Here is a 114,427-nt window from a genome sequence, read left to right as displayed (position 1 = left end):
TCACGTTGATCTTTTCCTGATCCCAGCCCATCTGCTTGTGCACCGCCAGCGCCTGCGCCGCGAACGCCTCGTTGATTTCCATCAGATCGAGATCGTTCACGCTCCAGCCCGCGCGCTCCAGACAGCGCTTCGAAGCCGGCACCGGGCCCATGCCCATGATCTTCGGCGACACGCCCGCGTTCGCGTACGCCTTGATGCGCGCGAGCGGCGTCAGACCGAGCGCCTCGGCCTTCTTCGCCGACATCACCACGACCGCCGCCGCGCCGTCGTTGATGCCCGATGCGTTCGCCGCCGTCACCGTGCCTTCCTTCGAGAACGCCGGCTTCAGGCCCGCGAGCGCTTCGGCCGTCACGCCGTGACGCACGAATTCGTCCGTGGCGAACTGGATCGGGTCGCCCTTGCGCTGCGGAATCGCGACCGGCACGATTTCGTCGTTGAAGCGGCCCGCCTTTTGCGCGGCCTCGGCCTTGTTCTGCGACAGCGCCGCGAACGCGTCCTGCTGCTCGCGCGTGATGCCGAATTCCTTGGCGACGTTTTCCGCCGTCGTGCCCATGTGATAGTTGTTATAGACGTCCCACAGGCCGTCGACGATCATCGTGTCGATGAGTTTGGCGTCGCCCATGCGGAAACCGTCACGCGAACCCGGCAGCACGTGCGGCGCGGCGCTCATGTTTTCCTGACCGCCCGCGACGACGATATCCGCATCGCCCGCGATGATCGCGTTCGCGGCGAGCATCACCGCCTTCAGGCCCGAGCCGCAGACCTTGTTGATCGTCATGCCGGGCACCATATCGGGCAAGCCGGCCTTGATCAGCGACTGGCGCGCCGGGTTCTGGCCCGAACCCGCCGCCAGCACCTGGCCCATGATCACTTCGCTCACCTGATCCGGCTTCACGCCCGCGCGCTCCAGCGCGGCCTTGATAATCGTCGCACCCAGGTCCGGCGCCGCGATCTTCGCGAGCGAACCGCCGAATTTGCCTACCGCCGTACGCGCGGCCGATACGATCACTACGTCAGTCATTTTCTATCCTCGTCAAACAGCGAAAGCGTGAGCTGGGTTTCCGTCCCGATGAGACTCGCGCGGCATGGAAAAGGCATCCATTGCGAATGGACTCGGTGAGTTCGATGAGAACCCGGGCGGATTGGTGCGCATCGTCGAATTCGGAGCGATGTCCGACCGTCGATGCATAAGCGCGCGACCACGAAAAGCGTCGCGCCGGCTATGAGATGACCTCGTCCGTGAGACAAGGTTCGCTCCGCAGAAAATATCCCGAACGGGATGCGGCGAATATGTTGCCAATTGCGTGGTCCATTTAAATGGGCCTTTAATAGAAGCTCTCAGGTTAAGCACCGGCCTTCTCTTTCGCCTGGCCGCCGCAAATCGCGCAGAAGCGATTCCACCGCGCGGGAGAACGCGCAGTCAGGGCACCAGGGCATATTGGAAGTTTTACGGTCGTGCGTGCTTGTGCGACGCATCAAATTAGTAATAATTCTAAACGGAAAAGATGTGCAAAAAATTTTCATATTAGTAGGTGAAAACCCTAGTTTCCGCAAAAGGTACCGCAACGGACGTGCCGAAAATTGCATCAATGCTCGAACACGCGTTCAATAATCATCCTATATGACGAGGAAAATTGCGCAGGTTGTATGATCAATTGACCAAATACGGGTAAGTCCGTAATACAAGCTCCCGCCCGATGCGGGGGGTTGCGCGCGTCGTGGACAAGGACGTATCCGCTGCCGGATAACAATATGCCGCAGGCGTCATTCCATATACGCGAATTAACTACTGCGTATAACCAATCTGTCTTTAACGATTATCGGTTTTTTACCTGCGTTAGCTTTGGCGTGTGACGACGTGATGAAGCCCGATGCAATTAATCGATTGGGCGGTGCTGCGACAAAATGTCATTGCCGGAAAAGAGCGGTTTCGCCCATGGAACGAAAGTCGCTCGACTGCCATTAATCAATCAAAGCGCTAAAACGAGTTTCTTGCCTTTCGCGCGCGAGCAGCACGACATCATCCGGTTGTTGGCTTGGCGCTCTCCCTTCGTCAGCACCACGTCGCGATGATCGATCTCTCCTTCGAGCACGCGCACTTCGCACGAACCGCACAAACCTTCTTCGCAATCGCTTTGCACATCGACGTTGGCGCGCCTGAGCGTCGTGAGAAGCGTCTGATCGGCTGGCACGGCGAGCACGAGTCCCGAATCCTTCAACTCGACTTCGAACGCCTGTTCCTTTTCCGCGTCCAGCGTGGCGAGTTTCGATTCGAAGTGCTCGATCTTCAGCGCGTCCTCCGGCCAGGACGCGCTCGCTTCGGCAAGCGCATCGAGCATGCGCGCGGGGCCGCAGGCGTAGACCTGCGTCCGGGCGTCCACGGCGAGCGCGGCGAAATCGTTGCGTGCGCCCTCTTCCGACACATGGAGAACGAGGCGCTCGCCGTGCAGCGCGCGCATCTCGTCGACGAGCGTCATCGACGCGCGCGAGCGGCCGCTGTAATGCACCTCGTAGTCGATGCCGAGCGTGCGCGCGCGCCGCGCCATCGCGCTGATCGGCGTGATGCCAATGCCGCCCGCGATCAGCACCAGCTTTTTCGCGGTTTCATCGAGCCGGAAGTGATTGCGCGGCCCGCGAATGCGCCAGTGCGCGCCCGGCTTCACGTTGTCGTGCACCCACGCGGAGCCGCCGCGGCTGTCGGTTTCGCGCAGCACGGCGATTTCGAAGGCGCGGCGGTCGTCGGGATCGCCGCACAGCGAATACTGACGCGACAGTCCGGTTTCGCCGCACACGACGTCGATATGCGAGCCCGCCGTCCAGCGCGGCAGATCGCGGCCGTCCGCCGATACGAGCCGCACGCGCACGATGCAATCCGCGCTGGCATCGACCGAATCGACGATCACCGCGCGGCTCACCGCGTGCGACGACGGCTCGCCGATGCGCACCACCGCGCGCGCCTCACGCACGGACGGATTCGCGCGTTCGGGATTCATCGCCGGGTCCCATTCGACGTAAAGATGCTCCGGCCCGCGAAACGACGTGTTCGGCACGTACGTGAAACACTGCTCGGCGAGCCGCATGTGCGGCAGGCGGCGCGTGAGTTCGTCGAGGAAAACCTGCATCTCCATGCGCGCGAGGTTCTTGCCCATGCACTGATGCGCGCCGTAGCCGAAGGTCAGCTGATCGCTGGCGTTTTCGCGGCGGATATCGAAGAGATCGGCGTCGGCGAACTGGTGCTGATCGTGATTCGCCGACGACGTGACGATCAACAGCTTCGAGCCCGCCGCGATCTCGATGCCGCCGATCGTCACATCCTTCGTCGCGAGCCGGCGCCACGCCGCGACCGAACCGTTGTGACGCAGACATTCCTCGACCGCGTTCGGAATGAGGCTCGGGTCTTCGCAGATATCGCGCCATGCGTGGGGATGTTGCAGCAGCAGCTTTAACGCGTTCGCCGTGGCGTTCGCCGTCGTCTCGTGCGCGGCGACAATGCCCGCCATCATCATCGAATGCAGATACGAGTCGGTCACGACGTCGGGCAGTTCCTTCTGCTTGCGAATGCCGTACTGCATCCAGCCGGGGCCGGACGGGTCTTCGCGCATCTTGTCGAGCACCTTGCCCGCGAATTGCCAGAACTTGCCGACCGCGTGCGCGACTTCGACCTGCTCTTCGGGTTTCGGCCGCCCCCACGTGTTGACCGTGTGCGCGATCGAATATTCGCGCAGCGTGTCCATGTCTTCCTCGGGCACGCCAAGAAAATGCAGCGCGACGGTGAGCGGCACTTCCCACAGCATCTGATCGACGAGATCGGCGCGGCCCTCGTCGATGAAGCGATCGACATATTCGCGTGCGAGCGCGCGCACCATCGGTTCGTGTTGCGCGAGCGCCTCGGGCGTGAACGGGTCCATCAACGCGCGGCGGCGCGGCATGTGCGCGGGCTCGTCCTCGTTGACGAGCGTGCGGTTCAGCGCGAAGCCGTAGGACGCGAGCACCGCGTTCGCCTCGGGGCCGGTCGGCGTGATTTTCTCGAGCGCGATCGACGGACTGAACGTGATGTTGTCGCGGAAGATCGCCTTGATGTCGTCGTAGCGCGTGACGATCCAGTAACCCAGTTTCGGGCTCCAGAACACGGGCTCCTGCTCGCGCGCCCAGCGCACGTATTCAGGCGGGTCTTGCTGGTAGCCGTCGCCGAAAGGGTCGAACTCGGCTGCGCGCGGACTCACCAGGCAGCCGTTCGGAGCGTGATCGTGAAAGGGGCACTGCGGCGCTGCGGCCATCTCTGTCTCCGGCTTTCTTTTTTAATGTGATGACAGTATGCAACGGCTCACCGCTTCCAGCGCCAGGGGAAGGTGCGCCCGCATCTCAAATCGGCTTGCCTTCGCTCGACGCCCAGTTCGGCATGAGCTCATTGCTCGGCAAGGTTTCGTCGATCAGTTTGCGCGCGGTCTGCCGTCCCGCGACGGGCAGGCCTTCCGGATTCAGCACGCCGATCTGCACCAGCACCGAAGCCTGGTCCCAGTAGATATGCTCGTTGTAGAGCTTGTCGCCGCGAAAACGGATGACGGCGAGCATCGGAACTTCGAAGTATTTCCCGGTCGGCGCGAGCCCCGGCAACAGCCAGTCGATCTCGCGGTCGTGCGTCGCGCAGAAAACGAACTCGTCGACGACGCGGTCCGAGCCGATCGTGCGCGACACGGGAATCAGCCTGGTGTCGGCGGGATTCGAATGGACGAAGTGATAGCGATAGAAACGCTTGAGCTGATCGTGACCGACACCGCCCGTCATCGTCGGGACGTGATTGACGTAGGGCTCGCCGACCATCGTCGGCATGACGGCGTCGACATCGCGCGTACCGAATTCGAAATAGCAGTGCTGCTCCCACAACCGATTCAGATCGAAGAGCGGGCCGAGCACCTTGCGCAGCATCGAGAGCGTGCGTGAGTAGGCCATCAACGCGGCGGGTTTGTCGTAGTGCGCGCTTTCCGGAACGATGAAACCGTTCTTCGTGTCCGGATAGACGTATCGCTCGATGTGCGGTTTGCCTGCGAGCGCGGCCTCGATGTCGCGCGGATCGTGCGCGCCGTCGCCGGAAAAATGGAAGACCATCGGGCAGCGGATCGTCGGGATATCGTCGAGCAGAGCGCGGAAGTCGCCGGCGCAATAGCAGGCGGCGCAATCGACGTCCGCCTGGCTCGCGATGCGCGTCGCGAGTTGCCCGCCGTGTCCGAAACCGATTACGCCGATCTTGCCGGCCTGCTGCGGCAACGCGCGCAAGCTATCGACGAGCGCGCCGAAATTTTCCGCCGCCACGCCGCCGGGCTTCGGGTCGTGCGAGGGAAGCCGCGGCGCGAGCACGACATAACCTTCTTCGGCGTACAGATCTGCGGTGCGCATGACGAAGTCGTCGAGGCCCGCCGTATCGTGCAGCAACACGATGCCCGGGCCGGAGCCTTGCGCGGGCTGCGTCACGTAGGCCGAAAGCGCCGCGCCATCGCGAAGCGTGATGTCGATGAACTTGCCGCTCATTGTTTGCGTCTCCTCATATATATAGAGCGAGTTGTTTTTCATACGGCGCGGGCCACGCGTTCACGACAGCAGCGTGTCGGCGAGCAGTTTCACGTTCAGCACGACGATGACGCCCGCGACCAGCCACGCCAGTGCGGCCGTCCATCGCGAGATCACGAAAACGCCCATCTTGCGGCGATCGGACACGAAGCGCACCAGCGGAATCACGGCGAATGGCAGTTGCATCGACAGAATCACCTGACTCAGCACGAGCAGTTGCGCGGTGCCCTTCTCGCCGTAAATCGCGGTCACGACGATCACCGGCACGATCGCGATCGCGCGCGTGATCAGCCGCCGCGCCCAGTTCGGAATGCGCAGGCGCAGGAATCCTTCCATTACGATCTGGCCGGCGAGTGTGGCGGTGACCGTGGAGTTCAGACCCGACGCGAGCAATGCGACCGCGAAGAGCGTCGATGCGATGCTCAAGCCCAGCAAGGGTGACAGCAGCCGGAACGCATCGCCGATTTCCGCGACGTCTTCATGCCCGCTCGCATGGAACACGGCGGCGGCGACGATCAGGATCGCCGCGTTGATGAAAAGCGCGAGCGTCAGCGCGATCGTGCTGTCGATGGTCGCCCAGCGGATCGCATCGCGCCGGGCCGCCTCCGACTTTCCGTACGCGCGTGTCTGCACGACCGACGAATGCAGATAGAGGTTGTGCGGCATGACCGTCGCGCCGAGAATGCCGATCGCCACATAGAGCATCTCGCGATCGGCGACGATGCGCGGCGACGGCACGAAGCCGCGTAGCACGTCGGCGAAAGGCGGCGCGGCGGCGACGATTTGCAAGGTGAAGCAGCCCGCGATCACGATCAGCAGCGTAATGACGAAGGCTTCGAGCAATCTGAAGCCTTTGTTCATCAGCAACAGGAGAAGGAAGGCGTCTAGCGCGGTCAGCAGCGCGCCCGCGATCAGCGGAATGCCGAAAAGCAGGTTCAGCGCGATGGCCGTGCCGATCACCTCCGCCAGATCGCATGCGATGATCGCTGTCTCGCACGCGAGCCAGAGCGCGAAGTTCACGGGCTTCGAGTAATGATCGCGGCACGCCTGGGCAAGATCGCGGCCTGTGGCAACGCCCAGCCGGACGGCAAGCGCCTGAAGCAGAATCGCCATCAGGTTCGACAGCAGGATGACGGCGAGCAGCGTGTAGCCGAAGCGCGAACCGCCGGCGAGATCGGTCGCCCAGTTGCCGGGGTCCATGTAACCGACGGAGATCATGTAGCCCGGCCCTGCGAACGCGAGGAAGCGGCGGATCCATCGGCCGCCCGATGGCACATGCACCGACGCGTACACCTCCGGGAGGCTCGGGCGGAACGCGTCGTCCTGCTCGGGCGGTTTCGAAGCGGGGCGTACAGGATCAAGCATCGGCTCGTTTCTCCTGCGGAGTGCGGGCGGTGGGCGTGCTGAAAATATGCGCCGGGCCGCATGAACATTCAAGCGCGCCTGCAATCTGCGCTTCAAAGACGAAGCTTCATGCTGATAATTCGACTTATCAGGTGTAGCGATTTTTCTTGTCAAATTCGAAGGTGGTTGATAACCTTGCCGCAAATCGTTGATAAGAAAGGATAAATGGAAGCGCCCGCCAGTCGTTCGAGCGACGCGAATCTCGCGAATCCGTCTCTACGCGGCCCTGGCCGCCTCACGCGTCAGCATTTCGCGCTGTATCGCGGCTATCTCGACGGGGTGTCGGAGACGCAACTGCATGCATCGTATGGCGATGCCAGCGCGGACGTCCGCACCACGCGACGCCTGATCGACGCCTTGCGCGACACGCTCTCGGTCCTTGCCCGGCGCGCCCGCGATACGGAAGCCGCTCACCTGCTGCGGCTTCGCCCGGGCAGCATTCCCCTTTTCGATCCGCCGCCCGCCGCGGCAGCGCCCACGCTCGACGACTTCCGCGAAAACATCGATCCGGACGGCGTCTACGGCGAGTCCGAACTGCTCGCGCTTTATGAGGAGGCGTATCCGCCGCAAAGCTCTCCCGCGCTGGACCGGCGCGCCACGCGCAATGCGCGGCTGCGCCGCCGGCAGGCCGAGGCGCTTGCGCGGATGGAGGCCTCGCTCGCTCAGGACCCGCGCCTGGATCATCCGGTCGACGGCTGGTTCGAGGCAGCCGTCACGGCGCGGCTCGCGTCGGCGGGACTGACGACGCTTGCGGATGTCATCGAGTTGATCGAACAGCGCGGACATCGCTGGCACACGGCCGTGCCGCGGCTCGGGCCGAAGGGCGCGCAACGGATCGTCGGCTGGCTGCAACTGCACGGTCAGGCGCTCGGACACGCGCTATCGCAACGCGCCTTGTTGCCGAGGCGGCAATGGCGAGCCGAGGATTTATCGACGTCACATACGCAGCCGATCGAGAAAGGCGCGGCGCTCGCCATCGCGCCGCTCGAAGTGCTGCGCGTTCCCGCCGCGCTAGATGGCTCCAAAGGGTCGAATCGCCGCGACGCGGAGATGTCGTTCGAAACCGATATTCGTGCCATTTTTGCCTGGCTCGATGCGCGCTCGAGCAGTGTTCACACGCGACGTGCGTATCGGCGGGAGGCCGAGCGGCTGTTGCTGTGGGCCTTGGTGGAGAAAGGCAAGCCGCTTTCATCGCTGGATGGCGGAGATTGCGCCGAGTACATCAACGCATTTCTCGCGGATCCGACTCCGCGGCCGCGCTGGGTCGCGGCTCATCGCGGCGAGCGATGCCTCGCGAACTGGCGTCCGTTCGCCGGCCCGCTGTCCGATCGGAGCCGGGAAACGGCGCGTTCCATATTGAGCGCGCTGTGTGAATGGCTGGTCGAAGCAGGCTATCTCGGAGTTAACCCGTTCGCGGGACTTTCGCGTGTGGCGGCCCCGCCCGTGTTCGATTCGGCGGCACGGACGCTCGACCTTGAACAGTGGTCGTTCGTGCTGCGGTCGGTCGAGCGAGCGGAATATTCGTTCGCCGAGCATCGCGACAGATTGGCGCTCGTGCTGGCATACGCCACGGGCCTGCGGCGCGCCGAACTCGCCGCTGCGACCACCTGCGCGCTCAGCGTCGGGCGGCTGTCCGGCATCGAGGGCCCGGTCTGGCGTCTCGCGGTCGGTCAGGGGCGCGGATCGGCGCGCACGGTGCTGTTGCCGCCGGCGGTCGTGGAGGCGCTTAGCGAAAACCTCGTGTTGCGCGGCCTTTCGGCTCCGCTGGACTGCGCGGAAGGCACGCCGATTCTGGCTCAGGCGCGCGGCGGCCAGCCGTTAACGCCCGACGGCGTCGGCAAAATCTTCAAGAACGTTTTCGCCAACGCGGCTGCGTTGGTGGAATCAAGGACGCCTGGCGGCGGCCGGCATCTGAAACGCGCCAGCACGCACTGGCTGCGTCACACCCACTCTACCCACGCACTCGGGCACGGGGCGGATTTGCGGGAAGTCAGCGCCGGACTGGGTCATGCCGACCTATCGACCACCTCGCTCTATCTCAAAAGTGAGGACGCGGGCCGTCTTCTCGGTGTCGAAACGCTGATTCGAAGCGCTTCGATGACTCGGAAAATCACGGACCCGACGTAGTTTCGCGTTTACACGAACGAAAAGCGTTGTAAAAATGCCCGGCAGGGGCGCTCAAGTACTTCAGAGTTTACTTGAGGTTTACCGGTTCGCCGTTTATTCTTCGGTTTGCAGCTTGTTTTCCACAAACCGAATAATTTTCTGCTTACCCAGGCCCGCCAGTGACTGCGAATTCCATGCTAAGCGCTCGGCTTCCCGAAGTCGATCAATCCGTTTCGATCGAAACGCTCTTGGGAGTGGCCGCCCAAGCCACTGACATCCTCAATCAGATCCGCGATGCAATGCTGGAACCGTATCCGCGCAAGAGCGCGCCGACGTTTACCAGCGCGCAGGTCGCCTCGCTTTGCGGCGTCGACAAGCAGCGGTTCCAGTATCTGACGACCAAAGGCGATTTGCCGGCGGGAACCTCGAAAGGCGCAGGCCGCAGCAAGGAGTTCACGCTGGAGGAAGCGCTCGTCTGGATTCGATCGACGAAAGAGCGCACGCGTCGGCCGGAAGGCAAACGCGGCCGGATCGTGACCATCGCGAACTTCAAGGGCGGCGTGGCCAAGACGACCACCGCCGTCTCGGCCGCGCAGGCGTTGACGCTGCTCGGACGCAGGGTGCTCGTCATCGACTGCGATCCGCAAGGCACGACCACGCAGCTCTGCGGATGGGCGCCCGACGCCGAAATCTCCGACGACCAGACGCTTCTCCCGCTGATTTACGGCGATCAGACGACGCTGCACTACGCGGTGCAGGAAACGTACTGGCACAACCTCGATCTCATTCCGGCGTCGTCGTCGCTTTTCGACGCCGAGTTCGAGATTCCCGCGAAGGTGCTAAACGACAGCACCTTCGAATTCTGGGAAATCGTCCGCAAAGGCCTGATGCCGCTCACGGACGAATACGACGCGATCGTCATCGACACGCCTCCGGCGCTGAGCTATCTGACCATCAACGCGCTGCTCGCGTCGGATGCGATCTTGCTGCCCTGCCCGCCCGAGGCGCTCGACTTCGCCAGCTCGACGCAGTTCTGGCACCTTTTTGCCGATATCGCGAAGAAGCTGCCGGGCGTGCTGGAGCAGAAGCGCTTCGATTTCGTCAACGTGATCATGACCAAAGCCAAGTCGGATGACGTCTCGCGCGTTGTGCGCGGCTGGCTTCAGAAAGCGTATGGCGATCGCGTGCTGCCATTCGAGATTCCGGAGTCGACGGTACCGAAGGGCGCGTCGGCGCAATTATCGACGGTCTACGACTTGTCGAAACCGGACGGCAGCACGGCCGCATACAACCGATTCAAAGAGCCGCTCGACCGGCTCGCCGAACACCTCGACGCGCAGTTCGTACGCGCGTGGAATCAGACGGAGGCGTAAATGGGCATCGGGGACAGACTCCTCGCCAAGACAGCGAACATCGGCAATAAACCCAGCGAGCCCTCACAAGCGCGTCCGATGAATACCGAACCGCGCACGTCGCCGGGACGGCTGATGGATGCGCAGCATCGCATCAACACCGCTCAGGCGCGCATCAAAGAGCTCGAATCTCAGCTTGAGGAACGCGCGGCGCTCGAAGTGCCGCTCGACGCGCTCGTTGAAGTGAACGGCCGGCGCCGAAAGCTGACTGCCGAGCAGTTTCAGGAATTGAAGAGCAATCTCGCCCAGCACGCCCTTGCCACGCCGATTCTCGTTCGCGGGCTTTCGGAAGGGCGCTATGAGATCGTCGCCGGACATAACCGCGTGGCGGCTTACCGGGAACTTGGGCGAACGACGATTCGGGCGAATGTTGCGTCGATCGAGGAAGGCGAGATCGAATTCGCTGCGTTCTTTTCGAACCTGCTTTCGCCATCGCTCACGGACTTCGAGAAGTATTGGAACTTCAAACGCCTGCAGGAACTGAGCGGACTTTCCCGAAGCGAGATCTCGGAGAGCGCTGGACTAAGCAAGAGTCACGTCACGCGGATCTTCTCGTTCGACGCATTACCGGACGCTGCCAAGATCGCGCTCGCAGAACGACCGGAACGTCTGGGGAGCAACGCGGCACAGAAACTGGCCGCACTCACGGAAGCAGGAAAGTCGGAGAAGGTGATCGAAGCGGTTCGCCGGCTGATCGACGACGAAAACTTCACGCAAGACAGGGCTGTTGCTCTGGCAGCCGAGAAGCCGAAGGTTGCGGCGCCGAGCGCAACCGTCGTCCGATCGGGAAGAAGGAAGGTCTGCGAGATATCGACTCGGAACGGCGTAGTGGGTGTCCGTTTCTTCGAGAAAGATGCGACTGATGCGGAGCAGTGGGGTCAGCGAATCGCCGACTTCATCAACAAAACGTTGAGCGAAGCGGAGCAAAACTGAGACTCTAGTAGGTTTTTCTTTTAAATCAACAACTTAACAAAACATCAGTAAGTGGTTGATTGGAGTATCTAGTAGAACTTCTTTTGAAATCAACGACTTGTCTTAACGTCACTGCCAGGAACGCTATGTAACGAACACGCTGCACAAAGACAAAAGCCTTCGGCGCCAACCGAAGGCTTTTGAATATCGGGCTTAACTGCTTATCGCCCGGTCCGCTTCCCGACGCCAATCGGGTCACGAGTACACATCTCGAAGTTTAGCGGAACGCGATCGGCAGTCAAGCGTTTGTCTTCCATTTCTCGAAATGGACGTACTTGACATGCGTATCGCGCAACATTCCGTTGCAGGCGAGGCGGTTTTTCGCCCTCAAACTTCCGAAGCGCCCTCTACCGACGACGATCAGCAGGCGCTCGATGAATATGCCTGTGATCGGTCGAATCTTCCGTGGGTGATTTTTCGCGCTGCCCATCGCGCGACCCACACCTCCGCCCTGCCCGCGCGCGCTCGTGCGTTGCTTGCCGCCTTGGCTCGCACCGTCGATGCGGCTCGCCCCTACGCTCCGATTTTCGCCCGTCGCGAATTGCTTACCGGTCGCGCCCAGCAATCGATGCGCACGTTCTATCGCGGTCTGGACGATCTCGAAGCTGCCGGATTTATCACCCGGCCGCCTCAGACTCGCTATGGTCAGGCAGGCTTGTTCGGACGCGCGTATCTCCATCTGACGCCGAAGGCCGCCGCGCTGCTCGGTCTCATCGAGTCTCAAGGCGCCATCGAGAGCACGCCCGCCGCTTCGCAGGAAGACGCGAATCAGACGGCAACGCCCATTTCTTGCGCCCATCCGTCTGTCACGGTGGCAGACCGCGCTATATATAAGGATCTAATCCCTGAAACTCAAAAGAGACAACCAGGACGCCTCCCCGCCGACCTCAAGCGTCTGTTGCCTCTGGGCTTTCGTGAATTCCTGATCTTCAAACTCATGCGCGAAGCCAAGCTTCACGGCAAACTGCTGTCCGACGTTGTCGAAGCAAGTTGGACTCATCTGAGTCGCGCGAAACACCCAATCAGCTACCTTCGAACGCTTTTGCGTGCTCCGGTCGATTTCGCCTATCGCCTGCGGAGCCAACGCAATGCGCTCGAACGCGAGCAGGAACAACGCCTTCGCTCACAGCGCACTGAAGACGCGATTGCCAAGCTCAGCGGCCAATCCTTTGCCAGTCGCGACGGACTTCGGCGCTATCGCATTTCCGATGACCGCGGCTCCATCACGATCCAGCATCGCGACGAGTCGAAGCCGCGCGTTCACGCTGGTGCCTGGGCGCAGGATTTCGTGGCAGCGCTTGATGCGGGGCACGTCGTCCCCGCTGCTCATGCGCCTTACGCTAGCGACGCTGAGCACGATCTCGCGAGCACGGTAGCGCCGACGCCACAACCTTCGCGTCCTTTCGAACGTAGCGGCAACGTCGAAGCCCACCTGAGCGATCTCAAACGCATTCTTCGCTTGAAGCTGGCAGGTGTCGCCCCCACTATGAAACTCAGAGACGTTGCAGCGCCGCCCACGCCAGAACGATTGCGCCCGCCGCTGCTTAGTACGCTCTTGAAGGCGATACCAGATGCGTTACCAGGCATGTCCCCCGTTTTGCGCGCGTTCCATGCGCGAGACTAGACGAAACATGAACATCTTCTTCGATCAGTCTCGCGCAACCAACGCAAACGGAAAACTTTTGAAAAACCTGCTGCGTCGCAGCAAACGCTGGTATACTCTAAGGTTGCGCCTTATTGGGCGATTGGAAAACGCAAACCGCGTCCGAAAGGCGGTCTGCGTGCTTTGCTCGATGCGATTTTCAGCAAGCCGTCCGTGGTCGAAGCTGTCATCGATATCATCGCGAGCCGTTACGCTCGCTCCCGGGGATCTGTCGTCGCCGAGCAAACCTGTCGAGGAGAAAGTATGGCAAGTTTTGATCGGGAAGATTCGGAGCTGGACGTCGTCGCGCCGGCGCGCAAAGCACCGGGCCGGCGAGCGAACAAAGGGAAGGGCCAGACCGGCACGATGCAGCCCGATGTCGCAATGACCGCAGAGCAGAATGAAGAGCGTCAGCGCCAGATGCGCGCGCTCATTCAGTTGGGCAAGGAACGCGGCTACCTGACGCACGCCGAGATCAACGACCACCTGCCGGATAACTTCGCCGAAACCGCGGCGATGGAAACGGTCGTCGCCACGTTCAACGACATGGGCGTCGCGGTCTACGAGCAAGCGCCCGATGCGGAAACGCTGCTGCTGAGCGATAACGCCCCGAGCGTGGTCACGGACGAGCAATCGGACGAAGAAGCGGAAAACGCGTTGTCCACCGTCGATTCCGAATTCGGCCGCACGACCGACCCGGTGCGCATGTATATGCGCGAAATGGGCGCGACCGAACTGCTCACGCGGGCTGGCGAGATCGCCATTGCGAAGCGCATCGAAGATGGTCTGCACGAAATGATCCAGGCGATCGCGGCGTGCCCGTCCACAGTCGCGACGATTCTCAACGACTCCGCTCTGGTCGAATCGGGCGAGCTCAAGATCGACGAACTGGTCGACGGCCTGAAGGAAGACGACACGGAGGAAGCCGAAATTTCGGCCCCCGAAACGAACGACTCGACCGATGTCGATACGGACACCGACGAATCCGACAGCGACGAAGATGACGACGACGATCTCGACGGCGGCGATTCGGCTGCGTCGAACGAGGCGCGTTTGAAGCAACTGAAGGCCGATTGCCTCGAAATCTTCGCACGCGTGCGCGAACTCGCGGAACAGGCAAGCAATCCTAAGGGATCGGGCGCGGTTGCCACGAAGGCCATCGAAAAGGCGCGCGCTGAAATCCAGCGCGAACTCGGTTCGATCCGCTTCACGGCGAAGACCATTGACCGTCTCTGTGCGGACGTGCAGCAGCAAGTCGCCCAAGTGCGCGACATCGAGCGCCGCATCTTGCAAATCGCAGTGGATCGTTGCGGCATGCCGCGTGAGAAGTTCGTCGAATCCTTCGTGGGTCACGAAACCGATCTCGAGTGGACTACGCGCGCGGCTGCGAGTGCCAAGAATTACGGCGCGTCGCTCGAGCGCAGCTTGCCGGCGATTCAGGCCGAGCAGCAAAAGCTCATCGACATCGAAGGCGTCGTCGAGATGCCGCTCAAGCAACTGAAGCAGATCAACCGTCAAATGACGGCTGCCGAGCTGAAGATGCGCCAAGCCAAGCGCGAGATGATCGAAGCGAACCTGCGTCTGGTCATTTCGATCGCCAAGAAGTACGTCAACCGCGGCATGCAGTTCCTGGATCTGATTCAGGAAGGCAACATCGGTCTGATGAAGGCGGTGGACAAGTTCGAATATCGCCGTGGCTGGAAGTTCTCGACGTATGCGACGTGGTGGGTGCGTCAGGCCGTAACGCGTTCGCTCGCCGATCAGGCGCGCACGATCCGCGTGCCGGTTCACATGATCGAAACGATCAACAAGCTGAACCGCATCTCGCGCGAGATTTTGCAGCAGACGGGCCAGGAAGCGCATCCGTCGGTGCTCGCCGAGCGCATGGAAATGCCGGAGGAGAAGATTCGCGGCATTCTCAAGATCGCGAAGCAGCCGGTTTCGCTCGAAACGCCGGTCGGTGAAGATGCCGACGCAACGCTTGGCGACATGATCGAAGATCAGGGCGCCGCTTCGCCGGCGGACGCCGCGGTGCATGCGAACATGCGTGCCGCGATCGACGATGCGCTCAACGCGCTGTCGCCGCGCGAGGCAAAGGTGTTGCGTATGCGCTTTGGCATCGACACGGCTTCGGATTACACGCTCGAAGAACTGGGCAAGCAGTTCGACGTGACGCGCGAGCGTATCCGCCAGATCGAAAGCAAGGCGATGCGCAAGCTCATGCATCCGAGCCGCGCCGACAAGCTGCGTCCGTTCCTGGATCGCTGATCCTTTGCGTTGCCGTCGCCCGAATGCACGTTCGGGCGCACTGGATAACGCGTGCCGCCTGCTTGGGCGGCACGCGTTTTTTTATGTCCGCGCGAAGCGCTAGCCGTGCTTCGCGCCTGGCATCGCGCAAACCTGCAGCGCGGCGATCGCCTTGTTCGCGAGCGTGAGCGTTTCCTCGCAGGCGAGACGATCGCGAAAGATCGAGCATCCGCCGCCCGCGTTGACGCGCGCCACCGCGTTGCGAATCTTGTCGAGCGCCGATTGCGGCGATCCCGTATCTCTGATGATCGACGCGATGTCGAACGCGCTGCCCGCGTCGGTTTCGACGTAGCCGGGGCATTGCGTTTGCGCGTGCGCCGCCGCGCAGATCAGCCCGATGGCGGCGATGGCGGGAAACCGCCGCGGCCGAACGGCGCGAACGGGATGTCCATCGGAAGGGAAAAAGGAGGGAAGGGCATTCATGGCGTCACCACGGTCGAGATTCGCATCGAAGAACGCGGGCGGCGCGCGGATTGGCGGCGGCTGACATGCGTGCGTACTTGTCCACAGATTTCTTGGACAAGCATGTGGATATCCCGGGCATCATTGCGGCAACGCATTGATGCGTAACGCATTTCAACCGGCGTGCGAAATTCGCGCGCTGCTTCGGCTTTTATTCTGAACCGGTTCTGCGATTGGCGTCGGGCGCGAGAAAACCGCCGTATCGGAATAGACTCGCGTCCGCCGACCGTCAACGCCCGGATTACCCCCGCTTCGGAATATCAAGCCCCCGCTGCACGGCGGGCCGCGCAAGAAACGCATCGAGCGCGCGCTCCACGTTCCTGAACTCGTGAAAATCCACGATCTCGCGCGCTTCATAAAAGCCGATGAGATTGCGCACCCACGGGAACGTCGCGATATCGGCGATGCTGTATTCGTCGCCCATGATCCAGTCGCGCCCGTCGAGGCGCTTGTCGAGCACGCCCAGCAGCCGCTTCGATTCGGCCACGTAGCGCGCGCGCGGACGCTTGTCCTCGAATTCCTTGCCGGCGAACTTATTGAAGAAGCCGACCTGCCCGAACATCGGGCCGATGCCGCCCATCTGGAACATCAGCCATTGCAGTGTTTCATAGCGCTTCGCGATATCGGCGGGCATGAGCTGGCCGCTTTTCGCCGCGAGATAGACGAGAATCGCGCCCGATTCGAACAGCGGCAGCGGCTCGCCGTTGGGCCCGTCCGGATCGATGATCGCGGGAATCTTGTTGTTCGGATTGAGCGACAAAAACTCATCCGACATCTGGTCGTTCGCATCGAAGCGCACGAGATGCGGCTCGTACGGCAAGCCGGTTTCCTCGAGCGTGATCGACACTTTCACGCCGTTGGGCGTCGGCAGCGAGTAGAGCTGAATGCGCTCGGGATGCTGAGCGGGCCACTTCTTCGTGATCGGAAAATCGGACAGAATGGTCATGTAAGGTCCTCAAAGGTCGAATCGCCGAATATAACGATTTCACCGGTTGCCTGCCCCGAAGACATCACGAGGCGCGGTGTCATCCCGCCATCTGGACAAAAGAAAAGATTGAGGGATCTCGTACAGACGCCGCGTGTCGAACGGCAGAACCTGTCATTGCCTCGACTACAAAACAGGTTGTAGGAATCGCCGGATGAGTACGAGGATTGCGCGAAGCGCCAAGGTCAAGAAGTCAATCAACACATAAGAAGCCAAGCCCTTGCGGTTTGATGCAGCGCCTGCGCGACGTGCGGGCCGGTTCGCTGGCTCGCTTATTGCATCGGAGGAGATGCCCGTGCATCCCTGCCGGCCTTACGAACCGTTGGTTTTGACGCTGCCATGAAAACCGCTCCTCTCGCAACGCTCACCGCATTCGCTGCCGTGGTCGGGGGACTGCTGCCCAGCCTGTGCGACGCGACACCGCTCGAAAGTCAACTCGACTGCAAGTCCAGCGCGCACCGATTTATCGCGCCGCTCGTGGCGAGCAAGTCCATCAACGCGCAGCCGATGCGCGTCGAAACCAATTCCGTGAACGCTTTCAAGCCGACGCAGGGCAGCGAGCTCACGGCCTACGGCTTTCGCGTCTACGCCGTGCTGGGCTACGAGCACGGCGACGACATGTTCAAGCGCGGCAGCGGCCAGCCGATCAACGATTCCGCGTACGGCGTCGTGGTGGTCGGCGCGGCGGAAACGGTGGAGGCGAAGGTGCGCGAATCGGGCAGCACGGCGGTCGTGAAGCAGGTCGTGCCGATGGTCATGACCGCCGTCTTCTGCGACGGCAGCGGCCCGCGTGAGACGACGACGGCGGGGCCGGTCACGACGGAAGCGTCGCGCAGTCGCTGAATCTTCGTCGATAATGTTCTCCCGATCGAGCGCGCAAGTGTCGCGCTCGGCACAACAGGAGAACGCAAACATGTCCGACGCAGCCAACCAGTCTCAACGAATCGCCATCGTCACCGGAGCGGGCAGCGGCATCGGCCGCGCGGCGGCGCTGGCTCTGCTCGGCGACGGCTGGTCGGTCGTGCTGGCCGGGCGGCGTCCCGCGCCGCTCGAAGCCGTCATCGATGAATCTAACGCCGGCGATCGCGCGCTCGCCGTGCCGACCGACGTCGCCGATCCGCAATCGGTCGAAAAACTGTTCAGCGCGGCGGTCGCGCGCTTTGGCCGCGTCGATCTGCTGTTCAACAACGCGGGCGTGTCGAACCCGCCCGGACCGTTCGAAGACTGGACGCCCGAGCAATGGCGCAATGTCGTCGATATCAATCTCAACGGCATGTTCTATTGCCTGCAGCAGGCTTTCCGCACGATGAAGGCGCAATCGCCGATGGGCGGGCGCATCATCAACAACGGCTCGATTTCCGCGACGGCGCCGCGCCCGAATTCGGCCGCTTACACTTCGACGAAACACGCGGTCGAAGGGCTGACGAAATCCGCGTCGCTCGATGGCCGCAAGTACGACATCGCGGTCGGTCAGATCGATGTCGGCAACGCGTTCACCGAGCTTTCGCAGCGCATGTCGAAGGGCGTGCCGCAGGCGAACGGCGAGATCGCCATCGAGCCGATGATGGACGTGAAAATCGTCGGCCAGTCGGTGCTGTATATGGCGAATCTGCCGCTCGACGCCAACGTGCTTTTCCACACCGTGATGGCGACGAAGATGCCGTTCGTCGGCCGCGGCTGAGCTTTTCTCCTACGCGGTCCGATACCAGACGCGTATGCCCGAGTACCAGTGGCTGACGCTGGTATCGTCGCCGGCGCCGAACGTCGAGAGGCTCTCGACGTTCAGCACGTCGATGCCGTGTTCCGCGATCCACTTGTTCGCGCGCTCGACGAGCGCCGCACCGTTCTCGTACACGTTGCCCTTGATGATGTGATGCTGCAGGATCTGTCGCTCGAAATCCTCGTAAGCGATTTTCGTCATCCGTCGTCTCCTGAATTTTCGTTTTGATGCGCCGCTCGAACCGGCAGCGTTTTTGCTGCGGCGCAGCGCTATCGCCGCATGACGCGTTCTGCCGATTCGAGCATCATATGGCCTGATACACGGTCGTGCGAATCGGTTTATCCCGCGTTCGCGCGGCGAGCATGACAGCATTGCCCGGAGGCGATCACAACGAAAGCGCGCGCCAGCGCCAATAAAACGCCCGGCTCACGGAGACACAAGGAGAGCACGCATGGACATGCGGCAACGCGAGCACATCGAGGCAGTCGTCGCGGCGACCACGCGGGCGGACGCGCTCGGTTCCGCGCGCACGCACGACAGCATCATCGAGTCTTCGTGGCGGCGTTGCGTGCATCAGTACGGACTCGATCCGTCGCGGATGCAGGAAGCGCGCATCCTGCCGCAGACGCGTCTGCGCGAGCATCAGCAACGCATCGACGATTTCGCGCGCATTGCGCGGCACGGACTCGAAACGCTCTACGAGCAGGTTGCCGGCATGGGCTACGTCGTGCTGCTGACCGACGCGCTCGGCGTGACGGTCGATTACATCGGCGACGCAAACACCGACTCCGCCTTGCGTCGCGCCGGCCTTTATCTCGGCGCGCAATGGAGCGAAGCGGGCGCGGGCACCTGCGCGGTCGGCACCGCGCTCACGACGGGCCAGGCGCTGACCGTGCATCAGATCGACCATTTCGACGCGACGCACATTCCGCTCACGTGCACCGCCGCGCCGCTCTACGACTCGCGCGGCGCGCTGTGCGCCATTCTCGACATCTCCGCGCTCACGTCGCCGCAAGCGCGCGACAGCCAGAATCTCGCGCTGCAGCTCGTGCGCATCTACGCGGGGCATATCGAGAATGCGAATTTCCTGCGCACGCATCGGCAGGACTGGATTCTGAAGCTGAACACCTCGCCGGAATTCGTCGATGTCGCGCCGGAACATCTGATCGCGCTCGATGCGGGCGGGCGCATCGTCGGACACAACCGGCGCGCGCACGCGATGCTCGCGGCGGAAATCGGCCGGCCGATCGCGCCGGGCGTGCTGTCGGCCGATGGCGCGGCGTCGCTGATCGGCGCGCGCTTCGACGCGCTGTTCGACGCGCGTATCGAAGACCTCGGCCGCTTCGTGTATTCGCGCCCGAGCGAATTGCGCGCGGTGCCGCTCGCGAAATCCGGCGCGCTGCTGTATTTGAGCGTGATGCCGCCCGCGCCGTGCTTCACGGCAACGGCGAACGCGGCCGCGCCACGCGCCGTCGAAGTGCCCGCGCCGCTTGCCGCGCTGTGCGGTGGCGATGCCGCGCTCACGCGGCAACTCGAACGGGCGGCCAAGCTCGTCGATTCGCCGATCAACTTGCTCGTCAACGGCGAAACCGGCAGCGGCAAGGAATTCTTCGCGAAGGCGCTGCATCGCGCGAGCGCGCGGCGCGCGGGGCCGTTCGTCGCGGTGAACTGCGCGGCGATTCCGGAGACGCTCATCGAAAGCGAATTGTTCGGGCATCTGCCGAACAGCTTCTCGGGCGCGGGCGCGCGCGCCAAACGCGGTCTGATTCAGGAAGCGGACGGCGGCACGCTGTTTCTCGATGAAATCGGCGACATGCCGCGCGAACTGCAATCGCGTCTCCTGCGCGTGCTGGCCGAAGGCGAAGTGCTCGCGATCGGCGCATCGCGGCCCGTGTCCGTCGATGTGCGCGTGATTTCCGCGACGCATCATTCGCTCGACGCGCTCATGCAGGACGGACGTTTCCGCGAAGACCTGTACTACCGTCTGAACGGCGCGCGCTTCGCGCTGCCGCCGCTGCGCGAGCGAACGGATCTGGACTGGCTCATCGCCCGATTTCTCGGCGACGACCGGGTCACGCTGTCGCCTGCGGCGCGCGAGCGTCTGCATCGGCATGACTGGCCGGGGAATCTGCGCGAGCTTTCGAACGCGCTGCGCTATGCGCGCGCGGTGTGCTCGAACGGCCTGATCGACGTCGATGACCTGCCCGAAGGATTCAGCGCGTCGCAGGCTGCGCCGCCGCGCGCGATCGAAGAGTTCGATTCGCATCGCCTGCCGCCCGAAGGCATGCTGCTGATGCAATACCTGCGCGCCGCGAGCTGGAATCTCAGCGCGGTCGCGCGGCAGATCGGCGTGAGCCGCATGACGCTGTACCGGCGCATGGCGCGCTACGGCATCAAGTCGCCGAATCAGCGCGACGCGAACGGACATTGAGCGCCGATACGCCTGTACGCTCCGATACACCTGCCGCTGTGACACCTGTCACGGCGGCGCACGTTACACCCCGCTAAAACGCCCGCTTTCTACGGGAAATCCCTCGAAAATCCGATTGGCATAGCGCTTGCCTTTATCCGCCGCACAACACACAAAGCGGAGACACAGGCATGCGTGAAAGCGCAACGCCGCTCGTCGGCATCATCGCCAATCCTGTTTCGGCGCGCGACATTCGGCGCGTCATCGCGAACGCGAACAGCCTTCAGCTCGCGGACCGCGTGAATATCGTATTGCGCCTGCTTTCGTCGCTGGCGTCGTGCGGCGTGCCGCGCGTACTGATGATGCCGGACCGCGAAGGCCTCAAAGTCATGCTCCAGCGCCATCTCGCGCGCCGGCAGGGCCCGGATGCCGCGCTCGCGGCGGTCGAGTTTCTCGACATGCCCGTCACCGCGCGCGTCGACGACACGTTCCGCGCCGCGCGCATGATGCGCGAAGCCGGCGCCGATGCGCTCATCGTGCTCGGCGGCGACGGCACGCATCGCGCGGTGGTGCGCGAGTGCGGGCAAGTGCCGATCGCCGGTCTTTCGACGGGCACGAACAACGCGTATCCGGAAATGCGCGAGCCGACCATCGCCGGACTGGCGGCGGGGCTCTACGCGACCGGCCGCGTGCCGTCGCGCGACGCGCTCGCGTTCAACAAGCGGCTCGACATCGAACTACGCGATGCGCAAGGCCACGTGCGCAGCGACATCGCGCTCGTCGATGCCGTCATTTCCCGCGAGCATTTCATCGGCGCGCGGGCGCTGTGGAAGATCGACACGCTCGCCGCCGTCTACGTGTCTTACGCCGATCCGCAGGCGATCGGCATGTCGGCGATCGCGGGTCTGCTCGAACCGCTCGGGCGGCACGAAGCGGGCGGCCTCGCGATCGAGCTTGCCGCGCCCGGCGAAGGCGAATTCGACCTGCACGCGCCAATCGCGCCGGGCCTCGTCGAAGCGGTGCCGATCGCGAACTGGACGCGCCTCGTCGATGGCGTGCCGCATCGCGTGAAGCAGCGCACCGGCATCGTCGCGCTCGACGGCGAACGCGAGCTTGCCTTCGGCCCCGGCGACGAAGTAACCATCACCTTGCATGAAAACGCCTTTCGCAGCATCGATGTCGCCGCGTGCATGCGTTACGCGGCGTCGTCCGGGCTGATGCGTCAGCTCAAGCGCAATACCCGCTAGACCACCTCAACGAAGGAGACAGAGATGACAGCTACGCAACATGCGGGCGGCTTGCCGCTCTCCAAGGACGAACTGCTGACCGCCTATCGCAAGATGCGCACGATCCGCGATTTCGAGGAGCGCCTGCACGTCGATTTCGGGCGCGGCGACATTCCCGGCTTCGTGCATCTCTACGCGGGCGAGGAAGCGGCGGGCGTCGGCATCATGAGTCATCTGAACGACGGCGACCGCATTGCGAGCACGCATCGCGGACATGGGCATTGCATCGCGAAGGGCGTCGATCCGGTCGAGATGATGAAGGAGATCTACGGCAAGAAAGGCGGCTCGTGCAACGGCAAGGGCGGCTCCATGCACATCGCCGATCTCTCCAAAGGGATGATGGGCGCGAACGGCATTCTCGGCGCGGGCGCGCCGCTGATTTGCGGCGCGGCGCTCGCGGCGAAGTTTCGCGGCAAGGGCGAAGTCGGCATCACCTTCGCGGGCGATGGCGCGTCCAACCAGGGCACCTTCCTCGAAAGCCTGAACCTCGCGGCGGTGTGGAATCTGCCGGTGATCTTCGTGATCGAGAACAACGGCTACGCGGAATCGACCGCGCGCGATTACGGCACGGCCGTGGACAGCTACGTGGATCGCGCGGCGGGCTTCGGCATTCCAGGCGTGACGGTGGACGGCACCGACTTCTTCGCGGTGCATGAAGCGGCGGGCGAAGTGATCCGGCGCGCGCGCGAGGGCGGCGGCCCGGCGCTGCTCGAATGCAAGATGATCCGCTTCTACGGCCATTTCGAAGGCGATGCGCAGACGTATCGCGCGCCGGGCGAGCTCGACGATATCCGCTCGAACAAGGATTGCCTCAAGAAGTTCGCGAACGCCGTGACGCAGGCCGACGTGATCGCGCCCGGAGAACTCGACGCGATCGACAAGGAAGTCGCCGCGCTGATCGACCGCGCGGTGCAGGAAGCGAAGGACGCGCCGCTGCCGAGCGCCGCCGATCTGCTCACCGATGTCTACGTCAAATACTAAATCGCCGACTTCAAACAGGAGACACACATCATGGCCCGCAAACTGAGCATGAAGATGGCGATCAACGAAGCCATCGATCAGGAAATGACGCGCGATCCGAGCGTGATCGTGCTGGGTGAGGATATCGTCGGCGGCGCAGGCGCGGACGGCGAGAAAGACGCGTGGGGCGGCGTGCTCGGCGTGACCAAGGGGTTGTACGCGAAGCACGGCGACCGGCTGCTCGACACGCCGCTCTCGGAGTCGGCGTATATCGGCGCGGCGATCGGCGCGGCTGCGTGCGGCATGCGCCCCGTTGCCGAACTGATGTTCATCGACTTCATGGGCGTCTGCTTCGACCAGATCTTCAATCAGGCGGCGAAGTTCCGATACATGTTCGGCGGCAAGGCGGAAACGCCCGTCGTGATCCGCGCGATGGTCGGCGCGGGCTTTCGCGCGGCGGCCCAGCACAGCCAGATGCTGACATCGCTCTTCACGCACATTCCGGGACTGAAGGTGGTGTGCCCGTCGACGCCTTACGACACGAAGGGCTTGCTGATCCAGGCGATCCGCGACAACGATCCCGTCATCTTCTGCGAGCACAAGAATCTCTACGGCTTCGAAGGCGAAGTGCCGGAGAACTCGTATGCGATTCCGTTCGGCGAGGCGAACATCGTGCGCGACGGCAAGGACGTGTCCATCGTCACATATGGCCTGATGGTGCATCGCGCGCTCGAAGCGGCATCGGCGCTGGCGAAAGAGGGCATCGAAGCGGAAGTCGTCGATCTGCGCACGCTCTCGCCGCTCGATCTCGACACCGTGCTTGAAACCGTCGAGAACACGGGGCGGCTCGTCGTCGTCGACGAGGCGAATCCGCGCTGCAACATCGCCACCGATATTTCCGCGCAAGTCGCGCAGCACGCGTTCGGCGCGTTGAAGTCGGGCATCGAGATGGTGTGCGCGCCGCACACGCCGGTGCCGTTCTCGCCGACGCTCGAAGACCTGTACATTCCGAGCGCCGCGCAGATCGCCGACGCCGCACGAAAAACCATGAAGGGAGGAAAGCACTGATGGCCGCAATCACACCGATCGTCATGCCCAAATGGGGCCTGTCGATGAAGGAAGGCACGGTCAACGAATGGCTCGTGGAGGAGGGCACGGAGATCACTGTCGGCATGCCGATTCTCGATGTCGAAACCGACAAGATCGCCAACGCGGTCGAAGCGCCCGATGCGGGTCTGCTACGGCGGCGGGTCGCGGCGGCGGGCGATGTGCTGCCGGTGAAAGCGTTGCTCGGCGTGCTCGCGCCTTCTTCAGTGAGCGATGCGGAAATAGACGAGTACGTGTCGTCCTACGTCACGCCCGCCGACGACGAGGAAGAAGGCGAGGAAGCGGCGGCGTATCACTTCGTCGATGTGGACGGCATCCGCGTGCGCTACGCCTCGCGCGGCGGCGACGATGCGGCGCGTTCAGCCGTGCTGTTTCTCCACGGCTTCGGCGGCGATCTCGACAACTGGCTCTTCAACCTCGACGCATTGGCCGAAAAGAACCGCGTGTTCGCGCTGGACTTGCCGGGCCACGGGCAATCCACGCCGAACGTGCCGGGGACGTCGCTTGCTGCGCTCGCGTCGTTCGTCGGCAAGTTCATGGACGCGGTCGGCATCGAGCGAGCGCATCTCGTCGGCCATTCGATGGGCGGCGGCATCGCGGCGCAGATGGCCGTCGATTCGCCCGCGCGCGTGCAATCGGTGTCGCTGATATCGCCCGCCGGTTTCGGCGACGAAGTGAACAATGCGTACACCGAAGGCTTCGTCACGGCGGAGTCGCGTCGCGAACTGAAACCGGTGGTCGAACTGTTGTTCGCGAATCCCGAACTGGTGAGCCGTCAGATGCTCGACGATCTCCTGAAGTACAAGCGGCTCGACGGCGTGTCGGACGCGCTGACATCGCTCAATGCGGGATTGTTCGCGGGCGGGAAACAAAGCGCGCAGCCGGGCGGACAGCTCGCGGAATCGGGCAAGCCGGTCTTGATCATCTGGGGTGCAAAGGACCAGATCATTCCGGCCGCGCACGCGAACAATGCGCCCGAAGGCGCGACCGTGAAAGTGTTCGACGACGCCGGGCACATGAGCCAGATGGAGAAGGCGAACGAGGTGAACGCGTTGCTGAAGGAGCAGGTGGGCAAGGGCGGCTGAGCGCCCGACGCGCGCCGCGGCGGAGCATCGCACCGTCGCGGCACGCCCGCGCTTTCTTGACTACCATGTCGGGATCGCGCCAATCCGTCGAATTTATGTCTTTCGAACTCATCGATCCCGCCGCGCTGCCCGCCGATCCGATGCAGGCAGAAGAAGCGCTGCTCGCGCGCGCCGCCGCCGGACAGGCCGTCGCGCATGTCTGGGAAGCGCCGTTATCGCTCGTCGTGCCGCGCAGCTATCAACGCTACGCGGCGCTCGCCGATGCCCGCGAAGCGTTCGCGGCGCGGGGCTGCCCGGTGTGGCTGCGTCTGTCGGGCGGCGGGCTCGTGCCGCAAGGGCCGGGCATTCTCAATCTGAGCCTCGCGTACCCCGTGCGCGCGCCGATGGGCACGCTGTCGGAATCCATCTATGTCCACCTGTGCAGGATCGTCGCGGACGCGCTCAACTCGCTCGGCGTGCTGACGCACTGGCAGGCCGTCGAAGGCTCGTTCTGCGACGGCCGGTTCAACCTCGCCTGGGGCCCCGGCGACGACGCGCGCAAGATCGCTGGCACCGCGCAATACTGGCGGCGCGTGCCGCACGGCGAGAGCGACGACCGGCCGCTCTACGCGGTGCTCGCGCACGCCGTGCTGCTCGTCGATGCGGACCCCATCGACATCAACGAGCGCGCCAACGCGTTCGAAGCGATGATCGAGAGCGGCCGCCGCTACGAAGAAATGCGCGTCGTGACCGTCGCGCAGGCGCTTGCCTACGAATGTTTCGCGATCCCCGCCGACGTGCGCGAGCGCGTGCGCGCGGCGCTCGTCCAACGCGTGAAAGAGGCGTCGCTGCCGGAGCAATAAAAACACATCGAGGTGGCCATGCCGCTCAGAAGTGCTTCGAACGGGTTCTTCTTCGCGCTGTGGGTGGCCGTCTGCTCGGCCGCGCCCGAATTTCTGTGGCAAGGCCTGTTTTCACTATTCGGCCATTTCTCGCTGACGGACGCCGCGGCCGCGCTTTTCATCGGCGCGATTCTGGCGTTTTTCGTCGAACCGGTGCTGGAACGGCTGCGCAGTCTCGGCGATGCGTCCGCGCATGCGAGCAAATCGCCCGCTTTCGCCGCGTGCGAGGCGCTGACCTTCGCGGTCGTCGCGGTTTGCGTGCACGAGGCGATCACCGTCTATGTCGCGGCGAGCCATGCCAACGAGCAGGCGAGCGAAAATCTGGCGAAGGCCGTCGCGACCGCGCTGCAATGGGCGATCACGCCATTTTTCATCACGATTGCGTGGATGGCCGCGCGCGCTCCGTCGTGGATCGCGTGGCCGGTCGCGGCGCTCGCCGTGATCGCCGGCCTGGTCGCCGGCATCGTCTTCGACTGGCAGACGCGCGTGCTCGTGACGAGCGCGATCCCGTCGATCTGCGTGCTGATCGCGGGATGTGTGATCGTGCGGGAACAGTGGAACGCCTCGACGTTCCGGCGCTGCGCACGCGCAACCGGGGTGATCGCGCTGGCGTGGCTCGTGCTGACGGGCGCGCTGCAACTCGTGCTGTGGCTTGCGCACGTGCAGGCGTTTCGCATCTACGAGCGCTCGGAATTCTGGAGCGACTTGCGGTTTTATATCGGCTGGGTGACGGGCTTGCTCGTCGCGCCGTCGTTCGTGCCCGACACGCCGCTCGCGCGGCGGTAGGGCAATGGCGCGGGTGCGTTAGCTGCGGGGCGGCGGAGGCGGCTGCCAGCCCGGCGGGGGCGGTGGCGGAGGCGGCGTGGTGTACGAGGAGCCAGCCGGCTGAATCGTGCGCACGCTGCCGCGCACGGGCACTTTGTCGCCCGCGGCGTACATGCATTGCAGATACGCATAGTCGTAGCGCTGCTGCACGTTGTAGCCCGACATCTGCGACGCCCCGACGCCGTAAGCGCTGCCGGTCAGCAAGCCTGCGCCCGCGCCGATGGCTGCTCCCGAGCCGCCGCCAAAGGCCGCGCCCGCCGCCGCGCCGAGCGCCGTGCCGACGACCGCGCTGCCGACCGCGCTGTTGGTCGCCGCCTGATTCGCGTCCACGCCGCCGACTTGCTGAAGGGCGAACTGGCGGCAGGAATTGTCGTCGGCGCGGAATTGGTCGAAGGTTTTGGTGCTGCCGGGCAGCGCCATTACGCTAGGGCCAGTGGGCATCACGGTACAGGCCGAAAGGCCGATTGCGCCGAGCGCCGCGAGCAGCGGGGCAAGCAGGGGGGCAAGCCTTGAATCTTTCATAAATTCTTGCGAATTCGCTTCGTGGTCGTGTTCGGAATGCCGTAAAGCATCAGTTCGAGGGCGGCGTCGCCGGAACCGGACGCCACGCGCCCGCGCAGTGCTTCACGTAGGGGTAGTAAGCCTTCGCGGCGTCGCAGTAGTACCACATGCCGGTTTCCTGCAGCGGCGCGCCCGGTTCGACGGCGGGCTGCCCCTGTTCGACATACTGGACGGGCGCTTGCGGCGCGACCATGACGGGCGGCGGCGAATAGTAGTAGTACGGCGCGGGTGCGACCGCATACGGGTAATACACGGGCCCGCCCACCCATACACCGACGCGCGTCCAGGCATGAGCATTGGCGGCGACGCACGCACTCGCCGCGAGCGAGAGTGCGATAAAAACCTTCAGGCGATTCACGACGTTCTCCGGAAAAAAATGTTCGCTGAGTCGACGTCAATAACGGAAATGCGGACTTCGCAGTTGACCGCTCGCGGGACATCCTTGAACGCTATGCCACTTGCCGGAGAAATTCAATTGCGTGCGGCGGGGCGCATCTTTCGGCGCGTTACGGGGTAATAAATTGTGTCGGCATTACGCGCGCAATACGGTGATTCCGGCACGCTCGATCGGCTCGACGAGCTTTGCATCCGCCGCTTCCTCGACAATGATCGTCTGCGCCAGCTCGATCCCGCCGATCCGGTACGCGGACGCCGCATTGAGCTTCGCCGCCGACGCGAGCACGACCGTTTCCGCCGCGCGCGCCGCGAGCGCCCGCTTGACGTGCGCTTCCTCGAAGTCGCCGGTCGTGAGGCCGGCGTTCGGATGCACGCCGGTGACGCCCATGAAATAAATGTCGGCGTGAATATGCGACATGGCTTCGACGGCGGCCGCGCCCACGGCGACGATCGAATGCTTGTAGAGCTTGCCGCCGATCAGCACGACTTCGACCGACGGGTGTTCCGCCAGCGCCACGGCAACGCTCGGACTATGCGTGACGATGGTCGCGCAAAGCGTCGGCGGCAGATGCCGCACGAGCAGCGCGGAAGTCGTCCCGCCATCGACGACGACGACCTGCCCCGGCGCGATCATCTCCGCCGCTTTTTTCCCGATGCGCCGCTTCGCATCCGATTCCATCTCTTCGCGCCGCGAGAACGGCGCAACCGCGGGCGACGCCGGCAACGCGCCGCCATGCACGCGCTGCAAGAGTCCAACGGCGGCGAGCTCGCGCAGATCGCGCCGCACCGTGTCTTCGGAGACGTCAAATCGTGCGCTGAGATCGGCGGCGAGCACTTGCCCGTCGCGGCTGAGCGCGTCGAGGATCGCTTTCTTGCGTTGGCTGGTCAACATGGTTTTGCACGAAGTTGCTTGATATTGCACGAAACTGCACGCTACCATGAGCGCGGTCGATTGTCGAACAGGTGAATGCGATGGAAACGAATGAGCGTGTGCGCGTCCTCAAAACCGAAGTGCTGTCGGACGACTGGTACGTCCTCAGAAAGGTCACGTTCGATTTCCTGCGCCGCGACGGCACCTGGCAGCGTCAAAGCCGCGAAACGTATGATCGCGGCAACGGCGCGACCATTCTGCTGCGCGAGCGCAACACCGGCAACGTCCTGCTGACGCGCCAGTTCCGCATGCCCGCGTTCGTCAACGGGCATCACGGCATGCTGGTCGAAACGCCCGGCGGCCTGCTCGATGACGCCTCGCCGGAAGAGCGCATCCGCGCCGAAGTGGAGGAGGAGACGGGTTATCGCGTGCATCGCGTCGAAAAGATCTTCGAGGCGTTCATGAGCCCGGGATCGGTGACGGAGAAGCTCTACTTCTATCTCGGCGAGTACGACAGTTCGATGCGCGTGTCGGACGGCGGCGGCGTGGCGGAAGAGGGCGAGGAAATCGAGACGATCGAAGTGCCGCTGCACACCGCGCTCGACATGATCGGGCGCGGCGAAATCATGGACGGCAAGACCATCATGCTGCTGCAATACGCCGCGCTGAAGGTGCGTTCGGAGGCGCGTTCAGGCCAGTAGCGACACCGCTTTCACCTGCGCCCACACGCGCATGCCTTCGGCGACGCCGAGCCGGTCGAGCGAATAGCGCGTCACGCGCGCGAGCAGCGGCGAGCCGTCCACATCGAGCCGCACGACGGCTTGCGCCGGATTGGCATCGTCCGCGATGCCGGCGACCGTCGCGGGCAGCACGTTCAGCACGCTGCTGCGGTCATGCTCGTGCGTGCCGGTGATAAGACTCACGTCGCGCGCCTTCACCGTCACGCGAACCGGCTTGCCTTCGGCGGCGGGCGCATGCACGACCGTCAGCTTCGCGCGCGAGCCCGGCAAGGTGAGCGTAAGCAGGCCGTAGGCGCCGTTGTATCCGTCGACGATGCCTTCGAGCACCACCGATGCGTCGTCGGCGAGCGCGAGCGGCAGATCGAGCCGCGCGAGCGTATCGGCGATCGGGCCGCTTGCGAGCGCGCGGCCGCCGTCGAGCAGCACGAGATGATCGGCGAGGCGCGCGACTTCTTCCGGCGCGTGGCTCACGTAGAGCACCGGAATGTCGAGCTCGTCGTGCAGACGTTCGAGATACGGCAGGATTTCGAGCTTACGCTTCTGATCGAGCGAGGCGAGCGGCTCGTCGAGCAGCAGGAGACGCGGGCTCGTCAACAGCGCCCGCGCGATGCCCACGCGCTGCCGCTCGCCGCCCGACAAGCCAGCGGGCATGCGCTCCAGCAAATGTCCAATGCCGAGCAGTTCCGCCGCCTGCGCCAGATCGACGCGCCGTTGCGCATCCCGCACGCGTTCGAGCCCGAAGCGCAGATTCTTCTTCACGCTCAAGTGCGGAAACAGGCTCGCTTCCTGAAAGACATAGCCGAGCGGGCGCTTGTGCGTCGGCAGGAAAACGCCGCGTTCGGTGTCCAGCCAGATGTCGCCATTGACGACGAGCCGCCCGGCGCGCGGCCGCGCGAGTCCGGCAAGACAGCGCAGGAGCGTGGTCTTGCCCGAGCCGGAATGGCCGAAGATCGCGGTAATGCCGCGCCCCGGTAGCGTGAGATCGAGATCGAGCGTGAAGCCGCGATGCTCGACGAGAAAACGCGCTTCGATGGCTTCGCTGGAACGGCTGCGCGCGGTATCGAGCGCGAGGCGCGATGAAGTGAGTTCAGACATAAGCCGTAACGGAGCGCCGGCTGGAATAGAGCAGCAGAAGAACGATGAACGAGAATAGCACCATGCCGCCCGCGAGCCAGTGCGCCTGAGCGTATTCGAGCGCTTCGACGTGGTCGAAAATCTGCACGGACACCACCCGCGTGCGTCCCGGAATATTGCCGCCGATCATCAGCACGACGCCGAATTCGCCGACCGTATGCGCGAAGCCGAGAATCGTCGCGGTGACGATGCCCGGCCTCGCGAGCGGCAACGCGATCGTGAAGAACGTGTCCCACGGGCCCGCGCGCAGCGTCGCGGCGGCTTCGAGCGGACGCCGGCCGATCGCTTCGAACGCGTTCTGCAAGGGCTGCACGACGAACGGCAGCGAATAGATCACCGAGCCGACGACGAGCCCCGCGAACGTGAACGGCAATAAGCCGATGCCGAGCGCCTGCGTGAGCTTGCCGACATGACCGTTCGGGCCCATCAGCACAAGCAGATAGAAGCCGATGACGGTCGGCGGCAGCACGAGCGGCAACGCCACGACCGCGCCCACGATGCCTTTCATCTTCGAGCGCGTATGCGTGAGCCACCACGCGATCGGCGTGCCGACGACGAGCAGGAGCGCCGTCGTCAGCGACGCGAGTTCGAGCGTGAGCGTGATGGCCTGAAGATCGGCGCTATCGAGCGGCATTTTTACAGTTGATATCCGTACGACTTGATGACGGCGGCAGCTTTCGGGCCCTTCAGATAGTCGATGAACTGCTTCGCGACCGGATTGTCCTTACCTTTGCTCAGGATGACGGCGTCCTGTTTGATTGGCTCGTGCAGGTCGGCGGGCACGATCCACGCCGATCCGCTCGTGATCTTGCCATTCTTGTAGATCTGCGACAGCGCGACGAAGCCGAGTTCGGCGTTGCCCGTCGCGACGAACTGCTGCGTCTGCGAAATATTCTGGCCTTCGACGACTTTCGGCTTGATCTCGGCGGTAAGACCGAGCTTGTCGAGCGTCTGATAGCCGGCGAGACCGTAAGGCGCGGCCTTTGGATTAGCGATCGCGATGTGCGTGAACGCGTTCTTCTTCAGCACCTCGCCTTTATCGTCGACGTAACCGTCTTTCGCGGACCACAGCGCCAGCGCGCCCGTCGCGTACGTGAATCGGCTGCCGGGCACCGTCGCGCCTTCGGCGTCGAGCTTGGCGGGCGTGGTGTCATCGGCGGCGAGGAAGACTTCGAAAGGCGCGCCGTTCTTGATCTGCGCGTAGAACTGGCCCGTCGCGCCGAAGGATGCGACGACCTTATTGCCCGTGTCCTTCTCGAAGTCGGCGGCGATCGCCTGCACGGGCGCGGTGAAGTTGGCCGCGACCGCGACCTGCACTTCGCCGGCCAGCGCCGATGTCGCGGCGAGGGCCGCAGTGAGCGGAACGAACGCGGAAAGCAAAGCGCGCAAAATACGAATCTTCACGTAAAGCTCCTTGAATCGAGTTGGCGTTATGGTCATGGATCGATCGTGGATCGACTGCGGGCGGCCTGGTGGAGGCCGCGCGCGTGCGGCCGCGCTGTGGTCGCGCAGTCCGGTGAGCACCGTAATATATACGACTATATTGCGCTCGCGCATGCTCGTTGCGTGACATACCGGATAGGGCTCTCGTCGGATGATTGCGCTGGAAGCCGTTTGTGAGTCAGGCTCAAAGAATGATGTTGACCATCGGCGCGCTTTTCGATGACACTTATCGATGAACGCAAGCCACGGAAATCAGGAAATTGAGCAACGCTCAATTCGAGAGAATAGGGAGACGACACCATGACCGACGCAACGAATCTGCAACGCCTGAAGCTCGGCATCGAAGGACACGTCGCGCGCGTGACGCTCGATCGCCCTGAGGTGCGCAACGCTTTCGACGACGCGACCATCGTCGAATTGACCGCCGCTTTCCGCGCGCTGGACGAGGATCCCAACGTGCGCGTCATCGTCCTCGCTGCGAACGGCCCGGCGTTCTGCGCGGGCGCCGATCTCAACTGGATGAAGCGGATGGCGGGCTACTCGGAAGCGGAGAACCGCGCCGACGCGCTCGGCCTCGCCACGATGCTCAACACGATCTACGCCTGCAAGAAGCCGGTCATCGCGCGCGTGCAGGGCGATGCCTACGCGGGCGGCATGGGCCTCGTCGCCGTGTGCGACATCGCGGTTGCGGTGGACACCGCGAACTTCTGCCTGTCCGAAGCGAAGCTCGGCCTGATGCCCGCGACCATCGCGCCCTATGTGATCCGCGCGATGGGCGCGCGCGCGGCGCATCGCTACTTCGTCACGGCCGAGCGCTTCGACGCCGCCGAAGCGCTGCGTCTGAACTTCGTGCACGAAGCCGTCGCCGCCGATCAGCTCGATGCGCGCGTCGAGGCGATCGCCGCAAGCATCGCCGCGAACAGTCCGAACGCCGTGCGCGAGTGCAAGCAGCTCGCTGCCGATTTTGCGGGCAAGGACATCGACGAAACGTTGATCGCGGAGACCGCTGAGCGCATTGCGCGCATCCGCGCATCGGACGAAGGGCGCGAAGGCGTGCGCAGTTTCCTGGAGAAGCGCAAGCCGTCGTGGCTCGGCTGACGCGCGGAGAAAATCGACGTGATTACGCTCCATCATTGCATGAGCGCGCGTTCGTTCCGGCCGCTGTGGGCGCTGGAAGAGATCGGCGTGCCGTATGAACTGAAGATGTTGCCGTTTCCGCCGCGCGTGCTTGCGCGCGGGTTCAAGGAAGTGAATCCGCTCGGCACGATTCCGGCGCTGACCGACGATGAAAACGGTGCGCTGTTCATGACCGAATCGGCGGCGATTTGTCAGTACCTGGCGGCGCGTTACTCGCCGGGCGCGCTCGATGTCGCGCCGCACGAAGCCGATTTCGGCCGCTATCTCAATTTCATGCATTTCGGCGAGGCGACGCTCACGTTTCCGCAAACGCTCGTGCTTCGCTACACGCACCTGGAGCCGCCCGAGCGCCTTCAGCCGCAGATCGCCGAGGATTACGCGCGCTGGTTTCACGCGCGCCTGCGCACGCTTGCGCCGCTGCTCGAAGCGCAGCCGTACTTGTGCGCGGGGCGCTTCACGGCGGCGGATATTTCCGTCGGCTATGCGTTGATGCTCGCGGAGCTGATCGGGCTGAGCGAGCGCTTCGCGCCATCGATCGCGCAATACTGGCAACGCCTGCGCGAACGCGACGGCTTCATCCGCGCGATGCGCGCGCAAGAGGCGGCGGCGATCGAGCAGAGCGTGTCGACGGTGCCTTCGCCGCTGTTGCGGCCGTAGCCACCCTCCTTCAGGTCCCCCCGTCCGTAGGGCTGTGCGATTCCGCACACAGCCGTACTCTTCAATCACGCGCTGACGTTGAAGCGCCGATTCCGAGAGATCTACTTGACGAGGTTGGCGATGGCCGTCTTTTCCTGGTTCCTGTCGATGATCGTCGCGCTGTTCGCGACGGCCACCATTGCAATGGCGCTGCCGAGCTCCGCCGCCGACGAGCTGAGCGCCACCGCGCCGCAGTCGCTTTTCAGCATCGAAATGAACCGCATCGACGCGATGCTCGCTTCCTGCCTGCCGAAAGGCGACTGAGATCGCGGCGCGCACGGGGCGCGTCGCTGGGCGTCGGTCGGAAGCAGTGTCGAATCAATGCGTTGCAGCAATACCTGAGGCGATATCCACAGGCTTGTGAACAAAATCTGTGGACAACCCGAAGCATCGAGGCCGAAGAGCCTGAAAACCGAAACCCCTAGCCAGTCGCGAGGGGCGCGTGGGGAGACCACCCTAAACGAAGTCCGAGCGTTCCGAAAAGTCGAATCCGCCGATAATAGCCGTTCGCAAACAACCGGCGACGCACCGAGGAACCGCATGACCGCCCAACTTCCCAGCGCCTGGGGCGAGGATTACCGGCGCTGGCTCGCCGAACTGAAACTTCGCGTCGAAGCCGCGCGCTGGCGTGCGGCGGCCAGCGCGAACCGCGAACTGATCACGCTCTACTGGCAGATCGGCCGGGACATTCTCGATCGTCAGCGGCGGCAAGGCTGGGGCGCGGGCGTCGTCGACCAGCTCGCGCGCGATCTGAAAGCGGCGTTTCCCGACATGCGCGGCTTTTCACCGCGCAATCTCAAGTACATGCGCGCGCTGGCGCAAGCCTGGCCGGACGAGGCATTCGTGCAGCAGCCTGCTGCACAATTGCCGTGGTTCCATCTCTGCACCTTGCTGGACAAGGTCAAAAATCCGGACGATCGAAACTGGTATGCAGGCAAGGCGCTCGAACACGGCTGGTCGCGCCAGGTGCTGGTGATGCAGATCGAAACCGCCGCCAGCGCCCGCAGCGGCAGCGCCGTCACCAATTTCAGCGAGCGGCTGCCGCCGCCTCAGTCGGACCTGGCCCGCGAAGCGCTCAAGGACCCGTACATCTTCGATTTCCTCGGACTGGCCGAAAACGCGCAGGAGCGGGACATCGAACAGGCGCTCACGCGCCATATCACGCGGTTTCTGCTGGAACTGGGCGCGGGGTTCGCTTTCGTCGGGCGGCAATACCGGCTGGACGTGGGCGGCGACGAATTCTTCATCGACCTGTTGTTCTATCACCTCAAACTGCGCTGTTACGTGGTCGTGGAACTGAAAACCACAGCGTTCAAGCCGGAGTACGCGGGCCAGCTCAATTTCTACCTCTCGGCGATCGATGCGCAACTGCGCGCGCCCGACGATCAACCGACCATCGGACTTCTGCTGTGCAAGGAAAAGAACCGGCTCGTCGCCGAATATGCGCTGCGCGGCGTCGCCAAGCCGATGGGCGTCGCCGAGTATCAGCTGCTTCGCGAGGTGCCGGAATCGCTGGAGGCGACGTTGCCGTCCATCGACCAGATCGAGGCGGAACTGGGCGACGGCCTTCCCGAGGGGAACGAAGGCTGAGGGGAAATTGGGGCGAAAAAAAAGCCCGCTTCAATGAGCGGGCTTGAATCCACATCGGTTGAGACATGGAGGAGACAGGTCTTAGTATAAACCCTTAAGCCCCCACGTCAATACCTAAATCAAAAAAAATCGCAATCGGGTTTGGTCCGCAGCGAAATTGCAACACGTCCGGCGATGTCACTGCTTGCCGAGGCTGTGGTAATACGCCGAGAGGTTGGCCACATCCGCGTCCGACAAGGTTTTCGCCATCATCGTCATCATTTCGTTCTTGCGCGCGCCGGTGCGGAAATCATTGAGCGCCTTGACGAGATATTCCTCCGTCTGACCCGCGAGATTGGGCGCTTCGGGCAATTTCGACATGCCGTCGATGCCGTGACACGCCGCGCATTGCGCCGCCTTCGCCCGCCCGGCCTTGATGTCGCCGGCGGCGAACGACGCGTGCGACGCCGCCGCCAGCAGGCCCGCCAGAAGCGCGCCCGTCAACGCTCTCTTCATTTGGCCCCCGAATAGGAGATGCGATAGATCGCGCCCGCGTAGTCGTCGGAGACGAGCAGCGAGCCATCCTGGAGCACCTGCACGTCGACCGGACGGCCCATGTATTCGCCGCTCTCGGTGAGCCAGCCTTGCGCGAAGACTTCCGGCTCGCCCGCGGTGCCGTCTTCCTTGATCGGGATGTACATGATGCGCGCGCCAACCGGCTTCGTGCGGTTCCACGAGCCGTGTTCCGCATCGAAGATGCCGCCCTGATACTTCTGCGGGAACATCTTGCCGTTGTAGAACGACATGCCGAGGTCCGCGGCGTGCGCGGCGAACTCGACCTGCGGGAAGACCACGCCCGCCGGCGGATTCTGGTCCTTGTACTCGACCGTGCGCACCTTCCCGCCGCCGTACCACGGAAAGCCGAAATTCTCGCCGGCCTTGGTCGCGTGATCCAGCTCGCCGGGCGGCGTGTCGTCGCCCATGCCGTCGACCTGGTTGTCCGTGAACCACAGCGTCTTGTCCTTCGGATTGAAGTCGAGACCAACCGAATTGCGCACGCCGTGCGCATAGACTTCGCGGTTTTTGCCGTCCTGATCGATGCGGATGATGCCCGCGAGCCCGTTCTTGTCGAGTTCGGCGAGCTTGTCCTTCGGCGGCACGTTCCACGGCTGGCCGAGCGCGATATACAGCTTCTTGTCCGGCCCGATGCGGCATGCGCGCGCGCCGTGGTTGAAGCTCTCGAATTGCGTGGGAATCAGCTTGCCCTGCGGCACGACGACCGCCGCCGCGACGTCCGGCCCGCCTTCGCCGAAGAACTGCGCGGCGGGAAAGGCAAGCACGCGATTCTGCTCGACGACGTAGAGCACGCCGTCCGGCGAGAAGCACACGCCGTTGGGCACCTTGAACGTCACCGAGGAGGCGAACTGCACGACATCGCTCGCAACGCGCTGCTTCGTCCGGTCCGTCACCTGCCACACGCGATTTTTGCGCGTGCCGACAAACACCACGCCCGTCGACGGCTCGATCGCCATGTGACGCGCTTCCGGCACCACCGCATACAGCTCGATCTTGAAGCCAGGCGGCAGCTTGATCTGTTCGAGGTTCTTGCGCAGTGCATCGGCGGTCGCTCCGCTTTGCGGAATCTTTTCCGCCGGCGTGGCGTTGCCGGTCTGACGGAAGTTCGACAGCGTGTTGACGTTGTCCTGCGCGGCGTTCGCCACATTCGCGAACGGCAGGCAGGCGAACAGGGTGCCTACGGCCAACGGCAAAAGCTTGAGCGTTGTCTTCATCTGGGTTGTCTCCTGTTGTACGGCTTTTTAAGATGCACTGAACAACACACGACCACTCTCGCCGAGGCGAACGGCCCGAGACGTAACCGGACGCGAACGCCGCGACGCTCCCTGCGGTGAAACAATCTTAGGATACAAATTGCCTTTGTAAGCAAAGGGCGCTTAACTTTCGCGGCGGTCCGCGTCTTCACGCGGCATCTATTTCCGCCCGTCGAAGAGGAACACGTCCGCGCGATCGGGGCTCGGCAACGCAACCAGCAGCCGCGGGCCGTCGAGCACGGCGTTACCGGTCACGGTCGCATCGGGGAGGGGGCAGGGCGCGGGGCCGAACGTCACCGAGACGTCGTATGCGTTCGCGCCTTCATGCGGCGCGACGGTTCCGCGGAAGATGCAGCCGGAGGTCGTGCTGCCGGCCAGATAGCCGTCGCCGGCCACGGTGATGCGCGTTAGCGTCGTCCCGGCGAGGGACATGCCGCGTCCGCTGTAGATTCCGCCCGCGTTGGCCTTGCTCGGCGCGATGTCGAGCATCGGCGCGGCGCTGCCGGAAAACGCGAGCGCCGCGCCGTCCTTGTCCGCGACGGTGGCGGCGACGGCCGGCGCGTGCGAGAAGTCGGCGCTGAACACGGCCGCCGACGCGCTCGCTTTCCCCACACGATAGTCGAACGCCGAATCGCTGGTGAAACGCCCGTTGCCTGCCTGCGCGCCGTGGGCCGCGACCGCGACGCCCGCGAGATCGGTCCCGCCCGCGCCGCTGTAGAAGAGATACGCGGCGCCATTGAAGAGCATGAGCAGCGTGGCGTCGGCGGAGCTGCCTTTGAGCGCGCCCTTGTAGACGCCGCCGGGGGGAAGTGTCGCCGTGACCGATCTGGGCGGCGCGGTGGCGGACGTGTTGGCGCTGTCCGTCGAACACGCGGCGAGGGCAACGGCGCACAGCACGAGGGAAAGCGCGTTTCTCGTCATTCAGGACTCCGGTCGCGAGCGGTGACGTTCCTGTATAAGCGCTTCAATCATGCAGGTCAAGCATGCCGCGACGCGTAATTCCGCGCTCATTCGGCCTCTTTACGATGCTCCTCATGGCGTCGCGCTGCACGAAAAGCGGGCCGATTCCAACGAGACATCGTCCGATTCGAGGAGAGAAAAATGAACAAGTCGACTATCGCGGTATGTGCATTGGCCGTCGCCTGCACGGTGGGCATGAGCGGCTGCGCGTCGATGGGCAATTCCGCCGACGTGTACGAGAGCATGCAGACCCAGCGCGAACAGACGGTGCGGATGGCGACCGTCGAAAGCGTGCGCCCTGTCACCATCGACGATAACGACGGCCGGCCGGGCGCGCTCGGGGCGATCGGCGGCGGCTTGCTCGGTGCGGTCGCCGGCAGCGCGATCGGTCGCGGGCATGGCTCGCTGCTTTCGGGCGTGATCGGCGGCATCGCGGGCGCGGTGGCGGGCGATCAGGTGCAGGACCGGATGGAAAAGCAGCACGGGCTCGAGATTACCGTGCGGCTGGATAACGGCGATCTGCGCGCGATCACCCAGGCCGCCGATGGTCAGATGTTCTATGCCGGCGAGCGCGTGCGTCTGTTGTCGAGCGGCGGCATCACGCGCGTGACGTCGTGAGCGAAGCGGTGCGGCGCGCCGATCATTCCCGCCGATACATCGACGACTGCGTGCCGCTTTTCGCCCGCCCCCAGATTTCCTCGTCCGTGAGCGTGGTTTCGATCAGCTCGACGGGCGCTTCGCCGTCGCGAATCACCGCGACGCGAAAGCCATCGATCGGTTCATAAGGGCCGAGCAGAATGACGTGGCCTTGCACCGCCTTCGCCAGATCGCTCACCTTGAACGCGGCATGCGGCACCGTGCGCATCAGTTCGGGCAGCGCGCTGCCTTCTTCGAAGCGGTGATACTGCACATGCATGAGCTCGCATTCGGCATCGCTCGTGTACATGCGGAACTGCGCGCTGTAACGCTCGCCCGCGCGCGGCTCGCGCGTGGGAATGCCCATGTGATGAAACTCGTAGGTGACGCCGTCTCGTATGAACATCGGTCGCTCCAGCGGGCTCAGTCTCGCGGACGTTGACGATGGCCCGCTCACGCGTTGTCGTCAAGCCAGTTTTCAACCGTCACACCGGGATAATGCGCGAAGTCCCTGACATTGTTCGTGACGACGGGCACGCCCAGCGCGACCGCATGCGCCGCGATCAGCTTGTCGAGCGCGCCCTTGTTGCGCTCGCGCGAGGCGTGGCGGATCGGACCATACGCGGCGGCGGCCTCTTCGCCGAATGGCGCGACTTCGATCAACTCGACGAGCGAGGCCAGATTGGCACGCTCTCGCTCAGGCCTTGCGCTCATAGCGACGCCGAATTGCAACTCGGCGTACGTGATGGCGGACATGACCACGTCGCCGACGTAGCATTGCTCGAAGCGCCGGGCAACTTGCTCGGGCTGGTGCTTCATCAGATAGATGCACATATTGGTGTCGAGCAGATAACGCGGCATCAGAAGAACTCCCGATCGTCTTGCTCCGGCTCGTTGCGACCGGACGCCATGAAATCGGAATCGAAGCGCTTGAAGCGGTCGAGCGCGCCCGCGAGCGAGCGGCGCACGGGATGAATGCGCAGTTCGTCGCCGACCCGTTCGATCTCGACTTCGGTCTCCGTTTCCGGATAGGCGAGTTCGGCAGGAATGCGAATGGCTTGCGAGTTGCCGTTGCGGAAGATTCGGGTGATAGGCATGATGATTCCGTGTGTGTACCCTCGTGTGTACTTTAACAGAACTCCGCCAGCAGCGTGCATCAACATGTGTGTTCTCTCCAGGATTTCGGAACTCAGCGTTCGTCAGTTCGACGGGGTTCATGCTGCCCGTCGAGCGCTTCCTTGAATAGGTGGCCTTTTGGCTAATCCGCGCGCCGCGCACAACGGCCCGATCATCTTCGGCGCGTTCGATCGTCATAACTTCGGCGACATGCTGTTCGCGCATATCGCCGCGCGTCTGCTCGAAGAACGCTCGCCGGGCATCGAACCGGTGTTCGCCGGATGCGCGCAACGCGACTTGCGCGCGTTCGGCGGCCACGACGTCGCCGCGCTCCCGCAACTCGCAGCGCGCTGGCGCGACGAGCCCGTTACGCTGATTCACGCGGGCGGCGAACTGCTGACGTGCGATGCATGGGAAGCTGCCGTCATGCTGACGCGCCCCGACGACGCGCAGTCCTGCATCGCCCGCTACGGCTCGCGCGTGGAGGACCGCCGCGTCTGGGCGCGCGCGCAACTCGGAACGGATGCGCACGCGCCTTACGTGATCGGCCGGGAGACGTTTCCGTGCGCGGCGTCGATCTGCTTCGACGCGATCGGCGGCGCGACGCTCGATCTACGCGATGCCGCGCTACGCGACGAAGTGCTGACGAAGCTCCGAACCGCCGACGCCATCGGCGTGCGGGACACGCAAACGAAAGCCACGCTGCGAGGCGCGGGCATCGACGCGCGGCTGGTCCCCGATCCGGCGGCCCTCGTAGCCGAACTCTTCGACGAGCGCATCCAGGCGGCGCACCCCGCATGCTCGCGCGGCTATCTGGCCGTCCAGTTCAGCGCTGATTTCGGCGACGACGCCACGCTCGCGCGCATCGCGCATCAACTCGATCTGCTCGTCGAATCGACCGGGCTCGGCATTGCGCTCTTTCGTGCGGGCGCGGCGCCGTGGCACGACGACATCGCGGTGTACGAGCGCATGGCGGCGCGCATGCGCCATGCCGCCGTGAAGATTGTCGATTCGCTGAACGTCTGGGATATCTGCGCGCTGATCGCGCGCAGCGAAGGGTTTGCGGGCAGCAGCCTGCATGGACGCATCGTCGCGATGGCGTACGGCCTGCCGCGCGTGAATCTGCAACACGGCGATGCGCACAAGCAGCGCGCGTATGCATCGACATGGGAGATCGCGAACGCGCCGGGCGTCGTGCCCATCGACGCATTGCACGCGGCCATGCGCGACGCCATGTCGATCGGCCGCGAAGCGCTCCGCCGTCACGGCGCGATGCTCGCACGCGCGCACCGCGCGGGATTCGAAGCGCTACGTCTGTGACGCCGCCGCATCGACATAATCGAGATAAGCCCGCACCGCCGGCGCGCGCTCGAAACGCCGATACACCATCGCCACTTCCGAAGGCACCGCCTTACCCGCGATCTCGCGATATTCCACGTCCGGCACCGTCACGCATTGCGCGAGCGAGCGCGGCACGACGGCGACGTCGCCGCCGAGCGACACATGCGCGAGCACGGCCGCGAGCGTGCCCGGCTGCGCGACGATCCTCGCCGTGAAGCGCCCGCGCCGCGCCACTTCGAGCGTGCCGGACTCCTGTTCGGGCACGACGAACGATTGCTCGCGCAACTGCGCCGGCGTGATTACGCTCGACGCCGTCAGCGGCGAATCGGCGGGCAACGCGACGATGAACGTATCGCGATGCACGGTGCGCGCCTCGACGCCCTCCGGATACGGCACCGGCGGCCGCACATAGGCGATGTCGATGCGCCCTTCGATCAGCAGCGCGCCCGCGTCGCGCATCACGATTTCCTCGATGCCGATCTCGACCTTCGGATAGCGCGCCCGAAAGCCGCGCACGGTCGCCTGCAGCACGCCGGAATACACCGCTGACCCGACATAGCCAATCACGATGCGCCCCAGCTCTCCACGCTCCGCCAGCGCCGCACGCTCGGCCCCGCGCGCGAGATGTTCGAGCGCGCCGACGGCCTCGCTCAGATAGGCCTCGCCCGCGGCCGTCAACGCGACCGATCGCTTCGTCCGATGAAATAGCCGCACGCCGAGCAGCCGTTCGGCTTCCTGAATCTGCTTGGTGAGCGCGGGCGGCGCGATGCCGAGCTCTTCCGCGGCGCGCGCGAAGTGCAGATGGCGCGCGACGCTCAGGAAACAGCGCACATGACGCAATTCGACAGGCATGATGTATTCACGATTTCGATAAATATTTGACGATTCTATGTCAATGACAGGAAAGAGCGATGCCACTAGCATCGACGGACCGATCGCTTATCTCGAAATCGCCATGTCATCGACCGCCTCCGACCGCTTCGTGCTGCTCACCGCCTCCGCGACGTGCGCGCTCATCACGCTCGACACGAACGTCGTCGCGGTGGCGCTGCCGTCCATCGCGCGGGATTTTCATGCCGGATTCGCCGAGGTCGAATGGGTCGTGAGCGCGTACATGGTCGCGTTCGCGGCGTGCCTGTTGCCCGCGGGCGCGCTCGCGGACCGCATCGGCCGCCGGAAAATGCTGATCGCCGGGCTCGCCGTGTTCTTTCTCGCGTCGCTCGGCTGCGGACTCGCGCCGTCGGCGCTGGCGCTGAACATCGCGCGCGCGGCGAAGGGCGTCGGCGCGGCGATGCTGCTGACATCGGCGCTCGCGATCATCGCCAACACTTTCCACGAAGGCACGGCGCGCGCCCGCGCGTGGGCCGTGTGGGGCACCTGCATGGGTGTGTCGACGACGATCGCGCCGCTCGTCGGCGGCGTCATCACGCAATGGGCCGGCTGGCGCTGGATCTTCCTGATGAACCTGCCGATCTGCGCGCTGCTTGCGTACTGCGCGTGGCGCGGCATCCGCGAATCGCGCAATCCTCACGCGGGCGCGCTCGATCTCGCCGGCAGCGCGCTCTTTGCCGCGGCGCTTGCGCTCGGCATCTGGGCGCTGATCGACGCGCAAGCGGACGGCTGGGCTAACTGGCGCACCGAAGCGCGCCTCGTCGCGTGCGTGGCGCTTTTCGCCGTGTTCGTGCGCGTGCAGCGCTCGCGCGCGCACGCGATGATCGATCTCGCGCTTTTTCGCCAGCCGCGCTTCGTCGCCGCCGTGCTCGCGATGTTCGGCTACGCCGCGTGCGCGCAAGTGATGATGACCTTCCTGCCGCTCTATCTGCAAAACGCGTTCGGACTGCCGGCGGTGCGCGCGGGCATCGGCATGTTGCCGTTCGCGATCGCGATGGTCGTCGGACCGTACATCGGCGCGTCGCTCGCCAGGCGCATTCCGCCGATGGCGCTGCTCACGCTCGGCCTCGCGATCATCGGCGCGGGCAATCTGCTGACGGCGCTGTTCGCGGGGATGTCGAGTTACGCGTTGATCGCGGCGGGCATGATCGTCACGGGCCTCGGCGCGGGCGTGCTCAACGGCGACACGCAAAAGGCGATCATGGCGTGCGTGCCGGCACATCGCACCGGCATGGCGTCGGGCATCAGCACGACGACCCGCTTCACCGCGATCGTCACATCGGTCGGCGTGCTGGGCGCGGTGCTCGCGAGCCGCACGCACGCCGCGCTCGATCTGCACGCGAGCAGCCTCGCGGATCCGAAAGCCGTGCTCGATGCGAGCTTCCTCTCGCGCCTGCTCTCGGGCGACCTCGCCCACGCGGGCGCGGGCAGCGAAGCGATTCTGCGCATTGCGCGCGCGAGTTTCGCGAGCGGTTTCGCGGCGTCGCTCGCCGTCGCGGGCGTTTGCGCGCTGAGCGTCGCCGCCGCGGTCTGGCTGCTAACGCGGATGGCTTCGGCGCGTGAAAACGTAAAATTTGATGTATCCGGACGCTCGGGCGACATCGTTCGATAGCGCCGGTTCAAGGTGCGGCGCTACGATGGCAGGCCGATGAATCTCCGCGCAGGGACGCTCTTTTAGCTGAACGGTTCGCGCGCGGCCCGAGGTTGCAAGTCATGCCAAGCAGCGCCCGCAAGCGTCACGCGTATCCGAAAATCAGGCCCGGCCGGACCCTCATCGAGATGATGAGAGTGATGTGGCATCTCTCGCCGCTCTTTCTCGTCAACATTGCCGGGTTCATCGCGCTTGCGGTGACGATGTACTACTTCGGCGGTCCCGTGAACACTGTCGATCACGCGCCGGTCACGTTCGGCGAGACGCTTTACATGTGCGGCGTGACCGGACTGACGATCGGCTATGGCGATATCGTTCCGACCACGCCGGTCGGTCGTGTCGTCTCGGTTTCCGTCGCGTTCCTCGGCATCCTGCTGACGGGTCTGGTCACGTCGGCGGCGGTGCTCGCCGTGCAGCGGGCCGCCGCGCGCCCCGAATCGGAAGGACAATAGCGTTCCGGGCGTCGCGCCGACAGGCCGCCGCCGTTTCGACCTACGCACAGGCGGAAAACGCGATGAACACTCTCGAAGGCAGGATCGTCGCCATCACGGGCGGCTTTGGCAGTCTGGGACTCGCGACGGCGCGCGTGCTCGCCGGACGCGGCGCGCGCATCGCGTTGATCGGCCACGGCGGCAAGCAGGACGCGTTGCCCGCGCCGCTCGCCGACGCGTGCATCGTGACCGGCATCGATCTGGCGGATGCGAAGTCGGCGCAAACGGCGATGGACGCCATCGTCGAGCAGATGGGCGGCCTGCATGCGCTCGTGAACGTGGCCGGCGCGTTCACATGGCAGACCATCGCGGACGGCGGCGCCGATACCTGGCAAGCCATGTTCGACGTGAACGTGAAGACCGCGCTCAACGCATCGAAGGCGGCGCTCGCGGCGTTGAGCGCGAACGAAGGCGGGCGCATCGTCAACGTCGGCGCGCTGGCCGCGATGAAAGCGGGCATGGGCATGGGCGCGTACGCGGCATCGAAAGCCGCGCTGCTGCGCCTGACCGAAGCGCTGGCCGAAGAACTGAAGGACCGCGGCGTGACGGTGAACGCGGTGTTGCCGTCGATCATCGATACCCCGCCGAATCGCCGCGATATGCCCGACGCCGATTTCTCGCGCTGGGTGAAGCCGGAAGAGCTCGGCGCGGTGATCGCGTTTCTGCTGTCGCCCGATGCGCAATGCATTACGGGCGCGGCGATTCCGGTGAGCGGGCGCGTCTGACGATCAGCGCGTCTGCGCCTTGAACGCCTCGCCTTGCATGCCCGCGCGATCCACGGCCGCGATGCGATTGCGGCCGTTGTCCTTCGCGTGATAAAGCTGCGCGTCGGTGAGATTGATGAAAGCCGTCACGTCCATGCGATCGCCGGGCACGACCGTGCCCACGCCGAAGCTCGCGGTCACTTGCTGATCGTGCGGCGAGCGCACATGCGGGATCGCTTCGTTGGCGATCAGCGTGCGGCAACGTTCGGCCAGACGCATCGCGGCTTCGGCGTCGGTGTCCGCGAGAATCAGCGCGAATTCCTCGCCGCCGAAGCGCCCGAGAAAATGCCGCTCGCCCGCCGCTTCGCCGAGCACGCGCGCGATGCGCTGCAGGCAAGCGTCGCCCTGAACGTGGCCGTAGTAGTCGTTGTACGACTTGAAGAAATCGATATCGATCATGACGAGCGACAGCGGCTTGCCCGCTGCCTTCGCGGCGTCCCACTCGCGCGCCATGACGTTGTCGAAGTGGCGGCGATTGCCGACGCCGGTGAGGCTGTCGCTGAACGACAGGCGCTCCAGTTCCCGCTGCAACTGCGCGAGCTTTTCCTCGGTGCGCTTGCGCTCGCTGATGTCGAACATGAAGCCGATCAGCGCCTCGACTTCGCCCTTGCCGTTGCGCTCGACGTGCACGACGTCGCGCAGCCAGACATAGCCGCCGTCGCGGGTGAGCGCGCGGTAATCGGCTTCGTGGTCCGTACCCGCCTTGGACTGGCCGACGCAGAAGTTGACCACTGCTTCGCGGTCGTCCGGATGCATGCGCTCGGCCCAGTCGTGCACGGTCTTCCATGACGAAGGCGCCCAGCCGAGCAGCGCCTCGATCTGCGGTCCGATATACACGAATTCCATCGTCGCCCAGTCGATCTTCCAGGGAATCGCCTTGGTCGATTCGAGCAGCGTGCGATAGACGGCGTGATCGTCCTCGCCGAGCGCGCGTTGCGGCGGCGCGAGGGTGTCTTCGTGCCGCAGGAAGGCGGCCTGGAGCGGGCTTGCGGAAGAGTCGCGTTTCATCGGATCGAGTGGCTGCGGTGGCTGATTGACGTCAGCGTGCTTATCGGCAGCGCACGGCGAGTTCTGAAGGGCGGCGTGGATTGGGATAGTGATGCGTGGGAGCGCGTTTCGAACTCTACGGTGTCCTCAAGGCGAAGACGCGCTCGTAGGCCGCGCCGTGTCCGACGGCGCGCCTCACCCCCTCAATCGTAATGACGATGCTTGTGATGCCGCTTGCCCGACCGATGGCCGCGCGAATAATCGTCCGCATACGAGTTCGAGCGCGACACGTTGCCGCCGAGCGCCGCACCCGCGCCGCCGCCCAAAGCCGCGCCGACGAGGCCGCCGCCACGGCCGCCCATCGCGTTGCCCGCCGCCGTGCCAGCGCCGCCGCCAAGGGCGCCGCCGACGATCGCGCCCGTGCGCTCCCTGCGATTCGACGTGACCGCGCCACCCGCGCCGCCGCCCACCGCGCCGCCGATGACCGCGCCCGTGCTGCCGCCCACCGCGCCACCCAGCGCAGCGCCGGCCACGCCGCCGAGTGCGCCGCCAAGCGCGTTATTCATGTCGCCGGCCACAGCCGGCAGCGAAGCCGCGGCGGCGATCGCCGCGATACCGACCATCTGCACGATTTTTTTCAACATAAGAGGCTTTTCGTTTTTTTGAGACGGGGCTGAGTATAACCGCCCATCGAAAGGCCTCTGTAACTTGCCGGTCTTACCCCGGTAAGAGCTGTAACAAAATCATCTGCGCAATTACCGGCTCGCCGAGAGCATCGTGCCGCGGCAGCCGGGCGCGGAACATCGGCACGCGTAGAGCCGCTTGACGGCTGCGGTGCGCCGGCCATCCACGGTCAGGCAATAGTCGATGAACAACTCCTGTCCCTTTCCGATCGGCCTGATCGCGCGGATGAACACGCGCTCGCCGTCCTGCTCCGCCTCGCAATTCGGCGCGCAACTGTGATTGAGCCAGCGCGCGGAATTGCCGCCCCGCGCGCCATCGATCACGCTGCCGTCGTCGAGACCGAAGAGGAACGTGTGACCGTTCTCCGCGTTCGACTTCTCGTGCATGCGCTGCGCTTCCTTCCACGAGAGACGCAGACCCTTGTATTCGAGCAGCAGCGCGCCCGTGGGCAGATCGGCGAGAGCGAAGACGCCCCGGCCATGTATGGGCGAGGTGCGGACAGTGATTCGACGCATGGTGTGGCGGATCGCAGTGAGGATGTCTGGTATTTGAGAGAAGGCGTGCGCATCGCTATGATGTGGCCGTCATAAATCGTTGTCACGTCCATGCCCGCAGTTTCTCCCCGCAAGAGCAGGAAGCGCAAGCCGTTACGCGGCTCGCTTGCGCGATATCGAAACCGCATCGTCGAAGTGCTCGGAGAGGCGCGCGGCCAGCGCGTGATGATACGGTCGATTCATGACGATGGCGTTGAGCGCCGCACCGCGGTGAAGTGGATCAACCTGCTGCCGCTCGACACGGAGCTGTTCTAGCTAGCTTCGACACAACCCGCGCGCCTGTTCCAGCAACGCAGCCGCGGCAAGAAACTCCTTGCGGCCCGCCATCGTGAGCGCGGCCATCGCAGTGTCCCTGAAGAGTTCGTCGTTCGATACGGCCGCCGCGCGCCCTTGCCGCAACCGGAAGAACGCCAGCATCTCGAACGCCTGAGCGCGCAGGTCATCGCTCGCGCCAGCCGCCACCAGTTCCGCCGCGCCGGTCAGTTGCGTCAGCGCGCTTTCGAAGTCGGTCCGTTCCATCGTCACCCTCGCCGCGTGAGCCCGCCGGTCATTGTCGCGCGTTTTGGTTCAAACTATCGCCTCTGACATCGACACAACACAACGAACGGAGACGACGCATGGCGGCAAGCGAAGCAGTGATGGCATTGCGTGAAGCGCTCGGCGCGCAGGTCGTGGCGCTGCCGGATGAATTCGGCGACAGGCGCGTCGCGGACTGGAGCGGCATGCCCGGCGCCACGCCGCTTGCGATCGTCCGTCCGCGCACGACGGAAGAAGTCGCCCGGGCGCTCGCCATCTGTTCGCGCTGCAAGCAGGCGGTCGTCACGCAAGGCGGTTTGACCGGGCTCGTCGGCGGCGCGAATCTGCTCGGCGGCGAAGTGGCGTTAAGCCTCGAACGCATGAATCGCATCGTCGAGATCGATGCGATCTCCGCCACGATGACCGTCGAAGCCGGCACGCCGCTGCAAGTCGTTCAGGAAGCGGCGAGCGAGGCGGGCTTCTACTTTCCGCTCGATCTCGGCGCGCGCGGAAGCTGCACCATCGGCGGCAATCTCGCGACGAACGCGGGCGGCAACCGCGTCATCAAGTACGGCATGATGCGCGATCAGGTGCTCGGCGTCGAAGCGGTGCTCGCGAGCGGCGAGATCGTCGGCGGGCTGAACAAGATGATCAAGAACAACAGCGGTTACGACCTGCGGCACTTGTTGATCGGCAGCGAAGGCACGCTTGCGGTCATCACGCGCATCGTTTTGCGGCTGCGTCCGAAGCCCACCGCAACGGCCACCGCCTGGTGCGGCCTGCCCGATTTCGCCGCCGTCACCACGCTGCTCACGCGCGCGCAGGCGAGCCTCGCGGCGGGCGTGTCCGCGTTCGAAGTGATGTGGGCGGGCTATCACGACACGGTCATCGCCAATCTGAAGAACCTGCGCGCGCCGCTCGCCGACGCGCATCCGTTCTACGTGCTGCTCGAAAGCGTCGGCGCCGATCCCGCGCGCCACGGCGAGGCGTTCGAGGCGTTTCTCGGCGACATGCTCGAAGCGGGCATCGTGAGCGACGCGGCCATCGCATCGAACGAAGCGCACGCGCGCGATTTCTGGGCGATCCGCGATGCGCCCGGCGAGTACGACCGCTTCATCCCGAACTACGCGGCCTACGACGTGAGCTTTTCGATCGCGCAGGTCGGCGAGGCGGCGGCGCAGTGCGAGGCGCGTCTGCGCGCGCGCTGGCCCGACGCGATCGTGATGACGTACGGCCATCTCGGCGACGGCAACATTCATATCGTCGTGGACGTGCCCGGCCGCGGCAAGCAGGATCACGACGATCTCGACGCCGTCATTTACGACGTCACGCGCGAGTTCGAAGGATCGATTTCGGCGGAGCACGGCATCGGCACGAAGAAGCGCGATTATCTGCATCTGGCGCGCCGCGAAGCCGATATCGCGTCGATGCGCGCGATCAAGTCGGCGCTCGATCCGCACGGCCTGCTCAATCCGGGCAAAGTGTTCTAGCGGCGCGTATGCGCATGCCTGTGATGCACGTCGGGGAAATGCGCGTGCGTATGCGTGATCGGCAGATGCACGTGCGCATGCGTGTGCGGTTCGTCGCCGGACCACGGAAAGTCGTGTTCATGCCGATGATGCGCGTCATGCACGTGCCGGTGCGTATGTTCGAGGCGCTCGTGCGTATGCTCGTGTTCGTGCCGCTCGCGCACGTGCAGCCATACGCCGAGCGACATCAGCGCGGCGGCGATCCAGAACGCGGCGCCGGGCGCTTGCGGCCACAGCGCGAGCGAAAGCGCGACGCCGAACACCGGCGCGACCGAAAAGTATGCGCCGGTGCGCGCGGTCCCGAGATGCCGCAGCGCGATCACGAATAGCACGAGACTCACGCCGTAGCCGCCGAAACCGGTCGTCATCGCGGCGATGGCGATGCGCGGTGCGGGCAGATGCGCGCCCATCGCGAAGGCGATGCCGAGGTTCGCCGCGCCCGCGACGAGCCCTTTCGCGCAGGCGATCACCATCGCATCGGCGGTGGCGATCTTGCGCGTCAGATTGTTGTCGATGGCCCAGCACAGGCACGCGAGCGCGATCAGCAGCGCACCCGCCGACGCATCCGTTGCGCCGGGCTGCCACGCGAGCACGACGCCGCCCGCGACGATCGCGGCCATGCCGAGAAACACCGGGATATCGACGTTCTCGCGAAACACGATCCACGCGATTGCCGCTGTCAGCACGCCTTCGAGGTTGAGCAAGAGCGCGCTCGTGGCGGCGGGCGTGCTCGTCAGGCCGAGCATCAGCAAAGCCGGACCGGCGATGCCGCCGAACGCGATCGCTCCGAACAGCCACACGCACTCCCGCGCGCCGACACCCCTCGCTCGCGCGCGCAAGAGCGTGCGGCCGAGCAAGACCGCGCCCAGCCCGACGCCGCTGCCGAGATAGAACAGGCCCGCGACCATGAACGGCGGCATGGGGCCGAGCAGCGCCTTGGCGATCGGCGTGGTCGCGCCGAAAAGCGCCGCGGCGGTCAGTGCGGTGAGGATCGATGCGAATCGGCTGTCCATGATGAATCAGTCTAGTCGATGCTCATTCTTCTCTCATTCTCCCGCGGCAGAATCCTCCCATCGACAAAACGGCAAAAAGGAGACGGCACTTGAAAGCGATCAAACACGCAATCCTGGCATGCAAACTCACCTTCGGCCTCGTGACCATCGCGCAGGCGCATCCTTTCATCGGCGTGGGGATCGTGGGCGGGCCGGTGTTTCCGGTCGCATCGAGCGCGCAGAGTGCGCCGCCGCTGCCGGTCTATGCGCGCGCGACGGACTCGGGCCCCGCGCCGCTGCCGCCCGATGCGCCGCCGGTGCGCTACGCGCAACCGGCCATCGGCAATATCGCGGCGATCATGGCGCGCGCCGATGCGCCGGATGCTCGCCTGTAAGTCAATCGTGCTCACATCGAAGCAAAAATAATTCGTTTGAGCCGTGGCGCGCGCCGCGTTAGGCTGAACCGATGAGCGAAATCATCGACTATGCGGCGATCGCCGACGCCGCGCGCGACGGCTACATGAATCGCGTTGTTTCCACCGTCAACGATCACGATGTTCACATCAGCGTGATGGACGCGCCGTATCGATGGCACGTTCATCCAAACTCCGACGAGACTTTCGTTTCGGTGGAAGGCACGCTGATCATCGAGTTCGAGGAAGGCGTCGTGGAATTGCGCGCCGGTCAATTGCTTACGGTGCCCGCCGGAAAACGGCATTGCACGCGGCCGGGCGGCGCGCGGTCGGTCAATCTGACCATCGAGAAAAAGGACACGGAAACGGTGTTCTGCGACGCTCCTTCCTAAAGCAACGCGCGCGCCTCGAGATGCTCGACGAGGCGCTGCGCGGCGGGCTGAAGCGTATCGAAATCGCGAAAGCACACGACGAAGCGGCGCTTTGCGAACGCATCCGAGAGCGGCACCGCTTCGATGCCGAGCGCCTGCCGGTACGTTCCCGCGACTTCCATCGGCACGACGCTGATGCCCAGCCCCGCCGCGACGACGCGAAACGCCGCGTCGAAACTCGACACGATCACGCGATACGACATCGTCTTGCCCGCCTGCGCGGCCGCGCGCTGCAACATCGTGTGAACGGCGGTGGCGGGCGGCAAACCGACATGCTCGAATTCGAGCGACTCCTCGAACGCGATTGAACGGCGCTTCGCCAGCGGATGACCGGCGGGCACCGCGAGCGCCAGCCGGTCGTGCCGGTACGCCCGATGCCGCAAGCCGCGCAGATCGACGCTGTCCCAGCACACGCCCACCGACGCCACGCCTTCGCGCAACTGCCGCACGAGATCGTTCGACAGGCGCTCTTCCACATCGACCTTGATGTTCTGATTCGCGGGCTCGCGCATGAACGACGCGATATCGTCGAGCAGCGCCTCCGCAATCGCCGAGGCCGACGCGCAAATGCTCACGCGCCCCTTGAGGCCGCCGCCGAACGCGGCGACATCGTTGGCGATGCGCTCCATCGTGAAAAGCACGCTGCGCGCGTGTTCGAGCAGCGCAATGCCAGCGGGCGTCGGCTCGACGCCGCGCCGCGAGCGCGACAGCAGCGGCACGCCGAGCGAGGTTTCCAGTTGCGCGATGCGTTTGCTGATCGCGGAAGGCTCGATGTGCGATTCCGCCGCCGCACGCGCGATGTTCTGGTGCTCGCACACCGTCACGAAGAGACGCAGCGTTTTCAGATCGATATCGCGCATGGAGACATTCCGGATGGGAAGCATGGGCCTTCCAAAATACCGCTTTTAGGGCATTTGCGGAATGTCTAGAGTCGAGCTCATACACACACAAGACCCGGAGACAAACCCATGCCCGCGTTCCCCCAGAACGCCGTGATCCGCGAAGTCGGCCTGCGCGACGGCCTGCAAAGCATTCGCACGATCGTGCCGACCGAACGCAAGATCGAATGGATCGGCGACGCCTACGCCGCCGGTCAGCGCGAAATCGAAGTCGGCTCGTTCGTGCCCGCGCGCCTGCTGCCGCAACTCGCGGATACGGCCGAACTCGTCGCCCATGCGAAGACGCTGCCCGGCCTCTTCGTTTCCGTGCTCGTGCCGAATCTGCAGGGCGCGCAGCGCGCCATCGACACGCAAGCCGATCTGATGCTCGTGCCGCTTTCCGCGAGCCGCGCGCATAGCCTCGCGAACCTGCGCAAGACGCCGGAGGAAGTGGTCGCCGAAGTCGCGCGCATGCGCGCCGCGCGCGATGCGGCCGGTTCGAAGACGATGATCGAAGGCGGCATCGGCACGGCGTTCGGCTGCACGATTCAGGGCCGCGTCGAGCACGCCGATGTGCTGCGCCACATGCAGGCCTTGCTCGATGCGGGCGCGGACCGCGTGTCCATTGCCGATACGGTCGGCTATGCCGGTCCCGCCGCCGTGCGCGCGCTGTTCGGGAAGGCGCGGGAGATCGCAGGCGAGCGCTTCTGGTGCGGCCACTTTCACGATACGCGCGGCCTCGCGCTCGCCAACGCGTATGCCGCGCTCGACACCGGCGTCGCGCGCTTCGATGCGACGCTCGCGGGCATCGGCGGCTGTCCGCATGCGCCGGGCGCGAGCGGCAATGCGTCGAGCGAAGACCTGGCGTTCATGCTCGCCGGCATGGGTATCGAAACCGGCATCGACATTTCCGCCTTGCTGACGCTGCGCGCGAAGCTCGCGCGCTGGCTCGACGGCGAAGCGCTGCACGGCGCGCTCGCGCTCGCGGGCCTGCCCGTCACGTTCGAAACGAAAACCGCAATCGAAGTCTGAGGACGCTATGAGTCATTCAACCCTGCCGCTCGAAGGCGTGCGCGTGATCGAGTTCACGCATATGGTGATGGGACCGACCTGCGGCATGATCCTCGCGGATCTCGGCGCGGAAGTCATCAAGATCGAGCCGCCCGGCGGCGACAAGACGCGCAATCTGCCGGGACTGGGCATCGGCTTTTTCCGGTCGTTCAATCGCAACAAGAAGAGCGTCGTCATCGACATCAACACGGACGAGGGCCGCGAGGCCGCGACGGAACTGATCGGCGAATGCGACGTGCTGCTCGAAAACTTCCGCCCCGGCTTGATGGCGAAGCTCGGGCTCGACTACGAAACGTTGTCGAAGGCGCATCCGAAGCTCATCTACGTTTCGCACAAGGGCTTTCTGCCCGGCCCGTACGAAAAGCGCCTCGCGCTCGACGAAGTCGTGCAGATGATGGGCGGTCTCGCGTACATGACCGGTCCGGCGGGCCGGCCGCTGCGCGCGGGAACCTCGGTGAACGACATCATGGGCGGCATGTTCGGCGCGATCGGCGTGCTCGCCGCGCTGCGCGAACGCGATCTCACCGGGCGCGGTCAGGAAGTGCAGAGCGCGCTTTTCGAGAACTGTGTCTTCCTCTCGGCGCAGCATATGCAGCAATTCGCGATGACGCGCGAAGCGCCGCCGCCGATGCCCTCGCGCGTCTCGGCGTGGAGCGTCTACGACGTCTTCACGCTCGCCGAAGGCGAGCAGTTGTTCATCGGCGCGGTCAGCGACAAGCAGTTCGTCACGCTCTGCGACGTGCTCGCGCGCCCCGATCTCGCGCAAGAACCCGAGTTCGCGACCAACGCGATGCGCGTCGCGGTGCGGCCGCATCTGCTCGAACGGCTCGGCGAGATTCTCGCGCATCATCGTGCGGACGAGCTCGCGCCGAAGCTCGAAGCGGCCGGAATTCCGTACGCGCCGATCATGCGGCCCGAGCAATTGCTGGACGATCCGCATCTGAAGGCAAGCGGCGGACTCGTGCCGATGCAGACCGACGACGGCGGCACCACCGATGTCGTATTGCTCCCGCTCACGATGGGCGGACGACGCCCCGGAGTGCGCCAGCCGCTCGCGCGCGTGGGCGAGCATACGGACGAAGTGCTGGGCCGGTTTTCCAAACGCGTCATCGCATGATGTGAAGCGAAGGGCGCACATAAAAACCAGCGCCATCGTCAATTCAGGAGACAAGACAATGCAGCCCACCTTCAGCGCGGTCGCCGAGCCGCTTGCATCGCCCGACGTCCGCGTCGCCACGACGCCCGGCGCGCATATTTCCGCGCGCATGGATCGCCTGCCGGTCACGCGGCATCTCTGGATGCTCGTGTTGCTCATCTCGCTCGGCGGCTTTTTCGAAATCTACGATCTGATCTTCACCGGCTATATCGCGCCGGGCATGGCCAAAAGCGGCCTCTTGCAGACGACCACGCATGCGTTCTTCGGCTTCACGGGCATCGCGGGTTTCATCGCGGCGACCTTCGCGGGACTGTTCATCGGCACGTTCTTCTTCGGCTGGCTGCCCGACCGCTACGGGCGGCGCAGCGTGTTCACGGTCTCGCTGCTGTGGTATTCGATCGGCTCCGCGATCATGGCGTTTCAGACGACGCCCGAAGGCGTGATCTTCTGGCGTTTCGTGACGGGCATCGGCGTGGGCGTGGAAATCATCACCATCGACAGCTACGTGACCGAACTCGTGCCGCAACACATGCGCGGCCGCGCGATGGCGTTCAATCAGATGGTGATGTTCGCCGCCGCGCCCGTCGCCGCGATTCTGTCGTACTGGCTCGTGCCCGAAACCGTGTTCGGGCTCGACGGATGGCGCATCGTCGTGCTCGCCGGATCGGTCGGCGCGGTGATCGTGTGGTTCATCCGGCGCGCGGTGCCCGAAAGCCCGCGCTGGCTCGCGATGCACGGCAGGCACGACGAAAGCGAGCGCGTGGTGAGCGAGATCGAACGCGTGGTCGAGCGCCAGTCGGGCGCAGCGCTGCCGCCGCCCGCGGCCGTCGTCGAGCAGCCGGCGCACCGGCGCGCATCGCTGTCCGAGTTGCTGCGCGCGCCGTATCGCTCGCGTCTCATCATGCTCATCGTCTTCAATTTCTGTCAGGCGATCGGGTATTACGGCTTCGCGAACTGGGTGCCGACGCTGCTCATCGGGCAAGGCATCACCGTCACGAAGAGTCTGCTGTATTCGTTCATCATCGCGTTCGCGTTGCCGGTCGGCCCCATGCTCGCGATGTTCTACGCCGATCGTATCCAGCGCAAATGGCTGATCGTCGGCGGCGCGCTCGTCGTGATCGCGAGCGGCATCGCGTTCGGACAGATGAAATCGCCCGCCGCGCTCATCGCGCTCGGCGTACTGATCTCGCTTGCGGGGCAGACCATCTCGGTGTGCTATCACGCGTATCAGACCGAGCTCTTTCCGACCGCCGTGCGCTGCCGTGCGAGCGGCATCGTGTACTCGGCGAGCCGCGCGGGCGCGATGATGTCGGGCTTCATCATCGCGTTCCTGCTCAAGGACTTCGGCGTGCCGGGCGTGTTCACGGGCATCACGGTCTTCATGCTGATCGTCGCGCTCGCGATCGGCCTGTTCGGGCCGAGAACCAACGGGCTGCGTCTCGAAGAACTGAATCACTGAGCGCGGCGCGTCCCGGCCTTATGCGGGAACGGTCCGTGCTGCGAGCGCAGTGCGACGGCGGCCAGCGTGTGCCGCCGCGCCGTTCGATAGTGACGGGGTGATCCGATGATACGGTCGTACAACCACAAGGGCTTCGTGCTCGAAGTCGCGATCGAAACGAGTTGCAGGCTGGTCCCGCCGCCTGGCGCGATTCACTATCTGGCGAGCGTGACCATCAGCCGGTCGGGCAGGCCGGTCACGGCGTTTTCGCCGCTGCGCATGGGCAGCAATGCGTCGAGCTTCGTCTCGGCCGAGGACGCGCTGATGTGCGCACACACGGCGGCACGCGCGCTCGTCGACGACTGGGTGGGCGCGGTGTCGTCGCCGCCCGGGAATACGCGGTCGAGCTAGGCGGCGGCGCGCCGGCTCTGCTGTCCTTCTTCCTGCACATCGGCGGCGGAAGAAGCGGACGCGAGCGCGCTGTCCAGCAACGCGAGCTTTTTCTGAAGCAATGCGACGCGCTGGCTTTGCGACGGCACGAGATCGTATTGCTCGTCCAGTTGCGCAACGCGCATGTCCCAATATCGCGCGGGCAGGCGATCGGACGCCACGCTGGGATCGACGAAATTCGCCAGGATCATTTCAAGATGCTGAAGCTCGCGCTCGGCGAGTTGGGCGGGTCGCCGCTGTCGAAACGCGGGGACGGTGGTCGCATTGGCACTTCTCTTCATGGCACTGTTCCGGCTGATTTTGCAGAGACCTCTATTTAAGCAATTCATGTACCGCACAGGGAATTCAAAGCACTACAAGATGTTTCGAATTGAAACGATGCTGGCCAAACCCGCGGCGGGCTCAAGCGGCAAACGTTTGGGCGTTGGTTACATATTTATGAATGGCAGATGAAATTTCTTGCGGATGCGTTGCGGAGGCTGGCGGATTGCACGTCCCGCGCCGCATTAGTGCGCAAAGTTTTCAAAGCGCGCGGGATATTCCGTAAAACATATCGCGTTTAGCGGATTAATGCGTCTAAATGCGAGTCGTTCCGATATTCGTGCGAATTCTCGCGAGAAATCGTTTGGAAAACTGAATATTTCGCGCGGCGAAGAAAATGCGCGACGATTAAACATCGCATGCACGCATATTGACCAATCGCAAAGAAGAGCCAATTCATTTCGTAAAGGCGCGTTGAAACGGAGCGGTCTCCTCTCGCGAAACCGCTCCGTGTCCTCAGAATAACTTCTCGGAGTTCTGTTGACGGATGCAGCTTAACAACCGCATCGGCGGATATAAACCGCACGCGGCGCAATGGACTTATCCGCGATACGCACTAATGGCGTCGTCCATCCGCAACAGGGTTCGGCGCATTGTTCACACGGATTTGCCGCTAAGCAGTTGAGCTTAAACGGATATGAAGCCCACGGCGCACCGATTCGCGAAATCAGCAAATGATTATTGCGCGCGATGCGCAGCCAAATTCGCGCGCTCGTCGCATACAGTGTGTCCAGTTTCTCGCGGGAAGCGAAAGGCCAATGGCCCGCTGCACCCCGGAAGCTTTCGCATTAAACAGGACACTCAGAGAACCATGAAAAAAACTCTTCTCATCGCGGGCATTCTCGGCACGTTCGCAGCGGCGGCCCACGCGCAGAGCAGCGTCACGCTGTACGGCACGCTGGACGCAGGTCTCGTCTACACGAACAATTCCGGCGGCCATAACAACTGGCAGCAAGGCAGCGGCGCGCTTTCCGATACGTATTTCGGCCTGAAAGGCACGGAAGATCTGGGCGGCGGTTTGCACGCGCTTTTCAAGTTGGAAAGCGGCTTCAACCTGAATAACGGCCGTTACACCGAAAGCAATACGATGTTCAACCGCCAGGCTTATGTCGGCCTGCAACACGATCAATACGGCACGGTCACGCTCGGCCGTCAGTATGATTCGATGGTCGATTATCTCGCGCCGCTCTCGGAAGCGGGTTCGGGCTTCGGCAATAATATGGCCGGGCATCCGTTCGATAACGACAATCTCGATCATTCGTTCTCGATCAAGAACTCGGTCAAATATCAAAGCGCGAATTACGCGGGCTTCAAGTTCGGCGGCCTGTACGGCTTCTCGAACGACGCTGGCGAGTTTTCGAATAACCGCGCATGGAGCGCGGGCGCTTCGTACGGCAATGGCCCGCTGAATTTCGCGGCGGCTTATCTGCAGACGAATAATTCGCGCAACGGCACGAACGCGAACGGCGCGGTGTCCGCCGGACAGGGCAACAACGCCAATCTGACGGCCGAATTGCAACGCACCTTCGGCGCGGGCGTGAACTACACCTACGGCCCGGCGCAAGTCGGCTTCGTGTGGACCAACACGCACTACGACCAGTTGCTCGCCGCGTCGCAAGGCGGCACGTCGATCGCGATTCCGGGCAACACGAACCTGCATCTGAACAACTTCGAGCTGAACGGCCGCTACGCGTTCACGCCGGCGCTCGCGCTCGACGCCGCATACACGTACACGGACGGCAAGGTGACGGGCAGCAACGGCTCGGGCGATCCGAAGTGGCACACGGTTTCGCTGCAGGCCGACTATTCGCTCTCGAAGCGCACTGATGTCTATGTCGAAGGCGTGTATCAGCATGCATCGGGCGACCTCGGCAATGCCGGCGCGAACGTCGCGATGATCAACACGCTGTCGCCGTCGTCGACGCAGAATCAGGTCGCCGCGACGGTGGGTCTGCGCCACCGCTTCTAAGCGCAGCGCTGCGTTAGAAAGCCACGCGAAGGCAACATGAAACGGCCGCGATCGACGAGATCGCGGCCGTTTTTATTTCTTCTCCTGCTCCGCGCGCTTCAGAAGCTGTTCGATATCGTGCCCTGCGCCGCCCGTGCCCGCCGCGAGGCGCGCGAGCGCGGTCGCGGCGGTATCGCGCCTGACGCCGCTTTCGGGGCGGAACTGCTTCGGCAGCGCCATGTAGAAGGTCGCGCCGCGATCCGGCGTGCCTTCGGCCCACGCCTTGCCGCCATGCCGCTCGATGATGCGCCGCACGTTCGCGAGCCCGATGCCGGTGCCGTCGAACTGTTCGTTCACATGCAGCCGCTGGAACACGCCGAACAGCTTGTCGACATAACGCATGTCGAAGCCGACGCCGTTGTCGCGCACCCGATACACGGCGTACCCGACCAGCTCGCCCGTGCCGTCCTGCGCCGCGACCTCGATCTCCGGCTGCTCGCGCTGCGCGCTGAACTTCACCGCGTTGGAAATGATGTTCGCGAACGCGACGTGCAGAAAGACGTGGTCGGCTTCGATCGGCGGCAGCGCCTCCACCGTCCAGCGCACGCGCGAGGACGCTTGTTCGTCGATATCGTTCTGGATGACCGTGCGCACGAGCGCGTGCACATCGACCTTGTGCGGACGCAGCGCCGCGCGGCCGAGTTGCGCGAACGACAGCAGATCGTCGACGAGACGGCCGCCGAAACGCGCCGACGTGACGATCCGGTCCAGATACCCGCGCCCGCGCTCCGAGAGCTTCTCGCCGTCCATCTGCTTCAACAGATCCGCGAAGCTCACGATGTGCCGCAGCGGCGCGCGCAAATCGTGCGACACCGTGTACGAAAAACCTTCGAGCTCGTGATTCGCGCGCCCGAGTTCGGTCGCGAGTTGCGCGATTTCCTCCGCGCGCCGCAGCACGATGCCAAGCACCGCCGCGCGAAACTCGAGCGCGATCTCGCGTTCCGCGGCACGCCACGGCAGCGAGCGGTCGCGCACGACATCGGTCCAGGTGTCGAAGCTCTCGCGCGGCGAAAGCGACGCGGCGAGACTGGTGAGCTTGGCGCGCGGATCGCCGGCCCATTCGATCGTCTGCACGACTTCGCGGCGAAACCAGATCACGTAGTTGCGGTAGATCTTCGAGATCGACACCGCGAGAAAGCCGGCCACGTCCGGCGAGCCGGCGAGCGCGGCGCAATCCCGCGACGCGCAATCGGACAGCACGACGTCTTCGCTCTGATCGTCGAGCCAGTCGACGAGCGCGGTAACGCCATGCTCGCCCGGCGTCACGCCGACGAGCGACGTGCGGCCTTCGAAGATCACCGCCGCGCCCGACGAGCGGGTGAAGCCGAGCAGATCGGCGGCGTCGCCGACGAGCGCTTCGACGAAGCTGTCGGTGTTCGCCATCGACGAAAGCAGCTTCGACAGCATGCGGCGCAGTTCGAGCCGGTAATGCGCTTCGTTTTGCGTCTCGCGCGCCTCGATCTGCAGCGACACGATCTGCGCGACATGCTCGCACGCGGTGCGCACTTCGAACGGCGGCAGGCGCGGCGTCGCGTGATGGCAGGAAATCAGGCCCCATAGCTTGTCGTCGACGATGATCGACATCGACATGGACGCGAGCGTGCCCATGTTGCGCATGTATTGCAGATGCACGGACGAGACGCTGCGCAGCGACGCGTGGGTGAGATCGGTCGGGCGGCCGGTCGCCGGATGCAGCGCGGGCACGAGCGGCGCGGCTTCGTAGTTCGCGTTCGAAATGAGGCGGATGCGGTTGCGGCGATACAGCTCGCGCGCCTGTGCCGGAATGTCGGAGGCCGGAAAGTGCTGATTCAGATACGACGGATAACCCGGCTCCACGCTTTCGGCGAGCACGTTGCCGTGACCTTCTTCATCGAACTGATAGACCAGCGTGCGGCCGAAGCCCGCGATGCGCGAGATCTCCGTCGCGGCGAACTGGCAAAGCTGCTCGACCGAGCGCATGGATTGCACGTCGGTGACGAAGGAGCGCATGAGCGGATACATGGTCGAGAAGACGTCGGCGGTGTCCTGCGCAGGCTCGACTTCGACGAACAGCAGGCCGTCATGACGATGCACGACGATCGCGACCGGCCCGCGCGGCGTCCATCCGTCGAGCACGACATTGCCGACGTGGATGGTCGCGCCGTCGCGCGTGAGTTGCTTGAGGCCCGCGCTCGCGCGTTCGGCGGCCTGCTGGCCGAGCACCGAGGATAGCGCGCGGCCGAGGCATGCATCGGCTTCGATATGCGCGAACTGCGCGACGTTCGCGCTCGTCTGCATGATGTAACAGTGCGCGTCCACGCTGAAGAGCACGCCGTGAGGCTGAATGCCGCCGGGAATGTGAATCGGCTCGCGCGCGCATTGCGCGCTGGCGGACGCATCGGGCGTCGCGGTGTCGGTCATGTCTGCGCCGGTTGAGGATTTGTCCATCATGGTCCTGACAATGCGGGGTCGGCCGTGCATCAAGCCGATCAACTTCGAATCATAGATGGGTTGAGCGTTCCGCAGATAGGCTCGCGGCAAGTCGGAATACGCGTGGCGCGCGAGAGCGGTTATTCCTACTGGCCCGCGCGGCATGCCGGGTCATTTCTACGCGCGACGGCGCGCAGCAAGCACGCTTGCCGCATGAGCCGTTCCGCGCCGCGCGACGCGCTGATACCATGCGAAGCCCGACCACGCGAGACAACGCCGGAGCCGACATGATTCATGTTCGCCGCGCGCGCCGCTTCGATTGACGCGCGCCCGACTCGCCGCAACGCTTTTGTCCGCGCTCGTCTGCGTCGTTCATGCACGCGAGGCCGCCGCGCAGTCGTATCGCGATGTCGCGCCGCTCGCGCCGCCCGCCGCCGCGAGGCCACGCGCAGCGCCTGCGCCACCGGAGCCGGGCGACGGCTCGCACGATATCGCGATTCGCGATCTGCGCGGCATCGCTTTCGTGCGTGCCGATGCTGCATCACCGATGCTGTCGGGCGCGAACGGTGCGATCACATCGAGCGGCGTGCCCTTGCTCACGCCCGAGTTTCTCGACGGCTTCTCGAACGATCTCCACAAGCCGTTGACCTTCGCGCGTCTTGCGGAGATTCGCCGCGCGGTCGTGAAGCGCTATCGCGATGCGGGCCAGCCGCTCGTCGATGTCTACGTGCCCGAGCAGGACGTGAGCAACGGCGTCGTGAAGATCGCGGTCGCGGAGTTTCGCGCGGGGCGCGTGACGCCGAAAGGCAATCGCTATTTCTCCGATGCGCTACTCATGCGCGAGATGCCGCTCGCGCCCGGCGAGCCGATCCGCGAAGCCGATGTCGCCGCGGGCCTCGCGCTGCTCAATGCGAATCCGTACCGGCGTGTGGATGTGGTCTACGCGCCCGGCGTCGCCGCCAATACGACCGATGTCGTGCTGCAAACCGAAGACCGCTTTCCGTTTCGCCTCTACGGCGGCTATAACAACGACGGCGTGCGCGATCTCGGCCGCGATCGCATTCTCGCCGGATTCGACTACGGCAACCTGTTCGGCATCGATGCGCGCATCGGCTATCAGATGACCGCGAGTAACGATCTGCTGAGCGGCAATCCGGATATCGAAGGGCGGCCGGATCGTCCGCGCTATATCGCGCATGCGTTCAACGTGGTCGCGCCGCTGCCGTGGCTGGATCGCGTCGAACTGTTCGGTGTGTTCGCGCAAAGCACGCCGCGGCTGCCGGACAGTTATGGACAGACGGGCCTGAGTGCGCAGCTCAGCTTTCGCTACGACTGGCGCTTGCCGCCGCTCGACAACGCCGGCGCGTGGCAGCAGCAGGTGCAGATCGGCTACGACTTCAAGCGCTCGAACAACGACCTGGAGTTCGGCGGCTTTCAGGTGTTCAATGCGAACACGCATATCCATCAGTTCGTCTTCGCCTACGACCTGCTGCGCAGCGATGCATCGGGCGATACGCATCTGAATGCCGCGCTCTTCGTGAGTCCCGGCTATTTCGACAGCAGCAGCAACGACGCCGCCTACGATACGGCGCGCCTCGGCGCGAAGCCGCGTTATCAGTACATGCAACTGTCGGCGCAGCGCGACATGCCGCTCGGCAAGTCGGGCTTTTCGGTGTCGGCGCGCGGGCTTCTACAGTGGACCGGAAGCACGCTCTTGCCGAGCGAGGAACTCGGGCTGGGCGGCGACGCCACCGTGCGCGGCTACGAGCCCTACACCGCGCAGGGCGATCGCGGATGGAACGTGCAGACGGAGTTGCGCGCCCCGGCGATTTCGGCGGGCATCGCGGCGATGCAGCCGTTCGTGTTCTTCGATGCAGGGCATGTGTGGAATCGAATCCCCGAATTCGGCGAGCCGAACAATGCTTCGCTGGCGGGTATCGGGGCGGGGATTCGCGTGCAGGTGGGGCGCTTCGTGAGCTTTCGCGGAACGTATGGGTTTCCGTTGAAGGCGGCGGTGCCGAATGGCTCGAAGGCGCCGGTGGGGGAGGTGTTTTTGGTGATTGGGAGTTAGGGGGAGGGCGTCCTTTGCTTCCTACTGGCAGCGAACCGAGCCGCCACTTTTTACGTACGAATTGTATTGATTATTCGCATCTTCGTACTTGTCAATATGTAGTGGTTCACCAAACCTGGACACTTCGTCAGGTACCTACCGCCTTTACTTCTTCGTACTCGGCCGGTGGCAACTGCCCGACCGCCGAATGCAATCTGCGCTGGTTGTAAAACATCAGGATGTAGTCCAGCAGATCAGCCTGCGCCTCTGCGTGATCGCGATAGGCGCGTTCGCCGATGCACTCACCCTTCAAACTGCAAAAGAATCGCTCCACCACCGCGTTGTCCCAGCAGTTTCCCCTGCGGCTCATGCTCGACTTGATTCGATGCTCGCGCAGCAACTGCTGAAACGTGCCGCTCGCATACTGGGCGGATTCAACCGGTCGTCGCAACACTCGATTATTGAGCAGAACTCAGGTATTCGTCCAGGGCTTCGGCCGGTGTCTTCCAACCAAGCGTTTTCCGGGGTCTGGAATTCAGTGCATTGGCGACGGCCTGGATCTCTCGAGCGCTCCACCGGGACAGGTCTGTGCCCTTTGGAAAGTATTGCCGCAGAAGGCCGTTCGTGTTCTCGTTCGTGCCGCGCTGCCATGGACTGTGCGGGTCGGCGAAGAATACCTTTACCCCGGACTCAACCGTAAAGCGGGCGTGATCAGATAGTTCTTTTCCACGATCCCAAGTCAATGACCGCCACAACTGGGCAGGCATGTCAGTCACGGTCTTCTTGAGCGCATTGGCCATCGTGACAGCTCCGTAGCCAGCCAGCGCGGGACCGTTCTTCGTTCTGGGCATCAGCCCGTAGCCCTCCTCGCGAGGTAGATGGACGAGCATGGTGAACCGGCTTGTCCGCTCAACCAGCGTTCCGATTGACCGGACCGGTTCAGGCCGATGATAAGGTCACCTTCCCAATGCCCTGGCACGGCACGATCCTGCACTTCTGCAGGCCGGCTGGAGATCATCACGTCCTCGCTAACGTGCGCCCAAGCCTTGGCCTGTGCCCGGGCCCTCGGCACGCGCAACGCCCGCCCAGTGCGCAGACAGCTGACCAGCTCGCGCTTGAGAGCACCTCGGCCCTGAATATAGAGAGCCTGGTAAATGGCTTCGTGAGAGATGCGCATGGCTTCATCATCCGGGAAGTCGGTCTGCAGCCGGTTGGAAATCTGTTCAGGCGACCAGCCATTGACCCATTTACGGGCACCGCGATGCGGTTTGTTTCTCCCTTTGAATGGTGCTTGCCGGGGCCCAGAAATCTCACGGCCATCAGCGTCGCGAACCTTGCCCTCCAGACGGTCCTGCACGTAGTGGCGCAGCCGTGGGTTAGTCACCAGTTTCGAAGGTTTAGGTCGTTTGGCAACCAGCTCCGCCTTCACTGCGCAACCGAAGCCCGATACTCAAGCTGCCCGCCACGCGTTGCAGCGTTACGTGTCAATTCCCGGGAGACCGTTGATGGGCTGCGTCCGATACGACGAGCAATATCGCGCACCCCGACGCCTTGATGCGAAAGTAGTCCAATCTCTTCTCGCTCCGCGAACGACAGGTACCGCCCGGATATCGGGCTCAACATGGAAAGTGGCATGCCGCCATTATGACGGAACCAGCGAGTGCCTACTGCCTGCGACACGCCAACCGCCTCTGCAGCCTTCTCGCTCGTAATACCTGTTGCGATTTGCTCCCAGAATCGCCGCTCGATCTCACGTCGATGCGACGGCGCACCTGGCGAGCGCATCGCTCCTCGCCCTGTCAACTTACGCATCCAGCCCGCTGGTCGTCCCATAAACACCTCCTCGATCAAAGGTGTTGCGACGACCGGTTGAATCCGCCCTGACATCCCTGGTCTGAGTGGAACATCAACCCCGCATCCGGGCGCCGCACATCGAGCGCTAGCTGCAGCGCTCGAATGACCAGAAACGTGCCGCACTTGTCTGAACAAGCCCATCCAACCACGCGTCGAAAGAACAGATCCAGCACCACTGCCAGATACAGCCAGCCTTGCTGTGTCCAGATATACGTGACATCACCCGCCCAGCACCGGTTCGGCACTGACACCGCAAACGCTCGATCAAGATGATTCGGTGCGATCGTCGAACTCTGATCGCGCTTCACATAGCGATGCGATCGACGCATGCGAGCCTGCACGCCTGCTTCCCGCATCAACCGCCTCGCACGCGCTCGCCCGACATCATGGCCTCGACGGCGCATCTCCTGCGACATGCGCCGACTGCCATAGCTTTGCCGGTGCTGCGCGTGGATCGTCTGTACCTCGCGCACGAGTTGCTCATTGCGCGCCCGATCCTTGCATTGTCGAGCCTTCCAGGCGTAGTAGCTGCTGCGCGCCACCCCGACAATGCGACACACCACGGCAACCGGATACGCCTTCTCTGTCTGCCGAATCACTTCGAATCGCGATCCAGCTCTTTGACAAAGAAGGCCGTGGACTTTTTTAAAATGTCGCGTTCTCGCTCAAGCTCCGCAACGCGCTTCTCCAACTCGCGGATCTTCAACTGTTCCGGCAGCGCTGGCGTCGTTTGCTCCACGGCCTTGAGCGCAACCGGACGGCGGTGTCCGATCCATCGCCGCAATGCCGTTTCGCCGATTCCCAGCGCCTGAGCGGCCCTACTCACCGTGTAGCCTTGCTCCAGAACCAGCCCAACAGCCTCGCGTTTGAACTCCTCTGAAAACTCTCGTCTGCCCATTTGACACCTCGCTCGGTCAATGAAGTCTACCTTTTGAGGTGTCCAGTTTCAGTAGACCACTACAATATAGCGATCGAACCCAACCTTGAATCCACCATCAACCTTTCTTAAAAAATTTCTTTCTTTTCAAGCTAACGTCCGTCACATGCTCGGGATTTATCCACGCACACCTTCTACTGCTCGCTCCAACGTCCGCTTGAATATATTCGGAGTTTCGTGATCGAAATGTCGCCTAAATTGCCATTCAAGTTAGCCTTCGCTAAAAAAGGGAGGTAATCGTAAAGCGTTGAGCCCCGTGCTTTTTGCAGATCCCTGGCTTCACTTTTCAAATCATAATAAACCTAGTCGCTTGAGGGAATTTGAATTGGGCACCGGGTTCTTTTGGCACATTCACGCTACCCGCTCTAAGAGCATCGCCAACATGAGTCACGCAGGTGCGATGCTATGTGTAATAAGTTGGTCCGTTTTTTCAAATTTTCTTTCCGAAAGTTTTGTGCGGACTTAGTGTTAGTCAAATCGACCGTCCCCGATTTTGCTAGAGCATCCGTTTTCGGATCCAACATCGTCAGGTCATTGCTAATCATGGTATCTGTGCCTGGGGCTCCCAATTGATGCGCTTCAGGCACACTATCACCGTGCTCTACGGAAACTGAATAGTGACCATACGCGTTATCTGGGCCGCGATTATCGTACCAGTTTATCGTGGCTTTTCCTCCAGCAGTCAGACCACGGGATCAATCCAGCCAATCGGATTCGCGCCTATTGATAGACGTTGAGTTTACTTTGCACCCAATCGGACTTTACCAATGAACCTTCCCGTACTCGGATCGTTGTATCGATGCCGATTTTAATGCAGCCCCGTCTCACGTTCGTGTTATTGCCCCGCGAACGAACGAAGGGACCGCAAAAGCGGTTTCTCATGTTTTCAGAGTTTCCGATTACCCCAAGCTCGCAAGCCATGATTCGTAGGCAGCTTGCTGCTCAGCTATGCTGCAAAACCTGATCTAAGCTCGCCGAGCCCCAAATATCAACCAAATCTTCCCGTCGTGCCGGCTCTCCCGCCTTGAGCAAATATACTTTTAGACCACCTCCCATTTGCAAAGCCATTCGCGACGGGTAAGCATCTCTGCGAGCGCCGTTGCACAAAACCAAATAGCCTTGTTGTTCAAGAACACGACGGAAAGCAGACAGTGCAGCAAACAAGTTGCTATCGTTGAATGACAAGACTCCGAATTGGTCGCTGCGGACATTCATCGTGACAGGTGACCTTTGCGTAAACTTAATCTCGCAATGCTCTCTTGCACCATATGCCGATGAAATTTCTATATGGATGACTTCCACGACAATCCCTTAATCTATCCAGGGTTCTTGATAAATGGTCCGCTGTGCTTGCCATCTGGACCAACTGACTTCGCGCCCATAATGGTTGGTGGATCAGTTCCACCTGGGACCGCGACTAAAGTTCTTGAGGAAACGGACTTTTCGATGCGTTCACGGCTACTCCCGCTGATTGGTTGCCAATGTACAGACAGTCCCTCCACTCAATCCGCAAACTCGCGAACTACGTTGGGACATTTCGACGCAGATACAAAAACGCTTGGTTCGCTTTTAAGAGCGTAATTGAACAAGTCCGTGTTGTTGCCGAGAAGCTTAAAACCTTCTTTAAAATTCATATCCGGCGAGCGTGCGTCACCCCGAAAAACACATTTCGATAGCCCAAGAGGATCGATCCATGAGAGCGGATTCGGCGCGTAAGCGAATGCATTGAGTCTACCTTTGAGTCCAATCGGGTCCTTCGAGATGAACCGGCCCGTCGCCGGATCATAGTACCGACGCCGATTGTAATGCAGCTCCGTCTCATGATCATGATATTGCCTCTGGAAGCGCAGCGGATTGCTGATCCCCGCCCTGCGTGCCGCCGTACTATTGGCCCCACGCCTTGTAATGCGCGCTCCACGCCACCTCACCCTGGGCGTCCGTGATTTCCTGCGGCGTGCCCAAATGATCGCACTGACAGTAGCCGATCTACGCAAACGCCACCGGCTTCGCCACCGATACCCACAACGGATCCCGGTCGAATCCCGTGACTGACAGAAACCGAGCTACCAACTCACCGAGCCACCACTTTTTCCGTGGCTCAAAGTCGCCGGACGGTGGATTGAGAACGCCGGATTTAAAGCGGGCCAGCGCGTCAAGATCAACGTTGAGCACGGGCGGCAGACCATTTCCGCCGAATGAACGAAGGGCCGCGTCAGCGGCCCTTCGTTCATTTATGACGTCCCAAGATATCCATGGGTAACGCTCTCAATGTTTATCCAGTCACACAGGAACGTGAGTTCTGTGCCGCTCAAACACTTCACTTTCGCAACAGCGGATTCGCCTACATCCTCGAAATCAAGTGTATCGACAATGTTGTTATGCCCCCATTGTTCGAACCTTACACCTCTAGCGCCTATGAACGACAGTTCCAAATAAACTTGATCGTAGTCCTTCGGCCATCTACGAGGAGGTAACTTAGGCTTCTGGTCAGTTACAAGCTTGACAAGCAACCTTGGCTCACCCTCTTTAAATCGAACCTCTGTAAGCCGTGCTCCTCGAAGCGACGGGAAATCACCGTAAGTAGAAGCTACGGCCTGGGGATTTAAAATCCGAGAAGTCGCTATCATTTCTTATTCCGGCATTTGAAGTAATAGTGATCATCCATGCCATCGACCTTGCCTGTTCGCTCGTCGCCTTCCGGGCGCACGTTGTGGTGTGATGGCTGATCACCAACACCATCTTGGCCGTAGTAATGACCAGCAGAATGGTCCTGAATGACTACATTCTTTCCATTAATACTATAAGTTAACTCCCTAGTTTGGATAGGTTTTTTATTCGCGTTGAGAATCCAATTGCCACTTGAATCAGTTAACGGAACCATCCTCTGACCGACAGGATGCTGAGACATGGAAATTCCAAGCTGTCGTTTAATAGCTCGCAAACTGGCGCTTCTTGTCTGGTGGCATGCGAGCCCAAGCGGATCAATCCATTCAATCGGATTAGGCGCATATTGATAGACATTTAGTCCACCTTGCAATCCAATCGGATCCTTCGAGATGAACCGTCCCGTTGCCGGATCATAGTACCGGTTGCGATTGTAATGCAGCCCCGTCTCATGATCGTGGTATTGCCCCTGGAAGCGCAGCGGATTGCTGATCCCCGCCCTGCGTGCCGCCGTACTGATCGCCTCCTTCGCCTCGCCCCACGCCTTGTAATGCGCGCTCCACGCCACCTCACCTTGAGCGTCCGTGATTTCCTGCGGCGTGCCCAGATGATCGCACTGATAGTAGCCGATCTGCGCAAACGCCACCGGCTCCGCCACCGATACCCACAACGGATCCCGGTCGATGTCGTAACGCCCTTCATACACCGGCTGCGCGTGCAGCCCGATATACCCGCTCTGGCTCGCCTGCGCCAGCGGCACGAAACCGCCCGGCTCGTACACGTAATGCGTCGTGCGCGCCTGACCGCCCGCGTATGCGTCTCCGCTCTCCCACGCCAGCGTATCGCCATCCCATCCATACAGCGTCGCGCCCGCGCCTCGTCCATCCGCATCCGGTGCGCGTAGCCCCTGCGCCGTGGATTCCTTCAGGATGCGCCGGCCCAGTGCGTCGTAGTGGTACGCCACCCGCATGGTCGGGCTGCTCGAACTCACGAGCCGGTCGAACAAATCCCACCGATACTCCGTCTGCTCGCCCTGTTGCGTCCGCTGCGTCAGGTTCCCAAACTCATCGTAGCGATAGTGCGTGCCCGCGTAACCCTTCAGCAAGTTATCCAGCAGCACCGGCCGCCCCTGAATGCGGCTCGCGTACTCCGCCGTCCCTCTTTCGGAGTCGGCCTCGATGCGCCGCGTGTGCGGATCGTCCAGCAGATTGCCCGCCGGATCGAACGCAAAACGCTCCTCGCCCTGCGCGCTGAGCGCCGACAGCAGCCGCCCCACCGGGTCGTAACGGTAATCCAGATCGCCGCGCCGCACATCGCGGATCGCCTGCAACTGGCCCGCGCCATCGTAGCGGTATTCACGCATCTGCAGGCGCTTGCCCCCCGGCGTTTCGTGACTCGCCATCAGCTTCTGCGTCTTTAACCGGCCGCCCACGTCATACTCCTGACGCTGCGTGAGGCCGTTGCCCTGCACGCGCTCGATCTCCCGATGCAAATCGTCCCGCTCGATCTGCACCAGTTCCCGGTCATCGAGCAACATGCCATGCACGTGACCGCTGCCGTAACTGAGCACGCCCACGCGATGGCCGTCCGGGCGAATCGTCGTCACGCGCTGGTTCAGCACGTCGTAGTCGTGACCAGGTCTCGTTGCCGTGGGCGTCCGTCACGTAGGTCAGGCGGATATCCGGATCCCATTCCAGCTTCGTGTCGTAGCTGCCGTCGTCGGCCCATTCGCGCACCGCCTTCGCGGTCGGCTCCGTGCCGTGCCAGCGCAGGTTCATGCCGCGTCCGGTGCGGTCGGTGTAGCGGGTGAGCAGATGGTGAGCGTACGCGTAGCCGCGTTGCGCGCCGTGCTCGTCGGTGGCCGACACCAGATCGCCCGCCTCGTCGTATTCATATGCCGCCAGTTGCCGCACCGGCTTGCCTTCGTCGATCAGCCATATCTGCGTGATATGACCCGTCTTGTCGGCAATCGTATGCACGTGCGCGTGGATATCGTCGCCGTGATGGCTCATCAGGTCGGAGGGCGTGAGCGCATTCGCTTCGCCCGCGTGCTCGTAGGCCAGCGCCACAGCTGCGCCGTTGCGCAGCGTGATGTTCACCAGCCGATAGTGCTTGCCATGGCGCTCGTAGGTTTCCTTCGTCTCGACGCCGCGGCACACCGCCACGCTGTTCTCCGCCACGCGCACCAGCGTCACGTTCTCGATGGCGTCGTAGTGAAACGCGCCGACCTTCGGCTGCGGCCACTCGTGCGTGCGACCGTCCGCGCCGTGATAGCGCAGCAGTTCGGGCCGTGCGCCGCGATCGATGATGTCCAGCCGCGTGGTGAAGGGCGAGCTCCAGCGCGCCCCCAGGGGACTGGCATCGTAGGCGTCATGATCCGAGCGATACATGCGCGCCCAGTCCAGCGCGAACACGCCCGCCAGCGAGAAGTCCTCGTGCGTGAGCTGCTCGGCGCCGCGCGCGAAGCTGATGCTGCGGCCGGTATTGGCGGGCGCGGGGCAGTTCTTGCAGCCGGGGTCGCTCTCCGAGTCCGCTTCAACATGCTTGGACTCGAGCTTGCCCTTGCCATTCTGCTTCTTCGCCTGACTGACTTCCTGTTCCTTGATGTTGAGGTTCTTGCCGCGAGCGTGCTTCTTGCGCCACGCCGCGATAAGGCTCACCAGAATCGTCAGCAGCTTCGCAATCGCGCCGGTGCGCGGGTTCGCCAGCGCCGCCAGCGCCTGCGTGAACACGCCGTTCGGTTGCGTATAGTCGTAGTCGGCGAGCGTCACATCGCCCGGGGTGATCTGGCGCGATACCGTGAGCGCGTGGATATGCTCCTCGTCGATGCGCTTATCCTCGGGCGCGTGATAGCGGATCGTGTCGTATGTATTGCCGTGCTTCTTGTGCGAACCGGGCGAATCGCACAGCACGAGCGTCATGCCGTCGAAGTGGTAGTAAATGCCCCACTCGCTCCAGATCTGGCATAAGAAGTCATAATCCGTCTGCCAGAACTGTCGAACATAATCGCGCTTCGGAAACACGTTGTTCTTGAGCGCCACGGCGGCCACGCGCCAGTTCCACGGGAATTTGAAATTGCGGCTTTTGAAGACCGCTTCGGTTATCTCAATAACATTTAAATTTTGGAACACGCGATTGTCGATGCTCTGCGTCGTCATCCAGAGCCATGGCCGCACCGTGAAACGGTAGTACGCGCGCCGCTCATCACTGCCCGTCTGCTCGACTTCGGTGATGATGCCGTTGATGGTCCGCACGCCCGCGCCGATATTGCCCGCGCCCAGATCGCCCGGGAGCCCCGGAACGAACGTTCCTTTACCTTCAAATTCGACCGAAATTTCGATCAGCTTGCCGATGAGGTCATCTGGTTTGATCACCTCACGCGCCTGATAGACGCGGAAACTCGGAATATCGAGCGTGGCGAATTCGACCTGGTATTTGAACAGTTCGCCCAGGGCTTCGACGCCGCTCACGCGCTCAGGGATGAGCACGTCCTCACCACCCCACAGGGGCAGCGCCTTGCACGCGACCTTGAGCGTGCGTTCTTGCAGTGGATTGAACATCGGGTACAGCTCCCTGGTTCTTTTGATTAAGGTCACGGACAAGGCCGTGCGGGGATTGATTTAAGTCGTCGGTTCCAGCTCACACTGATGCAACCCACGCCGTAGTGCGATGCAGGAGGTCCTTTCACCTTGAGGCAGGGTCAGCGAATTCGGCGCGGTGCCGTGCATCGATGATGCAGCGGACCACGAAGCCGGTGCTTTTGGAGCAAGCGATTGACGTAAGGGGTCGAACACTTCCGCTTCGAGCAGGCTAACGCTCGCGGAGTTAGGTGTCGAGCAGGCGAGGGTCATGCGAATCAGCCGACGCGTTGAATCCATGACGAGGCGTCGATTCACGCGCTGACGTCAAACGAGCCGACTGATGATTGATGCTTGGCATTGCGAATTTTTGCTAAACAGCAGGATTGCAACGCTATCAGTCTGTCCCTAAAATTAATATGGGAGTTGTCTTAATGAGGCGGTGATATGAATGATGCGAGGCAAGGGAGCAGCCCCTCGGTGTCTCTTCGCTCGGCAGCAATCCATCGATGGAAAAAGCGGTGCACCAGCGCTAGTCATCCGGCTCTGTCAGTCGCAGCTTTCGTGCTGCGACTGCTGAATGGTCACGAACCATTTCGTCCGGATGGATGTGCGCTTCGGACGAGCACACCGCACACGAGTTGCCGTTCCTGTCCGGTTAATGAACTTCCACCCACCTCAAGGCTGCGCCTGCTGCCACTGCAATACCGGATGCGTCGCGCCGGCCGGCATCGCCCAGACGCCACCCGCCGGAATATTCCAGTCGAGGTAATTCGACACGTTGCTCATCTGCGCCGTCGTCAGCCCGTTCGAATCGGGCGGCACCGTGCCCGAGTTCGATCCCGCCGCGCTCGTCCGAATCGTCGTCTCCTTGTTCCAGTAGACGTTGTTGTGAATCGCGCCCTGGTTGTACGCCGCGATCCCGCCGTAAGCATCGCCCGGCGGCCCGCCGCCGCCGACCTGCCCGACCGCGAACGATTCGTTGATGACGCCCGTCGTGCCGTTGTCGTACACGAGCCCGCCACCGCCGAAGCCGCCGACGCCGCCCGTCGCGTACGACTGCGTGATGAGCCCCGCGTTGAACGCGACGAGCCCCGCCGTCTCGCCGTGGGAGCCGGCGAAGGTCGTGCCGGTCGCATACGACTGCGCGACGGTGCCGTTGTTCGTGCCCACGAGCCCGCCCGCCGGCGTCTGATAGCCGACGTCCGCCGTGCTCGACGAGCGCTCGATCGTCCCGTTGTTCACGCCGACGAGCCCGCCCGCGCCGCGTCCGCCGAAGCCGTTCTGACTGACCGCGCCCGCGGTATTGACGTAGGTGACGAGCCCGTCGTTCTGCCCGGCGAGCAAGCCGAGCCCGCCCGACGAATAGCCGCTCACGCTCGCGTTCGTGAGATTCAGGTTGCGCACGACGCCGCTCGCGCCGATCACGCCGAACATGCCGTAATAGTCGTCGTTGGCATTCGAGATCGACGCGAGCTTGTCGATGGTGTGACCGAAGCCGTCGAACTGGCCGGTAAACGGCGTCGACGTCGCCCCGATCGCGGTGAAGTAGTTCGGATAGCTCGTCGCGCTCGCATCGATATCCTTGCCGAGCGCATAGCTGCCCGCGAGGTCTTGCGACACCTTTTGCAGATCGCCGAGATTGTTCACGAGCTTGTACGCGCTCGCCTGCGCGACGACCCCGCTATACGGCGCGGCGGTCCATCCGCTGTTCGTGAGCACGGTGCCCGGCGCGTACGTGCCGTTCATGTCGTAGAGCGCGCTCACGATGCCGCCGCTCTTCGACCAGTCGATCGTGCCGCCATTGGTCACGCCGCCGCCGTTGTCGATGCCGCCCGCATCGGCGCGCAGCGTGAGATTGCCGTTGCCGGTGTTGCCGATCGTCGCGCCGGGAGCGATCGTCACGTTATGCGCCGCGCCGAGCGTCAGCGATCCGTTGCCGCTCCATTGCACGTTGCCGTTCACGGCGAGATCGCCGCTCGCCGTTTCGACATCGACCGAGGTGCCGTTCGTCAGGCTGCGCGCGAGTGAAGCGCCGCTCGTCTGATCGACGGTGAAGGCCGGCGCGCCGAGCTTCCAGGTGCGCGCCTGGACGTTCGCGCCCGCGATATCGAGCGTGTTGCCGCTCGTCTCGACCGTGCCGCCGCTGCCGTCCGCGTTGGCCGCGGCGATCGCGCCGTTCGCGTGCACGTTGCCCTGGTCGGCGACGAGCCACACATGGCCGTCGCGCGTCGCCGTGCCGGTCGCCCGGATCGCGGCGCTGTTGCCCGCGAGCGCGTAGACGTTGCCGTCGGCGGCTTGCAGGTTCGCCTGCGCCGCCGCGATCGCGCCGCCGTTCATGGCCGTGCCGCCGCTGCCCGCCTGCACGAAGACCTGCTGCCCGCCCGACGCGTCCTGCAGCAACACCTGATTGCCCGCCGCGATCTCGACCGTGCCCTGCGGCGCGCTGATGCTGCCGCCATTCACCGCTGCCGTGCGCGACACGAGAAACACGTCGCCGCCGCTCGAACCGATCTTGCCGAGATTGATGACCATGCCGTCGCCGCCGCCCGAGAGCGTGAGCGGGCCGCCTTGCATGAACGCGTCGTTGCCGATGTCGAGCGCCGACGCGACGAAGCGCCCGCCCGTCGCCACGACGCCGCCCGGGCCCACCAGCACGCCCTGCGGATTGACGAGATACACGCTGCCCGTCGCGTTGAGCTGGCCGAGGATCACCGAAGCATCGCCGCCCGTCACGCGATTGAGCGTCGCGCCGTTGCCGTTGTTGAACGTCACCTGCCGTCCGCCGCCGATCGAAAAGCTATTCCAGTCGATGACGCCGCGCGATGTCGTCTGATTGATCGTCAGCGACGCGCCGCCGCCCGCGATCGCGCCGCTGCCCGCGACGAACTGGCCGCCGGCCGGCAATGGCGGCGCGGCCTCGGCGATGCCGGCGAGCGTCGCGCACGACATGCCCGCAAGGAGCGGCACGAGCATCGCGAGCGGCCGCAGGCGGGCGCGGCGACGAATACGGCTTGGGGAAAGAAGCGGACGAATGCTGCGCTGCATGGCTGCCTCCGTTCAATCGGGCGTTTTTGTTCGTTTATGGTCGTTTTGGCCGCTGACGGTGTAGCCGCTTTTCGCCCCGGCGATTCGATCACGGGAGCGCGAACATCGACGTGCGAGCAGGCGCGCCGATGGTAGCGCCCGGCGTTGCGCGCCTATGTGGGGTTCCGCACATTCGTGCGGCTCAAAAAAATGGGGCTGCGCGCACGCGAGACGCGTCGGGGCACGTGTGCGGCGCGGCATGGAAATTGAGCGCCGCGGGATGCAAATATGAAGGGAGATTGAAAGCGCTTCTAGTGCGAAGGCTTGCGCCGGCTCGTCAGTTCGATCCAGCATTCGTGATAGATGCGCTGCACGAGCGCGCTCTCGTAGTCGAGATCTTCGCCTTCGAGAATGCGCTCGATGTCGCCGCGCGAGGCGTCGGCGTCGAGCGTCGTGGCAAAGCGCATGGCGAGCGACTGCGCGGCCGCCGAAAGCCGCGCGGTTTCGATCCACTCCGCCGCGCGATGATGCCGGTCGAGCCAGCGATGCGCCGCGCGCACCTGAAACGACGTATCGGGCCAGTCGCCTTCGATGTAGTACGCGCCGAGCATTCCGCACGTGAGCCAGCACAGCAGATGAACCCGGTCATCGGGCCCCAGGGGATAGCGCACTTGGCTCATGATGGCGGCATCGAAATGACGCATCGACGATAGCACGCTGTGCGCGCCCGCAGCATGCGGCGCGCGTATGGTCCGGCGCGGCCGCCATGCAGGCTTCGTGCGAAAGATGTCAGAACGCGTGCCGCAGCGCCACGCGTGCGACGAACTGCTCCGAGTTCGACGACACACCCTGCGTGCCCGGAATGAACGCCTGATCCATGACGGAATCCGTCGAACTGCCCGCGATCTTCTGATACGCGCCCTGCACGTAAATGTCCGTGCGCTTCGAGAGGAAGTAGTCCGCCATCAGGCCCGCCGAATGAATGTGCGGCTTCACGGTGCCGGCCGTCGAATCGTAGGTTTCCATCGAGTAGACATACTGCGCGCCGACGAAGAATGCCGGCGTGAACTGATATTTCCCGTTCACTTCGAAGTTCTGATACTTGAGGTTCCTGAGCGTGTTGCCCGCCGACGCGAGCGGCACACCGATATATCCGTTCGTCACCGGATTCGCATAGCTGGAATTCGTATAGGCAAAGCCCGCCGTCGCCTTGCCGAACGTGTAGTTCACGCCCACGCCGAAGATCTGCATGCGCTGCGCGATGAAGCTCGCATCGTTCGTGGCGATGGCGCCGTTCGCCGTGAGGCCGGTGCCATCGGCGCGCAGATAGGCCGCGCCCGCGAGCAGGCCGCCGTTCGCATACGACGCCCCGACGCTGAATTGCCGGTTGTTCGCGAAGTTTGTGTCGTTGCTGAAGCTGTACGTGCCGCCGAACTGGAATCCGGCGAAGGACGGGCTCGCGTACTTCACCGTGTTGTTCACGCGGAACGAGTTGTCGGTGTTGTCGTTGTCGAACGGATGCGCGAACAGATAGCCCGCCCAGTTGCCGTTGGCCGTCGTCGGCGCGAGATAGTCGACCACCGAATCGTATTGACGGCCGAACCTGACCGAGCCGAACCGGTCGTTGGTCACGCCGATGTAAGCCTGCCGCCCGAACATGCGTCCGCCTTGCCCGGCCGCGCCGTTGCTCAGGTTCACGCCGCTTTCGAGCTGAAACACCGCTTGCGTGCCGCCGCCCAGATCCTCCACGCCGCGCAAACCCCAGCGGCTGCCCGACGCATAACCGCTCGTCAGTTCATACGCGCGATTTCCGCCGACGTTGCTCGTGTAGTCGAACCCTTCGTCGAGCACGCCGAACAGCGTGACGCTGCTTTGCGCATGAGCCGACGATGCGATGCACGCGAGCGCGGCAAGCGAAATTGCTTTGATTCTCATGTAAGTCTCAAGTCTTTTACTTTTGGATGAAGAAGTCCCGGCAGACGCTCGCCGGAACCGCGAGCGACCGATTGTGAGCGATGCGAACGACCCTGAAAAAGGATTTAGTCGAACAGCCATCGTGAGTTTTTTGAATGTTCTTCCAGCGAATTCTTCGCTTGTCGTTGCAGCGCGACGCACGAAAGAATGCGTTGCACAGCGATCAAGGAACCCGCCAGACATGAAGCTAGAACGGAATTTTGTGAACGGACGTTTCATCGAGCCCGTGAGCGACGAAGTCACCGCCATCCTGAATCCCGCGACCGAGGCGTTGCTGGGCCATGTTCACAACGCATCGCGTGAACAGGCGCTTACGGCGGTCGATCAGGCCGCCGCCGCGCAACGCCTGTGGCGCGTGACGCCCGCGGCCGAGCGCGGCGCGCATATGCAGCGTCTCGCCGATGCGATCGCCGAAGCCTCCGCCGAGATCGGCGCGGCGCTCGCGATGGAATCCGGCAAGAGCCTGCTCGACGCGATCAACGAGGCCGTCTACGCGGCGCAGATCACGCGCTATCACGCGGAATGGGCGCGGCGCATCGAAGGCGAAGTCATTCCGAGCGATACGACTGATGAGAACCTCGTGCTGCATCGCGAGCCGATTGGCGTGGTTGCGTGCCTGATCCCGTTCAACTTCCCGATCTACACGCTCATGCGCAAGATCGCGCCCGCGCTGATCGCGGGCAACACGGTCGTCGTGCGCCCGAGCAACAACACGCCGCTGTCGGCCTTCGAACTGGCGCGCGCGGTCGAACGCGCGGCGCTGCCCGCGGGCGTCGTCAATATTCTCGCGATGGATCACGCCACCGCCGAAATCGTCTGCACGCACTCGAAGGTCGGCATGATCACGTTGACGGGCAGCGTGAACGCGGGCCGCAAGGTGCTCGAATACTGCAAGGCGAACATCGCGAAGCCTTCGCTGGAACTCGGCGGCAAGACGCCCGCGATCATCGAGCCGGATGCCGATCTGGAGAAGGCGGCGCGCGAGCTCGTCGCCTCGAAGCTCACGCACAGCGGCCAGCTCTGCACGGCCATCGAGCGCGTGTACGTGCACGAGAGCATTCATGACGCGTTCCTCGGCCTGCTGCGCGCGCAGATGCAAGCGAAGCGGATCGGCGACCGCAGCGAAGACGCGAGCCACATGGGCCCGCTCGTGAACAAGGCGTCGCGCGACGGCATTCACGCGATGGTCCGCCGCGCGATCGAAGCGGGCGCGACGCTCGAAACCGGCGGCGAAGTGCCGGCGGGCAAGGGCTTTTTCTATCCGCCGACGCTGCTTTCGAACTGCCGCCAGGACATGGAGATCGTGCAGGAAGAAACCTTCGGTCCCGTGCTCGCGGTGCTGAAGTACGGCACGATCGACGAAGCGCTCTCGATGGCGAACGATCATCAGTTCGGGCTTTCGTCGGTGCTCTACACCGAGAACTACCGCACGGCGATGAAAGTCGCCAACGCGATCGAAGCGGGCGAGCTCTACATCAACCGCACGCCCGCCGATCCCTATCAGGGCTTTCATGCGGGCTGGAAGCGCTCCGGCATCGGCGGCGACGACGGCAAGCACGGCATGCTCGAATTCACGCAAACGCGTCTCGTCGTCATGAAGTACTGATTCTCGCGGCCGGCGCTCGCCGGTCCGCGCTCAATTCACCCAACAAAAACATAGTGAAGATCCGGCGTCACGGCATCGACGTGTCGTGACGCGGCTCTTCGAGGAGCACATCCGTGTCATCGAATCCCGCTCAATCCGGTGCGAGCGTCGCCGCACCGCGCGAAAGCTCGCGCGCCGACCGCTATATCCAGCTCGCGCTGCTCGTGATCGCCGCCGGCGCCATTTATCCGATTCTGTATCTGCGGCAGGTCTATCAGCCGACGATGCTCGAAGTCTTCCACATCTCCGAGGCGCAACTCGGTTACTTGTACTCCGCGCTCGGCACGATCTTCCTCGTCTGTTATCTGCCGAGCGGCTGGCTCGCGGACCGCGTAAGGCCCCGCGTGCTCATCAGCTTTTCGCTGATCGCGACGGGCGCGCTCGGGCTCTGGTATTCCACGGCGCCTTCGTTCGGCGCGCTGATCGCGATCTTCGGCGGCTGGGGCCTGACGACCGGCCTCACGTTCTGGGCCGCGATCATCAAGCGCGTATCGATGATCGCAGGCGCGGACGAGCAAGGCCGCTTCTTCGGCTTTCTCGACGGCGGGCGCGGCCTGATCGAAGCGCTGCTCGCGACCATCGCGATTTCGCTCTTCGCGTGGATGACGCAGACGCGCGGCGCATCGACCGAAGCGGGCTTCCGGCTCGTCGTCTATATGTACGCGTTTCTGTGCATCGGGCTCGGCGTGGTGCTCGGTCTCGTGCGCGATCCGAACGGCGGCGCGGCCGCGACGGCGGTGAAGCGCGAAAAGCGCAACGTGCTGCGCGATCTCTATTCGCTCGCGAAGAATCCGCAACTCGCGCTGCTTTCCGCGATCGTGTTCTGCGGCTATCAGGTCTTCTGGTCCACGTACAGCTTCTCCGCGTATCTGCATGAAAAGGAAATCGGCCTGACGGTGGTCGCGGCGGGCTTCATCACGACGCTCAAGCTGTGGATGCGGCCGATCGGCGGCATCGGCGGCGGCTTTCTCGGCGATCGCTTTTCGAAGACTTCCGTGCTGATCGTCGCACTGTTCTCGGCGTCCGCCGCGCTCATCGCGCTGATGGCAGCGCCCGGCATGTCGAGTCATGCGCTCGTCGCGGTGCTCGTGCTGTTCATCGGCGTGATGACCTACGCGATTCGCGGCCTCTACTGGTCGCTGCTCGATCAATGCAAGGTGCCCGCAGAAACGATGGGTCTCGCGATCGGCCTCGTGTCCGTTGTCGGCTATTCGCCGGATGCGGTGCTGCCGCTCATCAACGGCTATCTGACGCAGAACTATCCGGGTGTCTACGGATATCAACTGTACTTCGGCTATATCGCCTTCATGTCCGCGCTCGGCGGCGTGGCGGCCATCTTGTTCAAACTTCGACTCGCGAAACAGGGAGCGCAACAATGAAAATCGCCGCACTGGAAACGCATATCGTCGCCGTGCCGCCGCCTCATATCGGCGGCATGTACTGGATCTTCGTCAAGCTGCGCACGGCGTGCGGCATCGAAGGCGTCGGTGAGATCTATTCCGCGACGTTCCATCCGAAGGCGATGGTGCCGATCATCGAAGATGTGTTTCAGCGTTATCTGGAAGGCCACGATCCGCATCGCGTCGAACGCTTCTATCGCGAGGCGTATTCGAGCGGCTTCACGCAGCGCCCCGATCTCACGATGATGGGCGTCGTGAGCGGCCTCGAAATGGCGTGCTGGGACATCATCGGCAAGGCGGCGGGCAAGCCCGTCTACGAGCTGCTCGGCGGGCGCGTGCATGAACGCCTGCGTTCGTACACGTATCTGTATTCGAAGAATAGCCGCGGCGAATACGACTACGACGATCCGGATCTCGCCGCCGAATGCGCCGCGCATAACGTGGCGAAGGGCTTTACCGCCGTCAAGTTCGATCCGGCGGGGCCGTACACCGCGTACTCGGGCCATCAGCTTTCGCTCGACGTGATGGACCGCTGCGAAACCTTCTGCCGCAAGGTGCGCGAGGCCGTCGGCAGCCAGGCCGATCTGCTGTTCGGCACGCACGGCCAGATGGTGCCGTCATCCGCGATCCGTCTCGCGCAGCGTCTCGCGAAGTTCGATCCGCTGTGGTTCGAGGAGCCGGTGCCGCCGGGCCAGGAAGGCGCGATGGCGCAAGTCGCCGCGAAGACCAGCATTCCGATCGCGGCGGGCGAGCGCCTCACGACGAAGTACGAGTTCTTCAAGCTGCTCGAAGCGAAAGCGGCGTCGATCCTGCAATTCAATGTCGGGCGCGTGGGCGGCCTGCTCGAAGCGAAGAAGATCGCGAGCCTCGCCGAGGTCTATTACGCGCAGATCGCGCCGCATCTTTACAACGGTCCTGTCGGGGCGGCCGCGAGCATTCAGATCGCCGCATGTACGCCGAACTTTCTGATTCAGGAAAGCATCGAGACGTGGGGCGGCTTCCACGCCGAAGTGCTGAAGAAGCCGATCCGCTGGGAAGATGGCTACATCATTCCGTCGACGGAGCCGGGGCTCGGCGTCGAACTGAACATGGACGTCGTGCGCGCGCATACGCCGTACACGGGCGAACGGCTGCATCTGCAGATGGCGGCGCAACCCGCCGACGTGAAGGATCTCGCGCCCGCCAAGGGCTAATCAGGCATGAAAGACATGGAATTCGACTACATCATCGTCGGCGCGGGATCGGCGGGCTGCATTCTCGCCAATCGCCTGACGGAGTCCGGCGAGCATTCGGTGCTGCTGCTCGAAGCGGGCGGCGCGGACGATTCGTTCTGGTTCAGGGTGCCGGTCGGCTTCACGAAGACCTACTACAACCCGCAATACAACTGGATGTACTACAGCGAGCCGGAAGCGCAACTGAAGAACCGTTCGCTGTATTGCCCGCGCGGCAAGGTGCAGGGCGGCTCCGGCTCGATCAACGCGATGATCTACGTTCGCGGCCAGCCGCACGATTTCGACGACTGGGCGCGCGCGGGCAACGCGGGCTGGAGCTACCGCGACGTGCTGCCGTATTTCCGCCGCCTCGAATCGCACTGGGCCGGCGACACCGAATATCACGGCGCGCACGGCAAGATCGCCATTTCGTCGATGAAAGACGGCGCGCATCCGATCTGCGGCACCTTCCTGGAAGGCGCGCGGCAGGCGGGCTATCCCGTGACCGGCGACATCAACGGCGCGGACTACGAAGGCGCGACCGTCTACGATCTCAATGCGCGCAAGGGCGAGCGTTCGTCGAGCAGCTTCGAATATCTGCATCCTGTGCTAGGGCGCAAGAATTTGCGCGTGGAGCGCAACGTGAGCGTGAGCCGCGTGATGTTCGACGGCAAGCGCGCGACGGGCGTGACCGCGACGCGCAACGGGGAGTCGCTGCGGTTCCGCGCGAAGCGTGAAGTAATTCTGTCGGCGGGCGCGGTCGATTCGCCGAAGCTGATGCAGCTTTCCGGCCTCGGCGAACGCGCGTTGCTCGCGAAGCACGGCATTCCCGTCGTGCACGAACTGCCCGCGGTCGGCAAGAATCTGCAGGATCATCTGTGCGTGAGCTTTTACTATCGCGCGACGGTGAAGACGCTGAATGACGAGCTCGGCTCGCTTTTCGGCAAGGCAAAGGCCGCGCTGCGCTATCTGACCTCGCGCAAAGGGCCGCTCTCGATGAGCGTCAATCAGTCGGGCGGATTCTTCAAGGGCGATGACGGCGAGGCGGAACCGAACCTCCAGCTTTACTTCAATCCGCTGTCGTATCGCATTCCGAAGAGCAGCAAGGCGCAGCTCGAACCCGAGCCGTATTCCGGTTTCCTGCTGTGCTTCAATCCGTGCCGGCCGACGAGCCGCGGCTCGGTCGAGATCGCTTCGGACCGTGTCGAGGATGCCGCGAAGATCCGCATCAACGCGCTGACGACGCCGAAGGACATCCGTGAGGCGGTGCAGGGCAGCAAGCTCGTGCGCAAGATCATGAATTCGAAGGCGCTGCGCGCGGTCACGGCGGAGGAAATCTCGCCGGGGCCGAACGTGCGGAGCGATGCCGACATGCTGGCGTATTTCCGCGAGCAGTCGGGTTCGATCTACCACCTGTGCGGCTCCTGCGCGATGGGGCCGGACGCGGCCACCGCGGTCGTCGACGAACGGCTGCGCGTGCATGGCGTGCAGGGCTTGCGGATCGTGGACGCGTCGGTTTTCCCGAACATCACGTCGGGCAATCTGAATGCGCCGGTGATGATGGTCGCCGAGAAAGGCGCGGACATGATCCTCGACGACGCGCGCGCCACCGCTGCCCGGCTTCCCGAGCCGGCGGAGTCTGCCGCGATCGGCTGATGCGCGCGGGGCGTGAGCGCGTCACTACGCTTTCACGCCCTGAAGCGGCATAATTTGCCTCGATTCGTAAAATGCTGCCTGAGAGCGGCATGGTCCGGCGCCGACGCGTGCTAAAAGCGCGCCTCGAACGCGAGGAAAGGGAGACCGACGTGAAGCGAAAGATGCCCGCCCTGAACGCGCTGAGGGCCTTCGAGGTGGCCGGACACACCGGCAGCTTCACGCGCGCGGCCGAAATGCTGCATGTCACGCAAAGCGCGGTGAGCCGTCAGGTGCGTCAGCTCGAAACGCAGCTCGGCGAGCCGCTTCTTTTGCGTCGGCATCATCATCTCGAACTGTCGGCGACGGGGCGGCTTCTGCTGCAGGCGCTGAAGATGTCGTTCGACCGCATCGAACTGACCGTGCGCAGCATTCAGGAGAAGACGCATCTGAAGCGTTTGCGCATCAACGCGCCGCCTACCTTTTCCAGCCGCTGGCTGATGCCGCGGCTGCAATCCTTGCGCACCGCCGCGCCCGAGCTCGAAATCACGCTGACCACGCGTCTCAGGGACGATCTCGTCGAATCGGGCGCGCTCGATTGCGCGATTCGCTTCGGCAACGGCGAGTGGGACAGCCTCGATAATCAATTGCTGATGAACGAGCGGCATATCGCGGTGTGCTCGCCGGCGCTGATCGGCGAGCGCGATACCTCGGACATCGACCTGAACGCGTTCACGCTGCTGCATGTGCTCGCGGCCAGCGATCAGCGCTATCTCACCTGGCAGCACTGGCTCAAGGCCGCGGATATCGGCGGTGTAGATACGCGCGGCGGCTACGAGTTCGACCTGCTCGATCACGCGATCCGCGCGGCCGTCGACGGGCTGGGCGTCACCATCGCGGATCGTCACATGATCGCGCACGAATTGCGGCAGGGCACGCTCGTGCCGATCGTCGATGTCGAGGTGGACGGGCATCAGTCGTACTGGCTCGTCACGCGCACCGGCCAGGACGATTCGCCTCAGGTCGCGCTGTTTCGCGAGTGGCTGCGCGCCGAGATCGAAAAGCAGACGCGCGGGCGTGGCGGAAAGCCTGCGCGCGCCTGAGCGGGAGAGACGATCATGCGCCGGCTGCCATCCCTGACCGCATTGCGCTTTTTCGAAGAGAGCGCGCGCCATATGAGCTTCAACAAATCCGCCGCGGCGCTGTGCGTGACGCCCGGCGCGGTGAGCCGCCAGATTCGCCTGCTCGAAGAGGCGCTCGGCACGAAGCTGTTCGATCGCGATCACAAGGGCATACGTCTTACGAAGCAGGGCGCGGAACTGCTCGCGTGTTTGTCCGATGCGTTCGATTCGATCGAGCGCGTGACGCGTTCGCTGTCGACCGCCCAACGCGGCGAGCGCCGGCGTCTGACCGTGAGCGCGCCGCCGACTTTCGCGACGCGCTGGCTTTCGCCACGCCTCGGCTCGCTGATGGACGCGGTGCCCGACATCGATCTTTCCGTGCGCACCGATGCCATCGACGAACGTCAATGCAGCATTCGCTTCGGCTACGAGGCGCGGGCGGATCATCGGTCGGAGTTGCTGTTCATCGAGCGGCACGTGCTTGCCGGCGCGATGAAGTTCGCGGGGCAGCCCGTCGAGGCGCTATTGCAGCGGCTGCCCGCGCTGCACGTGCTGCATAACGATGCGCGGCTCACGCTGTGGCCCAACTGGCTCGACGCGGCGGGACTGCCGCGCGCGTACGGCGAGAACGGCATCGAGTTCTCGACGCTCGATCAGGCGATTCACGCGGCGCGCGCGGGCTCCGGGCTGGCGGTGGTGGACCGGAACATGATCGCCGATGAGTTGCACGAGGGTTCGCTCGTGCTGCTCTCGCCGGTGGAATCGACGGGGCCGTATGGGTACTGGCTGGATATCGCGCCTGCGGAGGCGAGCTCGGATAGTGTGCAGGCGTTTGCGGAGTGGTTGCGTGGCGAGGGGGCGAAGGCTGCGCAGGCGTAGGGGCGCTGGGAAAACATTTCGGCGGAAACACGCCGACGAGGTTCGAGAACGCCGACATCGGCGCCCTCAAGTTTCGGTATTAATGTACGCTCGATGCGGGTGAGACGAAATACGTAAGGACGAGCGCTGGATTCGGATTGCTTGTGGGACGTGTTTGGCGGTCAGGCGGATCACGCGAGAGGAGATCGCAATGAAAAATAGCGCCGTAGCCATTTTGTGCATGACGCTGCTCGGCAGCGCGCTTGCAGCAAGCGAACCTTCGATAACGGAATACCGAGGCATCTGCGACGCTTCGGCGGCCATCGCACTGGACGAGAATCTGTTCGCAGTAGCCGACGACGAGCACAACGTACTCAAAATATATCGTCGCGGTCAAGCGAAGGAAGTATCGAGCGTGTCGGTCATCGATTCGTTGGGCAATGACGAATCGGATCTCGAAGGTGCCGCGAGGATCGGAAACAGAATCTTCTGGATCGCGTCTCACGGAAGAAATGCGAAGGGGAAACTCCGCGAGCAACGACATCGCTTCTTCGCGACCGACATTGTCGGACAAGGCGATTCAGTGACGCTGAAGGTGGTTGGAACTCCGTACACTCGACTTCTCGATGACTTGCTCGCCGACACCGATCTGAAACCGTTCAAGCTCGACGCCGCGAGCAGTCTGGCAGCCGAAGCGAAAGATGGGTTGAACATCGAGGGACTCGCGGCGACACCCGATGGCCAGCTCTTGATCGGATTTCGCAACCCGATCATCAAGGGAAAGGCGCTCATCGTGCCGCTGGAAAATCCGCAGGAGTTGATCGAGGGAAAGAAGGCCCGGCTCGGGGCGCCTATTGCACTCGACCTCCAGAAGCGAGGGATACGCAGCATCGAACGGGTGAAGGGCAGCTACCTCATTGTTGCAGGTCCGCCGGCAAAGAAGGGGACGTTCGCCCTGTTCAAGTGGTCGGGGAAGCCGTCGGATGCGCCGGAGCCGGTGAGAAGCGTCGGCTTCGACGGATTGTCGCCGGAAGCACTCTTCGAAATCCCCGATAAGGAAACGATTCAAGTGCTCAGCGACGACGGCGAAAGAAAATTCGGCGATCGAGAATGCAAGGAAATCGAAGATGCCGATTTTCGATTGTTTCGAAGCTTGAGCATCCAGATTCCGTAGGTTTTCATCGGCATTCTTCCCTTACTTTAGCGTGGGATGTGCGTACCGCGGCTGTCGGGGAAACGCGTGGTACACGGCGCGGGCACGATCTCATGCTGGCCGTCATCGCCGTCTGTGCATTCACGGCGATCAGCCTGCAAACGGCGGCATTCATTTTCGCGGTCATGGTCGTGGCGGGTGGAATCAGCATGCTTTACCTGCTGCTCATTCTCGCAACAAGAAAACTGAAACCCCATGCCGACGTGCCGTAGGGCCCGGTCGACGGAAAGGGGCGGCGTAGCAAGGCTTCAGATCAAAAGTGTTCGGGTGCAAGATGGAACAAGTAAAGCGAGTTAAGTTAGCAGCCCTTCTTTTTGGGGCGTTGGCAATAAGCGTTGCCTCACTGAGTGCGTGTAATAAGCCAGCTGAAACGCCGAAAGAAGTCGTGCCGAAGCAAAGCGCTGCGGCACCTGTTCTGAGCACGTCCTTCAGCCCGATATATGGTTTGATCGTTCCACTTAGGATTGCAGGAAGAGATTATCGCTTCCTGTTGGACACGGGATTTGGTTACACGGTCCTGGATAATCATTTCGCCTCGACGATCACGAAACCCGGTAACTATCAGACGGCCACCGTTTTTCGTTCAGCAATAGACCGGGGCATAAACGCAGCGGATGGCGAGAAATTGGCGAAGGACCGGCTGCGCTTATGGAAAGCTCAACCGATCGAAATCGGCGGCCATGTCGTACCGGACTTCTACCCATGGTTTGGCGTCGATTTATTGATACTTGCAATGGCGAAGAAAACCGCGCCGATCGACGGTATTCTAGGCGTCGAGATTTTTCGCCAGTTCAGTTGGGTTCTCGATAATCGCAAGAAAACGCTCACCATCTGGCAACATCCACCGGCGAACGAGCATTTTGCGCACTGCGTGCCTTATCGGGATGGGCCGCCGGTGACTGGGCCCGCGCTCTATCTGCGCACGGGAGATCAGTTTATCGAGTTTGCTATCGATACAGGCGCGGAAGGTTCGAGCATCGATGCTGAGACGCTCAAGCTGCTTAAACAGGCCAAAGCGGCCAAACTCACCGGGACACGTCAGAGTGGATCCATCAACGGATTGGAGACATCCTCCGACTATTTCGTCACCGGATTTTCGCTGGACAAGCAGCCGATTGGCGGCTTTGAGTTTTCTTACGTGAATGGCAAGAAAGGCAGTAATCTGCTGGGCCGCGATTTCTTGGCCAAGCTCGACCGCTATATGTTCGTGCCCAGCACGTTTGAGTTCTGTTTCGACGAAAGCCATCTCGCGCAGGACAATCCGATCGAAGTTCGTCGACTGGGCGTTCGCTTGATTGATGGCAAAGTGACGTTCGCCGCTAACACGTCGAAGTCCTTCGAAGAGCAGGATCTCAGAAACGGAGATGTGCTGATCGAGGTTAATGGTCAGCCGGCCTATCCTGCTTCTCTGGATGAAATCAGTTCCGCGTTGAATACCACGGCGAAGGGCAAATTGTCACTCGTGATCGAACGGGACGGACAACGTCGTACCGTGCGAATTTAATCGTGAAGATCAAGCAACTCGGCCAGGAGCGCGTTGCCTCTCAAGCAGGAAGTCCACAAACGTGCGCACCTTGGCCGAAAGATGCCGGTTGGTCGGATAGACGGCGAAAATCGGTTGAGGCAGCGGCCGGAATTGCGCCAGTACTTCCACCAGCCGGCCATCGCGCAGATCGTCTTCGACCGTGAAATCGAACAGTTGCGTGACGCCCCCACCGTTGACCGCGCAGGCTAGCGTCGCGAACGGATGATCGAACGTCATTGCCGGGCGCACAGGAATTTCGTAGGCAGTCTTGGCTTCCTCGGCGAAAGACCATGGCAACGGACGTCCGCTATCGGGCATGACAAGTCCTAGACACACATGATCGCGCAATGCTTCGAGCCGAGCCGGCGCGTGGTGACGGCGCAAGTATTCGGGCGATGCCACCACGCGAAGCTGGGCGTTGTGAAGAAGCCGCCCAACGAGGCGTGAGTCGGCAACCTGGCCCAGACGAATCGTCATGTCGAAGTCCTGTGTCGCGAAATCGGCGACGGCGTTGCTCAGGGACACGGCAACCTCCACTTTCCCGTCGTAACGCTCGACGTATTGCGGTATCAGCGGGACGATGTGCTTGATGCCGTAGCTTGGCGGCACGCTTATTTTCAGTTCGCCGCGCGGTTGACCATGCGCCGTCAGAGAATGTTCGGTTTCCTGAATATTATCTAACGCCAGACGGCAGGCGTCGTAGTAGACAAGACCATCGTCCGTGAGGCGGACTGCGCGAGTCGTGCGATGAAACAGTAGCAAGCCGAGACGGTTTTCGAGGCGGCCCACAGCCTTGCTGATCGCGGACGGTGTCACGCCGGCCGCCGCCGCCGCGCCAGTGAAACTTTGCGCCTTGGCCGCAGCGCAGAAGAGCTGGATCTCGCCCAGTCGATCGATGGCCGAATCTTTCATGCGCGACGTTCCTTATCGACAGCGGTTCGACGTTTCCAGTGGTGCCCCAGAGTATACGTCGCATCACCGATTTGTGCCCAAGAGGCACAAATAAAATGCCCACAGGCGTCTTTATCGGCGGCAGCGGGCCTCCTAAAGTTCCACACAACGGAATCCGCCACGTGTGCGGCAAAGGGTTCGGCTATGCGGCGGCGGCCGCGTGAATGCTGGCAGATAACAGGAGTGACCTGAGTGAACACGCCACAACCAGACGGACTGCATAACCTGGTTGAGGATCGAATGAAAAAGTACGACACGTTTCGCATGACTGTTGCGATGCTTGCTCTCGTCGGCACGCTAGGTGGATCGCAGATCGCTCAGGCCGCCGCGTCCGAAACGGGAACGCCTCCCTTCTCCAGCGATCCTGCCATCAGTGCCTCGCAGAGGGCGGTGTACGCCGTCGTCCATCAGTACGAGACTGCGCTCAATGCGAAAGACACGAAAGCAATTCTGGATCTTTTTGCGAACGGTAGCGTCGCTGAGTGGAACGGCAAACGTACTCTTGCGACACGTCAGCAGAAGATCGAAGCGTACGACAGCGTATTCAGGATCGCAAAATTCAATACGGTGCTCGATTACGATTCCATCGATGTATATGGAGATACGGCCGTGGTCCGCACGCACCATCAGCGTGGCTCCGTGGTTGTCTTAAACGGTAAGAACGTGCTCGACTACAACCGCGAAGTCTTCGTGCTGCGCAAGACCGACGGAAAATGGAGAATCGTTCTGTACACGTTCAATACTGATGCCGTGCAAGGCGAAGGCTGAGTCTGTACCAGTCTGGAGAGTCTTTCTAAAAAAGTTCTTGACCTTGAAGCCACTTCAGGGTGTGTACTGTGAGCATACGGCCCTGATCGATGACGCTTCGCAGGCGAAAGGGCTGCAAGGACTCAATCCGAACTGGAGGAAAGCCATGAGCTGGCTTGAAAGAATGTTGGGAGGCCATCACGGTTTCCAAAACCGCGGGGGACATGATCGCGGGCACGGCGGGTCGCACGGTCAATCGCACGGTGGATCGCATGACGACAGATACGGCCATCACGGCAACGGCCACGGCAATTCTGGCGGGTATGCCGACGAACGCACTTGCGCTCCCAATGAAGGGTGGGGCAGAACGCCCGGCCGCGCTGCTTCCCCGGCGCAACCCGGCGTGACGTGCCCCAAATGTAGCGCGGCCAATGCCGAGGGTGCTCGCTTTTGCAGCCAGTGCGCGACCTCGCTCACACCGCAGGCCTGCGCGAAGTGTAATCAGCCGATGGCGGCAGGCACGAAGTTCTGTAGTCAGTGCGGCACGTCGGTAGCCACGTGACGCCCGCGGTTAAACTCGCACTCCTCACGCTGCCGCCCGTGCTGGCTGCTGCAGCCGGCGCGGCTATCGCTTCGGCGCGCAAGCCCGGCGCGCGCACCACCAGCGTCATCCAGCACTTCACGGCGGGCATCGTGTTCGCCGCCGCAGCGCTCGAATTGCTTCCCGAAGACCGCAAGCATGCGCTGTGGCCTGTCGTTATTGGTTTCGCACTGGGCCTGGGGTTGATGTTGGGCATCAAGGCGGTCTGCAACCGACTGGAAGTGCGGCTTGAAGGCTCCGCGCTCCCCACCGGTCTCGTGGTCGTCACAGCAGTCGACCTCATCATCGATGGCCTTGTGCTGGGCATCGCTTTCGCGGCGGGCGAGGAAACCGGCGTGATTTTGACCATCGCGCTCACGCTAGAGGTGCTTTTTCTGGCGCTCTCGGTTAGCACAGCGCTGAGCGCTGCCGGAGTGCGTAGCCTTTGGGCAATCGTCGTCCCGATTGCGCTTTCCGTGTTGCTCTCGGCATCGGCCGTTGCAGCCCACGCGGTGCTTGCCAATTTGCCCTCGGTCTACTACGCGGCACTCCTCGGCCTGGGAACGGTTGCGCTCATCTATCTGGTCACCGAAGAGCTCCTCGTCGAAGCGCATGAGGTGGCTGAGACTGCGCTGGCTACCACTGCATTCTTTGTCGGTTTCATCGTCTTCTTCGTGATTGAAGCGACGGTCAAGACGGGATGATCACGCTGACGGCGAGATGATTTTTTTATCATCTTGCAGTCATTGAGACGCACCGTCGGTGCTCCACACTGAGTCGAGCTGTAAGCGACCCAATCATTGTGGAGTCACTGATGAAATCGATAAGTGTTGTTGCAGCCGCGCTATTGATGGCCGGCTTGGCGCAAGCTCACGAAGGTCCGTTGAACGAAGGAAAGACGCGAGAGCAAGCGCGTCAGGAACTCGAGCAAGCCTACAAAGACGGCGTCCTTCCCTTTAGACGAAGCGAATATCCGCCCACCGAGGCTTCCCGGAAAAAGAACCGGGAGGCCTACCTGCGAGCGCACCCCGAAGAAGCCGCAAATCCGACAACCTCTGAAGCGAGTACCGGCCAATAAAGTCGAGCGATGAGCGGCTCTCCCCGACGATGACAGAAATATCATTTTCGTCTCATCTTCGCACTGCGACAGAACCGTAGCATCGCATCACTCCCATCCTCGAATGTCGCACATGCTTACGCGAACCCTTGCCGTCCTGTCTCTCCTGGCGGTCACAACATCAATCTACGCACAGTCGTCTTCCGTTCAACCGATTGCGAATGAGCGCGGCTTGCAGGAGCCGCGAAACGCTTCATCAACGGGCCTGCCGCAAGTTTCATTGATCGATGTGCTCGGACTTGCCGCTCAGAGCAACCCGCTCTTGAGAGGTGCGAGGGCGGACTCGGATGCATCGGCCGGCGCATTGATGCAGGCGGGCGCGAGACCCAACTTCGAGGTTCGGGCACGAGATGTTGGCTTCGATGGCCGCGACTTCGGGCAACGACATTTGCTCGCACGCGTCGCCGAATTCATCCGCGGTATCGGCCGAGATGGAAACGACAACGGGCGTGTTGAATTTCAGGTAGGGCGGTAATACGTGCTCGCGGTAATAGTCGAGCCCCTTGCTAGGGATACCGATGGAGTTCAGCATGCCGCTGTGGCAATCGGCTACGCGAGGTGTCGGATTACCCGCACGCGATTTGGGCGATACGCTTTTCACGACGAGCGCGCCCAGACGGTTGAAGTCGAGCGCCTCCCGATATTGGATCGCAAAGCAGCCGGACGCCGGCATGACGGGGTTGCGCAGGATCAGGTCGCCAACCCGGGTCGTGAGATTAGCCAAATTCCACCTCCCCAACGACTTCACGAATCGGAAACACGGGACCTTCGCGGCAGACACGCAGGAATCTGCGGTCGCCGTCGCAATCGAACATGCGCACGCAGGACAGGCAAACGCCCATGCCGCAGGCCATGTGCTGCTCCATGGCCACTTCGGCGGTGACGTGCGGATAGTCGTTCAGGACGCGCTGGAGCAGCATGAGCAGGCGCTGCGATCCGCACGTGTACACCGCATCGGGTTGCTGCTCGTGAATCAGATCGCGAATCAGGATCGCGACGGCTTCGACCGAAGAGGAACCGTCGGCATCGAAGACGCTGCGAACGTCGGCGACTGCGCCGCGCAGAAACTCCTTTTCCATCAGATCCGCCGGCGAACGGGCCGACATGACCGCGGTGATCGCGACGCCCGCCTGCGACGCTTCCCTGACGAGCGGCGCCATCGTGGCCAGGCCCACGCCCCGGGCGACGACCAGAATGCGGCGATAGCCGGGGCTGAACGTAAAGGTGTTGCCAAGCGGCCCGACGATGTCCATGTAGCCGCCTTCCGGCAACGTCGCCATGGCTTTCGTGCCGACGCCGGTCACGTTATAGAGAAACTCGATACGGTTGTCTTCCGGTCCCGCGCCATAGACACTCATTGGCCGGAGGAGGAAGGGTTCGTGCTCGGCCGTGGTCGGGCACTTGAGCTGATAGAACTGACCAGCCTGGGTGACCGTCGCAATAGGAGAATCCGCTTCGAGGCGAATGTATTTGTATCGCTGATTCACCCAGTAATGTTCGACGACGCGGCAACGATGAGAAGTAACGGTCGCGGCTTTTCCGCCGCCGCACGGGCTTGCTGACATGACGACTCCACTCTTTATAAGACTGCGAGACCCGCGGGTCTCACGCGCGAACGTTCAATCGAGTTCCTTGCCCTTCAATTCGGGCACGAGGAAAATCGTGGCGATCACATCGAGAACATAGATGCTTGCCAGAAGGGCGATGGCTGCCTGAAACGAATAGGTTGCGGCGAGACTGCCGACGACGATCGGACCGAAGCCGCCCACCGCGCGGCCGATATTGAAGAGCGTGTTTTGCGCGGTTGCACGCGCGGCAGTCGGATACGCTTCTGAATCAGCGCGCCGTACCCGCCTATCATTCCATTGACGAGCATGCCCAATAGCGCGCCTGCCCAGAGCATCACCGAAGGATCGCCCAACGTGGAGTAGACAACGACCATTGCAGCCGCGCCTATCTGGAACATGACGAATGTCGGCTTGCGTCCGATGCGGTCCGCCAGTTGTCCGAAGACGTATACGCCCACCATCATCCCGACGATGGTCACCGAGGTCCACAAGGCCGATTTCGTCAGCCCGAAGCCAAGCGTCTTCGCGAGATACGTCGGCAGCCAGATCATGATGCCGTAGTAGCCGAAGTTTTGTACCGCGCAAAGAATGACGATGCCCAGGCTTGTGCGCGTCGTCCGGCGATCGATCACGAGCATGCGGAACGCATTGGGTTTCTTCTCGGTCGTCTTCGTGCGGACGAACACTTCCGGCTCGTGGAGCTTGTTTCGGACCACCCACGCGACCAATGCGGGCGCCACGCCGAGGAGAAACATGCCGCGCCAGCCGATATGAGGCAACAGAAGCGGCGTCAGCAACGAGGCGGCAAGCACGCCGGACTGCCATCCCAGCGCGACGTATGACGAGACGCGCGCCCGGTGTTTTGCCGGCCAGGCCTCTGCGGCAAGCGCCATCCCGATGCCGAATTCGCCGCCGAGGCCAATGCCGGCGATGGTTCGATAGGCCAGCAAATCATAGAAGCCGGTGGCGAAGGCGCAGAGTCCGGTAAAGACCGCGAACAGGACGATCGTCCATGTCAGCACGCGGATGCGTCCGAACCGGTCACTGAGCGCACCGAAGATGATGCCGCCGGCCACGGCGCCGATCAGCGTCCATGTCACCAGCGCGCCGGACTGTTGCGTGGTGAGATGCAGTTCCAGCGCGATGACCGGAAGCATGAATCCAAGAATGAGCAGGTCGAAGCCATCCATCGCATAACCGATGGCTGACCCGGCCAGCGCTTTCCATGCGTATTTGTCGGGCCGTTCCGACGCCGCCGGAGCAATAGATCTCTCGCATACGGCTGCTTTCGCGTTCGCTTCCATTCCTTTCTCCATTGACACCTCGGATATCGACTTCCGCCATTCACATTTCTGGCTTCTATTTCGCCGTTTGTACAAAAAAATAGACGGCTCGGACGACTCAAAATCGGCTCGCGGCTTCAGGCAACAATCACCGAAATTGCAAGCGTGGCCCGATGTAGAAGCTGGATTTCACTGCATGACTAGCGGAAGCGTCTCTTGGTGCGCTCGTTCGTCTAAATATTTAGACTAGACTCTTTCTCAGGTGACCGCAATACGAATCGAATGGGTAAAAACCTTGAATCCCGGCATGCCGTTTCAGAATTGATGACGGAGCCCGACGCCGTACGTCAGTCCCGTGGACAAGCTGTCATAGCGGTCGTATTTGAACCCTGCGTAGGCGTCGGTGCGCTTGGAGAGGGGGTAGTCATAACCGACGGACCATGTCAGGCGATTCACGTCGTTGCTGTTCGTGCCCGACGACTTCGAATACGCAAGTGCCGCCAAAATGCTCGAGGCCCCAACGGGGATCGTGACGCCGATATGCTCGGTGTTCGTGGTGATCGTGCCGGGGGCCGCCTTGTCGCGGATATTCATGTAGCCGGCAAAGACGCGCACGACATTGAAATTATATGAACCAGCCAGTTGAGCGGTGGCCTGGCTCTGCCGCCCCGTGACGCCCGGCAGCGAGGTTGCGATGTCGCCCGCCAAATTGCTGTAGTTGATCCACTGATAATTGGCGGTCAACTGAAACGGTCCATTGGCATACGCGAGTTGGCCGCCCCATTTTTTGGAACTGGGCTGGCTGGCCGAATTGCCGAACGAGTAAATGAGCTGGCCGGTCAGGCCCGCCCAGTTGGGCGTCGAATAGGCTACGGCGTTGTTCCAGCCGGAATCTCCGACCACGCCCTGAGGTCCGAGACCTTTGTACGTGTGCAAGATCCACGGCGAGAACGTGTACGAGTTGAAGAACGGGTTCTGGTTGATGGTCGAAATATACAGGGGCGTCGTGAGGCGGCCGGCGCGTATCGAACCGTAGGGCGTGGCAAGGCCGACATAGGCGTTGCGAGAGAAGAAACTGTCGTTGGCGAACCGCCCGAACGTGCCGTTGTTGGGTTGAAAGTACGATTCGAGGACGAAGTAGGTCGAGTAGCCGCCTCCGAGGTCTTCCGTTCCACGAAGACCCCAGAACGACGTCGACATTCCGCCGCCCTGCATGACTGTTGCCGAGTGCGCGCCCGGATTCTTCACTTCGCCCACGAAGCCATCGATGAGGCCGTAGAGCGAGACGGAAGACTGCGCGATTGCGGGCGTGCTGAGCGACGCCGCACTCGCTATGCATACCGCGGAAAGCGCGTTGAAGTGCTTCTTTGACATTGACGGATCTCCTGTTTGTCCAGCTTTTCCAGGAGCGGCCCGCTCGCCAGATGAACTTGCATCGGCGGCGGTGACGTGGACGCCGATTGACCCGGTCGTCCCTACGTCCAAAAAACTATACAAAGATAGAATATCCGTTTTTGCGCGGAAGTTTGTCGGAAAATTGTCAGGATTTTCCCTATGCAATCGGCCTTAGAATCGCGTGGCGATATAATTCATTCGAATTTTTATACGAACGTGATAGTGGCCGCGATAGCGAAAGGCCGGGACGGCGCCAGGCTATTGCAAACGCTTTTGGACAAGAGGTGATGCGGCCGGCCCGCCGGTGAAACTCGCCGGCGGGCGCGGTGCGCGGTTGTGAGTGGGTATGTGATGGCGCAACCGGGAAACGCCTGGACCGGTCACACGAGATCCGGCGCGATGCGCGTCGCGAAAGCGTTCAACGCGGATAGATGAACGTCGTCTGCGCCCTTGCTCTCATCAGACAGGGTGCGCGCTGCTTTGCGGATGACGCGATGATCAAGATCACGCCCCTCAGCACCATGCACGCGACGAGCCGAATGTCGCGAAGGCCTCTAGCTCATGATCCATTTGGTTTGCGCGGTGACGGCTGCCGCGAGAACGGCGGGCGAATAGAGGTTGGGATTTGGCACCGGCCTGCCGGCCACGTTCACAAGGCCCATGCGCTGCGCGATGGAAATATGCGCGCCGATGTCCTGAGGGAAGGCAAACGGGCCGCGCGGTCCGAACGGTCGCAGCGAGAACGGCAGACCGGTCCACGGCGAGTGCGCCTCGCCAAGAAAGTCCGGATTCAACGACCAGGGCTGCGCGTTGAGACGAACGCCGATGGACGGATCGGCGAGGCGGTTCAGCATCCATTCGCAGGCGATATCGGAGAGGCCCGATTCATTGTTCGGATAACCGCCGCCGACGTCCGCGTGCGCACCCGCGAAGAGCACCTGCGTGATGCCCGCACGGGCGTCCCAGAGCGTTGGCGTGAAGTCGCCGCGCTGCTCGTCGAGGCTTATCGCGTGGATGCCGAACTTGACCTTCGGATTGAGCGCCGTGTCGGCGAAGCGGTACAGATCTACGGTGGAGTCTTCGTCGTCCAGATAAGCCGGGATGCCGAGCGCGCCGACCGTGTCCCACACGCCGATCGCCCGTATCTCATCCACGGCCACGGTATCTTCCGGCTGCAACTCCGTGAGGCGGAGGGTCGGATCGAAGTTGACAATCCTGTCCAGCAGGCCCTTCAGTCCACCGCCGGTGTCGCGCGGCGCGGGCCTCGACTCGCGATGCTTGCGCCACGCGAGAATGCCCATGCGATACGCAAGCGCCTTGTCGTTGAGGTCGAAGCGGCTCTTATCGAGCAGTCCGACATTCGCGATCATGCCCCCGAGCGCGCGCGCCGTGTACGCACCGCGGCTGAATCCCATCAGGACGATGTGATCGCCCGGCTCGTAGTGGCGCGATACGAAGGTGTAGCCACGCACGATGCGCGCGATGATGCCATCCCCGAATGCGCCGCCTAACAGCTTTTTGATGACGTTACGCGAATCGCCCACGCCGTGCAGATATTTGGCGACTTGTCCGTCCGGCCCCGGCTCCGCGATTTCCTGCTCCGAGGCGAGCAGCGTCGAAGCGGGGTCCGGTATGCCGCGCAACAGGAGGAATGCCTTGAACACGTTTGTCGGATCAGGAATGCCGTCGTTGTCTTGATCGGTGTTCGGTCCGTTCCACGTACCGTCGGCGCAAAAAATGATGTTCTTTGCCATGGTGAGCTTCCTTCGTTTCCCGAGCACACGATAAGTATGTCTTAGCTTTTGTCGGCGCACTCGGCAAGCTACACGTCTTATGTGGACGGCGATTTGGCCGAAACCGCCTATCGCGTCCGTGAAAGGTGATGCGACGCGCATCCCTATGCAGTCTTATAAAGGACGTGAATCGTGCAGCGAACCCTTCAATTCACTGATCCGAGATTCGTCTTCCGAGTAGGCCAGTTCCGAACTGCCGTTTCCTTTTAGCGGGAGCCTACCGTGGACATCAGACCGTTTGATGGCGTGATTCTCAAAGCCGGTATTGCCGCGCCCGACAAAGTAAGGTTAGTGCAAGATCGGCTGCGTGCACTGGGCTATGGCGCATCCGTGACCGGCAGCTTCGATGCGCAAACGGAATCGGTCGTGAAGCTTTTCCAGGCTCAGCACTCGGATGACAGCGGGCTGCCCTTGAAGATCGACGGCGAGATCGGCTTCCATACCTGGACGGCGCTGTTCGGCGTGCTGCCATCGGTCGTCCAGCCAGTCGCGCAACTTCTGTCGCAGGCGCTGGCCGTGGCTGCGTCGCAGGACCATCAGATGGAGGTGCCGCGCGGCTCTAACAGAGGACCGATGGTCGATGAGTATCTGCGTGCGGCCGGCATGGACCCCACCAAAGGCAGTCCCGACTCACGTCCCTGGTGCATGTGCTTCATGTACTGGGTGTTTGAGCAGGCCGCGCAACACATGAACCGGGCAACGCCTCTGCCGAAGACCGCGAGTTGCCATCAGCACTGGGTCGCTGCGGCGGACCTTGCGAACGTAGGACGAATCACGCGGCAACAGGCTCTGGATAACCGGAATCTGATTCAGCCCGGTCTTATCTTCATTCTCGACTTCGGAGGAGGAATGGGCCATACGGGCATCGTCGAATCGGTGCTACCGGGCGGCGCGCTGCAGACGATCGAGGGCAACACCAACACGGACGGCTCGCGCAATGGCGTCGGCGTGTTTCGCCTGCAGCGGCGCAAGCCTTCGGATACGGTGCTGACGGGCTTCGTCGATTATTCGAAGGCTTGATGCGCGTGGCAATTTTGGATTGGGGACATCATGGCTTTCCTCTTCGCCTATGGCACGGAGCTCGACCGTGCAGGCCTGCTTGCGCGTGCGCTGACGAGCGGGACAACCGCGCAGCGCATGACCGAAATCGTGGGCGGCGAGGCGGCCGATGCCCAAGCGGAACAGCCTGGCGCGGACACGGCCAGACAGGCGTATGACGAGTACGCGACGCGGCAGCCCATTGCTTCGGGCTACGTCGACGGCGCGATCATGGTTTTCCGCGAGCGCAGCGAAGGGCTGGGTGGGCCGGTTCCAGACTTGCTTGAGGAAGCGAGCGCGCGTACGTGGGGCGTGCTGTTCGAGGTCTCCGACAACACCGTCGGCGCGCTTTGCCAGAACTTCGATATCGCGCGTAGCTGCATCGTGCGGAACGTTCGAATCGTCAAGCCGTTGAGTGGCGCGGAAAACGCGACCTTCGATGTAGCGAGTTGCATCGACCAGACGGTCCAGGCAAGCTGCCTCGTCGCCAAGGATGTCGATATGCCCTTGACCTCGCTCGATGAGCCATTGCTGCGCAAACTGCTTGGCTACTATCTCGCGTATGAGGCGCCCGCCGAGGTATTGCTCGGCCTGATGCCGCGTCGCGGCGCCAACATCAGCGATGTAGAACGTGGGAAGGAGGACTTGTCGGAACGGGTCATTTGCGAGATCTACTACAAGGCGCCACCGCGCTACGCGATCTATCGCAGTTCGGAACGAGTCGTCGTCCAGTACGCGGACGAAGGCGTGACCGACTCATCGGGGACGCCGCTCGCCGACCAGCAGCGCGCGAAGATGGCGTGCCTCAATCCGTTGCGCAGTCAGATTACTGGACTGATCGACGGCTGGGAAAAGAGCAGGAAGCCTGGTCTGGCCGAACGCGCGCGGCGCTATAACGCGCGCGTTGCCGCCGCATTGAATCAGTGTCTCGAAGGCGATTCGACGAGCCCAATGCTGACGCTGGCCGAGGTCCGCGATGAGATCGCCGCCGAGCGCGCGTCGTGGGGACGATTTCTTTATCTGTCATCTGCGCTGGCCGTCGCCGCGGGGTTTTGCATCGCCTTCTGGGTAATCAAGGCGCACGTCTTTGGCCCTTCGCACCCGACAGCGGGACTCTGGCTTGCTGCGCGCGCCGGCACGATCGGCGCGTTCTTCTCGATTGCGATGAACATCCAGCAAAGAAAGGTTTTGACCGACCTGCTCACCCGCGACAACATCGCCGATGCCGCGCTCCGGATTACGGTCGGTGCGATCGGTGCGGGCGCGCTGCTTTGTCTGTTGCAAAGCGGCGTCACGCCGCTCGCGAACTTCGGCAACGCCACGCTCGCGGGTTCGGCGATGAGCTGGCAAGTCATTCTCGTGATTGGCTTTGCAGCGGGGTTCTCTGAGCGGCTGGTGCCGACCATTGTGGAAAAGATAGCTGCACAGAGCGGGACGCTGGCGGGGGCTAAGACTTGATCGTCGTCGGTGTGCGAGGGGTGAGTGACGAGGCGCTGCGTGAGGGCTGGCTGGTAGAGAAGGCTTGGCGTTTGCCGCTCGCATCGTGCGCCAGTCGGCCATGAAGCGACGCTCGTGCTGAGCTTCGACAAGCCGTTCAAGCGTCAGGTTCTCCCCCGTAAGTGGTCATCGGACATCGACGTCGGCGCTGGGGAACCACTCGACCCGCAGCATGGCCCGGTCGCGAACACGACGAAGTCGGAGCGAGGTTCAGAGCGCCTTTCCCGCCGCCACGTCTGGCGTCAGGAAAGGGATCGCTTCGGATGCTATGGCGGCGCTTACTGCGCCATCGCGCGTTGGTCCTTCGGAGCCATCTGCCCAAAACGCCCACTGTTGAAGTCCTCTACTGCCTCGCGAATTTCTCCCGTCGTGTTCATGACGAACGGGCCATGCGCAACAACGGGTTCGTCGATAGGTTCGCCGCTCAACACCAGGACGATTGCATCGCTGATGGCGTCAAGCTGAACCTCGGTGCCTTCTCGTGCAAGCAGAACCAGTTGCGCGTCGCTGATAACCCGCTCGTCACCGTTCACGCGAACCTGACCGCGCAGCACGATGAGCGCGACCGTCCGGCCGGCAGGCAGCGTCAAGGCTGCATCACGTCCCGCCTTCAGCCGTACGTCCCAGACATCCATCGGCGTGAAGGTGTGCGCCGGCCCCGCCTTGCCTGCGAAGTTGCCGGCGATCACCCGCACGTGTCCAGCGCCTGCCGACAGATCGACCGATGGAATCTGGCGTGCCACGATGCTCTGATAGCCGGGGGCCGTCATCTTGTGCTTTGCTGGCAGATTGACCCAGAGTTGGACCATTTCGAGCGTCCCGCCTGTTTTCGCGAACGCGCGCGAGTGGAACTCCTCATGCAGAATGCCTGCGCCCGCCGTCATCCACTGCACGTCACCGGGACCAATCTGGCCGCCGCTACCCGTTGAGTCGAGGTGCTCCAGTTCTCCCTCGTACACGATGGTCACGGTTTCGAAGCCGCGGTGCGGATGTTGCCCGACACCTAGCCGGCGGTCGGTTGGCGCAAAGCTCTTCGGTCCCGCATAGTCGAGCATCAAGAAAGGGCTCACGTGGCGGCCCATGCCGCGATGCGAAAACAGTGTGCGCACGGGAAATCCGTCGCCGACCCAATGCGCGTTGGGGTTGCTGTAAGCGCCGAGAATCTTCTTCATCATCGAATGTTCCTGTTTAACGGCCCATGGCCGTGGTTGTCTGAATACAGGGTAGTCACGCGACGATGGCGGCGGTAGAGGGTGAAAGTCGTCCTCTGTGTCTCATTGATAGAACAATCGGACGCGTTCACTACGGTCGTTTCGGGGCGAGCCAGTCAGAATTTCGTCTGCAACCCGATGCGCGCCAGTGTCTGTGAACGGCTGCTCGCCGCCGTGTTGGGTTCAAGCAATCCATTGATCCATGCTTGCGTCCTTGCAGAGTCGCCGCCAGCACGCTGATAGACGGCCTCGGCATACGCCATCGTCGGCTTCGAGAAGTGGTATTGCATCGCTGTGGTGAACTGGTGAGCCTTGTTGTTCTCGAGCACTTCGTTTCCCTTCATGTACTGGTAGTCGAATCCTGCCGACCAGGGACCTGAAATCGTCCAATACGCGCCCGCCTTGCAAACGTCAATCTTTGCGCCGCTCGCCGTATTCCTTGTATTCGTGTACAGCAGCATGGCGAGCACGCTACCGAACCGGTAGTGCGCACCGACCCCGAAGTTTCGTATTCCCTCATTACCATTGCCAAGTTCGGGATATTTGGCTTCGATGTATGCGATCCCGGCAGCAAGCGGCCCGTTCTCGTAGTTCATCCCCGCGCTGACCGTCGAGTTGGCGGAGAACGAACCCGCAACGCCGCCAAAACCATACAGCGCGCCGAAACTGAATCGGAGAAAGATGGGCTGCGATATTTGACCGCGTTCGCCACACGCGTTGCACCGGCCAGACGGTCGAAATCGAACGAGCCGGTAGGATTTTGCGGTATGCCCAGCGCGCTGAATGGTCCCTGGCGAAAATCGTAAAGCCCGCCGAAGAGGAACGCGCCGTCAAAGAGACCGAGCGTCAACGTGTCGAACATGAAGTCGTACTGGTTGCCGAACGTGACGGTGCCAAGACGCTCATCGGACAGCCCCACGTAAGCCGTGCGATTGAAGATCTGGTCCGCGCCCGGAATGGTTGCGCCGCTGCCGAGATCGAACTGTGAAGTCAGATTGAATACAGCCTTCGTTCCGCCGCCGAGATCCTCGCTCCCGCTGAACGTCAAAACGTTTGGCGCGAAGATTCCGCTGTCGAACTGGGTTACCGAGGCGCCATGCTCGTTGTTCACCCAGGTCACACCGCCATCGATCATGCCCTGCAACGTGACACTGCTTTGGGCATACAGGTTGGCGGGCAGGCATGCTGCGCTCAGGCAGACTGCCAGGCCTGCCAGCGCGGTAGGTCTCTTCATGATGATCGATTTCGTGCCGTAAACGACTGCTCGCTATTTCATTTGGCATGACGGATACGCGCGGACGGTTACCGAACCCGCCCGCGCGCGTACACATCAGTTCTTGTCGTACGAGAACTGTATGCCGGCGGTGCCACCGGTTTCGATGAACAGGTTGATGAAGGCGGGCACGGTCTCGCTGCGCGCCCAGTCGCGTTGCAACTCGCAGAACAGTTGGGCAACGCTGATCATCTTGCCGCCCGCCTGTTCGATACGGCGCAACGCGGCGTCGTGCGCCGCGACGGACGTGCCGCCGACCGCATCGACGACAACATAGACCTCGTAGCCGGCCCTCAGCGCGTCGAGCGCCGGGAACGTCAGGCAGGCTTCCGTCCAGAGCGCGGTCATGATGAGCTTCTTGCGTCCGGTCGCCTCGACGGCCTTGCGAAATTCGACGTCTTCCCACGAGTTGATGCTCGTGCGATCGTAGGTCGGATAGTCGCCAAGCGCGACGCGCAGTTGCGGGATCGGTGGCTTGTTCAGGCCCGTCTTCACGTTGACTGTCGAATGGACGATTGGCAGCTTGTAGGCGACCGCGGCTTTGGCGGCGCCGACGATGTTGTTGACGAGCAGTTGGCGATCCATCGACGCAATGGAATTCACCTGGACCGGCTGGTAATCGATGACGATGAATGCCGCATTCTGCGGGGTGAGCAGATGATCGTTCGCGGGGTCGCGAATGGGTTCGCTTGCCATGATTGTCTCCAGAAGCGATGCAGAAGGTGAGGGTGGTGATGCGAGGCGCATCGGCTCTGCATGCACGGGCAATCCTATGCGGGCGATAACCCGGCTTGAAGTCCCGAAAACTGCCGACTGTGTTCTATGAGAGGAACAACGGCGATGCTTTAAGATGTGTTGATTGTTCTGCCCGAGGAACAGTCATGGACGACCTGAACGACATCTTCTACTTCGTGAAAGTGGTCGAAAACCACGGTTTCACGCAGGCAGGCCGGGCGCTCAACATGCCCAAGTCCAAGCTGAGCCGGCGCGTCGCCGACCTCGAAGTCAGATACGGCGTTCGTCTGCTCAATCGGTCCACTCGCCATTTCTCGGTCACGGAAACCGGACAAGAGTTTTATGAGCGCTGCCTCGCGGTGCTCGTGGAAGCCGACGCCGCTCGCGAGGTCATGGAGCGCAGGGTCTCGGAACCCCAGGGCGTGGTGCGCGTGAGTTGCCCGACGACGCTGCTCGAATACCGCATCGGGGTCCACGTGGCCGACTTCATGATGCTGTACCCGAAGGTACGAGTTCTGCTCGACGCCACCAACCGCCGGGTCGATGTCCTGGCCGAGGGATTCGATCTCGCGCTGCGCGTGCGTTTTCCGCCGCTCGAAGACAGCGGGCTCGTCATGCGTGTGCTCTCCGGAAGTCCGCAGCGTCTGGTTGCCGCTCCGGCGCTCCTGACGCAACACGCAAAGGTTGCGCATCCGGCGGATCTCGCGGGCATGCCCAGCCTCGATTGGGGACCGCAGCGCGATCACGCCTGGACGCTGGTCGGCCCGGACGCCGCCGAGGCGCGCGTGCCTCACGCGCCGCGATACATCACCGACGATATGACCGTGCTTCGGCAAGCGGCGCTGAAAGGGGTCGGCGTCGTGCAGTTGCCCTATATGGTCGTCGAGAACGAACTCGAGAAAGGCGCGCTGGTCGATGTGGTGCCAGGCTGGAAGCCCAAGGGCGGGCTGGTCCATGCCGTCTTCCCATCTCGCCGGGGCCTACTCCCGGCCGTCCGGCTGCTGATCGACTATCTCGCCACGCACATTCAAAAAGACGAGTGAGTGCCTCGCGCTCCGGTTGACCCCGGTCCATTGTTCCTTTGACAGGACACTCTGTGCGCCCTCGCGATCTACCGCGGCCGGCAGCCCATTTCTATTCTTCCCTCATCGAGCCTCGATATGCCACCACACTGACAACACCTGGAGACACCATGCGGTACATCCACTTTTCTCCCGACAATCGCCGCCGACTGCTCGGCATCGTGCAGGGCACGACCATCCGCTCGCTCGGCGAAACGACCCTTGACGATCTGCTCGCGCGTGGCGTCGACCTTGCCTCCTGCAATGCGTCGCTCCACGTGGACGCCGAGGAATTCTCGACCGCTTCCGTCACGTATCTGCCGCCGCTCGCACGCCCCGGCAAGCTGCTTTGCATCGGGCTCAACTATGCGGACCACACGAAGGAAAGTCCGTATGAACAGCCCGACTATCCAACGATTTTCCCGCGTCTGAACTCGAGCCTGATCGGACACGACGCGCCCATGATCCGCCCGCGCATCTCCGATTCGCTCGATTTCGAGGGCGAACTGGCGGTTATTCTCGGCAGCGGCGGCCGCCATATTTCGAAAGAGCGTGCGCTCTCCTGCGTGGCAGGCTATTCGATCTTCAACGACGGCTCTGTGCGCGAGTACCAGTTCAAGTCGCCGCAATGGACAGTCGGCAAGAATTTCGACCGCACCGGCGCGTTCGGCCCGATGTTCGTCACCGCCGATGAAGTGCCCGCAGGCGGCGCGGGCCTGAAGCTCGAAACGCGTCTGAACGGCAAGGTCGTGCAGTCGGCGAACACGAGCGACATGCTGCACGACGTCGCATCGCTCATCTCGATCATCAGCGAGGCGATCACGCTCGAAGCCGGCGACGTCATCGTGAGCGGCACGCCCGCCGGCATCGGCTGGGCGCGCGAGCCGAAGCTCATCATGCGTGCCGGCGACGTATGCGAAGTCGAGATCGAAGGACTTGGCGTATTGCGCAACGTCGTCGTCGATGAAGACGCGTCGATCCAGCGTTGATCGATCGTCAAGTTCCCCTGAAGGAGGAGACATGAAACAGATTCGCGTCCCGGTTCTCGTGGTGGGTGCAGGCCCCGCCGGACTCACCACTGCCGCACTGCTGGCGAAATACGGCGTCGAGGTTCTGGCGATCACGCGCTACCCTGGCACGGCTCATTCGCCTCGCGCTCACATCACGAATCAGCGAACCGTCGAGGTGTTTCGCGATCTCGGCATCGAGGATCGCGTCCGCGCCCTCGCCACATCCCATGAGCTGATGTCGAACAACGTGTGGGCCACGAGCTTTGCCGGCACGGAACTCGCGCGGCTGCAGACATGGGGCACGGGTGTTGCCCGCAAGTCCGACTACGAGGCCGCAAGCCCCTCGCAGATGTGCAATGCACCGCAGCACCTGCTCGAACCGGTCATCCTTTCGGCTGCGCGCGAATACGGTGCGAAGATCCTCTTCAGTACGGAACTGGTTTCGATCCGGCAGACTGACGAGGCCGTGTATTCGCGGCTCGTCGATCGCGTGACCGGCGAAGAGATCGAAGTGATCTCCGACTACGCCGTGGGCGCGGACGGCGCGCAGAGCGTGGTCGTGCGGGATCTCGGCTTCGAGATGGACGGCGAGATGGGGCTGGGCTGCGCGGTCAACTGCTGGCTGGAGGTCGATCTCACGAAGTACACGGCGCACCGCCCCGGCGTGCTGTACTGGATGACGCAGCCGGGCAGCGACTATTGGGTGGGCAGTGGCACCTGGATCTGCGTGCGTCCGTGGAACGAATGGGTGCTGCTCTTCATGTACGACCCGAAGGAAGGCGAACCGGACCTCAGCGAGGAAGCGGTCATCGCGCGAGCCCGTGCCACCATCGGCGAAGCCGACATCCCCGTGCGCGTGAAGGCCGTTTCGAAGTGGACGATCAACCGGATGGTCGCTCGCACCATGGTCAAGGGCCGCGTGGCGATAGCGGGCGACGCCGCGCATCGGCATCCGCCGGCCAACGGCCTCGGCTCGAATACCTCTGTGCAGGACGCCTTCAATCTGGCCTGGAAACTCGCGATGATCGTCAAGGGCGAGGCATCGCCCGCGCTCCTGAAAACCTATTCGGACGAGCGTCAGCCGGTTGCCGAGGGCGTCGTGAACCGGGCGATCAAATCGGTCAGCGAGATGCTGCCGATTGCGAATGCCCTGGGCTTCTCGCAAGGACAAAGTGCCGCCGACGGCTGGGCTTCGCTCGTCGAGCTATTCGCGGATGGCGAGACCGGCAAGGCTCGCCGCAAGGCGCTCGCGCAAGCGGTCGAATTGCAGAACTATCAGTTCAACTGTCACGGCGTCGAGCTGGGGCAGCGCTACGAGTCGGCCGCGATCGTGCGCGACGGCGCGACCTTCCCGGCACCGATGCGCGACTCCGAGCTTTACTATCACCCCACCACGACCCCCGGCGCATGTCTTCCGCATGCGTGGATCGAACGCGAGGGCGAGAAGGTTTCGACGCTCGATCTGGTCGGCAGAGGCGTGTTCACTGTGCTCACCGGAACGGGCGGGCAGGCCTGGCTCGATGCGGCGCGGCAGGTCGGGGAGGAATTCGGCATCAGGATCGACGCGGTGTCGATCGCGCACGCGACCGCTACCTTCGATGCGTACGGCCAGTGGGCCGCTCAGCGCGAGATCGAGGACGATGGCTGCGTGCTGGTGCGCCCGGACCGCTTCGTCGCCTGGCGCTCGGTCACGCGCGCGGTGGACCCCGCGAGGGAACTGCGGCGTGTCCTGACGCAGATTCTCGGCGTGGCACCGCGCGCAGTGTGCGAGACCAATGTGCATGCAAGCGGCGTCGCCGCCTGAGACAGGAGCTCGACCCATGACATCGACGACAATCAAACGCGCGCGTTTCGGCATCCACTCGATCGACCACTTCGCGCTGGATGTGCCGAGTCTCGACGACGCGACGCGTTTCCTCGACGCCTTCGGCTTCGCGCTGGAGTCGCGGCCGCATGAGCTGCTGCTACGCACGCCGGGAAGCGATCACGTGTGGGCAAGGATTCGCGAGGGAACACGAAAGCGGCTCGCGTATCTGGCGTTGCACTGTTTCGCCGACGATTTCGCGCCCCTGTGCGAGCAGATCGTGAACGCCGGAGGCAGGCCCGCGGCGCCTGCGCCGCACGCGCCGGACGACGGGTTCTGGTTCCACGACCCGGACGGCAATCTGTTGCGGTTGACGCCTGGCGTGAAGACGTCACCCGGCTGCAAGCCGATCTTGCGCGAGAAACCGTTGCCCTTGCGCCCGCGCGGTGCATCCGCTCGCGCCGATGCACCGCCTGCGCGGCCCACGCGGCTTTCTCACGTGCTGATGTTCACGCCGGACGTGAGCGGGTCCGTCGCGTTCTACGAGCGCTCGCTCGGGCTGACCCTTTCCGACGGTTCCGAGGGCATAGTGGCGTTCCTGCACGCGCGCCACGGCAGCGATCACCATCTGATCGCCTTCGCGCAGGGCGCGGCGAAGGGCTGGCACCACAGCGCATGGGATGTCGCGACAATCGAGGAAGTCGGTCTTGGCAAGATGCAGATGGACCGCGCGGGCTATATCGAAGGCTGGGGAGTCGGGCGGCACGTGCTCGGATCGAACTATTTCCAGTATGTGCGCGATCCGTGGGGCTCCTTCTGGGAATACTCGGCCGATATCGACTACGTCGGAGCGGGCACAGAGTGGCCGGCGGGCAATCACCCGCCCGAAGATTCCCTGTATCTGTGGGGGCCGGACGTGCCGGCGTACTTCTTCGAGAACACGGAAGTCTGATCGTTGCCTGCCCGGCGCAGCGACAGGGTTTTTCCGAATGTTCGAACAATTTCGCGCGTCTTATCGTTCTCAAAAGACGCAGCAATTGGCACATGCCGCCGGGCATGCCCGAATCGACCATAGACGGAGAAACGATGAGAAACATGACCGAAGCCGATCTGACACAGGTGGTGCTCGAGCGCTACGCAAGTACCCCCAACCCACGCCTGCGCACCTTGCTGCACGCGCTGATCCGCCATCTCCACGCGTTCGCGCGGGAGGTGCGCTTGACTGAGGACGAGTGGATGGCGGCGATCCAGTTCCTGACGCGCACGGGCCAGATGTGCGACGACAAGCGTCAGGAGATGATTCTCCTATCCGACAACCTCGGGCTTTCCGCACTCGTCAACATGTTGAGCGCAGGCGTGCCGGAAGGAGTCACCGAGTCCACGGTGATCGGCCCGTTCTACGTGCCAGATTCGCCGCGGCGCGAGTGGGGCGAGTCGGTTCTGCTGCGTGAAGGCGACGATCCCGCGCTCGTGATTCATGGCCGTGTGCTTGGGCCGGAAGGCGATCCCGTGCCGGACGCGACCATCGAGATTTGGCAGACGGACGCCAATGGTATGTACGACATCCAGGACCGCTCGCAGCCCGAACACAATCTACGCGGGTGGTACCGTACACGTGACGATGGCTCGTTCCTGCTCAAGACGATTCGCCCGACCTCGTATCCGATTCCGACGGACGGCACGGTGGGCGAACTGCTGCACGCGAGCGCACGCCATCCGTTCCGTCCGGCGCACATCCATGCGATGGTGTCGGCGCCAGGCTATCAAAAGCTGACGACGCATCTGTTCGATGCTGAGGATACCTATATGGATTCCGATGTGGTGTTCGCCGTGAAATCCTCGCTGATTCGCAAGTTCGAGTGCAACGAATCGGTCGATGCGAGCGCTCGATGGGGCGTGCGTGCTCCGTTCTGGGAGTTGAAGAACGACTTCGTGCTGAGCCGCAATGAATGAGCCTGGGTATTTTCTCGTGTTCGCCGCCGATCGTCCCGGCGCTCGTGCGCTGCGCACACGGACGAAGTCGCGGCACAGCGCGCATCTCGACGCGGGCGCGCCCGGCGTACGGGTGTTGCAAAGCGGCCCGTGGCTCGACGCGAACGGTGCAGAGGCCGGCTCGTTGCTGATCCTGGAAGCCGTCACGTTGCAAGCGGCACAGTCTTTCCTCGAAGCCGATCCCTATGCACGAGCCGGACTATTCGAACGGGTGGACATTAAGCCCTGGCGCTGGCGTCGCGGGAATCCCTTTCTGCCGGGCGACACGAGCGCCCGGGCACAACCTTCCGATCACGAACAAAGGACCTGACCGCCATGAACATCATGTGGATAGGCTACGGGAAGATGGGCGAGCCCATGGCCCGGCGCGTGGCCCGCTCAGGTAACGCGCTGGGGGTGGTAGACACGAGCGCGCCCAGGCGTAACGCCGCGCGCGAACACGGATTCGCCGTTTCGGACCTCGAGAGCGCCGATCCGGGGGACTTCGAAGTCATCGTGACCTCGTTGCCGAACGATGCCGCGGTATTGCTCGCGCTCACTGCGAAGGGCGGCGTACTGGACAAGGCGAGACCCGGCACGACCCTTATCGAGACGAGCACGATCTCGGTGGAGGCCTCGTCGGCGATTGCGAAGGTGGCCGCCGCGCGCCAGATCGGCTATGTGCGCGCTCCTGTGTCGGGATCGATCGGCGCAGCGGGCGAGGGCACGCTTACGACCTTCATGTCGGGTCCCGCCGAAGCGAGCGCGCGGGCCCGAACGGTCGCCGAATGCTACGCGTCGACCGTCATCGAGGTCGGCGATGCCGAGCAGGCGCGCGTAATGAAGCTCGCGATCAACCTGATGGTCACCACACTCGTGGCGAGCCTCGGCGAAGCCTACGTTCTTTGCACGAAAGGCGGCATCGCGCCCGAGCATGCGCTGGATGCGATCGGCGCAAGCGCGATCGGTTCCCCGCATCTGCGTTTCAAGGCGGCAGCGCTCGCGCGCCGAGACTTCAGTGCGTCCTTCACGGTTGCGCAGATGCGCAAGGATCTTCGATTGATCGCAGAAGGCGCGCGAACATTGAACGCACCGGTGCTGCTCGGCGCGACCGTCGATCAGGTCATGGCTTGCGCTGAGGCGTCCGGCTACGGCGAGGAGGACTATCTCGCTTGCGTGAAGGTCATCGCACACATGGCGGGAATCGCTGTGTGACCGCTCGAAGGATGAGACAAATCTAACAAGGAATAAAGCGATGAACGCTCTACCGCATGAGCAGGAGTTCATTCGGAAGCTCGAGGATGAGCGCTACGAAGCCATGCTCACGAAGGATATCCCGACCCTCGCACGCCTTCTCGACGAAGGGTTGGTTTACGTGCACTCGAGCGGTGTGACCGATAGCAAAGAGAGCTATCTGAACGGGCTGGCGTCGGGACTCTGGGACTACCGGCAGATCGGGCGCAGCGACGTGCGGATCGAAGTGCATGACGGCGTCGCGCTGGTGTTCGGCAAGCTGGCGATCCAGTTGGCGACGAAGGGCGTGTCCAGGGGCTTCGAGACGCGCGCGCTGGTGGTCTGGTCTCGAAAACCCGATGGCTGGCGGCTGATCGCCGTGCATTCCGGGGCGCTCCCTGCGGCGTCGTGAGACACGGCCGCTTGCGAGGCCCATTGCATGAGTCATGCATCGGCCGCCTGCGAACCCTCGCTCGGCGCCGGTCCGGCTCGATACCGATTCATAGCGTGAACCACATAAGGAGCAGACCCATGACAAGTCGAACCTTGATTCGCAATGCGAGCGTCATCAGCGTGGACCCGGCCATCGGCAACGTCGACCAGTGCGACGTCCTGATCGAAGACACGCTCATTGGCGCGGTCGGGCGCGGACTCGAAGCAGGTGACGCACAGATCGTCGATGGCACCGGCACGATCGTGATGCCGGGCATGATCGACACGCATCGGCACATATGGCAGACCACGCTGCGCAATATCGCGGCGGACTGGACCCTCGACCAATATTTCGCGGGTGTGCGCGGCCAGCTCGGCGAGCACTTTCGCGCGGAGGACATTCATATCGCGAACCTCGCGGGCGCCTATGAAGCGTTGAACGGCGGCGTGACGACCGTGCTCGACTGGTCGCACAACATGAACACGCCCGCGCATACCGATGCAGCCGTGGAGGCGCTGAAGGCATCGCATGGACGCTTCGTGATGTGCTACGGAAACTCGAACGAGGAGTGGCTGCCCGTGAGCGATCTGCCGACCTCCCGGGACGTGCGGCGTGTGAAGTTGCAGCATTTCTCGTCGTCGGACGGCCTCGTGCAGCTGGGCATGGCGCTGCGCGGCCCGCAATATGCGACCAGAGAGGTCACACGCGACGACTGGGCGCTCGCGCGCGAGCTCGGCGCGCTGATCTCGGTGCACGTCGGCGATGGCGCCTGGGGCAAAGGCCGGCCCGTGGAGTGGCTGATGCAGAACGGTCTGCTTGGCGAAGACGTGATCTGCTCGCATTGCAACTCGCTTGCCGACGACGAATTCGACATGATGGCCGACTCCGGCTGCGCGGCGTCGATGACTCCGGAGATCGAGCTTCAGATGGGGCACGGCTGGCCGGTGACGGGGCGCCTCCTGCAGGTCGGCATGAAACCGACGCTCGGCATCGACATCGCGACCTGCAACAGCGGTCATCTGTTCCAGACCATGCGCACGGTGCTGCTCGTGGAGCGCGCATGGGCGCATGATCGGGCGGAGCGCGCGGGCGAGGCCGTCGAACGGCTGCCCATCGGCACTCAGGACGCGATCGAGTTCGCGACGATCAACGGCGCGAAGGCACTGAGGCTCGACCACAAGATCGGCTCGCTCACACCCGGCAAGGACGCCGATATCGTGATGATCCGCGCGGACAACCTCGAGATGGCGCCCCTGAACAATCCGGTTGGCGCCGTGGTTCTGGCCGGTCATCCGGGGCTGGTCGATTCGGTCTGGGTTGCAGGCCGCGCGGTCAAGCGCAACGGCAAGCTGCTCGGCGTAGACGAGCACCGCGTGCTCGCCGAATTGACGCGCTCACGCGACTACGTGCTGTCCAAAGCCGGCGTCGCGGCTGGAGAGCGCTTCGTCCCGGCGCCCTACCAGGCACGTTGAACGCGACATGACGCGCGCCATTCATGCAGCCGGCGAAGGAGGGCAATTGCAGACGGACTATCTGATCGTGGGCGGCGGCAGTGCCGGTGCGGCGCTGGCCGCACGGCTGTCCGAGTGCCCGGACAAGCGCGTCGTGCTGATCGAGGCGGGCAGTGACACGCCGCCTGGTGCGATACCCGCCGACATCGACGACACGTTTCCGAGTTCCAGCCTCAACCCGAGTTACTTCTGGCCAGGACTCGAAGCGACGATCGCTGACGGGCACCCGCCGCGCCCCTGGCCGCAGGCGCGCGTCATGGGCGGCGGTTCGAGCATCATGGGCATGTTCGCGTTGCGCGCGTTGCCGTCGGACTACGCGCGCTGGCGCGCGGCCGGTGCGCGAGGATTTCACGAAGATGTGATGGCGGCTTGCTACGCGAAGGCGGTCGACGATCTCGACCGATCATCGAACGGCGCAACGCGCGGCGCAAGCCCGGTTTGCCGGCTGCCTCGCGAGGCGTGGCCGCCGTTCATGCAGCGCATCGAACGCGCCGCGGCGACGCTCGGCTTCCCGTTCGTGGCCGATGTCAACACGACGTCCAACGACGGCTTCTTTGCGATGCCGGCCACCAGCGACGGCAGCGTGCGCTCGTCGGGCGCGCGCTGCTATTTGACGAGCGAGGTGCGCGCGCGCAAGAACCTGTCGATACTTCCCGACACGCGCGTGACGTCACTGCGTCTCGACGGACGGCGTGTGACGGGCGTGCATGCAATCCGCTCGGGTGAAATGCTCGCGCTCGACGCCCGCGAAGTCATTCTAAGTGCGGGCGCTATCCATTCGCCTGCCATCCTGATGCGCTCGGGAATCGGCCCCGGGGACGAACTGCGAGGGCTCGGCATCCCGGTGGTCGCGGACCGTCACGGGGTGGGGCGCAACCTGCAGAATCATGCCTACCAGTTCTTCGCGGCGGCGCTGCCGCGCGCGGAGCGTCTCGGCGCGCATCGACGTCGCTTTGCGATCGCGGGGCTGCGGGCGTCGTCCGGATTGCCGGACTGTCCTGCGGGGGACCTGATGTTGTTCGTACTCGGGCGCGTGAGCGCGCGCTCGTTCGGCGTCGATGTCGCGATGGTCGGCTCCGCACTGTATGCGCCGTTTTCGCGGGGAGCGGTGACGCTCGCAAGCGCGGATCCACACGTGCATCCACGAATCGATTTCCGCATGCTCGACGATCCGCGCGACGCACCGCGTGTGATCGCGGCGGCACGACTCGCGGAGCAGTTGCTGCGCGAGCCCGCCGTCTCGGCAGGCTATCACGACGCCTATCTGTTGCCCGCGGGTCTCGCGGTGAATCAGTTCAATCGCAAAGGTGTGGCGGGCGCGTTCCTCGCGGCGGGCGCGAAGGCGGTGCTCAACGGGCCTGCCGCACTGCGACGGTTCGCGTTCGCACGGGCATTGCCGGGCGCGCAGCTGCTTTCAGGGCCGCAGGGTGCTGCCACGTTGAGCGACGCGCAGTTGCTGGCGTCGATCGCCCCGATGGGTCATCCCGCAGGCACGTGCGCGATGGGCGATGAGCACGACCCGCTCGCCGTCGTCGACGACACGTACCGTGTGCGTGGTGTCGATGGGCTGCGCGTCGTCGATGCGTCGGTGATGCCCGTGATCCCGAGCGCGAACACCCATGTGCCGACGCTCATGCTGGCCGAACACGCGGCCGCGCGAATCTCGGGCATGCCCTTGACCGCGGCAGAACGTGAAATGACAGTCTGATTGCGAACGGCGCGCCGCTGCGCCAGCCCGGCGCAGGGCGCCGTCACGCCGTGCTTTGGGTCAACTGGAAGGACATCGAGTAGCTGAACCGGCTTGCCGGATGAACGCCCGTCGTGACTTCGATGACCTTGTCGCGCACGAAGTAGCTTCGCACGATGCCGAGGCCGGCCGAGCCCTGTTTCACCTGGAGCAGGTCGGCCTGAGGTCCTTCGATCAGCAGCCCCTGGATCTGTTGCTCGACGCGCGTGACCTTGATGCCGTGTTGCTCTTCGATCATCGTGTAGACGGGCTTGTCGAGCGTCTTCGACAGGCCTGTCAACCGGCTGTAGCCGGAATCCACATAGATGTTCACCAGCGCGATCGGCTCGTCGTTGTGCTCGCCGCCATAGCGCACGCCTTCGAGATGAAGCCATTTGCTCCCCGTTGCGCAGCGCAGCAGCGCGGCCTGGGCGGCGTCCGCCTGCATCGTGCTTCGCGTGTTCACGCGCAGACAGGTTCCCTTGGCATAGAGCGCCAGGTCCGAGAGGGAGTCCATCGCCTGGACGTAACGCGTCTGGGGGCGGTCGGCCACCACGGTCGTGCCTACGCCTGCCTGGCGGGTGATGAGCCCGAGGCCGCACAGCTTCT

At 63.1% G+C, this 114,427-nt stretch carries 107 protein-coding genes and 4 pseudogenes (2 of these 111 only partly in view); 60 read left to right on the top strand and 51 right to left on the bottom strand.

The annotated features are described in order from the left end of the window. The 4 genes from LY284_RS27780 to LY284_RS27765 form a co-directional block, all read right to left on the bottom strand. On the bottom strand, window positions 1-1,021 hold the 5' portion of the coding sequence (locus LY284_RS27780; protein ID WP_014252899.1) for an acetyl-CoA C-acetyltransferase. The gene continues 161 nt to the left of window position 1, outside the view; 1,021 of the gene's 1,182 nt are visible here — the first part of the coding sequence; the start codon lies at window positions 1,019-1,021; its stop codon lies beyond the left edge, outside the window. A gap of 949 nt (window positions 1,022-1,970) precedes the next feature. Next, the gene (locus LY284_RS27775) at window positions 1,971-4,277 is read right to left on the bottom strand and encodes a cytochrome P450/oxidoreductase (RefSeq protein WP_233389390.1); all 2,307 of its coding nucleotides are present in this window, start codon (window positions 4,275-4,277) and stop codon (window positions 1,971-1,973) included. 85 nt (window positions 4,278-4,362) lie between these two features. Beyond that, a complete protein-coding gene (locus tag LY284_RS27770; RefSeq protein ID WP_233389388.1) occupies window positions 4,363-5,526 on the bottom strand; it encodes an alpha/beta fold hydrolase in 1,164 nt (387 codons plus the stop codon). 60 nt (window positions 5,527-5,586) lie between these two features. Further along, on the bottom strand, window positions 5,587-6,930 hold the full coding sequence (locus tag LY284_RS27765; protein ID WP_233389386.1) for an Nramp family divalent metal transporter: 1,344 nt from the start codon (window positions 6,928-6,930) through the stop codon (window positions 5,587-5,589). A gap of 204 nt (window positions 6,931-7,134) precedes the next feature. On the opposite strand from LY284_RS27765, the gene LY284_RS27760 reads away from it, so the two are divergent. From LY284_RS27760 to rpoD, 5 genes are all read left to right on the top strand, one after another. Beyond that, on the top strand, window positions 7,135-9,096 hold the full coding sequence (locus LY284_RS27760) for a phage integrase family protein (protein ID WP_233389384.1): 1,962 nt from the start codon (window positions 7,135-7,137) through the stop codon (window positions 9,094-9,096). 173 nt (window positions 9,097-9,269) lie between these two features. Then, window positions 9,270-10,448 carry a ParA family protein gene (locus tag LY284_RS27755; RefSeq protein ID WP_233389382.1) on the top strand — a complete coding sequence of 393 codons (1,179 nt, stop codon included), beginning with the start codon at window positions 9,270-9,272 and terminating at the stop codon, window positions 10,446-10,448. Continuing rightward, window positions 10,449-11,420, top strand: a complete 972-nt coding sequence (locus LY284_RS27750; protein ID WP_233389379.1) for a ParB/RepB/Spo0J family partition protein — start codon at window positions 10,449-10,451, stop codon at window positions 11,418-11,420. A gap of 319 nt (window positions 11,421-11,739) precedes the next feature. Beyond that, window positions 11,740-13,083, top strand: coding sequence for a replication protein O (locus tag LY284_RS27745; RefSeq protein WP_233389377.1), 1,344 nt, complete (start codon window positions 11,740-11,742; stop codon window positions 13,081-13,083). A gap of 282 nt (window positions 13,084-13,365) precedes the next feature. Continuing rightward, complete coding sequence (rpoD, locus tag LY284_RS27740) at window positions 13,366-15,369, top strand: RNA polymerase sigma factor RpoD (RefSeq protein ID WP_233389375.1); 2,004 nt, start codon at window positions 13,366-13,368, stop codon at window positions 15,367-15,369. A gap of 99 nt (window positions 15,370-15,468) precedes the next feature. Here the strand turns inward: rpoD and LY284_RS27735 are convergent, their stop codons facing one another. Both LY284_RS27735 and LY284_RS27730 read right to left on the bottom strand, forming a co-directional pair. After that, on the bottom strand, window positions 15,469-15,831 hold the full coding sequence (locus LY284_RS27735; RefSeq protein WP_014252908.1) for a hypothetical protein: 363 nt from the start codon (window positions 15,829-15,831) through the stop codon (window positions 15,469-15,471). Window positions 15,832-16,111: 280 nt separating this feature from the next. After that, window positions 16,112-16,816, bottom strand: coding sequence for a glutathione S-transferase N-terminal domain-containing protein (locus LY284_RS27730; RefSeq protein WP_014252909.1), 705 nt, complete (start codon window positions 16,814-16,816; stop codon window positions 16,112-16,114). 378 nt (window positions 16,817-17,194) lie between these two features. Here LY284_RS27730 and LY284_RS27725 point away from each other — a divergent pair, with 378 nt between their 5' ends. Both LY284_RS27725 and LY284_RS27720 read left to right on the top strand, forming a co-directional pair. Then, window positions 17,195-17,698: a hypothetical protein gene (locus LY284_RS27725; protein ID WP_233389373.1), complete on the top strand. Its 504-nt coding sequence runs from the start codon at window positions 17,195-17,197 to the stop codon at window positions 17,696-17,698. A gap of 70 nt (window positions 17,699-17,768) precedes the next feature. Further along, window positions 17,769-18,536 (top strand): SDR family oxidoreductase, encoded by a 768-nt coding sequence (locus tag LY284_RS27720; RefSeq protein WP_045461907.1) that lies wholly within the window; start codon window positions 17,769-17,771, stop codon window positions 18,534-18,536. Between the two features lie 9 nt (window positions 18,537-18,545). Here LY284_RS27720 and LY284_RS27715 read toward each other — a convergent pair whose 3' ends face one another. Then, window positions 18,546-18,776: a hypothetical protein gene (locus LY284_RS27715; protein WP_014252912.1), complete on the bottom strand. Its 231-nt coding sequence runs from the start codon at window positions 18,774-18,776 to the stop codon at window positions 18,546-18,548. A gap of 250 nt (window positions 18,777-19,026) precedes the next feature. Here LY284_RS27715 and LY284_RS27710 point away from each other — a divergent pair, with 250 nt between their 5' ends. From LY284_RS27710 to LY284_RS27680, 7 genes are all read left to right on the top strand, one after another. Next, a complete protein-coding gene (locus LY284_RS27710) occupies window positions 19,027-21,006 on the top strand; it encodes a sigma-54-dependent Fis family transcriptional regulator (protein ID WP_233389371.1) in 1,980 nt (659 codons plus the stop codon). 170 nt (window positions 21,007-21,176) lie between these two features. Further along, window positions 21,177-22,232, top strand: a complete 1,056-nt coding sequence (locus tag LY284_RS27705) for an ATP-NAD kinase family protein (protein WP_233389369.1) — start codon at window positions 21,177-21,179, stop codon at window positions 22,230-22,232. 24 nt (window positions 22,233-22,256) lie between these two features. Next, window positions 22,257-23,252, top strand: coding sequence for a thiamine pyrophosphate-dependent dehydrogenase E1 component subunit alpha (locus LY284_RS27700; protein ID WP_014252915.1), 996 nt, complete (start codon window positions 22,257-22,259; stop codon window positions 23,250-23,252). 30 nt (window positions 23,253-23,282) lie between these two features. Next, window positions 23,283-24,299 (top strand): alpha-ketoacid dehydrogenase subunit beta, encoded by a 1,017-nt coding sequence (locus LY284_RS27695; protein ID WP_014252916.1) that lies wholly within the window; start codon window positions 23,283-23,285, stop codon window positions 24,297-24,299. After that, entirely contained in the window at window positions 24,299-25,423 is a 1,125-nt protein-coding gene (locus tag LY284_RS27690) for an acetoin dehydrogenase dihydrolipoyllysine-residue acetyltransferase subunit (protein WP_233389368.1), read from the top strand. Before LY284_RS27695 ends, LY284_RS27690 begins: the two co-directional genes overlap by 1 nt. Before the next feature lie 95 nt (window positions 25,424-25,518). Continuing rightward, window positions 25,519-26,265, top strand: a complete 747-nt coding sequence (locus LY284_RS27685; RefSeq protein WP_233389366.1) for a lipoate--protein ligase family protein — start codon at window positions 25,519-25,521, stop codon at window positions 26,263-26,265. Between the two features lie 18 nt (window positions 26,266-26,283). Then, window positions 26,284-27,090 (top strand): hypothetical protein, encoded by an 807-nt coding sequence (locus LY284_RS27680; protein WP_233389364.1) that lies wholly within the window; start codon window positions 26,284-26,286, stop codon window positions 27,088-27,090. An 18-nt stretch (window positions 27,091-27,108) separates the two neighbouring features. Here LY284_RS27680 and LY284_RS27675 read toward each other — a convergent pair whose 3' ends face one another. The 3 genes from LY284_RS27675 to LY284_RS27665 all read right to left on the bottom strand — a co-directional run bounded on the left by LY284_RS27675 (window position 27,109) and on the right by LY284_RS27665 (window position 28,978). After that, window positions 27,109-27,651, bottom strand: a complete 543-nt coding sequence (locus LY284_RS27675; protein WP_233389361.1) for a YMGG-like glycine zipper-containing protein — start codon at window positions 27,649-27,651, stop codon at window positions 27,109-27,111. Between the two features lie 49 nt (window positions 27,652-27,700). Continuing rightward, entirely contained in the window at window positions 27,701-28,048 is a 348-nt protein-coding gene (locus tag LY284_RS27670; protein WP_233389359.1) for a hypothetical protein, read from the bottom strand. Between the two features lie 174 nt (window positions 28,049-28,222). Then, window positions 28,223-28,978 (bottom strand): DeoR/GlpR family DNA-binding transcription regulator, encoded by a 756-nt coding sequence (locus LY284_RS27665; protein WP_233389358.1) that lies wholly within the window; start codon window positions 28,976-28,978, stop codon window positions 28,223-28,225. An 80-nt stretch (window positions 28,979-29,058) separates the two neighbouring features. Here LY284_RS27665 and LY284_RS27660 point away from each other — a divergent pair, with 80 nt between their 5' ends. Next, window positions 29,059-29,658, top strand: coding sequence for an NUDIX domain-containing protein (locus LY284_RS27660; protein ID WP_233389356.1), 600 nt, complete (start codon window positions 29,059-29,061; stop codon window positions 29,656-29,658). On the opposite strand, the gene modC is transcribed toward LY284_RS27660, so the two are convergent. The 3 genes from modC to modA are packed head-to-tail and all read right to left on the bottom strand — an operon-like array spanning window position 29,647 to window position 32,235. After that, on the bottom strand, window positions 29,647-30,792 hold the full coding sequence (gene modC, locus LY284_RS27655; protein WP_233389354.1) for a molybdenum ABC transporter ATP-binding protein: 1,146 nt from the start codon (window positions 30,790-30,792) through the stop codon (window positions 29,647-29,649). The genes LY284_RS27660 and modC overlap by 12 nt on opposite strands. Continuing rightward, entirely contained in the window at window positions 30,785-31,465 is a 681-nt protein-coding gene (gene modB, locus LY284_RS27650) for a molybdate ABC transporter permease subunit (protein ID WP_233389352.1), read from the bottom strand. The genes modC and modB overlap by 8 nt, the downstream gene beginning before the upstream one ends. A gap of 2 nt (window positions 31,466-31,467) precedes the next feature. Then, the gene (modA, locus tag LY284_RS27645) at window positions 31,468-32,235 is read right to left on the bottom strand and encodes a molybdate ABC transporter substrate-binding protein (RefSeq protein ID WP_045459443.1); all 768 of its coding nucleotides are present in this window, start codon (window positions 32,233-32,235) and stop codon (window positions 31,468-31,470) included. A 339-nt stretch (window positions 32,236-32,574) separates the two neighbouring features. Here modA and LY284_RS27640 point away from each other — a divergent pair, with 339 nt between their 5' ends. The 4 genes from LY284_RS27640 (at window position 32,575) to LY284_RS27625 (ending at window position 35,697) form a co-directional block, all read left to right on the top strand. Then, window positions 32,575-33,372, top strand: coding sequence for an enoyl-CoA hydratase/isomerase family protein (locus LY284_RS27640; RefSeq protein ID WP_077160342.1), 798 nt, complete (start codon window positions 32,575-32,577; stop codon window positions 33,370-33,372). A gap of 18 nt (window positions 33,373-33,390) precedes the next feature. Then, window positions 33,391-34,068: a glutathione S-transferase family protein gene (locus LY284_RS27635; protein ID WP_233389350.1), complete on the top strand. Its 678-nt coding sequence runs from the start codon at window positions 33,391-33,393 to the stop codon at window positions 34,066-34,068. 120 nt (window positions 34,069-34,188) lie between these two features. Next, on the top strand, window positions 34,189-34,371 hold the full coding sequence (locus tag LY284_RS27630) for a hypothetical protein (protein ID WP_041733525.1): 183 nt from the start codon (window positions 34,189-34,191) through the stop codon (window positions 34,369-34,371). Between the two features lie 276 nt (window positions 34,372-34,647). Next, complete coding sequence (locus LY284_RS27625; protein ID WP_233389347.1) at window positions 34,648-35,697, top strand: YhcG family protein; 1,050 nt, start codon at window positions 34,648-34,650, stop codon at window positions 35,695-35,697. A gap of 177 nt (window positions 35,698-35,874) precedes the next feature. On the opposite strand, the gene LY284_RS27620 is transcribed toward LY284_RS27625, so the two are convergent. The 3 genes from LY284_RS27620 to LY284_RS27610 all read right to left on the bottom strand — a co-directional run bounded on the left by LY284_RS27620 (window position 35,875) and on the right by LY284_RS27610 (window position 38,426). Then, on the bottom strand, window positions 35,875-36,192 hold the full coding sequence (locus LY284_RS27620) for a cytochrome c (RefSeq protein WP_077160345.1): 318 nt from the start codon (window positions 36,190-36,192) through the stop codon (window positions 35,875-35,877). After that, the gene (locus LY284_RS27615) at window positions 36,189-37,466 is read right to left on the bottom strand and encodes a sorbosone dehydrogenase family protein (RefSeq protein ID WP_233389345.1); all 1,278 of its coding nucleotides are present in this window, start codon (window positions 37,464-37,466) and stop codon (window positions 36,189-36,191) included. Before LY284_RS27615 ends, LY284_RS27620 begins: the two co-directional genes overlap by 4 nt. 198 nt (window positions 37,467-37,664) lie before the next feature. After that, entirely contained in the window at window positions 37,665-38,426 is a 762-nt protein-coding gene (locus tag LY284_RS27610) for a hypothetical protein (protein ID WP_233389342.1), read from the bottom strand. A 180-nt stretch (window positions 38,427-38,606) separates the two neighbouring features. On the opposite strand from LY284_RS27610, the gene LY284_RS27605 reads away from it, so the two are divergent. After that, a complete protein-coding gene (locus LY284_RS27605) occupies window positions 38,607-39,083 on the top strand; it encodes a glycine zipper 2TM domain-containing protein (protein ID WP_233389339.1) in 477 nt (158 codons plus the stop codon). Between the two features lie 22 nt (window positions 39,084-39,105). Here the strand turns inward: LY284_RS27605 and LY284_RS27600 are convergent, their stop codons facing one another. From LY284_RS27600 to vapB, 3 genes are read right to left on the bottom strand one after another with little or no spacing between them, the layout of a single operon-like run. Beyond that, window positions 39,106-39,507 carry a glyoxalase/bleomycin resistance/dioxygenase family protein gene (locus LY284_RS27600; RefSeq protein WP_014252934.1) on the bottom strand — a complete coding sequence of 134 codons (402 nt, stop codon included), beginning with the start codon at window positions 39,505-39,507 and terminating at the stop codon, window positions 39,106-39,108. A 47-nt stretch (window positions 39,508-39,554) separates the two neighbouring features. Then, window positions 39,555-39,962: a type II toxin-antitoxin system VapC family toxin gene (locus LY284_RS27595; protein WP_014252935.1), complete on the bottom strand. Its 408-nt coding sequence runs from the start codon at window positions 39,960-39,962 to the stop codon at window positions 39,555-39,557. After that, complete coding sequence (gene vapB / locus LY284_RS27590; RefSeq protein WP_014252936.1) at window positions 39,962-40,198, bottom strand: type II toxin-antitoxin system VapB family antitoxin; 237 nt, start codon at window positions 40,196-40,198, stop codon at window positions 39,962-39,964. Before vapB ends, LY284_RS27595 begins: the two co-directional genes overlap by 1 nt. A gap of 157 nt (window positions 40,199-40,355) precedes the next feature. Here vapB and LY284_RS27585 point away from each other — a divergent pair, with 157 nt between their 5' ends. Then, the gene (locus LY284_RS27585) at window positions 40,356-41,537 is read left to right on the top strand and encodes a polysaccharide pyruvyl transferase family protein (RefSeq protein WP_233389337.1); all 1,182 of its coding nucleotides are present in this window, start codon (window positions 40,356-40,358) and stop codon (window positions 41,535-41,537) included. Here LY284_RS27585 and LY284_RS27580 read toward each other — a convergent pair. After that, complete coding sequence (locus tag LY284_RS27580; RefSeq protein ID WP_255724959.1) at window positions 41,526-42,410, bottom strand: LysR family transcriptional regulator; 885 nt, start codon at window positions 42,408-42,410, stop codon at window positions 41,526-41,528. The genes LY284_RS27585 and LY284_RS27580 overlap by 12 nt on opposite strands. A 103-nt stretch (window positions 42,411-42,513) precedes the next feature. On the opposite strand from LY284_RS27580, the gene LY284_RS27575 reads away from it, so the two are divergent. The 3 genes from LY284_RS27575 (at window position 42,514) to LY284_RS27565 (ending at window position 45,316) form a co-directional block, all read left to right on the top strand. Continuing rightward, window positions 42,514-44,061, top strand: a complete 1,548-nt coding sequence (locus tag LY284_RS27575; RefSeq protein ID WP_233389335.1) for an MFS transporter — start codon at window positions 42,514-42,516, stop codon at window positions 44,059-44,061. Window positions 44,062-44,162: 101 nt separating this feature from the next. Beyond that, window positions 44,163-44,552: a potassium channel family protein gene (locus LY284_RS27570; protein ID WP_014252940.1), complete on the top strand. Its 390-nt coding sequence runs from the start codon at window positions 44,163-44,165 to the stop codon at window positions 44,550-44,552. Window positions 44,553-44,614: 62 nt separating this feature from the next. Then, the gene (locus tag LY284_RS27565; protein ID WP_233389333.1) at window positions 44,615-45,316 is read left to right on the top strand and encodes an SDR family oxidoreductase; all 702 of its coding nucleotides are present in this window, start codon (window positions 44,615-44,617) and stop codon (window positions 45,314-45,316) included. Between the two features lie 3 nt (window positions 45,317-45,319). Here LY284_RS27565 and LY284_RS27560 read toward each other — a convergent pair whose 3' ends face one another. The 3 genes from LY284_RS27560 to LY284_RS27550 all read right to left on the bottom strand — a co-directional run bounded on the left by LY284_RS27560 (window position 45,320) and on the right by LY284_RS27550 (window position 47,541). After that, window positions 45,320-46,363, bottom strand: coding sequence for a sensor domain-containing diguanylate cyclase (locus LY284_RS27560; protein WP_045459464.1), 1,044 nt, complete (start codon window positions 46,361-46,363; stop codon window positions 45,320-45,322). 182 nt (window positions 46,364-46,545) lie between these two features. Beyond that, entirely contained in the window at window positions 46,546-46,986 is a 441-nt protein-coding gene (locus LY284_RS27555) for a hypothetical protein (RefSeq protein WP_045459466.1), read from the bottom strand. A gap of 111 nt (window positions 46,987-47,097) precedes the next feature. Then, window positions 47,098-47,541 (bottom strand): SET domain-containing protein, encoded by a 444-nt coding sequence (locus tag LY284_RS27550; RefSeq protein WP_053571769.1) that lies wholly within the window; start codon window positions 47,539-47,541, stop codon window positions 47,098-47,100. Between the two features lie 90 nt (window positions 47,542-47,631). On the opposite strand from LY284_RS27550, the gene LY284_RS27545 reads away from it, so the two are divergent. Beyond that, on the top strand, window positions 47,632-47,835 hold the full coding sequence (locus tag LY284_RS27545; RefSeq protein ID WP_014252945.1) for a hypothetical protein: 204 nt from the start codon (window positions 47,632-47,634) through the stop codon (window positions 47,833-47,835). Here the strand turns inward: LY284_RS27545 and LY284_RS27540 are convergent, their stop codons facing one another. Beyond that, on the bottom strand, window positions 47,836-48,099 hold the full coding sequence (locus LY284_RS27540) for a hypothetical protein (RefSeq protein ID WP_233389331.1): 264 nt from the start codon (window positions 48,097-48,099) through the stop codon (window positions 47,836-47,838). A gap of 98 nt (window positions 48,100-48,197) precedes the next feature. On the opposite strand from LY284_RS27540, the gene LY284_RS27535 reads away from it, so the two are divergent. Then, window positions 48,198-49,586: an FAD-binding oxidoreductase gene (locus tag LY284_RS27535; RefSeq protein WP_041733533.1), complete on the top strand. Its 1,389-nt coding sequence runs from the start codon at window positions 48,198-48,200 to the stop codon at window positions 49,584-49,586. On the opposite strand, the gene LY284_RS27530 is transcribed toward LY284_RS27535, so the two are convergent. Beyond that, a complete protein-coding gene (locus LY284_RS27530; RefSeq protein ID WP_233389328.1) occupies window positions 49,583-50,638 on the bottom strand; it encodes a DMT family transporter in 1,056 nt (351 codons plus the stop codon). The two genes, LY284_RS27535 and LY284_RS27530, sit on opposite strands and share 4 nt — an antisense overlap. Before the next feature lie 89 nt (window positions 50,639-50,727). On the opposite strand from LY284_RS27530, the gene LY284_RS27525 reads away from it, so the two are divergent. Together LY284_RS27525 and LY284_RS27520 are read left to right on the top strand one after the other, a co-directional pair. Beyond that, the gene (locus tag LY284_RS27525; protein WP_077160371.1) at window positions 50,728-51,012 is read left to right on the top strand and encodes a hypothetical protein; all 285 of its coding nucleotides are present in this window, start codon (window positions 50,728-50,730) and stop codon (window positions 51,010-51,012) included. 71 nt (window positions 51,013-51,083) lie between these two features. Beyond that, window positions 51,084-51,422, top strand: a complete 339-nt coding sequence (locus tag LY284_RS27520) for a cupin domain-containing protein (RefSeq protein WP_014252948.1) — start codon at window positions 51,084-51,086, stop codon at window positions 51,420-51,422. Here LY284_RS27520 and LY284_RS27515 read toward each other — a convergent pair. Continuing rightward, on the bottom strand, window positions 51,419-52,321 hold the full coding sequence (locus LY284_RS27515) for a LysR family transcriptional regulator (protein WP_233389326.1): 903 nt from the start codon (window positions 52,319-52,321) through the stop codon (window positions 51,419-51,421). The genes LY284_RS27520 and LY284_RS27515 overlap by 4 nt on opposite strands. A gap of 108 nt (window positions 52,322-52,429) precedes the next feature. On the opposite strand from LY284_RS27515, the gene LY284_RS27510 reads away from it, so the two are divergent. The 4 genes from LY284_RS27510 to LY284_RS27495 all read left to right on the top strand — a co-directional run bounded on the left by LY284_RS27510 (window position 52,430) and on the right by LY284_RS27495 (window position 56,415). Beyond that, window positions 52,430-53,371 carry a hydroxymethylglutaryl-CoA lyase gene (locus LY284_RS27510; RefSeq protein WP_233389324.1) on the top strand — a complete coding sequence of 314 codons (942 nt, stop codon included), beginning with the start codon at window positions 52,430-52,432 and terminating at the stop codon, window positions 53,369-53,371. Between the two features lie 7 nt (window positions 53,372-53,378). Beyond that, on the top strand, window positions 53,379-54,527 hold the full coding sequence (locus LY284_RS27505) for a CaiB/BaiF CoA-transferase family protein (protein WP_014252951.1): 1,149 nt from the start codon (window positions 53,379-53,381) through the stop codon (window positions 54,525-54,527). A 58-nt stretch (window positions 54,528-54,585) separates the two neighbouring features. Continuing rightward, window positions 54,586-56,025: an MFS transporter gene (locus LY284_RS27500; RefSeq protein ID WP_041733538.1), complete on the top strand. Its 1,440-nt coding sequence runs from the start codon at window positions 54,586-54,588 to the stop codon at window positions 56,023-56,025. A gap of 105 nt (window positions 56,026-56,130) precedes the next feature. Then, window positions 56,131-56,415 (top strand): hypothetical protein, encoded by a 285-nt coding sequence (locus tag LY284_RS27495; RefSeq protein WP_014252953.1) that lies wholly within the window; start codon window positions 56,131-56,133, stop codon window positions 56,413-56,415. Here LY284_RS27495 and LY284_RS27490 read toward each other — a convergent pair. Then, window positions 56,412-56,735 (bottom strand): hypothetical protein, encoded by a 324-nt coding sequence (locus LY284_RS27490; RefSeq protein ID WP_233389321.1) that lies wholly within the window; start codon window positions 56,733-56,735, stop codon window positions 56,412-56,414. The genes LY284_RS27495 and LY284_RS27490 overlap by 4 nt on opposite strands. 851 nt (window positions 56,736-57,586) lie before the next feature. On the opposite strand from LY284_RS27490, the gene LY284_RS27485 reads away from it, so the two are divergent. Then, window positions 57,587-58,744, top strand: a complete 1,158-nt coding sequence (locus LY284_RS27485) for a porin (protein WP_233389319.1) — start codon at window positions 57,587-57,589, stop codon at window positions 58,742-58,744. 72 nt (window positions 58,745-58,816) lie between these two features. Here LY284_RS27485 and LY284_RS27480 read toward each other — a convergent pair whose 3' ends face one another. After that, window positions 58,817-61,183 (bottom strand): ATP-binding protein, encoded by a 2,367-nt coding sequence (locus LY284_RS27480; RefSeq protein ID WP_233389317.1) that lies wholly within the window; start codon window positions 61,181-61,183, stop codon window positions 58,817-58,819. A 328-nt stretch (window positions 61,184-61,511) separates the two neighbouring features. Between LY284_RS27480 and LY284_RS27475 the strand changes: the two genes are divergently transcribed. Then, a complete protein-coding gene (locus tag LY284_RS27475) occupies window positions 61,512-63,263 on the top strand; it encodes a ShlB/FhaC/HecB family hemolysin secretion/activation protein (protein WP_233389315.1) in 1,752 nt (583 codons plus the stop codon). A 127-nt stretch (window positions 63,264-63,390) separates the two neighbouring features. On the opposite strand, the gene LY284_RS27470 is transcribed toward LY284_RS27475, so the two are convergent. From LY284_RS27470 to LY284_RS39325, 7 genes and pseudogenes are all read right to left on the bottom strand, one after another. Beyond that, entirely contained in the window at window positions 63,391-63,696 is a 306-nt protein-coding gene (locus LY284_RS27470; RefSeq protein WP_375294302.1) for an integrase core domain-containing protein, read from the bottom strand. Window positions 63,697-63,700: 4 nt separating this feature from the next. Then, window positions 63,701-65,054 (bottom strand): annotated as a pseudogene (locus LY284_RS27465) (IS30 family transposase). Window positions 65,055-65,089: 35 nt separating this feature from the next. Continuing rightward, the gene (locus LY284_RS27460) at window positions 65,090-65,695 is read right to left on the bottom strand and encodes an IS3 family transposase (RefSeq protein ID WP_233389313.1); all 606 of its coding nucleotides are present in this window, start codon (window positions 65,693-65,695) and stop codon (window positions 65,090-65,092) included. Next, a complete protein-coding gene (locus LY284_RS27455; RefSeq protein ID WP_233389310.1) occupies window positions 65,692-65,994 on the bottom strand; it encodes a transposase in 303 nt (100 codons plus the stop codon). Before LY284_RS27455 ends, LY284_RS27460 begins: the two co-directional genes overlap by 4 nt. A 981-nt stretch (window positions 65,995-66,975) precedes the next feature. Continuing rightward, window positions 66,976-67,335 (bottom strand): hypothetical protein, encoded by a 360-nt coding sequence (locus LY284_RS27450; RefSeq protein WP_233389308.1) that lies wholly within the window; start codon window positions 67,333-67,335, stop codon window positions 66,976-66,978. Window positions 67,336-67,535: 200 nt separating this feature from the next. Then, window positions 67,536-67,844 (bottom strand): RHS repeat-associated core domain-containing protein, encoded by a 309-nt coding sequence (locus LY284_RS39330; protein ID WP_375294314.1) that lies wholly within the window; start codon window positions 67,842-67,844, stop codon window positions 67,536-67,538. Between the two features lie 73 nt (window positions 67,845-67,917). Further along, the gene (locus tag LY284_RS39325; protein ID WP_375294313.1) at window positions 67,918-67,995 is read right to left on the bottom strand and encodes an RHS domain-containing protein; all 78 of its coding nucleotides are present in this window, start codon (window positions 67,993-67,995) and stop codon (window positions 67,918-67,920) included. A 141-nt stretch (window positions 67,996-68,136) separates the two neighbouring features. On the opposite strand from LY284_RS39325, the pseudogene LY284_RS38820 reads away from it, so the two are divergent. Continuing rightward, a pseudogene (locus LY284_RS38820) lies at window positions 68,137-68,232 on the top strand (SymE family type I addiction module toxin); the annotation flags it as partial. 32 nt (window positions 68,233-68,264) lie between these two features. Here LY284_RS38820 and LY284_RS39320 read toward each other — a convergent pair. The 6 genes from LY284_RS39320 to LY284_RS27420 all read right to left on the bottom strand — a co-directional run bounded on the left by LY284_RS39320 (window position 68,265) and on the right by LY284_RS27420 (window position 77,237). Beyond that, a complete protein-coding gene (locus tag LY284_RS39320) occupies window positions 68,265-68,660 on the bottom strand; it encodes an immunity 50 family protein (protein WP_375294301.1) in 396 nt (131 codons plus the stop codon). After that, entirely contained in the window at window positions 68,657-70,318 is a 1,662-nt protein-coding gene (locus LY284_RS27440) for an RHS repeat-associated core domain-containing protein (RefSeq protein ID WP_233389307.1), read from the bottom strand. The genes LY284_RS39320 and LY284_RS27440 overlap by 4 nt, the downstream gene beginning before the upstream one ends. Further along, entirely contained in the window at window positions 70,221-72,257 is a 2,037-nt protein-coding gene (locus LY284_RS27435) for a contractile injection system protein, VgrG/Pvc8 family (RefSeq protein ID WP_233389304.1), read from the bottom strand. Before LY284_RS27435 ends, LY284_RS27440 begins: the two co-directional genes overlap by 98 nt. Window positions 72,258-72,953: 696 nt before the next feature. Then, on the bottom strand, window positions 72,954-75,323 hold the full coding sequence (locus LY284_RS27430; RefSeq protein ID WP_233389302.1) for a filamentous hemagglutinin N-terminal domain-containing protein: 2,370 nt from the start codon (window positions 75,321-75,323) through the stop codon (window positions 72,954-72,956). Window positions 75,324-75,613: 290 nt separating this feature from the next. Next, window positions 75,614-75,982 carry a hypothetical protein gene (locus LY284_RS27425; protein WP_041734011.1) on the bottom strand — a complete coding sequence of 123 codons (369 nt, stop codon included), beginning with the start codon at window positions 75,980-75,982 and terminating at the stop codon, window positions 75,614-75,616. Between the two features lie 109 nt (window positions 75,983-76,091). After that, on the bottom strand, window positions 76,092-77,237 hold the full coding sequence (locus tag LY284_RS27420; protein WP_233389301.1) for a porin: 1,146 nt from the start codon (window positions 77,235-77,237) through the stop codon (window positions 76,092-76,094). A gap of 220 nt (window positions 77,238-77,457) precedes the next feature. Here LY284_RS27420 and aldA point away from each other — a divergent pair, with 220 nt between their 5' ends. The 9 genes from aldA to LY284_RS27375 all read left to right on the top strand — a co-directional run bounded on the left by aldA (window position 77,458) and on the right by LY284_RS27375 (window position 87,860). Beyond that, window positions 77,458-78,882: an aldehyde dehydrogenase gene (aldA, locus tag LY284_RS27415; RefSeq protein ID WP_233389298.1), complete on the top strand. Its 1,425-nt coding sequence runs from the start codon at window positions 77,458-77,460 to the stop codon at window positions 78,880-78,882. Between the two features lie 113 nt (window positions 78,883-78,995). Further along, window positions 78,996-80,300 (top strand): nitrate/nitrite transporter, encoded by a 1,305-nt coding sequence (locus LY284_RS27410; RefSeq protein ID WP_233389296.1) that lies wholly within the window; start codon window positions 78,996-78,998, stop codon window positions 80,298-80,300. Continuing rightward, on the top strand, window positions 80,297-81,514 hold the full coding sequence (locus LY284_RS27405) for a mandelate racemase/muconate lactonizing enzyme family protein (protein ID WP_233389294.1): 1,218 nt from the start codon (window positions 80,297-80,299) through the stop codon (window positions 81,512-81,514). Before LY284_RS27410 ends, LY284_RS27405 begins: the two co-directional genes overlap by 4 nt. Window positions 81,515-81,529: 15 nt before the next feature. Continuing rightward, window positions 81,530-83,188 (top strand): GMC family oxidoreductase, encoded by a 1,659-nt coding sequence (locus tag LY284_RS27400; RefSeq protein WP_233391019.1) that lies wholly within the window; start codon window positions 81,530-81,532, stop codon window positions 83,186-83,188. 161 nt (window positions 83,189-83,349) lie between these two features. Further along, window positions 83,350-84,267 carry a LysR substrate-binding domain-containing protein gene (locus LY284_RS27395; protein WP_233391016.1) on the top strand — a complete coding sequence of 306 codons (918 nt, stop codon included), beginning with the start codon at window positions 83,350-83,352 and terminating at the stop codon, window positions 84,265-84,267. Between the two features lie 15 nt (window positions 84,268-84,282). After that, window positions 84,283-85,164, top strand: a complete 882-nt coding sequence (locus LY284_RS27390; protein ID WP_014252965.1) for a LysR substrate-binding domain-containing protein — start codon at window positions 84,283-84,285, stop codon at window positions 85,162-85,164. Between the two features lie 190 nt (window positions 85,165-85,354). Then, complete coding sequence (locus tag LY284_RS27385) at window positions 85,355-86,317, top strand: DUF3616 domain-containing protein (RefSeq protein WP_233389292.1); 963 nt, start codon at window positions 85,355-85,357, stop codon at window positions 86,315-86,317. A gap of 92 nt (window positions 86,318-86,409) precedes the next feature. Then, window positions 86,410-86,568: a hypothetical protein gene (locus LY284_RS27380; RefSeq protein WP_233389290.1), complete on the top strand. Its 159-nt coding sequence runs from the start codon at window positions 86,410-86,412 to the stop codon at window positions 86,566-86,568. 62 nt (window positions 86,569-86,630) lie between these two features. Further along, window positions 86,631-87,860: an aspartyl protease family protein gene (locus tag LY284_RS27375; RefSeq protein WP_233389288.1), complete on the top strand. Its 1,230-nt coding sequence runs from the start codon at window positions 86,631-86,633 to the stop codon at window positions 87,858-87,860. Window positions 87,861-87,869: 9 nt separating this feature from the next. On the opposite strand, the gene LY284_RS27370 is transcribed toward LY284_RS27375, so the two are convergent. After that, window positions 87,870-88,793, bottom strand: a complete 924-nt coding sequence (locus LY284_RS27370) for a LysR family transcriptional regulator (RefSeq protein ID WP_233389286.1) — start codon at window positions 88,791-88,793, stop codon at window positions 87,870-87,872. 231 nt (window positions 88,794-89,024) lie between these two features. Here LY284_RS27370 and LY284_RS27365 point away from each other — a divergent pair, with 231 nt between their 5' ends. The 4 genes from LY284_RS27365 (at window position 89,025) to LY284_RS27355 (ending at window position 91,237) form a co-directional block, all read left to right on the top strand. Further along, window positions 89,025-89,600 carry an SgcJ/EcaC family oxidoreductase gene (locus LY284_RS27365; RefSeq protein WP_233389284.1) on the top strand — a complete coding sequence of 192 codons (576 nt, stop codon included), beginning with the start codon at window positions 89,025-89,027 and terminating at the stop codon, window positions 89,598-89,600. Further along, window positions 89,578-90,141: a zinc-ribbon domain-containing protein gene (locus tag LY284_RS39315; RefSeq protein WP_375294300.1), complete on the top strand. Its 564-nt coding sequence runs from the start codon at window positions 89,578-89,580 to the stop codon at window positions 90,139-90,141. The genes LY284_RS27365 and LY284_RS39315 overlap by 23 nt, the downstream gene beginning before the upstream one ends. Next, window positions 90,138-90,863: a ZIP family metal transporter gene (locus LY284_RS27360; RefSeq protein WP_233389282.1), complete on the top strand. Its 726-nt coding sequence runs from the start codon at window positions 90,138-90,140 to the stop codon at window positions 90,861-90,863. Before LY284_RS39315 ends, LY284_RS27360 begins: the two co-directional genes overlap by 4 nt. 110 nt (window positions 90,864-90,973) lie before the next feature. Beyond that, entirely contained in the window at window positions 90,974-91,237 is a 264-nt protein-coding gene (locus LY284_RS27355; RefSeq protein WP_233389279.1) for a DUF4148 domain-containing protein, read from the top strand. A 355-nt stretch (window positions 91,238-91,592) separates the two neighbouring features. Here the strand turns inward: LY284_RS27355 and LY284_RS27350 are convergent. The 5 genes and pseudogenes from LY284_RS27350 to LY284_RS27330 all read right to left on the bottom strand — a co-directional run. Further along, window positions 91,593-92,000 (bottom strand): annotated as a pseudogene (locus LY284_RS27350) (dihydroorotate dehydrogenase); the annotation flags it as partial. Next, entirely contained in the window at window positions 91,993-92,841 is an 849-nt protein-coding gene (locus tag LY284_RS27345) for a dihydroorotate dehydrogenase electron transfer subunit (RefSeq protein WP_233389277.1), read from the bottom strand. The pseudogene LY284_RS27350 and the gene LY284_RS27345, both read right to left, overlap by 8 nt. 104 nt (window positions 92,842-92,945) lie before the next feature. After that, a complete protein-coding gene (locus tag LY284_RS27340) occupies window positions 92,946-94,148 on the bottom strand; it encodes an MFS transporter (RefSeq protein ID WP_375294299.1) in 1,203 nt (400 codons plus the stop codon). A gap of 294 nt (window positions 94,149-94,442) precedes the next feature. Beyond that, window positions 94,443-95,501, bottom strand: coding sequence for a porin (locus LY284_RS27335; protein WP_233389275.1), 1,059 nt, complete (start codon window positions 95,499-95,501; stop codon window positions 94,443-94,445). Between the two features lie 575 nt (window positions 95,502-96,076). After that, the gene (locus LY284_RS27330) at window positions 96,077-97,276 is read right to left on the bottom strand and encodes a DUF2235 domain-containing protein (RefSeq protein WP_233389273.1); all 1,200 of its coding nucleotides are present in this window, start codon (window positions 97,274-97,276) and stop codon (window positions 96,077-96,079) included. Between the two features lie 261 nt (window positions 97,277-97,537). On the opposite strand from LY284_RS27330, the gene LY284_RS39105 reads away from it, so the two are divergent. Further along, the gene (locus LY284_RS39105) at window positions 97,538-98,335 is read left to right on the top strand and encodes a peptidoglycan-binding protein (RefSeq protein WP_233389270.1); all 798 of its coding nucleotides are present in this window, start codon (window positions 97,538-97,540) and stop codon (window positions 98,333-98,335) included. Between the two features lie 330 nt (window positions 98,336-98,665). After that, entirely contained in the window at window positions 98,666-99,811 is a 1,146-nt protein-coding gene (locus LY284_RS27320) for a hypothetical protein (protein WP_233389269.1), read from the top strand. Between the two features lie 317 nt (window positions 99,812-100,128). Here LY284_RS27320 and LY284_RS27315 read toward each other — a convergent pair whose 3' ends face one another. From LY284_RS27315 to LY284_RS27305, 3 genes and pseudogenes are all read right to left on the bottom strand, one after another. Continuing rightward, a complete protein-coding gene (locus LY284_RS27315) occupies window positions 100,129-101,022 on the bottom strand; it encodes a pirin family protein (RefSeq protein ID WP_233391012.1) in 894 nt (297 codons plus the stop codon). Window positions 101,023-101,177: 155 nt separating this feature from the next. Continuing rightward, a pseudogene (locus tag LY284_RS27310) lies at window positions 101,178-102,298 on the bottom strand (porin). A 93-nt stretch (window positions 102,299-102,391) separates the two neighbouring features. Continuing rightward, window positions 102,392-103,030 carry a hydrolase gene (locus LY284_RS27305; protein WP_233389267.1) on the bottom strand — a complete coding sequence of 213 codons (639 nt, stop codon included), beginning with the start codon at window positions 103,028-103,030 and terminating at the stop codon, window positions 102,392-102,394. Window positions 103,031-103,215: 185 nt separating this feature from the next. Between LY284_RS27305 and LY284_RS27300 the strand changes: the two genes are divergently transcribed. The 10 genes from LY284_RS27300 to LY284_RS27255 all read left to right on the top strand — a co-directional run bounded on the left by LY284_RS27300 (window position 103,216) and on the right by LY284_RS27255 (window position 113,800). Then, complete coding sequence (locus LY284_RS27300; RefSeq protein ID WP_233389265.1) at window positions 103,216-104,112, top strand: LysR substrate-binding domain-containing protein; 897 nt, start codon at window positions 103,216-103,218, stop codon at window positions 104,110-104,112. A 149-nt stretch (window positions 104,113-104,261) separates the two neighbouring features. Then, window positions 104,262-105,119, top strand: a complete 858-nt coding sequence (locus tag LY284_RS27295) for a fumarylacetoacetate hydrolase family protein (RefSeq protein WP_233389263.1) — start codon at window positions 104,262-104,264, stop codon at window positions 105,117-105,119. A 31-nt stretch (window positions 105,120-105,150) separates the two neighbouring features. Further along, entirely contained in the window at window positions 105,151-106,944 is a 1,794-nt protein-coding gene (locus tag LY284_RS27290; RefSeq protein ID WP_233389261.1) for an FAD-dependent monooxygenase, read from the top strand. 16 nt (window positions 106,945-106,960) lie between these two features. After that, on the top strand, window positions 106,961-107,896 hold the full coding sequence (locus LY284_RS27285; protein ID WP_233389259.1) for a VOC family protein: 936 nt from the start codon (window positions 106,961-106,963) through the stop codon (window positions 107,894-107,896). A gap of 134 nt (window positions 107,897-108,030) precedes the next feature. Beyond that, entirely contained in the window at window positions 108,031-108,897 is an 867-nt protein-coding gene (locus LY284_RS27280; protein ID WP_233389257.1) for an intradiol ring-cleavage dioxygenase, read from the top strand. Continuing rightward, window positions 108,890-109,246 (top strand): YciI family protein, encoded by a 357-nt coding sequence (locus tag LY284_RS27275; RefSeq protein WP_233389255.1) that lies wholly within the window; start codon window positions 108,890-108,892, stop codon window positions 109,244-109,246. Before LY284_RS27280 ends, LY284_RS27275 begins: the two co-directional genes overlap by 8 nt. Before the next feature lie 5 nt (window positions 109,247-109,251). After that, complete coding sequence (locus LY284_RS27270; protein WP_233389253.1) at window positions 109,252-110,130, top strand: NAD(P)-dependent oxidoreductase; 879 nt, start codon at window positions 109,252-109,254, stop codon at window positions 110,128-110,130. Window positions 110,131-110,170: 40 nt separating this feature from the next. Continuing rightward, on the top strand, window positions 110,171-110,560 hold the full coding sequence (locus tag LY284_RS27265; RefSeq protein WP_233389252.1) for a nuclear transport factor 2 family protein: 390 nt from the start codon (window positions 110,171-110,173) through the stop codon (window positions 110,558-110,560). A 119-nt stretch (window positions 110,561-110,679) separates the two neighbouring features. Further along, the gene (locus LY284_RS27260) at window positions 110,680-112,053 is read left to right on the top strand and encodes an amidohydrolase family protein (RefSeq protein WP_233389250.1); all 1,374 of its coding nucleotides are present in this window, start codon (window positions 110,680-110,682) and stop codon (window positions 112,051-112,053) included. 7 nt (window positions 112,054-112,060) lie between these two features. After that, window positions 112,061-113,800 carry a GMC family oxidoreductase gene (locus LY284_RS27255; RefSeq protein ID WP_233389248.1) on the top strand — a complete coding sequence of 580 codons (1,740 nt, stop codon included), beginning with the start codon at window positions 112,061-112,063 and terminating at the stop codon, window positions 113,798-113,800. Window positions 113,801-113,843: 43 nt separating this feature from the next. Here the strand turns inward: LY284_RS27255 and LY284_RS27250 are convergent, their stop codons facing one another. Next, on the bottom strand, window positions 113,844-114,427 hold the 3' portion of the coding sequence (locus LY284_RS27250) for a GntR family transcriptional regulator (protein WP_233389246.1). 190 nt of this gene lie beyond the right edge of the window; only the last 584 of its 774 coding nucleotides appear in the window; the start codon falls outside the window, past its right edge; it ends in the stop codon at window positions 113,844-113,846.

It is taken from the genome of Caballeronia sp. PC1 (genome assembly GCF_021353155.1).
GTDB lineage: Bacteria > Pseudomonadota > Gammaproteobacteria > Burkholderiales > Burkholderiaceae > Caballeronia > Caballeronia cordobensis.
The sequence above is the reverse complement of the archived record's forward strand: the minus strand, read 5'-3'. Positions and strand labels throughout refer to the sequence as shown.

Coding starts and splice junctions, on each gene's coding strand:
- LY284_RS27265 (WP_233389252.1), top strand. CDS start 110,171: ATGAACGCTCTACCGCATGAGCAGGAGTTCATTCGGAAGCTCGAGGAT.
- modB (WP_233389352.1), bottom strand. CDS start 31,465: ATGCCGCTCGATAGCGCCGATCTTCAGGCCATCACGCTCACGCTCGAA.
- LY284_RS27335 (WP_233389275.1), bottom strand. CDS start 95,501: ATGTCAAAGAAGCACTTCAACGCGCTTTCCGCGGTATGCATAGCGAGT.
- LY284_RS27395 (WP_233391016.1), top strand. CDS start 83,350: ATGCCCGCCCTGAACGCGCTGAGGGCCTTCGAGGTGGCCGGACACACC.
- LY284_RS27675 (WP_233389361.1), bottom strand. CDS start 27,651: ATGAAAGATTCAAGGCTTGCCCCCCTGCTTGCCCCGCTGCTCGCGGCG.
- LY284_RS27260 (WP_233389250.1), top strand. CDS start 110,680: ATGACAAGTCGAACCTTGATTCGCAATGCGAGCGTCATCAGCGTGGAC.
- LY284_RS27425 (WP_041734011.1), bottom strand. CDS start 75,982: ATGAGCCAAGTGCGCTATCCCCTGGGGCCCGATGACCGGGTTCATCTG.
- LY284_RS39320 (WP_375294301.1), bottom strand. CDS start 68,660: ATGATAGCGACTTCTCGGATTTTAAATCCCCAGGCCGTAGCTTCTACT.
- LY284_RS27455 (WP_233389310.1), bottom strand. CDS start 65,994: ATGGGCAGACGAGAGTTTTCAGAGGAGTTCAAACGCGAGGCTGTTGGG.
- LY284_RS27570 (WP_014252940.1), top strand. CDS start 44,163: ATGCCAAGCAGCGCCCGCAAGCGTCACGCGTATCCGAAAATCAGGCCC.
- LY284_RS27290 (WP_233389261.1), top strand. CDS start 105,151: ATGAAACAGATTCGCGTCCCGGTTCTCGTGGTGGGTGCAGGCCCCGCC.
- LY284_RS27285 (WP_233389259.1), top strand. CDS start 106,961: ATGACATCGACGACAATCAAACGCGCGCGTTTCGGCATCCACTCGATC.
- LY284_RS27330 (WP_233389273.1), bottom strand. CDS start 97,276: ATGGCAAAGAACATCATTTTTTGCGCCGACGGTACGTGGAACGGACCG.
- LY284_RS27495 (WP_014252953.1), top strand. CDS start 56,131: ATGATACGGTCGTACAACCACAAGGGCTTCGTGCTCGAAGTCGCGATC.
- LY284_RS27755 (WP_233389382.1), top strand. CDS start 9,270: ATGCTAAGCGCTCGGCTTCCCGAAGTCGATCAATCCGTTTCGATCGAA.
- LY284_RS27600 (WP_014252934.1), bottom strand. CDS start 39,507: ATGTTCATACGAGACGGCGTCACCTACGAGTTTCATCACATGGGCATT.
- LY284_RS27685 (WP_233389366.1), top strand. CDS start 25,519: ATGTCTTTCGAACTCATCGATCCCGCCGCGCTGCCCGCCGATCCGATG.
- LY284_RS27770 (WP_233389388.1), bottom strand. CDS start 5,526: ATGAGCGGCAAGTTCATCGACATCACGCTTCGCGATGGCGCGGCGCTT.
- LY284_RS27665 (WP_233389358.1), bottom strand. CDS start 28,978: ATGTTGACCAGCCAACGCAAGAAAGCGATCCTCGACGCGCTCAGCCGC.
- LY284_RS27300 (WP_233389265.1), top strand. CDS start 103,216: ATGGACGACCTGAACGACATCTTCTACTTCGTGAAAGTGGTCGAAAAC.
- LY284_RS27355 (WP_233389279.1), top strand. CDS start 90,974: ATGAAATCGATAAGTGTTGTTGCAGCCGCGCTATTGATGGCCGGCTTG.
- modC (WP_233389354.1), bottom strand. CDS start 30,792: ATGTCTGAACTCACTTCATCGCGCCTCGCGCTCGATACCGCGCGCAGC.
- LY284_RS27485 (WP_233389319.1), top strand. CDS start 57,587: ATGAAAAAAACTCTTCTCATCGCGGGCATTCTCGGCACGTTCGCAGCG.
- LY284_RS27555 (WP_045459466.1), bottom strand. CDS start 46,986: ATGTTGAAAAAAATCGTGCAGATGGTCGGTATCGCGGCGATCGCCGCC.
- LY284_RS27640 (WP_077160342.1), top strand. CDS start 32,575: ATGACCGACGCAACGAATCTGCAACGCCTGAAGCTCGGCATCGAAGGA.
- LY284_RS27370 (WP_233389286.1), bottom strand. CDS start 88,793: ATGAAAGATTCGGCCATCGATCGACTGGGCGAGATCCAGCTCTTCTGC.
- LY284_RS27760 (WP_233389384.1), top strand. CDS start 7,135: ATGGAAGCGCCCGCCAGTCGTTCGAGCGACGCGAATCTCGCGAATCCG.
- LY284_RS27715 (WP_014252912.1), bottom strand. CDS start 18,776: ATGACGAAAATCGCTTACGAGGATTTCGAGCGACAGATCCTGCAGCAT.
- LY284_RS27540 (WP_233389331.1), bottom strand. CDS start 48,099: ATGGAACGGACCGACTTCGAAAGCGCGCTGACGCAACTGACCGGCGCG.
- LY284_RS27550 (WP_053571769.1), bottom strand. CDS start 47,541: ATGCGTCGAATCACTGTCCGCACCTCGCCCATACATGGCCGGGGCGTC.
- LY284_RS27690 (WP_233389368.1), top strand. CDS start 24,299: ATGGCCGCAATCACACCGATCGTCATGCCCAAATGGGGCCTGTCGATG.
- LY284_RS27745 (WP_233389377.1), top strand. CDS start 11,740: ATGCGTATCGCGCAACATTCCGTTGCAGGCGAGGCGGTTTTTCGCCCT.
- LY284_RS27375 (WP_233389288.1), top strand. CDS start 86,631: ATGGAACAAGTAAAGCGAGTTAAGTTAGCAGCCCTTCTTTTTGGGGCG.
- LY284_RS27390 (WP_014252965.1), top strand. CDS start 84,283: ATGCGCCGGCTGCCATCCCTGACCGCATTGCGCTTTTTCGAAGAGAGC.
- LY284_RS27510 (WP_233389324.1), top strand. CDS start 52,430: ATGCCCGCGTTCCCCCAGAACGCCGTGATCCGCGAAGTCGGCCTGCGC.
- LY284_RS27610 (WP_233389342.1), bottom strand. CDS start 38,426: ATGACGAGAAACGCGCTTTCCCTCGTGCTGTGCGCCGTTGCCCTCGCC.
- LY284_RS27505 (WP_014252951.1), top strand. CDS start 53,379: ATGAGTCATTCAACCCTGCCGCTCGAAGGCGTGCGCGTGATCGAGTTC.
- LY284_RS27680 (WP_233389364.1), top strand. CDS start 26,284: ATGCCGCTCAGAAGTGCTTCGAACGGGTTCTTCTTCGCGCTGTGGGTG.
- LY284_RS27765 (WP_233389386.1), bottom strand. CDS start 6,930: ATGCTTGATCCTGTACGCCCCGCTTCGAAACCGCCCGAGCAGGACGAC.
- LY284_RS27595 (WP_014252935.1), bottom strand. CDS start 39,962: ATGCCGCGTTATCTGCTCGACACCAATATGTGCATCTATCTGATGAAG.
- LY284_RS27515 (WP_233389326.1), bottom strand. CDS start 52,321: ATGCGCGATATCGATCTGAAAACGCTGCGTCTCTTCGTGACGGTGTGC.
- LY284_RS27380 (WP_233389290.1), top strand. CDS start 86,410: ATGCTGGCCGTCATCGCCGTCTGTGCATTCACGGCGATCAGCCTGCAA.
- LY284_RS27695 (WP_014252916.1), top strand. CDS start 23,283: ATGGCCCGCAAACTGAGCATGAAGATGGCGATCAACGAAGCCATCGAT.
- LY284_RS27750 (WP_233389379.1), top strand. CDS start 10,449: ATGGGCATCGGGGACAGACTCCTCGCCAAGACAGCGAACATCGGCAAT.
- LY284_RS27480 (WP_233389317.1), bottom strand. CDS start 61,183: ATGACCGACACCGCGACGCCCGATGCGTCCGCCAGCGCGCAATGCGCG.
- LY284_RS27615 (WP_233389345.1), bottom strand. CDS start 37,466: ATGAAGACAACGCTCAAGCTTTTGCCGTTGGCCGTAGGCACCCTGTTC.
- LY284_RS27775 (WP_233389390.1), bottom strand. CDS start 4,277: ATGGCCGCAGCGCCGCAGTGCCCCTTTCACGATCACGCTCCGAACGGC.
- vapB (WP_014252936.1), bottom strand. CDS start 40,198: ATGCCTATCACCCGAATCTTCCGCAACGGCAACTCGCAAGCCATTCGC.
- LY284_RS27530 (WP_233389328.1), bottom strand. CDS start 50,638: ATGGACAGCCGATTCGCATCGATCCTCACCGCACTGACCGCCGCGGCG.
- LY284_RS27400 (WP_233391019.1), top strand. CDS start 81,530: ATGGAATTCGACTACATCATCGTCGGCGCGGGATCGGCGGGCTGCATT.
- LY284_RS27725 (WP_233389373.1), top strand. CDS start 17,195: ATGAAAACCGCTCCTCTCGCAACGCTCACCGCATTCGCTGCCGTGGTC.
- LY284_RS27345 (WP_233389277.1), bottom strand. CDS start 92,841: ATGTCAGCAAGCCCGTGCGGCGGCGGAAAAGCCGCGACCGTTACTTCT.
- LY284_RS27575 (WP_233389335.1), top strand. CDS start 42,514: ATGTCATCGACCGCCTCCGACCGCTTCGTGCTGCTCACCGCCTCCGCG.
- LY284_RS27385 (WP_233389292.1), top strand. CDS start 85,355: ATGAAAAATAGCGCCGTAGCCATTTTGTGCATGACGCTGCTCGGCAGC.
- LY284_RS27275 (WP_233389255.1), top strand. CDS start 108,890: ATGAATGAGCCTGGGTATTTTCTCGTGTTCGCCGCCGATCGTCCCGGC.
- LY284_RS27500 (WP_041733538.1), top strand. CDS start 54,586: ATGCAGCCCACCTTCAGCGCGGTCGCCGAGCCGCTTGCATCGCCCGAC.
- LY284_RS27580 (WP_255724959.1), bottom strand. CDS start 42,410: ATGCCTGTCGAATTGCGTCATGTGCGCTGTTTCCTGAGCGTCGCGCGC.
- LY284_RS27270 (WP_233389253.1), top strand. CDS start 109,252: ATGAACATCATGTGGATAGGCTACGGGAAGATGGGCGAGCCCATGGCC.
- LY284_RS27605 (WP_233389339.1), top strand. CDS start 38,607: ATGAACAAGTCGACTATCGCGGTATGTGCATTGGCCGTCGCCTGCACG.
- LY284_RS27280 (WP_233389257.1), top strand. CDS start 108,031: ATGAGAAACATGACCGAAGCCGATCTGACACAGGTGGTGCTCGAGCGC.
- LY284_RS27545 (WP_014252945.1), top strand. CDS start 47,632: ATGCCCGCAGTTTCTCCCCGCAAGAGCAGGAAGCGCAAGCCGTTACGC.
- LY284_RS27490 (WP_233389321.1), bottom strand. CDS start 56,735: ATGAAGAGAAGTGCCAATGCGACCACCGTCCCCGCGTTTCGACAGCGG.
- LY284_RS27730 (WP_014252909.1), bottom strand. CDS start 16,816: ATGACCATTCTGTCCGATTTTCCGATCACGAAGAAGTGGCCCGCTCAG.
- LY284_RS27420 (WP_233389301.1), bottom strand. CDS start 77,237: ATGAGAATCAAAGCAATTTCGCTTGCCGCGCTCGCGTGCATCGCATCG.
- LY284_RS27625 (WP_233389347.1), top strand. CDS start 34,648: ATGACCGCCCAACTTCCCAGCGCCTGGGGCGAGGATTACCGGCGCTGG.
- LY284_RS27710 (WP_233389371.1), top strand. CDS start 19,027: ATGGACATGCGGCAACGCGAGCACATCGAGGCAGTCGTCGCGGCGACC.
- LY284_RS27565 (WP_233389333.1), top strand. CDS start 44,615: ATGAACACTCTCGAAGGCAGGATCGTCGCCATCACGGGCGGCTTTGGC.
- LY284_RS27255 (WP_233389248.1), top strand. CDS start 112,061: ATGACGCGCGCCATTCATGCAGCCGGCGAAGGAGGGCAATTGCAGACG.
- LY284_RS27705 (WP_233389369.1), top strand. CDS start 21,177: ATGCGTGAAAGCGCAACGCCGCTCGTCGGCATCATCGCCAATCCTGTT.
- LY284_RS27560 (WP_045459464.1), bottom strand. CDS start 46,363: ATGAAACGCGACTCTTCCGCAAGCCCGCTCCAGGCCGCCTTCCTGCGG.
- LY284_RS27520 (WP_014252948.1), top strand. CDS start 51,084: ATGAGCGAAATCATCGACTATGCGGCGATCGCCGACGCCGCGCGCGAC.
- rpoD (WP_233389375.1), top strand. CDS start 13,366: ATGGCAAGTTTTGATCGGGAAGATTCGGAGCTGGACGTCGTCGCGCCG.
- aldA (WP_233389298.1), top strand. CDS start 77,458: ATGAAGCTAGAACGGAATTTTGTGAACGGACGTTTCATCGAGCCCGTG.
- LY284_RS27340 (WP_375294299.1), bottom strand. CDS start 94,148: ATGGAAGCGAACGCGAAAGCAGCCGTATGCGAGAGATCTATTGCTCCG.
- LY284_RS27630 (WP_041733525.1), top strand. CDS start 34,189: ATGGCCGTCTTTTCCTGGTTCCTGTCGATGATCGTCGCGCTGTTCGCG.
- LY284_RS27720 (WP_045461907.1), top strand. CDS start 17,769: ATGTCCGACGCAGCCAACCAGTCTCAACGAATCGCCATCGTCACCGGA.
- LY284_RS27405 (WP_233389294.1), top strand. CDS start 80,297: ATGAAAATCGCCGCACTGGAAACGCATATCGTCGCCGTGCCGCCGCCT.
- LY284_RS27535 (WP_041733533.1), top strand. CDS start 48,198: ATGGCGGCAAGCGAAGCAGTGATGGCATTGCGTGAAGCGCTCGGCGCG.
- LY284_RS27620 (WP_077160345.1), bottom strand. CDS start 36,192: ATGAAGAGAGCGTTGACGGGCGCGCTTCTGGCGGGCCTGCTGGCGGCG.
- LY284_RS27660 (WP_233389356.1), top strand. CDS start 29,059: ATGGAAACGAATGAGCGTGTGCGCGTCCTCAAAACCGAAGTGCTGTCG.
- LY284_RS27700 (WP_014252915.1), top strand. CDS start 22,257: ATGACAGCTACGCAACATGCGGGCGGCTTGCCGCTCTCCAAGGACGAA.
- LY284_RS27305 (WP_233389267.1), bottom strand. CDS start 103,030: ATGGCAAGCGAACCCATTCGCGACCCCGCGAACGATCATCTGCTCACC.
- LY284_RS27430 (WP_233389302.1), bottom strand. CDS start 75,323: ATGCAGCGCAGCATTCGTCCGCTTCTTTCCCCAAGCCGTATTCGTCGC.
- LY284_RS39315 (WP_375294300.1), top strand. CDS start 89,578: ATGCCGTGCAAGGCGAAGGCTGAGTCTGTACCAGTCTGGAGAGTCTTT.
- LY284_RS27735 (WP_014252908.1), bottom strand. CDS start 15,831: ATGAATGCCCTTCCCTCCTTTTTCCCTTCCGATGGACATCCCGTTCGC.
- LY284_RS27295 (WP_233389263.1), top strand. CDS start 104,262: ATGCGGTACATCCACTTTTCTCCCGACAATCGCCGCCGACTGCTCGGC.
- LY284_RS27315 (WP_233391012.1), bottom strand. CDS start 101,022: ATGAAGAAGATTCTCGGCGCTTACAGCAACCCCAACGCGCATTGGGTC.
- LY284_RS27435 (WP_233389304.1), bottom strand. CDS start 72,257: ATGTTCAATCCACTGCAAGAACGCACGCTCAAGGTCGCGTGCAAGGCG.